At 61.9% G+C, this 98610-nt stretch carries 77 protein-coding genes, 1 tRNA gene and 1 riboswitch; of the genes, 26 read left to right on the top strand and 52 right to left on the bottom strand.

All coding sequences use genetic code 11. The features are described from left to right. The 5 genes from HMPREF2874_RS02780 to rsmI all read right to left on the bottom strand — a co-directional run. A partial coding sequence (locus tag HMPREF2874_RS02780; protein ID WP_141754211.1) for a glycosyltransferase family 25 protein occupies positions 1-450 on the bottom strand: 450 nt, incomplete at its 3' end. Positions 451-860: 410 nt separating this feature from the next. Then, positions 861-1682 (bottom strand): glycosyltransferase family 25 protein, encoded by an 822-nt coding sequence (locus HMPREF2874_RS02775; protein WP_070648866.1) that lies wholly within the window; start codon positions 1680-1682, stop codon positions 861-863. Between the two features lie 333 nt (positions 1683-2015). Beyond that, positions 2016-2843 (bottom strand): glycosyltransferase family 25 protein, encoded by an 828-nt coding sequence (locus HMPREF2874_RS02770; protein WP_070648865.1) that lies wholly within the window; start codon positions 2841-2843, stop codon positions 2016-2018. Between the two features lie 241 nt (positions 2844-3084). After that, a complete protein-coding gene (locus HMPREF2874_RS02765) occupies positions 3085-4158 on the bottom strand; it encodes a TatD family hydrolase (protein ID WP_070648864.1) in 1074 nt (357 codons plus the stop codon). Between the two features lie 112 nt (positions 4159-4270). After that, positions 4271-5209 (bottom strand): 16S rRNA (cytidine(1402)-2'-O)-methyltransferase, encoded by a 939-nt coding sequence (rsmI, locus tag HMPREF2874_RS02760; protein WP_070648863.1) that lies wholly within the window; start codon positions 5207-5209, stop codon positions 4271-4273. A 172-nt stretch (positions 5210-5381) separates the two neighbouring features. On the opposite strand from rsmI, the gene HMPREF2874_RS02755 reads away from it, so the two are divergent. Beyond that, positions 5382-7013 carry a dolichyl-phosphate-mannose--protein mannosyltransferase gene (locus HMPREF2874_RS02755; protein ID WP_070648862.1) on the top strand — a complete coding sequence of 544 codons (1632 nt, stop codon included), beginning with the start codon at positions 5382-5384 and terminating at the stop codon, positions 7011-7013. 107 nt (positions 7014-7120) lie between these two features. Here HMPREF2874_RS02755 and HMPREF2874_RS02750 read toward each other — a convergent pair whose 3' ends face one another. The 3 genes from HMPREF2874_RS02750 to HMPREF2874_RS08985 all read right to left on the bottom strand — a co-directional run bounded on the left by HMPREF2874_RS02750 (position 7121) and on the right by HMPREF2874_RS08985 (position 9360). Further along, positions 7121-8491 carry a TIGR01906 family membrane protein gene (locus HMPREF2874_RS02750; protein ID WP_070648861.1) on the bottom strand — a complete coding sequence of 457 codons (1371 nt, stop codon included), beginning with the start codon at positions 8489-8491 and terminating at the stop codon, positions 7121-7123. A 135-nt stretch (positions 8492-8626) separates the two neighbouring features. After that, a complete protein-coding gene (locus tag HMPREF2874_RS02745; RefSeq protein WP_049333002.1) occupies positions 8627-8851 on the bottom strand; it encodes a DUF3499 family protein in 225 nt (74 codons plus the stop codon). A 20-nt stretch (positions 8852-8871) separates the two neighbouring features. Next, positions 8872-9360 carry a WhiB family transcriptional regulator gene (locus tag HMPREF2874_RS08985; protein ID WP_239663109.1) on the bottom strand — a complete coding sequence of 163 codons (489 nt, stop codon included), beginning with the start codon at positions 9358-9360 and terminating at the stop codon, positions 8872-8874. A 610-nt stretch (positions 9361-9970) separates the two neighbouring features. On the opposite strand from HMPREF2874_RS08985, the gene HMPREF2874_RS02735 reads away from it, so the two are divergent. Continuing rightward, positions 9971-10765, top strand: coding sequence for a TIGR03089 family protein (locus HMPREF2874_RS02735; protein WP_070648860.1), 795 nt, complete (start codon positions 9971-9973; stop codon positions 10763-10765). Positions 10766-10876: 111 nt separating this feature from the next. Here HMPREF2874_RS02735 and HMPREF2874_RS02730 read toward each other — a convergent pair whose 3' ends face one another. Next, on the bottom strand, positions 10877-11482 hold the full coding sequence (locus HMPREF2874_RS02730; protein WP_049346531.1) for a GtrA family protein: 606 nt from the start codon (positions 11480-11482) through the stop codon (positions 10877-10879). A 327-nt stretch (positions 11483-11809) separates the two neighbouring features. Between HMPREF2874_RS02730 and HMPREF2874_RS02725 the strand changes: the two genes are divergently transcribed. From HMPREF2874_RS02725 to HMPREF2874_RS02715, 3 genes are all read left to right on the top strand, one after another. Beyond that, positions 11810-12940 carry a 5-(carboxyamino)imidazole ribonucleotide synthase gene (locus HMPREF2874_RS02725; RefSeq protein WP_239663108.1) on the top strand — a complete coding sequence of 377 codons (1131 nt, stop codon included), beginning with the start codon at positions 11810-11812 and terminating at the stop codon, positions 12938-12940. Between the two features lie 112 nt (positions 12941-13052). Continuing rightward, complete coding sequence (gene purE / locus HMPREF2874_RS02720) at positions 13053-13691, top strand: 5-(carboxyamino)imidazole ribonucleotide mutase (RefSeq protein WP_070648859.1); 639 nt, start codon at positions 13053-13055, stop codon at positions 13689-13691. A gap of 19 nt (positions 13692-13710) precedes the next feature. Next, a complete protein-coding gene (locus HMPREF2874_RS02715) occupies positions 13711-14712 on the top strand; it encodes a lipid II:glycine glycyltransferase FemX (RefSeq protein ID WP_070648858.1) in 1002 nt (333 codons plus the stop codon). Positions 14713-14807: 95 nt separating this feature from the next. Here the strand turns inward: HMPREF2874_RS02715 and glpX are convergent, their stop codons facing one another. Then, complete coding sequence (gene glpX / locus HMPREF2874_RS02710) at positions 14808-15815, bottom strand: class II fructose-bisphosphatase (RefSeq protein WP_070648857.1); 1008 nt, start codon at positions 15813-15815, stop codon at positions 14808-14810. Between the two features lie 414 nt (positions 15816-16229). Here glpX and HMPREF2874_RS02705 point away from each other — a divergent pair, with 414 nt between their 5' ends. Both HMPREF2874_RS02705 and HMPREF2874_RS02700 read left to right on the top strand, forming a co-directional pair. Next, positions 16230-16949 carry a carbonic anhydrase gene (locus HMPREF2874_RS02705; RefSeq protein WP_049342936.1) on the top strand — a complete coding sequence of 240 codons (720 nt, stop codon included), beginning with the start codon at positions 16230-16232 and terminating at the stop codon, positions 16947-16949. Positions 16950-17183: 234 nt separating this feature from the next. Next, positions 17184-18590, top strand: a complete 1407-nt coding sequence (locus HMPREF2874_RS02700; protein WP_070648856.1) for a class II fumarate hydratase — start codon at positions 17184-17186, stop codon at positions 18588-18590. A gap of 178 nt (positions 18591-18768) precedes the next feature. Here HMPREF2874_RS02700 and HMPREF2874_RS02695 read toward each other — a convergent pair whose 3' ends face one another. The 5 genes from HMPREF2874_RS02695 to mca all read right to left on the bottom strand — a co-directional run bounded on the left by HMPREF2874_RS02695 (position 18769) and on the right by mca (position 24038). Continuing rightward, complete coding sequence (locus HMPREF2874_RS02695) at positions 18769-20520, bottom strand: pyruvate dehydrogenase (RefSeq protein WP_049333017.1); 1752 nt, start codon at positions 20518-20520, stop codon at positions 18769-18771. A 182-nt stretch (positions 20521-20702) separates the two neighbouring features. After that, positions 20703-21209, bottom strand: coding sequence for an NUDIX hydrolase (locus HMPREF2874_RS02690; RefSeq protein WP_070648855.1), 507 nt, complete (start codon positions 21207-21209; stop codon positions 20703-20705). 127 nt (positions 21210-21336) lie between these two features. Further along, positions 21337-21864: a prepilin peptidase gene (locus HMPREF2874_RS02685; protein WP_070648854.1), complete on the bottom strand. Its 528-nt coding sequence runs from the start codon at positions 21862-21864 to the stop codon at positions 21337-21339. A 112-nt stretch (positions 21865-21976) separates the two neighbouring features. Then, on the bottom strand, positions 21977-22786 hold the full coding sequence (gene uppS, locus HMPREF2874_RS02680) for a polyprenyl diphosphate synthase (protein WP_049333023.1): 810 nt from the start codon (positions 22784-22786) through the stop codon (positions 21977-21979). A gap of 280 nt (positions 22787-23066) precedes the next feature. Beyond that, a complete protein-coding gene (mca, locus tag HMPREF2874_RS02675; RefSeq protein ID WP_049327911.1) occupies positions 23067-24038 on the bottom strand; it encodes a mycothiol conjugate amidase Mca in 972 nt (323 codons plus the stop codon). Positions 24039-24457: 419 nt separating this feature from the next. Here mca and greA point away from each other — a divergent pair, with 419 nt between their 5' ends. Then, positions 24458-24955: a transcription elongation factor GreA gene (gene greA, locus HMPREF2874_RS02670; RefSeq protein ID WP_049346542.1), complete on the top strand. Its 498-nt coding sequence runs from the start codon at positions 24458-24460 to the stop codon at positions 24953-24955. A 168-nt stretch (positions 24956-25123) separates the two neighbouring features. Here the strand turns inward: greA and ilvA are convergent, their stop codons facing one another. The 4 genes from ilvA to HMPREF2874_RS02650 form a co-directional block, all read right to left on the bottom strand. Further along, positions 25124-26377, bottom strand: a complete 1254-nt coding sequence (gene ilvA, locus HMPREF2874_RS02665) for a threonine ammonia-lyase (RefSeq protein ID WP_070648853.1) — start codon at positions 26375-26377, stop codon at positions 25124-25126. A gap of 233 nt (positions 26378-26610) precedes the next feature. Further along, positions 26611-27885, bottom strand: coding sequence for an AI-2E family transporter (locus HMPREF2874_RS02660; RefSeq protein WP_083309825.1), 1275 nt, complete (start codon positions 27883-27885; stop codon positions 26611-26613). A 121-nt stretch (positions 27886-28006) separates the two neighbouring features. Beyond that, on the bottom strand, positions 28007-28942 hold the full coding sequence (locus HMPREF2874_RS02655) for a Bax inhibitor-1/YccA family protein (protein WP_049333031.1): 936 nt from the start codon (positions 28940-28942) through the stop codon (positions 28007-28009). A gap of 154 nt (positions 28943-29096) precedes the next feature. Then, the gene (locus HMPREF2874_RS02650) at positions 29097-29987 is read right to left on the bottom strand and encodes a Cof-type HAD-IIB family hydrolase (protein WP_070648851.1); all 891 of its coding nucleotides are present in this window, start codon (positions 29985-29987) and stop codon (positions 29097-29099) included. A 264-nt stretch (positions 29988-30251) separates the two neighbouring features. On the opposite strand from HMPREF2874_RS02650, the gene HMPREF2874_RS02645 reads away from it, so the two are divergent. Next, positions 30252-30662: a DoxX family protein gene (locus tag HMPREF2874_RS02645; protein ID WP_070648850.1), complete on the top strand. Its 411-nt coding sequence runs from the start codon at positions 30252-30254 to the stop codon at positions 30660-30662. A gap of 302 nt (positions 30663-30964) precedes the next feature. Here the strand turns inward: HMPREF2874_RS02645 and HMPREF2874_RS02640 are convergent. The 14 genes from HMPREF2874_RS02640 to sdhC form a co-directional block, all read right to left on the bottom strand. Beyond that, positions 30965-31038: transfer RNA gene (locus tag HMPREF2874_RS02640), tRNA-Leu, on the bottom strand. 246 nt (positions 31039-31284) lie between these two features. Further along, on the bottom strand, positions 31285-32670 hold the full coding sequence (locus HMPREF2874_RS02635; protein ID WP_070648849.1) for an NAD(P)/FAD-dependent oxidoreductase: 1386 nt from the start codon (positions 32668-32670) through the stop codon (positions 31285-31287). Positions 32671-33172: 502 nt separating this feature from the next. Then, on the bottom strand, positions 33173-34768 hold the full coding sequence (locus HMPREF2874_RS02630; protein WP_083309824.1) for a S8 family peptidase: 1596 nt from the start codon (positions 34766-34768) through the stop codon (positions 33173-33175). A gap of 143 nt (positions 34769-34911) precedes the next feature. Beyond that, positions 34912-35865 carry a Ppx/GppA phosphatase family protein gene (locus HMPREF2874_RS02625; protein WP_070648848.1) on the bottom strand — a complete coding sequence of 318 codons (954 nt, stop codon included), beginning with the start codon at positions 35863-35865 and terminating at the stop codon, positions 34912-34914. 154 nt (positions 35866-36019) lie between these two features. Continuing rightward, the gene (locus HMPREF2874_RS02620) at positions 36020-36619 is read right to left on the bottom strand and encodes a DUF501 domain-containing protein (protein ID WP_070648847.1); all 600 of its coding nucleotides are present in this window, start codon (positions 36617-36619) and stop codon (positions 36020-36022) included. Positions 36620-36731: 112 nt separating this feature from the next. Continuing rightward, on the bottom strand, positions 36732-37385 hold the full coding sequence (locus HMPREF2874_RS02615; RefSeq protein WP_070648846.1) for a septum formation initiator family protein: 654 nt from the start codon (positions 37383-37385) through the stop codon (positions 36732-36734). A 245-nt stretch (positions 37386-37630) separates the two neighbouring features. Further along, positions 37631-38911: a phosphopyruvate hydratase gene (eno, locus tag HMPREF2874_RS02610; protein WP_049342927.1), complete on the bottom strand. Its 1281-nt coding sequence runs from the start codon at positions 38909-38911 to the stop codon at positions 37631-37633. A 268-nt stretch (positions 38912-39179) separates the two neighbouring features. Next, positions 39180-39926, bottom strand: a complete 747-nt coding sequence (locus tag HMPREF2874_RS02605) for a nucleoside triphosphate pyrophosphohydrolase (RefSeq protein ID WP_049346551.1) — start codon at positions 39924-39926, stop codon at positions 39180-39182. An 80-nt stretch (positions 39927-40006) separates the two neighbouring features. Continuing rightward, complete coding sequence (locus HMPREF2874_RS02600; RefSeq protein ID WP_070648845.1) at positions 40007-43108, bottom strand: hypothetical protein; 3102 nt, start codon at positions 43106-43108, stop codon at positions 40007-40009. 239 nt (positions 43109-43347) lie between these two features. After that, on the bottom strand, positions 43348-44598 hold the full coding sequence (locus HMPREF2874_RS02595; RefSeq protein ID WP_049333049.1) for an amidohydrolase: 1251 nt from the start codon (positions 44596-44598) through the stop codon (positions 43348-43350). A gap of 285 nt (positions 44599-44883) precedes the next feature. Beyond that, positions 44884-45672, bottom strand: a complete 789-nt coding sequence (locus tag HMPREF2874_RS02590) for a succinate dehydrogenase iron-sulfur subunit (RefSeq protein WP_049342924.1) — start codon at positions 45670-45672, stop codon at positions 44884-44886. A gap of 1 nt (position 45673) precedes the next feature. After that, on the bottom strand, positions 45674-47437 hold the full coding sequence (sdhA, locus tag HMPREF2874_RS02585; protein ID WP_070648844.1) for a succinate dehydrogenase flavoprotein subunit: 1764 nt from the start codon (positions 47435-47437) through the stop codon (positions 45674-45676). 53 nt (positions 47438-47490) lie between these two features. Next, positions 47491-47976: a succinate dehydrogenase hydrophobic membrane anchor subunit gene (locus HMPREF2874_RS02580; RefSeq protein WP_049333054.1), complete on the bottom strand. Its 486-nt coding sequence runs from the start codon at positions 47974-47976 to the stop codon at positions 47491-47493. Between the two features lie 3 nt (positions 47977-47979). After that, the gene (gene sdhC, locus HMPREF2874_RS02575; protein ID WP_083309823.1) at positions 47980-48438 is read right to left on the bottom strand and encodes a succinate dehydrogenase, cytochrome b556 subunit; all 459 of its coding nucleotides are present in this window, start codon (positions 48436-48438) and stop codon (positions 47980-47982) included. 346 nt (positions 48439-48784) lie between these two features. Between sdhC and HMPREF2874_RS02570 the strand changes: the two genes are divergently transcribed. From HMPREF2874_RS02570 to HMPREF2874_RS09480, 3 genes are all read left to right on the top strand, one after another. Further along, positions 48785-49894 carry a mannose-1-phosphate guanylyltransferase gene (locus HMPREF2874_RS02570; RefSeq protein WP_080975263.1) on the top strand — a complete coding sequence of 370 codons (1110 nt, stop codon included), beginning with the start codon at positions 48785-48787 and terminating at the stop codon, positions 49892-49894. A gap of 274 nt (positions 49895-50168) precedes the next feature. Further along, a complete protein-coding gene (locus HMPREF2874_RS02565; RefSeq protein ID WP_246823751.1) occupies positions 50169-51269 on the top strand; it encodes a hypothetical protein in 1101 nt (366 codons plus the stop codon). Between the two features lie 42 nt (positions 51270-51311). After that, entirely contained in the window at positions 51312-51563 is a 252-nt protein-coding gene (locus HMPREF2874_RS09480; protein ID WP_246823750.1) for a beta-propeller domain-containing protein, read from the top strand. A 94-nt stretch (positions 51564-51657) separates the two neighbouring features. Here the strand turns inward: HMPREF2874_RS09480 and HMPREF2874_RS02560 are convergent, their stop codons facing one another. From HMPREF2874_RS02560 to HMPREF2874_RS02550, 3 genes are all read right to left on the bottom strand, one after another. Then, positions 51658-52236: a 2'-5' RNA ligase family protein gene (locus HMPREF2874_RS02560; RefSeq protein ID WP_070648843.1), complete on the bottom strand. Its 579-nt coding sequence runs from the start codon at positions 52234-52236 to the stop codon at positions 51658-51660. A 55-nt stretch (positions 52237-52291) separates the two neighbouring features. Next, entirely contained in the window at positions 52292-53356 is a 1065-nt protein-coding gene (trpS, locus tag HMPREF2874_RS02555) for a tryptophan--tRNA ligase (RefSeq protein ID WP_070648842.1), read from the bottom strand. Positions 53357-53449: 93 nt separating this feature from the next. Beyond that, entirely contained in the window at positions 53450-54325 is an 876-nt protein-coding gene (locus HMPREF2874_RS02550) for an exodeoxyribonuclease III (RefSeq protein WP_070648841.1), read from the bottom strand. A gap of 82 nt (positions 54326-54407) precedes the next feature. On the opposite strand from HMPREF2874_RS02550, the gene HMPREF2874_RS02545 reads away from it, so the two are divergent. After that, positions 54408-55250: a GntR family transcriptional regulator gene (locus HMPREF2874_RS02545; protein ID WP_239662789.1), complete on the top strand. Its 843-nt coding sequence runs from the start codon at positions 54408-54410 to the stop codon at positions 55248-55250. A 144-nt stretch (positions 55251-55394) separates the two neighbouring features. On the opposite strand, the gene HMPREF2874_RS02540 is transcribed toward HMPREF2874_RS02545, so the two are convergent. From HMPREF2874_RS02540 to purN, 5 genes are all read right to left on the bottom strand, one after another. Then, the gene (locus HMPREF2874_RS02540; protein ID WP_049333066.1) at positions 55395-56273 is read right to left on the bottom strand and encodes a bifunctional methylenetetrahydrofolate dehydrogenase/methenyltetrahydrofolate cyclohydrolase; all 879 of its coding nucleotides are present in this window, start codon (positions 56271-56273) and stop codon (positions 55395-55397) included. 180 nt (positions 56274-56453) lie between these two features. Beyond that, on the bottom strand, positions 56454-57728 hold the full coding sequence (gene glyA / locus HMPREF2874_RS02535; RefSeq protein WP_049333068.1) for a serine hydroxymethyltransferase: 1275 nt from the start codon (positions 57726-57728) through the stop codon (positions 56454-56456). A gap of 255 nt (positions 57729-57983) precedes the next feature. Further along, the gene (locus tag HMPREF2874_RS02530; protein ID WP_049333070.1) at positions 57984-58565 is read right to left on the bottom strand and encodes a TetR/AcrR family transcriptional regulator; all 582 of its coding nucleotides are present in this window, start codon (positions 58563-58565) and stop codon (positions 57984-57986) included. A gap of 203 nt (positions 58566-58768) precedes the next feature. After that, positions 58769-60379 (bottom strand): bifunctional phosphoribosylaminoimidazolecarboxamide formyltransferase/IMP cyclohydrolase, encoded by a 1611-nt coding sequence (gene purH, locus HMPREF2874_RS02525; protein ID WP_070648840.1) that lies wholly within the window; start codon positions 60377-60379, stop codon positions 58769-58771. A 212-nt stretch (positions 60380-60591) separates the two neighbouring features. Next, positions 60592-61149, bottom strand: coding sequence for a phosphoribosylglycinamide formyltransferase (purN, locus tag HMPREF2874_RS02520; RefSeq protein ID WP_049333074.1), 558 nt, complete (start codon positions 61147-61149; stop codon positions 60592-60594). A gap of 214 nt (positions 61150-61363) precedes the next feature. On the opposite strand from purN, the gene HMPREF2874_RS02515 reads away from it, so the two are divergent. Beyond that, positions 61364-61984 (top strand): hypothetical protein, encoded by a 621-nt coding sequence (locus HMPREF2874_RS02515; protein ID WP_083309822.1) that lies wholly within the window; start codon positions 61364-61366, stop codon positions 61982-61984. A gap of 72 nt (positions 61985-62056) precedes the next feature. Here the strand turns inward: HMPREF2874_RS02515 and HMPREF2874_RS02510 are convergent, their stop codons facing one another. From HMPREF2874_RS02510 to HMPREF2874_RS02500, 3 genes are all read right to left on the bottom strand, one after another. Continuing rightward, a complete protein-coding gene (locus HMPREF2874_RS02510; RefSeq protein WP_070648839.1) occupies positions 62057-64459 on the bottom strand; it encodes a cell division protein PerM in 2403 nt (800 codons plus the stop codon). A gap of 133 nt (positions 64460-64592) precedes the next feature. Next, positions 64593-65027: a PIN domain-containing protein gene (locus tag HMPREF2874_RS02505; protein WP_070648838.1), complete on the bottom strand. Its 435-nt coding sequence runs from the start codon at positions 65025-65027 to the stop codon at positions 64593-64595. Between the two features lie 10 nt (positions 65028-65037). Further along, entirely contained in the window at positions 65038-65265 is a 228-nt protein-coding gene (locus tag HMPREF2874_RS02500) for a hypothetical protein (RefSeq protein ID WP_049342913.1), read from the bottom strand. Between the two features lie 35 nt (positions 65266-65300). After that, positions 65301-65432: riboswitch (SAM riboswitch) on the bottom strand. Between the two features lie 257 nt (positions 65433-65689). Here HMPREF2874_RS02500 and HMPREF2874_RS02495 point away from each other — a divergent pair. Together HMPREF2874_RS02495 and HMPREF2874_RS02490 are read left to right on the top strand one after the other, a co-directional pair. Further along, positions 65690-69766, top strand: a complete 4077-nt coding sequence (locus HMPREF2874_RS02495; protein ID WP_070648837.1) for a DEAD/DEAH box helicase — start codon at positions 65690-65692, stop codon at positions 69764-69766. A 154-nt stretch (positions 69767-69920) separates the two neighbouring features. Further along, positions 69921-70757, top strand: a complete 837-nt coding sequence (locus HMPREF2874_RS02490; RefSeq protein WP_070648836.1) for an aldo/keto reductase — start codon at positions 69921-69923, stop codon at positions 70755-70757. A 214-nt stretch (positions 70758-70971) separates the two neighbouring features. On the opposite strand, the gene HMPREF2874_RS02485 is transcribed toward HMPREF2874_RS02490, so the two are convergent. Next, positions 70972-73464: a helix-hairpin-helix domain-containing protein gene (locus HMPREF2874_RS02485; RefSeq protein ID WP_083309821.1), complete on the bottom strand. Its 2493-nt coding sequence runs from the start codon at positions 73462-73464 to the stop codon at positions 70972-70974. A gap of 435 nt (positions 73465-73899) precedes the next feature. On the opposite strand from HMPREF2874_RS02485, the gene HMPREF2874_RS02480 reads away from it, so the two are divergent. Continuing rightward, positions 73900-75519: a TY-Chap domain-containing protein gene (locus HMPREF2874_RS02480; protein ID WP_070648835.1), complete on the top strand. Its 1620-nt coding sequence runs from the start codon at positions 73900-73902 to the stop codon at positions 75517-75519. A 141-nt stretch (positions 75520-75660) separates the two neighbouring features. Here the strand turns inward: HMPREF2874_RS02480 and HMPREF2874_RS02475 are convergent, their stop codons facing one another. Together HMPREF2874_RS02475 and HMPREF2874_RS02470 are read right to left on the bottom strand one after the other, a co-directional pair. Further along, on the bottom strand, positions 75661-77136 hold the full coding sequence (locus HMPREF2874_RS02475) for an amino acid permease (RefSeq protein ID WP_070648834.1): 1476 nt from the start codon (positions 77134-77136) through the stop codon (positions 75661-75663). A gap of 417 nt (positions 77137-77553) precedes the next feature. After that, positions 77554-79023 carry an amino acid permease gene (locus HMPREF2874_RS02470; protein ID WP_070648833.1) on the bottom strand — a complete coding sequence of 490 codons (1470 nt, stop codon included), beginning with the start codon at positions 79021-79023 and terminating at the stop codon, positions 77554-77556. Positions 79024-79507: 484 nt separating this feature from the next. Between HMPREF2874_RS02470 and HMPREF2874_RS02465 the strand changes: the two genes are divergently transcribed. Beyond that, positions 79508-79906 (top strand): hypothetical protein, encoded by a 399-nt coding sequence (locus HMPREF2874_RS02465; protein WP_070648832.1) that lies wholly within the window; start codon positions 79508-79510, stop codon positions 79904-79906. A gap of 202 nt (positions 79907-80108) precedes the next feature. Beyond that, positions 80109-80915, top strand: coding sequence for a tRNA (guanosine(46)-N7)-methyltransferase TrmB (gene trmB / locus HMPREF2874_RS02460; protein ID WP_070648831.1), 807 nt, complete (start codon positions 80109-80111; stop codon positions 80913-80915). Positions 80916-81156: 241 nt separating this feature from the next. Here the strand turns inward: trmB and HMPREF2874_RS02455 are convergent, their stop codons facing one another. The 4 genes from HMPREF2874_RS02455 to dnaK all read right to left on the bottom strand — a co-directional run bounded on the left by HMPREF2874_RS02455 (position 81157) and on the right by dnaK (position 85407). Next, on the bottom strand, positions 81157-81663 hold the full coding sequence (locus HMPREF2874_RS02455; protein ID WP_070648830.1) for a heat shock protein transcriptional repressor HspR: 507 nt from the start codon (positions 81661-81663) through the stop codon (positions 81157-81159). 3 nt (positions 81664-81666) lie between these two features. Further along, positions 81667-82659 carry a DnaJ domain-containing protein gene (locus HMPREF2874_RS02450; protein WP_070648829.1) on the bottom strand — a complete coding sequence of 331 codons (993 nt, stop codon included), beginning with the start codon at positions 82657-82659 and terminating at the stop codon, positions 81667-81669. Between the two features lie 334 nt (positions 82660-82993). Next, positions 82994-83572: a nucleotide exchange factor GrpE gene (locus HMPREF2874_RS02445; RefSeq protein WP_070648828.1), complete on the bottom strand. Its 579-nt coding sequence runs from the start codon at positions 83570-83572 to the stop codon at positions 82994-82996. 2 nt (positions 83573-83574) lie between these two features. Continuing rightward, entirely contained in the window at positions 83575-85407 is a 1833-nt protein-coding gene (gene dnaK, locus HMPREF2874_RS02440; RefSeq protein WP_070648827.1) for a molecular chaperone DnaK, read from the bottom strand. A 757-nt stretch (positions 85408-86164) separates the two neighbouring features. Between dnaK and HMPREF2874_RS08980 the strand changes: the two genes are divergently transcribed. The 7 genes from HMPREF2874_RS08980 (at position 86165) to HMPREF2874_RS02405 (ending at position 97373) form a co-directional block, all read left to right on the top strand. Further along, positions 86165-88354: a pentapeptide repeat-containing protein gene (locus tag HMPREF2874_RS08980; RefSeq protein ID WP_168165150.1), complete on the top strand. Its 2190-nt coding sequence runs from the start codon at positions 86165-86167 to the stop codon at positions 88352-88354. 155 nt (positions 88355-88509) lie between these two features. Further along, positions 88510-90156: a pentapeptide repeat-containing protein gene (locus HMPREF2874_RS02425; protein ID WP_070648824.1), complete on the top strand. Its 1647-nt coding sequence runs from the start codon at positions 88510-88512 to the stop codon at positions 90154-90156. 168 nt (positions 90157-90324) lie between these two features. Further along, positions 90325-91956 (top strand): pentapeptide repeat-containing protein, encoded by a 1632-nt coding sequence (locus HMPREF2874_RS02420; protein WP_070648823.1) that lies wholly within the window; start codon positions 90325-90327, stop codon positions 91954-91956. A 130-nt stretch (positions 91957-92086) separates the two neighbouring features. Further along, a complete protein-coding gene (locus HMPREF2874_RS09145; RefSeq protein WP_141754205.1) occupies positions 92087-93877 on the top strand; it encodes a pentapeptide repeat-containing protein in 1791 nt (596 codons plus the stop codon). 185 nt (positions 93878-94062) lie between these two features. Beyond that, entirely contained in the window at positions 94063-94542 is a 480-nt protein-coding gene (locus tag HMPREF2874_RS02415; protein WP_239662305.1) for a low molecular weight protein-tyrosine-phosphatase, read from the top strand. After that, positions 94539-95207, top strand: a complete 669-nt coding sequence (locus HMPREF2874_RS02410; RefSeq protein WP_070648822.1) for a nucleoside/nucleotide kinase family protein — start codon at positions 94539-94541, stop codon at positions 95205-95207. Before HMPREF2874_RS02415 ends, HMPREF2874_RS02410 begins: the two co-directional genes overlap by 4 nt. A gap of 900 nt (positions 95208-96107) precedes the next feature. Continuing rightward, positions 96108-97373, top strand: coding sequence for a multidrug effflux MFS transporter (locus tag HMPREF2874_RS02405; protein ID WP_070648821.1), 1266 nt, complete (start codon positions 96108-96110; stop codon positions 97371-97373). A gap of 171 nt (positions 97374-97544) precedes the next feature. On the opposite strand, the gene HMPREF2874_RS02400 is transcribed toward HMPREF2874_RS02405, so the two are convergent. Beyond that, complete coding sequence (locus tag HMPREF2874_RS02400) at positions 97545-98447, bottom strand: aminotransferase class IV (protein ID WP_070483183.1); 903 nt, start codon at positions 98445-98447, stop codon at positions 97545-97547. Positions 98448-98610 lie beyond the last annotated feature (163 nt).

The raw sequence follows: 98610 nt of genomic DNA, 5'->3' as shown, positions 1-98610 counted from the left end.
GTACTTACCGTGCACAAAAGGAGACAGCAGGGACAGGCGGATGTATTCCACCTGCGGGTTCAGCTTGCCGGCATCATTTGCAAAAGAATCGCTTAGGTTCACCAGGTGCACCTGCGGGTACTTCGTGATGATTGCGTTCACGACCGCCTCAGCATCCGGAGAAAGAAGGATGTCGTCTTCGGCAATCAGCGCCCAATCGGCGTCACTTGCAACAAAATCACGCCACATATTCACATGGCTGAGCATGCAACCCTTCTCCGCGGGGCTAGGGTCACGATGCCAACGGCTACGGAAAAACTCAACGTCAAATTCTTCATCAGCGACGTGATTGTCGCGGTTATCCACCGCAGAATAACGGACAAAACCCTGCGCGGGAACACCCACTGAATAAAACGAATCGAAACGGTTCGCGCCATCCAGGCCCAGAACATACTTCAGAATCTTTGCCATATTTTTTTCCTTTCAATAGCTCATCCAGAAAACCTAAGCAATAGAAGATCGCAAAGGTTAATGATGAGTTTTCAGAACAACAGACCACCTGCACGACAGAAGGGGCCATCCATCTTAAAAATCAGTGCGTAATGCGTAAATGGCATGAAGTCTGAATATTGAGCGTGTGATAAATACGCACACTACTGTGCAACGTAGAAAGAATTCTATCATTCACCATGCACCAATCTCAGGTGTCCGCAGGTTAAAACGCGGTACGACACGCGTGTACCGGTGCACAGCAAAAACAAGCCCCTCCCTACCGCATACACACGATAGGGAGGGGATAAACGACAGGGCAGAAGACCCACGTATTCACATTTTTATGTGATGACAGTACCCCAATCCATCTCTGGGTTACCGTCTCTGGATTATCGTCCTAGACGCTGCTTCACATCTTCGAAAGTGGCATCCAGAATATTCTTTGCGTTCGCAATACGCTTCTTCGGCGCCAGGGCGATGCGCACCCGGTCGATAAAACCGGTGCCATGCTGCGTGCTCTTGAGACTTTCCAAGTGACGAACGCCAGAAGTTTGAATGAGGCTGGTGCCTTCCCAACCGCACAGGCCGGGCTGCACCAAATATATGTCCACTCCCCATTCTCGGTAGAGAGAATAATCATCAGCAACAACGCCGGGAACCGTCTCGCCATAACATTCTACGAGTCGTTCAGCTCCAGAACGCGAAAGAAGATACAAGGCAGCACCGTACAGAGGCTTTGAACCATAGGCACTACCCATACGGTACTTGCCGTACACAAAAGGAGCAAGCAATGAAAGACGGGGATAATCAACCTGCGGGTTGAGCTTGCCAGCTTCAGAAGCGTAGATATCGCCCAGGTTAACCATCTGCACGTGAGGATACTTTTCAATAATCCTCTCCACTACAGGCTGCAAGTCAGGGGAAATGAGGACATCGTCCTCTGCCAGCAAAGCCCAGTCGGCATCTGAAGCGAGGAAGTCCTTCCACATGTGGTAGTGGCTCAAAGCGCAACCCTTTTCGGCAGGCCTCGGCTCTTTACCGTAACGAGCCAAGAACAGCTTGCTATCGAATTGTGCATCAGTGACGTGATCATCACGGTTATCCACCGCAGAATAACGCTGAAAACCTTGAGCGGGTGCCCCCACCGAGAAGAAAGAATCAAACCGGTTAGCGCCGTCCAGTCCCAGAACGTATTTCAGAATTTTTGCCATGAATTTCCCTTTGCTGTGGCACACCCATACAGTCCTAATCTGAAACGACAGAAGCCATGCATGAGTGCCGAGTATTGACTTGGCACCGACAAACACAGAGCACGCCGAAAATATGCGTGCACGATAACAAATTGCCTAGTCAGTGAGTGATGAATCGTATGTATAAAAATACCCTATCACTCATGTGAAGATAGTACCCGGGAATTGGCGTGCGGCACCCTGTTATGTCTCGCACGTTACGCGATACCTCACGCGCTAAAGCTGAAAATAGCTACACAAAAGCTCCCCTCTGCCATATATGTGACAAAGAGGAGCTTTCTCAAAGAGGCTTAGTTATTTTGCCTTACCCAGGCGCTGCTTCACCTCATCAAGAGTGGCATCCAGAGCGTTCTTAGCATTCACCAAACGCATCTTCGGAGCCAACGCAATACGCACTCGATCCAGAGCGCTCGAACCCTTCTGATTCTCAGCCAGCATCTCCAGGTGGCTCTTACCGGAATCCAGGATCACGCTACTACCCTCCCAGCCGCACAGGCCAGGCTGCACAAAACGCACATCCACACCCCACTGCTGGTACAGCTTGTAATCATCAGCCACAGTACCCGGCACCTTATCCTCAAACTGCTTAAGCAGCAGCTCAGCACCCGAACGAGAAATAAGGTACAGACCCGTGCAGCCCAGGCGGGTCGAACCGTACGGCCTACCCATACGGTACTTACCGTGCACAAAAGGAGACAGCAGAGACAGACGAATATAATCCAGGCGCGGGTTCATAGTGCCCGCCTTGAACGAGTACGCATCGCACAGGTTCACCAGCTGAACCTGCGGGTATTTGGTGATGATCGCGTTCACGACTGCCTCAGCATCCGGAGAAATAAGGATGTCGTCCTCAGCAATCAGAGCCCAGTCAGCATCCGAGGCAACGAAGTCCTCCCACATCTTCACGTGGCTGAGCATGCAGCCACGCTCAGCCGGGGTGGGGTCACGATGCCAGCGGCTACGGAAAAGCTCAACATCAAATTCGTCATCGGTCACGTGGTTATCGCGGTTATCAACCGCAGAATAAGGCACGAAATCCTTCGCGGGCGCGCCCACCGAATAGAACGATTCAAAACGGTTCGCACCATCCAGGCCCAGAACATACTTCAGAATCTTTGCCATAGTGTCCTCCTAAGGCACCAGTCACCGGGTGCCAAACATATAAATCTCGTAGGGACGTTTGCAGCACCAATTTTGAACACGCTATTGAGGCACTATACATACCTAAATACTGCAAATCAGATCATGGCATAGCTGTTTGAGTGAATTGATGATAGTCGCTACAGTCTAGCACGCAGACACGCGCCGCGAGGCGACCCAGGGTAAGCAACCCAGAGTAGCTATCCGTACAGGCTGTACGCACCTACCACTGGCCATACACACGCTCCGAATTTTCGCGGATGAGGCGACATAGTGCTTCCAGCTCCTCACCGCGGTGAGCAGCCATAAAACGCACCGTGTAGTTTGTCATGTACGACGCGTTCGGGCGACCGCGGAAAGGATGCGGGGTCAAAAACGGCGCATCCGTCTCAGCCAGAATCAGCTCCGGGCGAGCCATGGCTAGCGATTCCTGAATACCCTTCGAATTTTTGAAGGTGACCGTGCCCGAGAAGCTCATGTACCAGCCGCGCTCGTTACAGATTTCGGCCAGCTCGGGCCCGCCCGAGTAGCAGTGGAACACGGTCCGCTCCGGCGCGCCCTCCTCGTCCAGGATGCGCACGACGTCCTCGTGGGCGTCACGGTCGTGAATCTGCAGTGCCAGGTTGTGTTTCTTCGCCAGGCGGATGTGCTCGCGGAAGCTGTAGTGCTGCGCCTCCTTACCCTCATCTCCGGTGCGGAAATAGTCCAGGCCGGTCTCACCGATGGCGCGCACGCGGTCGGCAGCGGCCAGGCGGTCCAGGGTTGCCAGCGCTTCGTCGAGGGTTCCGGCCTGCGCCAGCTCGGGCGCGGTGTTCGGGTGAATCGCGACGGCTGCGAGCACACGCTCATCGGCCTGGGCGGCGGCGACGGCGTAGAGGGAGGAGGGAATATCGCATCCGACCTGCACGATGGCGCCGATGCCGAGCTTCTCACCGGTGTCGAGCGCATCGCGGGCGCTGATTTCTACCTCGCCGTCGAGCAGGTCCATGTGGGTGTGGTTGTCCACGATGGGGTAGGGCAGCGGCTCGGGGGCGGGCGGGAAGAGCAGGTTACGGCTGCGTCCGTTCTCACCGGTCGTGGAGCGGCGGCGGGTGCCCTCCCCTCCCTCGGCGTCGCTAATACCCACGTAGAGCTCCGCCTCGTAGGGGGCGGGGATTTCGCCGGGCACGATGCTCCAGCCCTGCGGCAGCACGGTTCCCTCCAGTTGTGCGGGGGTGGGCAGGGTATACCCCGCCAGGGCTGCGAGAGCGTTCAGGTCCTCCTGGGTGATGGTGTTACCGGTGTGGTTCTGGCACATGGGGAATCCTTCTGTGTGTTTGCGATACCGCGGGATAGTCCGCGCAGGACAACCCGGGGGGCACACCCCGCGGGGTCACGGCGTCACAGTAATAACTATTCCGGGCGGTTCATTATTCCGAGCGGGCGGCCAGGGCGGCCTCGTACAGTTCGCGTTTGGAGGTTCCGGTCTCGGCGGCCACGGCGGCGCAGGCGGCCTTGAGACGCTCGCCGGCAGCCACGCGCTCGAGGACCAGCTGCACGACGTCCTGAGCTTCGGGGGTTTCGGGGGCCTGCGCACCCTCGACAATAATGACGATCTCGCCGCGAATACGCTCAGATCCTGCCCACTCGGTGAGCTCGGCCAGGGTGCCGCGGCGAACCTCCTCGTGGAGCTTAGTCAGCTCGCGGCTGACGGTGCCTCGACGGTCCGCGCCGAAGGTCTGTACAAAGTCAGCGAGGGTCGCGGCGGTGCGGTGCGGGGACTCGTAGAAGATCATGGTGCGTTCCTCCCCCGCCAGCGAGGCGAGGCGGCGCGAACGCTCGGAGCCCTTTCGAGCCAGGAATCCTTCGAAGGTGAAGCGGCCGGTGGGCAGGCCGGAGAGCGCGAGCGCGGTCAGCGCGGCGGAGGGGCCGGGCACCACGGTGACGGGCAGGTCTGCCTCGGCAACCGCGGCCGCGGCCACGTAGCCGGGGTCGGAGATGGTGGGCATGCCCGCGTCCGAGAGAAGCAACACGCGCCGGCCATCCTGCACCGCCTGCACGATGGTTGCGCTGCGTTCTTCTTCGTTGTGGTCGTGGTTGACGATGACGCGACCGCGGGTGCGCACACCGAGCCCGGAGGCGAGGGTCCGCAGCTTGCGGGTGTCCTCAACGGCGATGAGGTCTGCGGTGGCGAGGGCCGAGCGCAGGCGGTCGGAGGCGTCGGCCAGGTTACCGATGGGGGTGCCGCCGAGGATGAGCACGCCGCCTTCTTCGGAGGTGACGGGCACGTCGGTGTTGGGTGCATCGGCCGTTGAGGGTTCGGAGAGCTCGGCGGGTTCTTCGGGATATTCGGCGGCGGGTGCGGTCATGGCAGGCCTCGTGTCTGTGTCTGGTCTTCGCTTACCACCTAAGTGTAACGCTCGTTTTTTGGGCGGCGGGTGAGGGTAACGCTTTCCCCGCGGCGGGTGCTCCAGGCGTCATATACCCTCGTCACCGGGCGGAAATGGTGCATCATACTGTCTAACCATTTAGGATGGATGGGTGAAGATACCTAAGCTCTCCTCCCCCGAGGCCTCGACCGGGTCGAGCCAGGCCGCCGTCCGCGCAGGACGCTACGGCCTGGATTCCCTGCTCGATGCCCTCGCTGTCGCCTACATCCGGGCCCCGCGCTGGGGCTGGGTGGCTCCCACGCTGATTGTGTTGCTGGCCGGCGTGCTGCGCTTCTACAACTTGGCCCACCCGAACGCCATCGTCTTCGACGAAACCTACTACGCGAAGGATGCCTACTCCTACGTTCACTACGGCTACGAACTGAGTTGGACGAAGGACGCGAACGCCTCCTTCGTTGCGGGGCACCCATCGGGTATCCTGCCGGACTCGCCGGAGTACGTGGTGCATCCGCCGCTGGGTAAGTGGATGATTGCCGCCGGCATGGCGATCTTTGGCGATAATAATCCCTTCGGTTGGCGCATCTCGGCGGCCGTCATCGGTACGCTTTCGGTGGCGCTGATTGCCTACGCAGCGTGGTTGCTCTTCCGTTCTGTAACGGTTTCGACCATTGCGGCGCTGCTGGCCGCTGTGGACGGCCTCATGCTGGTTGAGTCGCGCCTGGCGCTGCTTGATATCTTCCAGATGTTCTGGATTCTGGCGACCTTCGTGTGCCTGCTCTTGGACCGCATCCACGCCCGGCGCGTATTGGCCCGCAATATTGCGGAGGCTGCCCGGCAGTACCGGGGGGAGCTCCCTCCGATGTCTTGGGGTCCGGGTATGGGCCTGCGGCTGTGGCGTGTGGCGGCCGGTGTGTGCGCCGGTGCCGCCGTGGGCGTTAAGTGGAACTCTCTCTTCTTTATCGCCGCGATGGGTCTGCTGACGGTTTTCTGGGATATGAATGCCCGCCGCATCGTTGGCCTGCCGAAGTGGGGGCTGATCGCTCTGGTGCGCGATGGTATCCCGGCCTTCGTGCAGATGATTGGCGTGGGTCTGCTGGTGTACCTGAGCACCTGGGCCGGCTGGTTCCAGTCTTCGAATGCGTACTTCCGTCACTGGGCTCAGGAGAACCCGGGCAAGGGCCTTTTGTGGCTCCCCGAGGATTTGCGTTCCCTGTGGGAGTACCACGCCTCCGCTTTCAAGTTCCACTCGGGTCTGAGCACCCCGCACACCTATTCCTCGCAGGCGTGGCAGTGGCTGATTCTGGGCCGCCCGACCTCGTACTTCTACGAGTCGCCGAAGCTGGGTTCTGCCGGGTGCACGGTAAAGTCCTGCTCCGAGGCCATCTTGAACATTGGTAACCCGGCAATCTGGTGGGCGTTTATTCCCGCGATACTGGTTGGCCTGTTCGTGTTCCTGCTCAAGCGGGACTGGCGTTTCGGCGCGCTGCTGCTGGTGTTCGGTGCCGGCTATTTCCCGTGGTTTATGTACCCGACCCGCACGATGTTCTACTTCTACGCGCTGTCCTTCGAGCCGTTCCTGATTCTGCTGCTGGCCGGTGCCCTGGGCCTGTGCCTCTCGGGGGCTCGCGGTTCAGTGGTGAGGGCGCGCGTCGGCGTGACAGTGGTTGTGCTGTACCTGGTGGGTGTGCTCGTGCTGAGCGCGTACTTCATGCCGCTGTGGACGGCTCAGGTCATCCCCTATGAGCAGTGGTACTCGCACATGTGGTTTAAGTCTTGGATTTAGAATCCCGGGCTTAGTCTGCTGGGTTTAGTCTGCCGACGCCCCAAAATACGCGAGGGGGCCGGAACTATAAGTTCCGGCCCCCTCGCTATGCGTTCTGACACGCGATGCTAGTTCTCGCCCACGCGGGCCGAGGCCAGCTTGACACGCAGTTCCTGGCGCTCCTGGCGGCGACGCTCCGCCTTGAGCTTGCGGTAGGTCGTGGGCCAGGTGGTCACCAGCAGAATCACAATCTGCACGACCACGATAACCGCTACGGCGATGGCCGCGTCAATCCAGAACTGCGGCGGGTAGAGGCGAATCAGGGTGCTTCGCACCGAGAATTCCCAGTTACCCTGCGGAAAGAACAGCTGGTGGAAGGTCGTGAAGAGCCAATCCCACCCGAAGGCTCCCACGACGCCCAACACCACGATGAGGCCGAGGGTAATCCAGGTGCCGGTGAAGAGGCTACGGCGAATCACCCCGGGGGCGCGCTCGCGCAGCGAGAGGCTGCTGAAGAGCGTGACCAGCACAAATACGGCGACGGCCATCGTGGCGATTAGCAGAACCCACTTCACGTCGTGCATGTGGTTGACCTCTGCGTCGGTGAAGGCAAGAGCGTTATCGGCGCCGGTGGTGATGCGCGCGAGGTACTCTCGCGGGGCAAAGTTGTTGATGTAGTCCAGGCCGTAGGAACCCAGGCGCATACGTTCGATGAGGTAGTAGCCGTAGCTATCCTCGGGGAACCCGGGACGGTGGTACTCGAACCAGAGGAAGGGCGCGGAGGCGACGGCGCGAATCGCAATCATCAGCACGCTCAGCGGTACGGCGAGGGCGATGAGCGTGGCACGCAGCCTCAGCAGACGCGGCTGATCCTGCATGGCATCCTGGCGGGCTGCGGCACGTTCCGCAGCCTCGGGTGAGGAGGCGAGCGAGGAGAGCGGTGCATTGGGGTCGGCGACAGTCCGGTTCTGGCCCGTGCGGGTGGTTTCGGTGCGGTACTTGCGGCTGCTACCCGTGGTGGTTGCGGCCTCGGCGGTGGCGACGCTCGCCGCCTGGGCGGGTGCATCCGCGGCGGGTGCACTGGAGGCGCCTGCGGGGGTTGCAGCTGTCGCTTCAGCTTCGGCGGCACGCTGCATGGTCTCACGGTTGAGATCGCTGAGCGTAGGGTTCTTGGGGGTGCTCTGAGAGTCACGGACCAGGGGCACGAAACCGGTGGAAACGTTAGTTCGGGTGCGCACGCGCGAACCAACACCCTGCTCGCGCAACTTGCTGCGGGCCGGAACGACGGGAACAGAACCGGTGGGCAGGTCGGGTTCTTCGGCAACGTTCGGAACGTCGGCGGCGATGCGTCCGAAGGCGCCGGTGTTCGGTGCCGGTTCGATGGCCTGACGGTTGGTCTGTCGTTCGGCTTGGCGGGCCTGCAGGAGCTCCTCTGCGTTGGTTCGACGGATGGCCGGGCGCAGGGCTCCCCACATGCCTCGAGGTGTTTCTTTGGTCATGGTCTCGCGTTCTATCGTGAGTGAGTGTCCGTTGAGTGTGTTCGGGCGGGTGAATACTACCTGCCAGTTTCTCACACGCAAAGAACCTTCCGCGGCAATTCGCGGAAGGTTCTTTACATTCTAGTGCTTTAAAGCTTAGCTTTCGGTGTCCACAGCCTGGACAGGTACCTTGTAGACTACGTGCCAGCCCTGCGGTGCGGTGAGTCGGGCGGCGTGCTCGTCGCAGAGGTCGTAGGCGTGAGGGTCACGAAACTCCGAGAGCTCATCGATGGTTGCGGTGGAGTCCGCGTAAGAGTAGTGGAGGGTGACGGTCGCCTCTCGTCGGCAGGTTTGGCGGGAGCACAGTCGCGCAGTCTGCATGTGGGTTGTACCTTCCTGGCTTAGCTCGCCTGCTTGCGTAGTCGGCGGCGTTCTCGTTCTGACAGACCGCCCCAGATACCGAAGCGCTCGTCATTGTCCATTGCATATTGTAGACACTCTTCGCGTACGGGGCATACACCGCACACCCTTTTGGCGTCCCGGGTGGAGCCGCCCTTTTCGGGGAAGAAGGCTTCGGGGTCGGTCTGGGCGCAGAGCGCTTCGGCTTGCCAGGCGAGCTCTCCGTCGTCTCCTTCGGTTCCGTAGAGTCCAGCGGCGGCAGCCCAAATATCGACGGGGGCGGGCTGTCGCCGCTCGGCGTCGGTTAGAAAGGCATCGGCGGCCTGTTCGAGTGATGGTGCAGGGTTCATGCTACGGTGCTGAGCGCCTGAGGTGCGTGCCGCGGTTATGCGGTCAGCGGCTAGGTAGGAGCCCATGGGTTTTCCTTCCGTGTTCTCATTGTGAGGATAATGAGTCTGCGGATCCGTCGTGGACGGAATCTTAGTGTGTATGGTGTGGCATGGTTCGCTTCAGCCTCTACGGTCCCCCAAAGCAAACACGCTTATATATCTATTAGACGTGCGACACGCCGTTTCGTCAAACTAGACTTAATGATTATTTAGATGTATATAACGTGACGATTATTTATTGTAATTGCGACTTTTATTTGGTTTGGGAACAAAAATATCGTCTCGCGAACGGCACGAAACCCCTCGTCGGGTTCGTCATCACGCACCTGGTTTCCGGGGCGGTTCCGGGCAGTCGGCTACATTTCGGGGCTCCGGCCCTAATTTTAGAAACCCGCCAATAAATTAAGAGTAGCCATACCTCAGCTATTTTTCGTCCGCACGTTTCCCAATTTATGCAGTTGTGCATATAGGCCCTTACGGACAAAAATTTCACACCCGTAACAAGAAAACTTTACATTAAGCGGTTTTATGACAAGCACTATTTGAAAATATCGCTCCGCGCCGCGTGTTTTTTCTTCTCGTTCCCTGAAAATTTTCTCCTTACCGTTCTATGACAATCTCTCCCCTCGGCCGCGTGGCCGAGATAACCCCCGGCTCTCTCCTCCCCCCCCCCGTGCCCGGCGCAATGCCTGCGGTGCGGTAGAGTGAAACCATGGTTACCCTATCCCCCACCGATCCCGCGGTTCCCGCCTCCCTCAACCGATTCTTTGAGGCCCTCAGCTCCGTGCAGACCCCCACACTCATCTGGTACTCCGACAACGGCGAGCGCATCGAGCTCTCCGGGCGCGTCCTCATGAACTGGGTCAACAAGACCGCCAACCTGCTCATCGAGGAATGTGACCTCGCCACTGAAGAGGCCTTCGATCTGCAGGCGCCCCTGCACTGGCGTCCTCTGGTGGTCGGCCTAGCCGCCCTGCGCGTGGGCGCAACTCTCGACCGGGAGGAGCCCCTGGCCGCCGCGGTATGCACCGAGCAGGACGCGCGCTTCGTCAACGGCCCAGCCTATCTTCTGGCGGTAGACCGCGCTCCCCTGGCCCTCGCCTACTCTGGGGATTTGACTGCTCTGCAAACCTACGCCGATGAAGTGCTCGATTTCTGTGCCCTGGTGCCCAGCATGGGTGACCACTACGAGGGTCTGCTGCCCGACGAGTCTGCCGAAGTGGTCGAGGGCTTCACCTACTCCGAGGCCTACGCGCAGATTCGCCAGCTAGCGGACTCGTACCGTGGCGAGACGCTTTCCGGCGGTCAGCGGGCGTTGGCCCTCATGCTAAGCCCCAGCTACGGTTTTGATTCCTCGGAGGCGACGCTGAGCACCCTGATGCAGGCCTTGGCCATCATGGCTTCGGGGCGCGCCGTGTTCCTGGCCGATCCGGCCGTTGAGTGGAGCGAAGAGCGGCTTGCATCCCTCCTGGAGGCCGAACGCGCCAAGGAACTGCCCTGTAGTTAGGCCCCCGATACGATAAGAGCGTGAAGATAAAGCACCGGCCCCGATACACGAAGTATCGGGGCCGCTGCTTTGTCTTTGATAGGGCTGGTGGTGGGCTCTGAGCGGTGCCGTTTAGCGGCCGCGCTCGGTACCGGATGCATTCGCCCCGCCGCTCTGAGCCTTGGAGCCTTCCGAGGCTTCGCCGTCCAGGATGGCGGCCGCGTCATCAAACATGCGGCCGAGTTCCTCATGGTCGGTGCCCTCACCCTTGGAGACCTGGTTACGGTGCGAGCCGTACACCCAGAAGCGGTAGAGGAAGTAACGCAGGATGGTGCCCAGGATGGTACCGATGATCGTACCGGAGATGAACGAGGCCTCCGCGGTGCGCAGGTTCAGCACGTAGGTGCTAAAGGCCACGCAGCCGGCCTCAACCATGATGCCCAGCAGGTTGACGATGCCGAATTCGACGGCCTCGCGCTTCCAGTTTTCGGAGCGGGATTCGCGGAAGGTCCACAGGCGGTTCATAAGCCACGAGAAGATGGTGGCCACGATACTTGCGACGACCTTTGCCTTCGTGTGGGACTGCGACATGACGGTCATCATGAGAACCCACACGGTAATGGAATTCACCACAAACGCAGCGCCACCGACGGTTCCGAACTTAAGCACCTCGATGCCGTAGCTGTCCCACAGGGATTTCAGTCGTTCGGTCATGGTGGGTTTAGTCTGTGCGCTCATGCGGGGCCTATCTAACAGGTGGTGTCGGTGGATAGCTTCCGGGTCCGCCAGAGCGGGGCCGCGAGGCAGAGACCGGGCGCCGGGGACTTTTCAAGCTCTTCATATGGTAGTACAGACCGGCCGGGTTATCCCTAGCCGCGCCGGATTTTTCAGTCAATACCCAGCCGGTAGCGGCAGCTTTTCCCCCGCCACAGGCAATCGCCCGCCCACAGTTCACGATACGGTTCATCTAACGTGTACGCCCCGAAGCGAGTACACTTAGGTGATGTGACTTACCCTGTGACTGGACCCGTAATTGGCGTCATCGGCGGAGGCCAGCTGGCCCGCATGATGGCCCCCGCAGCAACTAACCTTGGCATCAACCTGCAGATTCTCGCGGAGGCGCCCACCGTCGGCGCCGTGGCGGCGGTACGCACCGCCCCCGTTGGCGATTACAAGGATCTCGATACCCTCCGCGAGTTTGCCCGCGGCAAGGATGTCATCACCTTCGATCACGAGCACGTGCCCACCGAATTTTTACGCACCCTCATGGCCGAGGGTGTGAACGTGCAGCCTCAGCCCGACGCCCTGCAGTACGCGCAGGATAAGCTCCTGATGCGCCAGGCCGTCGAGCGCCTGGGTCTGCCGAACCCTCGCTGGGCTAAGGTTTCTACCCTGGACGAGCTTCTTGCCTTCGGCGATGAGATTGGCTGGCCCGTGGTGTTGAAGACCCCGCGCGGCGGCTACGACGGCAAGGGCGTGCTTGTGCTGGATTCCCCCGCCGAGGCTCGCGAGCGTAGCTCCGAATGGTTCGAGCAGTTGCCCTCGCGCACCGATTTCTCCGCCCTGCTGGCCGAGGAGAAGGTTCCCTTCACCCGCGAGCTTTCCGCACTGGTGGCTCGTCGTGAGAGCGGCGAGGTGCGCCCCTGGCCGGTCGTTGAGACCATCCAGGTGAACTCCATCTGTGACGAGGTGATTGCCCCCGCGCAGAACTTGGCCCCCGAGATTGCCGAGGCCGCCGCGGCCGCAGCCGTGACCATCGCCTCCGAGCTGGGCGTGACCGGCGTGATGGCCGCCGAGCTCTTCGAGGTGCCCGGCTCCCCCGCAGGCTTCTACATCAACGAGCTAGCCATGCGCCCGCACAACACCGGCCACTGGACCCAGAACGGTTCGGTGACCAGCCAGTTCGAGCAGCATCTGCGCGCCGTGCTGGATCTGCCGTTGGGCGATACCTCCGTGCTGGACGAGGTCGCCGTCATGAAGAACTACCTGGGCGGCGAGAACGAGGACATCTTCGGCGTCTACCCGCTGGCCCTCTCGGCCGAGCCTCGCGCCAAGATTCACTTCTACGGTAAGGAAACCCGACCCGGCCGCAAGATTGGCCACGTGAACATTTCGGGCCGGGTCGATGAGCTTGAGAACCTGCGCCACAGCGCCGCCAACGCCGCATCCATTTTGCGCGATGGCCGCCCCCTGTAGGCGACGGGCCACTCAAATATAGGTCGAGCGCGGGTTCTCTCCGCTGAGAACCCGCGCTCGACGCCCCTAGTGATGGTGGTATTCCACCGCATTGTGAAAGGATATGAGGATTATGTCTCAGTCTCCCTATGATTCCTCCCAGCCCATCGTCGGCATTGTGATGGGTTCCGATTCGGACTGGTCGGTCATGGAGGCCGCCGCCGAGGTGCTGGAAGAGTTCGGCATCCCCTACGAGGCTGACGTCGTCTCGGCGCACCGCATGCCCGAGGACATGATTGAGTACGGCAAGAAGGCTCACAGCCGCGGCATCCGCGTTATTATCGCCGGTGCCGGCGGTGCCGCTCACCTGCCGGGCATGCTCGCCTCGGTCACCGCTCTGCCGGTGATTGGTGTTCCGGTGCGCCTGAAGAACCTCGAGGGCATGGACTCGCTGCTGTCGATTGTTCAGATGCCCGCCGGCGTTCCGGTGGCTACCGTATCCATCAACGGTGCACGCAACGCGGGCCTGCTGGCCCTGCGCATCCTGGGTTCGGGCACCGATGCTTTCGCCCGCCAGGTGCACGACGACCTGCACGAGTTCTCGGCTAACCTGCGCCAGTCGGCTATCGACAAGGGCGCCGCCCTGCGCACCCGCGTGGCCGAGGCCAAGGCCAAGGCAGCCGCCGAGCGTGAGGCCGAGGAGAACGTCTCTTCAACCCGTCCGAACCCCGCCCCCGAGGCCTCCTCGGAGCCGCAGGCTTACGTTCCCTAAGCTCGGATACACTAGAGGAATGAGCAATATTCTTCAGTCCGATATTTGGGCACGTTTTCAGGAATCTAATGGTCACACCGTAATCCGCAAGAGCGGTAACGGCTGGTCGTACCTTGCAACCGTTGAGGGCGGCGCCACCGGCCGCTACCTGTACAGCCCGTACGGACCGGTTGCTTCGAGCGCTGTGGCCTTCGACGAGGCTCTCGCATCGTTGAAGGAAGAGGCCGCGAAGCTTCGTTGCCTGTTTGTGCGCATTGAGCCTACTGAATCCGCTATTTGGGGCGATCAGGATGCGGCTGCTTTCTTGGCTCGTCGCGGCGCGGTGCTGGCTCCTCGCCAGGTGCAGCCCTCGCACACGCAGATTATTGACCTCTCAGGCACCGAGGATGAAATCCTCAAGGGAATGAGCTCCAGTTACCGTAATCGTCATCGTAATATCCACAAAAAGGGCGTGACCGTCGAGGTCTCGACCGATCCTTCGGATATGTCGATTCTCTTCGGCTTCCTCGAGGAGACCGCAGAGCGTAACGGCTTCAACCGCCAGCAGGACGACTACCTGATGCAGGTGGCTCGCGTGCTGATGCCCGCCGGTGCGGCATCGCTCTACATTGCGAAGCTGGCGGGCGAGAACGGTGAGAGCACCCCGATTGCGGCGGCGTTCGTGTACGATTCGGACGATACCCGCACCTACGCGCACGCTGCGGCTTCCTTCGAGCACCGCAACCTTAGTGCAGGTGTTGTGGTGGTGACGAACTTCATCCTGGACGCTAAGCGTAAGGGCCTGAAGTACGTTGACCTCTTCGGCATCGCGCCGGAGGATCAGCCGGATCACGAGTGGGCCGGTTTCACGAAGTTCAAGAAGTCCTTCGGCGGCGAGTCGGTGGAGTACCCGGGTACCTGGGATGTGCCGGTCACCTCGCTGGGTTACCGTGCCTACACCCTGGCGTACAAGGCACGTCCGGCGGTTCGCGATGCAGTATCTAAGGCCAAGGAGAAGCTGCGTTCCCTGCGTTCGCGCTAACGCGTGCCGGTAACGGCGATAAACATAAGGAGCCGCCCCCGACCGAGTGATTCGGTCGGGGGCGGCTCCTTATGCTTGGAGGCTACCTCAATGGCTTATGCTTCGCCGGGGCTCTTGGTGTGCGAGAGAATCTCGCGCAGGCGGGAGAGGCGGTGCTCAGCCTCAACGGTGCGCACGGTACCGGAGGAGGAACGCATGACCAGCGACTGGGTGGTCACAACGTTCTTGTTGTAGCGCACGCCGCGCAGCAGCTTACCGTCGGTGATACCGGTTGCGGCGAAGAAGCAGTTGTCGCTGGTGACCAGGTCGTTGGTGGTCAGCACGCGGTCGAGGTCGTGGCCCGCGGCCAGTGCCTTCTCGCGCTCTGCCTCGTCGGTCGGTGCCAGGCGGCCCTGGATCACGCCGCCGGTTGCCTTAATGGCGCATGCCGCGACGACGCCCTCGGGGGTGCCACCGGTGCCGAGCATCAGGTCCACGCCGGTGTTCTCGCGGCAGGCCGCGATAGCGCCGGCGACGTCACCGTCGAGGATGATGCGGGTACGGGCACCTGCATCACGAATCTCCTGGATCAGCTTGGCGTGGCGGGGGCGGTCCAGCACGCAGACGGTCAGCTCGCTGACCTTCTTGCCCTTAGCCTTAGCGACCAGGTGCAGGTTCTGCTTAACGGGCAGGCGCAGGTCCACGAATTCGGCGGCCTCGGGGCCGGTGACCAGCTTCTCCATGTAGAACACGGCGGAGGGGTCGAACATGGTGCCGCCGTCTGCCACGGCAATCACGGAGAGGGCGTTGTCCATGCCGAGCGCGGTCAGGCGGGTGCCGTCGATGGGATCAACCGCCACGTCGAGGGAGGGGCCGGAGCCGTTGCCGACGTTCTCGCCGTTGTACAGCATGGGGGCCTTGTCCTTCTCGCCCTCGCCGATGACCACGGTACCGTTGAAGTGGATGGTGGAGAGGCGGTAGCGCATAGCGTCGACAGCTGCGCCGTCCGCAAGATTCTTTTCGCCCGCGCCAACCCAGGGACCCGCTGCGATGGCTGCGGCTTCGGTAGCGCGCACCAGTTCCATTGCCAGGTTACGGTCGCCGTGGTTATTGTTCGTAGTCATAGACTCACCTTCGAGAATTCTTGACAGCGCCGGTTGGCTGGACCTTTCCAGCACGAAATCACCGGCGATCAGTGCTCCTTTCAGGATAGCGCGCTTACGCACCGCTTTTCTCGTTATGAACGGGTTTTCGGGCGTGTTGACTTTACGGTGAGCAGATGCGACAAATCTGTGAGGGTTTCGTCTCTCTTCGGCGCTTCATACGCTCTGAGGCACTGATTTTGGATGTTGTGAAGGCGCGCCAAACTAGCTATTTTTCGCATATTTAAGGCATATTTGAGGTAGGTTCTTTCTCCGGGAGGCTCCCGGCAAGGAGCTGAGCTTCAGTGCGAGCGCCTGAAGCCCCACATACCCGTTCGCAGATTCGCTGGCTCCGACGGCACGCGTTATCTGTATTTGTCCGCTAAGGAGCATCACATGGCTGGCATCCAACCGACTCCCGCAGAAGCATGGAAGCGTCTGAAGGACGGTAACCGCCGTTTTGTTGAGGGTAGCAATGAGCACCCCAACCAGGACACGATTCGCCGCACCGACCTGGCATCGGGTCAGTTCCCCTTCGCCTCGATTTTCGGTTGCGGTGACTCTCGCCTCGCGGCAGAGATTATTTTTGATCTGGGCCTGGGCGACGCGTTCGTGGTGCGTACCGCCGGCCATGTCCTGGAGAATGCCGCGCTCGGCTCGCTGGAGTACGCGGTTGAGGAGTTTGAGACCCCCATTGTGATGGTTCTCGGTCACGACTCCTGCGGTGCTGTGACTGCGGCCAGCAAGTCCCTGGAGTCCGGTGAGATGCCGCACGGCTTCATCCGTAACCTGGTGCAGCACATCCTGCCTTCGGTGATGTCCCCGAAGCTACCCGAAAACCCGGTCGTCAACGATATGGTTCGTGAGCACACCCGCCAGACCGCTATCCGCATTATCGAGCAGTCCCACATCATTTCGGATGCGGTGGTTGAGGGTAAGGTCGCCGTAATTGGTGTCTTCTACCATCTGAAGGAGGGCAAGGCTGAGCTGGTGTTCAGTTCGCAGGACCTGACCCTGCCGGAGGAGAAGAACAACGGTCAGAACCCGCCGACCCAGACGCTCCCCGTGGTCGTGAAGACTCCCCCGCGCGTTGTGGTTGCGGAGAACCTGGACTAGAGCCCGGATTTATTTCTCCGGAGGGACGATAAAACGGCCCACCGCGAGAACCCACTCGTTCACACGCAAGACCATGTTTTTTCATGGGTAAGCCCCTCCCCTACGGTGTGTTCCCACATTCGCGGGGGTGGGGCTTTTTCCGTGCTCTGAATCCTGCAAAATTTATGAGCGTTTTTCCTCTTTTGACACCTTTTCGAGGCGACGTAAGCCACTTTGAACGCCTATCCTAGAGGTATGGCTGAAAACATTGAATACCGCATTGAACATGACACCATGGGCGAAGTTCGCGTTCCGGCTGATGCACTCTACCGTGCACAGACCCAGCGCGCAGTCGAGAACTTCCCGATTTCGGGTCAGACCCTCGAATCCGCCCATATTCGTGCGCTTGCCCTCGTGAAGAAGGCAGCCGCGACCGCCAATGAGGAACTCAAGGTGCTCGACGCTGAGCGCGCCCAGGCTATCCGCGACGCAGCGGATCTGGTAGCAACCGGTAAGTACGACGCCCACTTCCCCATTGACGTCTTCCAGACCGGTTCCGGTACCTCCTCGAACATGAACGCGAACGAGGTTCTGGCAACCCTGGCAACCCGTTCCCTGGAGTCCAAGGGCATTGAGGTTCACCCCAACGACCACGTGAACGCTTCCCAGTCCTCCAACGACGTCTTCCCCACCTCCGTGCACGTTGCTGTGACCGAGGCTCTGGTGAAGGACCTGATTCCCGCTCTGGAGGTGCTCGCTGAGTCCCTGGAGCGCAAGTCCGCAGAGTTCAAGGACGTTGTGAAGTCGGGCCGTACCCACCTGATGGACGCAACCCCCATCACCCTGGGCCAGGAGTTCTCCGGCTACGCCGCAACCGTGCGTTACGGCGTTGAGCGTGTGAACGCTTCCCTGCCCCGCGTGGCTGAGGTTCCCCTGGGCGGTACCGCTGTGGGTACCGGCATTAACACCCCGGACGGCTTCTCGGCTCGCGTGATTGAGCTACTGGCTGAGGAGACCGGTCTGCCCCTGACCGAGGCTCGCAACCACTTCGAGGCTCAGGCTAACCGTGACGGCCTGATTGAGGTTTCCGGTCAGCTGCGCACCCTGGCGTACGGCCTGATGAAGATCAGCAACGACATCCGCTGGATGGGTTCGGGCCCGAACACCGGCCTGGGCGAGCTGCACATCCCCGACCTGCAGCCCGGCTCCTCGATTATGCCCGGTAAGGTCAACCCCGTGATTTGTGAGGCAACCATTCAGGTTGCCGCTCAGGTCATCGGTAACGACGCAACCATTGCCCTGTCTTCCACTAACGGCGCGTTTGAGCTGAACGTGGGTATCCCGGTGATGGCTGCTAACCTGCTGCAGTCGATTCGCCTGCTCGCTAATGTTTCTCGTGTTTCGGCTGAGAAGATGATTGACGGTCTGACCGCTAACGTTGACCGTTGCCGCTTCCTGGCTGAGGCTTCGCCGTCGACCGTGACCCCGCTGAACAAGCTGATTGGTTACGAGGCTGCTGCGAAGATTGCTAAGTACTCGGTGGCTCACAAGGTGACTGTCCGTGAGGCAGTTGTGGCTCTGGGCTACGTGGAGCGCGGCGAAGTGACTGAAGAGCAGCTGGATGCGGCTCTGGACGTCACCAAGATGCTGGGCAACTTCTAATCCAAATCGTCTGATCACACCGCATACAGAATCGGGTGTGGCGCTACTGTTCCTACGGTATCGTCACACCCGATTTCTTATGTTCGTCTTGCCTCCCACGTGCGCAAAGGTAGTAGATACGACGGAGGGGCCCGCCTTTCGACGGGCCCCTCCGGGAGCGTTAAGCATCCCTTACGGACTAGCTGAACTGCCTCCACGCGGACATGTTACGCAGGTTCGAGCGAGCCATTGCCACGGCCTCCGCTGCGCCGCGGTTCAGCGCAATCTTGGAGAGCGAGGTGGCGAAGCCAACGATTTGCTTGGCCTCGACCTCGGGCGGCATCGACAGAGCGTTGGGGTCGGTAATGATCTCGACCAGGGAGGGGCCGCGGTGAGCCAGGGCGGTGCGCAGCGCACCTTCCAGGTCCTCGGCCTTCTCAACACGCTGAGCTTGGAAACCAGCGGCGGTTGCGATGTCGGCGTAGTTGACGAGCGGCACATCCACGCCGAAGTCCTCGAAGCCCTGAACCAGCTGCTCAAGCTTCACCATGCCCAGGGTGGAGTTGTTGAACACCACGATGGTCAGCGGCAGATCGTACATGACCGCGGTCAGAATATCACCCAGCATCATGGACAGGCCACCGTCACCCGAGACCGAGATGACCTGGCGGTTAGGCTCGGCAATCTGGGCGCCCAGGGCCATAGGCATGGCGTTCGCCATGGAGCCGTGGAGGAAGGAACCCAGCAGACGGCGCTTGCCGTTGGGGGTGATGTAGCGGGCGGTCCACACGTTGCACATGCCGGTGTCCGCGGTGAAGATGGCGTCATCGGAGGCCAGCTCATCCAGCACGGATGCGGCGTACTCGGGGTGAATCTTGCCCTTGGTGGGGTTGTGGGTGTAGGCACCGACGACCTTGGTCATGATCTTCTCGTTCTTCTTCAGGAGCTTCTCCAGGAACGAGCGGTCGCTCTTGCGCTGCACGAGGGGCAGAACGGCCTTCAGGGTTGCGGCAACGTCAGCCTCAATCAGCAGGTCGACGTTGGTACGGCGGCCCAACACCTCGCCGGCACGGTCAATCTGAACGGTCTGCACGTTGGGCAGGAACTGGTCGTAGGGGAAGTCGGTACCCAGCAGGAGCATCAGGTCGGAGTCCTTCATACCCTCTGCGGCCTCACCGTAGCCCAGCAAACCGGTCATTCCCACATCGAAGGGGTTGTCGTACTGGATGTACTCCTTACCGCGCATCGTGTGGCCCACGGGAGCCGCGACACGGTCGGCCAGCTGAACGACTTCATCATGTGCACCGGCCACACCGGCACCAGCGAAAATCGAAATCTTCTTGGCCGCGTTGATGCGATCGGCCAGGTCGCGCACGGTGGTCTCATCGGGAACGATGGTGCCGGGGCGGTAGTCGCCCCATGCGGGCACGTGGTCAACGGCATCCTGGATGGCAATATCGCCGGGAATCGATACGACGGCCACACCGCGGCGGGCGATAGCGTGACGCATACCGGAGTTGATGATGCGCAGGGTCTGGTGGCCAGAGACTGCCATCTCGTTGTAGACCGAGCAATCCTCGAAGATGCGCTCGGGGTGGGTTTCCTGGAAGTATCCGCTACCAATCTGGCCGGAGGGGATGTGGGAAGCAATCGCCAGCACCGGAGCGTGGGAGCGGTTGGCATCGTAGAGACCATTGATGAGGTGGGTATTGCCCGGACCGCACGAGCCGGCGCACACGGCCAGCTTACCGGTCACCTGGGCCTCGGCGCTTGCGGCAAAGGCCGCGGCTTCCTCGTGGCGCACGTGAATCCAGTCGATACCGCCGTTCTTCGAGCCGCCGGAGGCGCGCACTGCGTCCACGATGGGGTTCAGGGAGTCGCCCACCACGCCGTAGATACGCGTGACACCGGCCTCGACGAGCTGTGCGACAATCTGTTCTGCCAAGTTCATAATTACCCTCTTTCGTTGGCGTTCCACGGGGTGCAACGGCCCGGTGGGGAACGCTGTGTATCCCCTCAGACTAGCACTCTTTCCTCGTCAAAGAAGGTCTTGCTTTTAAAACACTTAGGGTGTATCAACTTGGCATAAAGTCGGGTCTCGTTCGCGCAGGGCGGAGGGCAACCCTCGCTTGGCTAGTCCTCTTCCGGCGGCACCGACTCCAAACCAAAACGGCAGTGGCCGTCATAGTTCAGCGCCGCATCAATACGGTCCAGCATCCGCTCCGAAAGCAACGCACGCTCCGCCGGGTCAGACACATCCACCCAACGCACCTGCGAAGACTCCTCGTCGTTCACCTTTGCCTCACCAGAAACCCAGCGGCACAAGAACGTATGATCCAAGAACTGGCAGCGGTCACCATTACCGAACTGCATGGCAGGGTCAGCCTTCACCTGCGCCAGCTCCAGCACCTCAATCTGCACATTCGCTTCCTCCTGCGCCTCACGCAGGCAGGTCAGCGCGGGGCTCTCCCCCGGGTCCACAATGCCCGTAATCGGGGTCCACGCCCCGTTATCGCTACGGCGCACCAGCAGCACCTTAGCATCCTGCTCACGGTACACCACAGCCGTCGCACCGGACAGCCACAGGTAATCCGAACCGATCCGCTCACGTAGCTTACGGATATAGGGAGGAGTAGGCATAACATCAACCTTTCAAAAGCCCCGGCAGTTCTGCCGAGAAATAGGTGCTAGGGAGCAGAGCGAACAGCCGCGAGCCGCACGAAGAACAAGCCCGCCACTTAGCCGGACGGTCACCCTACTTCGGAATCTACCACAGAGAATACGCAGGAGCCGCCAACGCCACCAGCGCACCCAGAAGCATAAACGGGCCGAACGCAATGCGGGTGCTACCGCGCGCCTTCGTGAACAGCACCAGAGCCAAAGACACCAGACCACCGGCAAGGAACGTTACCAGCGACGCCCAGCCCAGGTTCGCCCAGGACAGGTACCCGAGCACGCCGCCCAGGATGCCGGCGAGCTTCACATCCCCGCGGCCCAGCGCGCCAAAGGACAGAATACGCAGAAGCCCGTAGCAGAACCAGAGCGCCAGACCGGCACCAATCACGCGCCAAATATCGGCGGGACGGCCCGCAAAAAGCAAAGACACCGGCAGTGCCGTATAGGTGGCAATAGCCAGAGGAATCAGGATGCGGTGCGGCAGCCGGTGCTCCCGCACATCAATACGCCACAGCCGCAGGGTGCACCACAAAAAATACAGCAGGTAGCTGCCGAGCACCAGAGCGGCAATAACGGAGGCGCCGCCTGCGTGGTAGAGGCGGGAAAGCTCAGCGAGCATAGAACGTCCATTCTGTAATGCTGGAGGCTGTACTACCGGAGGCTACTAGTCAGGAACAGCCAGCCAAGAAACACGAGCCAACGGCGCTAGACCCTTAGCCTCTAGGAAGCTTCTAGGAACCGAAGCGGCGGGAACGGTTCGCGTAGTCCCGCAGGGCACGCAGAAAATCAACGCGCGTGAAATCCGGCCACAGGGCACGGCAGAAATAAAACTCAGAATACGCACTCTGCCAGGTCATAAAACCGGACAGGCGCTGCTCACCCGAAGTGCGGATCAGCAGGTCCGGGTCGGGCATATCGGCGGTGTACAGGTGCGAGGAAATATCCTCAACGTTCAGCAGGTCAGCCATATCCTCGAGAGAGGTTCCCTTCGCGGCGGCTTCGAGCAGAACCGAGCGGACCGCATCCACAATCTCCTGGCGGCCGCCGTAACCGACCGCAATGTTCACCCGCACGCCGGATAGGTGCGCAGTCTGCTCAATCGCCCAGTCCAGGCGCTCGTGCAGCTGCCGAGGAATCAGGTCAATATTGCCGATAGCGCGCACCGGACCGCACGCAGACTCCACCAGCCGTACCAGGAAGTTATCGATGACCGCCACCAGGCCGGTCAGTTCCTTCTCGGGGCGCTTGAGGTTCTCAACCGAGAGCATGTACAGGCTCACCTGCGGAATCGACAGCTCGGTGCACCAGGCCAGAAAATCAATAATTCGCTCCGCACCGGCGGCGTGGCCCTCACGGGTGCTCAAGCCGCGCTGAGCCGCCCAGCGGCGGTTACCGTCCACCAGCACTCCAATGTGGGCGGGCAGGATTTCAGGGCTCAGCGAGCGCTCCAGGGCCCGCTCGTAGACGGTCAGCTCCGTGACAGTACCGGGGTTGCTGGCATGACCGTGCACGGTAATCACGGGCAGGGCGTTAGCGCTCATGGCTCGTACCTCATTCGGCTGTCGAAGCGGATGCATCACGGGCTCTACGGTGTGAGAGCCCAAGCTCTAATTCTACGCCCCGGGCGCGCGCCGCGGGGCTCCCCGCGGGTGCGGAAGGGCTGAGAATCGGCTCAAAGTTTGTGGCATCTGGTGGCGGCATTCGGGGTTGTGTGCAGAGGCTGCACACATGACGTGCCTAAGAATGGATGATGCCCTTCACCTACGACTCATATCGTGGGTGAAGGGCATCATTGGCTAACGTGGGGCGTTGCGCCCCAGCCTAGATAACGTAGTAGTCGCTCAGGCCCTCGTCCAGGCTAGATTCGGGCAGCTGAACCTCAGCGTGCGAGGCGGCCAGCGTGTAGTCCTCCCAGGGCCAAATATCCTTCAGCTGTTCGCTGGGAACGGCGAAGAACACGCCGTTCGGGTCCACCTGCGAGGCGTGCGCGCGCAAAGCCTGATCGCGCTGCTCAAAGTGGTCGGTCACCAGGATGCGGGTCGTAGTCTCGTGGCGAGGCGCCTCCCCCGAGGAGGCGCGGTGCGCGAGGTTCTCAATCCAGCCGCTCAGCAGGCTCTCACCGTGCGTATCGAGCAGATGCTCGTGCAGGGCGAGGGTGCGTTCGGGGTTGAATGCGCGGTCGTAATAGAGCTTCAGCGGGGTCCAGGGCTCGCCCTCACCCACGTAGGCTTCCGGGTCGCCTGCCTTCTCGAATGCTTCCACGGCAACCTTGTGGGTCATGATGTGGTCGGGGTGCGGGTAGCCGCCAATCTCGTCATAGGTGATGATGATGTGCGGGCGGTACTCACGCACCAGACGCACGAGCGGCGCGGCGGCACGATCCAGGGGCATGGTGCCGAAGCTACCGAAGGGAAGCGGCGGCATGGGGTCGCCCTCGGGCAGACCAGAGTCGAAGAAGCCAATCCAGCGGTGTTCAATACCCATAATCTCGCGGGCAGCCGCCATCTCAGCGCGGCGCAGACCCGGTAGGTCGCGGTGCGCACGCGGGCTTTTATCGATCTCCTCATTCAGGATGTCACCGCGCTCGCCGCCGGTCATCGTCGCCACCATGAAGCGGGCACCACGGGCAATATACGCCGAGGCGGTACCGGCGCCCTTGGAGGACTCGTCGTCCGGGTGTGCGTGCACGGCCAGGATGCGCAGACCGGTGTAGTCCTCCTCCAACGGTTTGAGGGAGTCCACGGGAGGGTGAGTCGGCAGGTTTGCCTTCAGCTGTTCAATGGCTTCGCTCACGGTGGTCTCCTTTAGGTGATGCGCCAGGGGGTCGATGATGTGTCTGTGACTCGCAAATGCGAGCGCTACACGGCAGAAATTTTACGGTTGTAGCTTCTCGTATGATACCCAAGGATAGCGCCGGTGTACTAGCGCAGATGACGCCGTGTGACATCGTGAAACGTGCCGTCATATCAGCAGATTCACGGGCAAGAAACAGGCTTATGCTGGCGGAGTGTTCAGCTACCGGCGTGCGTACCAACGAAGATGCGCTCAGAGGGGAAGATACGACCGGCATAACAGCCGAAAACCCTCCGGTGCTCTAGAATAGGTCTGTTGATTCATTCCGTTACCGGTACCGCCGCGCATTGAACGCGGCACGCGGTAGCGGGTTTATTCGTTTCGCACCGGCAACGCCGGCGCATAAGCAAAGGACACGCATGGCTGACAACACCGGTGCATGGCTCACTCAGGACGCCTTCGACCGCCTCACCCAGGAGCTGGAGTACCTCTCCGGCCCGTACCGCCAGGAAATCGTCGACCGCATCGCGCAGGCACGCGACGAGGGCGACCTCCGTGAGAACGGCGGCTACCACGCCGCCCGCGACGAGCAGGCCAAGAACGAGGCACGCATCAAGCAGCTCAAGCACCTGCTGGAGACCGCCCACATTGGCGACGCCCCCGTCGATGACGGCGTCGTGGCCCTGGGTATGGTCATTGAGGCCGAGGTTGCGGGCCGCCACCTGAAGTTCCTGCTTGGTTCCCGCGAGATCGAGGACACCCTCCCCGCCGGCACCGATCTGAAGGTCTTCTCGGAGAAGTCCCCGCTGGGTGCCGCAATCCTGGGCGCTAAGCAGGGCGACGAGGTTTCCTACACCGCTCCGAACGGTAAAGAGCTGAGCGCCAAGATTGTCTCTGTGACCCCCTACCACGCCTAAGTCGAGGCTCATAGATTTGCGGCTGTCGAGGCCCACGGCCCCAGCGCCAACACGCTAAAAGTGCGGGGTGCCGATTCTTCGGAATCGGCACCCCGCACTTTTTATGTCTTCCGCTTCACCACGTGAAGATTCACGAGCGAGCGGCAACCCACAAAATGTAAGGTCGGCTTAGTAGACGATAATCGGCTTGAAGCCCTCGTCCTCCAAGGCAGAAATGACCTGGCGGCAGTGCTCCACACCCTTGGTTTCCATGTCGATGGTGATGGACACATCGCCCATGGAGAGCGAGCCACCCACGCGGGTGTGATCCACACCGGTAACGTTCGCGTCGTTCTCGGAGATGATGCGTGAGATGGTTGCCAGCTCACCCGGGCGGTCAGAGAGCATCATCTTAATGGTCATGTAGCGGCCGGCAGCAGAAAGACCGCGCTGAATCACCTTCAGCATCAGCATCGGGTCGATATTGCCGCCCGAGAGCACGCACACGACGGTGCCCAGGTCGCCGTACTCTTCCTTCAGCTTGCCGTTCATCAGCGCCGCCACGGGCACCGAACCGGCGGGCTCCACCACAAGCTTGTTGCGTTCCATGAGGAAAATGAGGGCGCGGGCGATATCGTCTTCGCTCACGGTCGCCACGTCATCCACCAGCTCCTTGATGATGGAGAAAGGCATCTGGCCGGGGCGGCCCACGGCGATACCGTCGGCGATGGTGGAGACCTTCTTCAGGGGCACCAGAGCATCCGCAGCGAGGGACAGCGGGTAGGCCGCGGCGTGCTCCGCCTGAACACCGATAATCTTGATCTTCTTGCCGAGCTCCTGCTCCTTCGCGCGAATCGCCGCGGACAGGCCGGCCAGCAGGCCGCCGCCGCCAACACCCACGATGACGGTATCCACATCGGGCACCTGCTCCAGAATCTCCAGACCGATAGTGCCCTGACCCGCGATAATGTCTTCATTGTCGAAGGGGTGCACGAAGACCGCACCGGTCTCTTCGGCGTAGCGCTTCGCCTCCGCCAGGGCCTCGTCCACGGTCACGCCGTGCAACTCAACCTCGGCACCGTGATCGCGGGTTGCGGTAATCTTCGGCAGCGCCGCGCCCAGCGGCATGTAGATGCGGGCCTTAATGCCCAGGCGGTCAGCCGCCAGGGCCACACCCTGCGCGTGGTTACCCGCGCTCGCGGCCACCACGCCGCGCTTCTTCTCCTCCTCGGAGAGCTTTGCCATGCGCACATACGCGCCGCGCACCTTGAACGAACCGGCGCGTTGCAGGTTCTCACACTTGAAGAACACCTCGGAACCCAGGCGCTGGCTCAGGGCACGCGAATGGGCGACCGGGGTGCGTTCAATAACGCCTTCGAGCAGCTCTGCGGCACGTTCAATATCGGTAATGGTCACGGGCAGGGAGTCGAGATCTACGCTCACGGGTTTTCCATTCTGACGGTGCGTTGTCCCGCGGGCGCGGAACGGTGATGTATTGCTCATCCCATTTTAGAGGATGGGTACAGCGAAGGGGGCTACCCGGTCGCAAGTAGCCCCCTGGCGAGACACCGCCGTAGACGGCATCGCGGCCGGCGGTATCGCCGGGACGAGTTAGCGGAGCGTTATCGAGGATGGCGGGGTGCCCTACGCCAAAACCTCCCGCTCGATGCAGGCCCCTAGTCTTCGGAGGAGTCCGAAGCCTCGGAAGCCTGGTTCTCAGGCTCCTCAGCCTTCTGATGGCGCGGCACTCGGGAGGCCAGCTTCTTGACGCTCTCCTGCCGTTCCTGGGCCTTCTCCTCAGCCTGCTCGCGGCGAGCCACCTCGTGCGGGAAGAGGAACTCCTCATCGCGCAGGTTAGGATCGTGTTCCCAACCGCGATCCGCCAGGTAGCGCACCACCGAGTTCACCACGGCCAGCGTCGGCACCGCGAACAGCGCGCCCACGGCACCGAAAATCATGGAGCCGCCGGCCACCGAGAAAATCACGGCCAGCGGGTGCAGTGATACAGCCTTACCCATGATGAGCGGCTGCAGAATATGCGACTCCACCTGCTGCACCAGTAGCACGATGCCCAGCATAATCAGCGCCTGCACCGGCCCCAGGGCCACGAGCGCCAGAAGCACCGCCACCGCACCGGAGAACAGCGCACCAATCACCGGGATAAAGGAACCCAGGAACACCAGCACGCCCAGCGGAATCGCCAGGGGCACACCCAGGATGGCGGCGCCCAGGCCGATACCGATGGCATCAATCGCGGCCACCAGAATCTGCACGCGGACGTAGGCGCCCAGGGACTTCCAGCCCGCGCGGCCCGCACCGTTCACGGCCTCGCGCGCATCCTTGGGGAAGAGACCGACGACGAACAGCCAGATGCGTTCGCCCTCCATCAGGAAGAAAAGCAGCGTGAACAGGGTCAGGAGCACACCGGTTGCGACATCGGCAGCGGTCGAACCGACCCGAGACACGCCGTTCAGCACGGTGTTCGGATTGTCCTTAAAGGTGTTCTCAATCTGGTGCAGGAGCTGGTTCAGCTGGTCAGCACCCAAATCGTACCCGAGGCTCTTCAGCCACCAGTCCACGAGCTGCTGATAGCCCTGCACCGCCTTATTAGCCATCGTGGCGAAACCGCGCACCAGCTGCTGACCGGTCAGCGAAATAATCACAGCGAGAAGCAGCAGCAGACCCAGCTCGGCGATAGCAGCCGCGCCGCCGGCCCGCACGCCCTTCTTCCGCAGGAGCATGACGGTCGGGCTCAGCAGAGCCGCCAGGAGCATGGCCACCATCATCGCGATGACCAGCAGGGAGACGTGCCCCAAGCCCTTCCACACGACCCAGCCCGCGCCGGCAATCACGATGAGGCGCCAGGACCACGCGCCGGCCACGTCCACGGCGAAGGGAACCCGGTAGCCCTCCCCCGCCCGACGTTCTTCGGCACTCGATGTATGCTTCACGCTGTCTCTCTTTCTCAAGCCCGCCAGGTTGCTGGGCGAGCCGGTATTCGTGGGGCGCTAAACCCCGCCAAAGCCGCGAAAGCGGCGGCACCGCTACGGTACCGCCGCTTCGTACGAATTTTTAGTCGTTGCTGAAGATGCTTGCCAGGTACATGAGTACGCGCAGAATCTCAACGTACAGCCACACCAGCGATGCGGTCAGACCGAAAGCCAGGCGCCAGGACTCGCTCTGCGGCAGACCCGCATCCACAGCCTCGGCGGTCGTGGTGTAGTCAATCAGCAGCGAGTAGGTTGCCATTGCGACCGCAATCAGGGCAATCGGCAGACCCAGCGGGATACCACCGATGCTCATGCTGTTCAGCGAGAAACCGAAGAGGCCCGCGGTCAGCATGGACACCAGGCCGTAACCCAGGTAGCTGAGCGCACCAATCATGAAAATCTTATTCAGCTTGGGGGTGGTGCGAATCTTGCCGTTGGCGAAGAGAGCCAGGGTCACACCCGCAACCACGATGGTTGCCAGAACCGCCTGGATGGCGGTGCCCGGGTAGCGCAGGTTGACGATGGCGGACAGACCGCCCAGCATCATGCCCTCCATGAGCGCGTAGGCCATGACCAAAACCGGGGAAACCTTCTGCTTGAAGGAGTTCACGAGGCCCAGCACCAGGCCGCCCAGCAGACCCAGGAGCATCAGCACGGGCACGTACCATGCGACCACGGCGCCCACCACGACCAGGCCCAGGTTAATGGCGGTCTTGACCAGCACGTCGTTCATGGTCAGACGCTCACCGGCCGGAATCGGCTCGGAGTAGGTCGGCTCGGAGTAGGTCGGAGCACTGTAATCGGTGTACTGCGGCTGACCGTAGCCCTGCTGGCCATACTGAGCCTGGCCGTACTGGGGCTGGCTCTGCTGACCGTAAGACTGCTGGCCGTACTGCGGCTGACCGTAAGCCTGCTGCTGGCTCTGCTGAGCCTGGCCACCGGCGCCGAAGCGACCGAAGCGAGGATCGCCCTGCCCCTGCTTCTTCGTCATTGAATTAATAAGCGGGTTTCCCGCCATCTTTCTCTCCTTGAATAGATAAGTACTACTAATGCGTTTAATTATAACCGATGGTTGCCCAGCTCACGCTTCTGTTCGTTCTGAGCACGGCATAGTCTCACATAGCGCGACTCCGCGCAGACACCAGACTTTCGTAAGAGGCCGGCGAGAGATGCTAGGAGGCGTCACGCACATCCAGCGCATCCAGCAAGTCTTCCAGATAGCTCAGAACGGCCTGCTCCTCGTTCGTGCCAATCACCTCATCGGCCAGCTCCTTCACACTCGGCGCGGCATTCCCCGTGGCCACGCCGTGTCCGGCGAAGCTAAGCATCCGGCTATCATTCTCGCCGTCGCCGAAGGCGAGGATTCCTTCGGGGCTGTAGCCGAATCGCTCACAGAGATCCTGCAGACCCGTCGCCTTATTCACGCCCGTGCGAACCAGGTCGATTGCCCCGAAGCCGCTAACCAGCGGGGTCACACCCTCGGGCAGCACCTCGCGCAGGTGCGCGTTAATGCTTTGGGTCTGCGCCGGAGGGGTCAGCAGCGGGAACTTGATGGGTGCCCCGCGAGCCTCCTCAATGGAGTCAACCAGAATCGCACCGGGAAAGAAGAACCCCGCGAAGTCCTCCAGGGTCAGGGTATCGGGAATACTCTGGCCCGTGTCCTCAAAGTAATTACGGATGACGTGCACAATCTGTTCGCGGCGATCCTTCGGTAGGAAGATTCCTTCGGTGGTGCATACGAGTAAGCCAATCTGCTTTAGCCCATCCAGCACTTCGTAGATGGCGGGAACGTCTTCCTCTCGGAAGGGGTGCACCGCCAGCTGGCCGCTATCGTCGGCCAGGTATGCGCCGTTCTCGGCAATGTAGATGAGGCCTCGGTTCTCAAAGCCGCGCATGTAATCCTGTAGCTTGGCGTAGGTGTTGCCGCTGGCCACCACGAATCGAATACCGCGCGCATCCAGGCGATCGAGAATCGCGGAGAAGCGTTCGGTATCGAAGGTCTTTGCGTCGGTGAGGAAGGTGCCATCCATATCGACGGCGATGAGAGAGGGCTGAGTCTGCATGTTATGCCTTTCTGGCTCTGCTATCCCGTTCAGGGCGGGTGCGCCTACGGCTGTGCTCCTTTAAGGGTCTCATGTTTTTGGGGTTCCGGAAGCCGCCGAGAGGAGGTTTTATGTATTGAGCGCCGTCACAAAACGTCATCCAAAACCCCTCTTTTTGGGATGCAAGTCACTTTTTAGCCCTATTTTTCACCACTTTTTGCACCCTTTTCCGCTATAAACTAAATTTACTTGAAGTGTAAAACTTTACTTGTCAAACTTAAAGGCGTGAACAACGACACCATAAAATCCGCCGGCCTACTTATCCTCCGCCTCGTCTTCGGCTTCGTCATGATTATGCACGGTATCCAGAAGGCATTCGAATGGACCCCCGCGGGTACCGTCGCATCCTTCGAGCAGATGGGCATCCCCATGGCAGCCGCAGCGGCATACTTCGCCATGGCAACCGAACTACTCGGCGGCACCATGATTATCCTGGGTGCGGGCACCCGCATCGCGGCAGCAGCATCTGTAGTATCCATGAGCGGCGCCCTCATCTTCGTCCACCTCGCGGCAGGTTTCTCCGCTTCCAAGGGCGGCTACGAATACGTTCTCACCCTTGCCGCAATCGCAGCAGCCTTCTTCTTCACCGGCGCCGGCAAGTTCTCCATCGACGCGCTCTTCGCACGCCGCAAGTAGCGTCCACAGATAGACTTTCGACCTCCGGCTCGGTGCCCCGCACGGGCAACCAATCACCGGTAGTCGAGCCAGGCTTCACCGCCGGGCCGCGCTGATTCCGGCAGCGCGCGGCCCTTATCTACCCGCGGTGAAGAGAGCACCGCCGCGTGCTCGACGATGCCCCCGATAGTATGGGTCGGGGGCATCGCCTTTTAACGTCCAAACAGCAAACTTCAAATACACAAGCGGCGGCTCCTCCCCCACGGGAAGAGCCGCCGCCCGTCTATATATGCCTATCGGCTTTATACCGCCTCTCAACGCAGTGCCCCCACTGGGACTCGAACCCAGAACACAAGGATTTTAAGTCCTCTGTCTCTGCCAATTGGACTATGGGGGCTCGTTTAGTGCACACCAAACATAGAACACCATTATTCCACGAATCCCGGGTAACGCATATCCGCTCCTCGGTATCCAATAGCCCGCACCGGCTCTCGCCCGAGGCGGGGCAGGTTGGATGACGAAATGCCACCCCTGGGAAACACCGTGAATACAGCGAAGGGCGGCGCCGAAGACCGAAGTCCTCGGCGCCGCCCGTTTCACGTCCAAGGCCTAAGCGGCCTCACCGGCTATCGGCCAGCTCGGTTTAGAGCTTTGCCTTGTGCGGTGCGGGAGCGGTACCGGTTGCTTCCTGGAATGCCAGGCGCGGGGAGCGCTGGTGACGAATCGAGGAGGTATCGCGACCGAAGATCTGGTTCAGAGCCCAGGTGGTCATAACGCGAACGGTACGCTCGGTGGTGGGGATTGCGGAACCGTGGTAGCCGCGGTGCATCATCCAAGCCAGCGGGCCACCAATGGTCTTGCCCTTGAAGTTTGCAACGCCCTTCCACAGGCCCAGACCTGCCACAACACCGATGGTCTCGTGGTAGTAGTCGGTCAGGGGCTCGCCGCGGCGAGCAGCCAGCAGGTTCTTAGCCAGAACAACAGCCTGGCGGGAAGCGTGCTGAGCGTTGGGGACGCAGAAGCCGCCCACACCGCCGCCGGAGAGGTCCGGAACAGCAGCGTTATCGCCTGCAGCCCATGCGCCCTCAACCACGCCGTCATCACCGGTGACGCGCAGGTCGGCGCTCACGCGCACGCGGCCGCGCTCGTCAATCGGGAAGTCGGTGTTCTTCAGCATCGGGGACGCTGCCACACCTGCGGTCCAGACCAGGGTGTCGGTGGAGATCTCGCCGGCGGGGGACTTGTCAGCCATGTTGATCAGCTGCAGGTTGCCGTCGGTTGCGTCAGCCAGGGAGGTGTTGAGCAGAACCTCGATACCGCGGGCGCGCAGCTCTGCGACAACCTTCTCGGCGCGGTCTGCGGGGACCTCGGGCATGATGCGCGGTGCGGCCTCAATCAGCACGAAGTGCAGATCGGAGACAGACAGGCGCTCGTTACGCTCGACAGCCACGCGTGCCATGTCCTCGAGCTCGGAGATGGTCTCGATACCGGCGAAGCCACCGCCCACGATCACGAAGGTCAGGGCGCGACGACGAGCCTCAGCGTCGGTCAGCAGGGATGCGACCTCGATGCGGTCCAGAACCCAGTTACGAACCGAGACGGCCTCTTCGATGGTCTTCATGCCGATGGCGACGTCTGCCAGACCCGGAATCGGGAAGGCACGGGTCACGGCACCGGCGCCCAGCACGATCTCGTCGTACTTCAGTTCGAAGGGCTCACCATTATCGGTGGGCTCAACGACGGCGGTGCGGTTTGCGTGGTCGATGGAGACAACACGGCCGGGGATCAGCTCGGTGTCGCGCAGGTGCTGACGCAGCGGCACGGTTGCGTTACGGCCTTCCATGGAACCTGCCGCAACCTCGGGGAGGAAGGGCTGGTAGGTCATGTAGGGGTTCGGCTCGACGATGGTGACGACGCCACCGGTCTCCTTGATAGCCTTCTGAATCTTCTTAGCAACGGTGAAGCCGACGTAGCCACCACCGACAATCAGGACGCGGGGACGGTCCTGTGCCACCTTAGTGAATGCCATGTTAGTTACTTCCTAGTCTCAGGTACCGGGAGTTCTCATCCCGGTAGGGTGGTATGCGCAGCCTCCGGCTCGTTCCGAAAGCTTTCCTAACAAACGAAGCGGCTCGCCCTGGAAGTCCTTACGCAACGCGAAGTGGCTAGCGGCACGAGCCTGTCTGATACATACCCGGTTCACCATATATTTTACGCCTTTTGTTTAGGTGAAATCGCATTTATGCCCTCTCGAAGGCACACCTAAGCCAAAAGTTTCGAGGCTTGAACGAGGTTCACACAAGATAAGGCACTTACGGTTAGGAGAACCCTTTCCATTTTTTCGTTCAACTTTCGAATTTTTCGTTACGATTGGGTGCGTTTGAACCCATCAGGTACCGCCATGAGAGAGAATCACCGCGGCCCGCAAAAACTCAGCCGTTCGCGAACGAGCTAAGGCAAGAAATATAACGGACCGGCATTAGCCGCTCCCCCACCCCGCAAAAAGTGCAATCCCGCGGGGCCGCCCACCGCTACGACGACGAACCGCCGCGCCGGTGAGGCTGGTGATGCGGATGCGGCACGTGCTCCGCCGCGTGATGCGCCTGCTCGCGCACAGCGGTCCCCACCTGACGGGCCGCGTCGCCTGCCCGCACGTGCATCCGGTGCAGACGATGCACCGCACCGGCGGTAATAATCGTGACCCACACCAGGAGCGCACCCACAATGACCGGAGGCAACCAGCCGCGGTCCTCCGGCGGGCGGCTCGCGTCCGGGGCGGCCTGCTTCACGATGTTCTCGCCCTCTTCGTGCACGGGCGCGGCATCGCTGGGCGACGGTGCACTCACCTGGTGCTTGCGGTGCACCGCAATCCACTCCGACATCGAACCCAGCGGATTCGCCGTCACCGTGGGCGAGGGCAGAGCCATAGCGTCCTGCGGGTTGAACACGCCGTACCCGTACAGCGGGTCACGACCCGTAGCGCCCTCGTCATCGGCTGAGGCAATCAAACGCTGGGCCAGCTGAGCCGCAGACTCCTGCGGGTACTTCTGCTTCAACAGCGCCGCCACGCCCGTCACCAGGGGGGCCGCCGCAGAAGAGCCCGACCACAGCATGTACCCGTTGCCCGGGGCCGCCGCAATCATGTCGGTGCTCGGAGCAACCACGGCAATCGAAATACCCTGCGTCGACGAGCCTTCAGAAACCTGCTTCTTTCGGTCCACGCCGCCGACCGTCAGCACGCCCGGAATCGTCGCGGGAGCACCCACCTGAGTCAGGCCGCTACCGCGGTTACCCGCCGCCGCCACAATCAGCACGCCCTTCTGCTCGGCGTAGGCGAAAGCGTCATCCCAGCTCTGCGGCCAGCTCGTCTTATTCGAGCCAATCGACATGTTGATAATCTGTGCGCCGTGGTCGACCGCGTAGCGCACCGCGGCAGGAATCTGCTCGTCGATGCTCTTACCGCCGGTCGTACCCATGTTCAGCGAAATCGGCAGGATCTTCGCATCCGGGGCCACGCCAATCATGCCGGTCGGCTTACCCGGCTGACCCGCAATCGCGGAGTACCCCTGAGTATCATGGCCGTGGCCGGCAATCAGCGAGGCGACCTCCGTGCCGTGCATCGGCTCCGCGCCCAGGCCCTGCCAGCCGTCCTCGCTGCCCACACCCGAGACGTCGGTACCGCGCAGCACGTTGCCCGCCAAATCCGGGTGGCTCCCATCCACGCCCGTGTCAATCACGGCAACCGTCACGCCCTTACCCGTGGCCTGCGACCACAGCGAGGTAATGCCGTACTCGTTCAGCCAGTACTCGCGGTGGCGCACATCGTCGCCGTTGGCGGTATCCGCACCCTGGCTCGGGGCGGCCGTGCTCTTCGGCACCGCCGTGCCCGACGGCGAGGGGGTCGCAGTCACCTCCCTCTTCGGGCTCGGAGAGGCCGTGGCCGAGGAGCTGGGATCGGTCGCGTTGGCCGCGGTCAGCCACGAGGCCGGCCCCAGCGGCAACAGGGCCAGCAGGGCGGCGGAGGCCAGCGACCCGGCCGCACGCGAGCGCACCGGGTTCGAGCCCGCCGAACGCAGAACACCCAGGGGGCGGCGGATGCACCGCGCGGCACGCGCAAACCGATCCATTCGTTTCTCCTCAACTGAACGACGCAAACTCACCTGGTGAAGCAAGCTCAACTAGACAATACAGGCCGGCCGACCCGCACCGCGCGGGTCGGCCGTTAGGATTTCCGGCCCGGAATCGGGGCGGATTTTGCCGAAGTAACGGGCTACAGCTGAGACAGCGCGATGCCGTCCAGGATGTCGTGCTCGCTCACCGTCACCGAATCCACCGCGCCGTCGGTCAGCTCGTTCAGGCGAGTCAGGATCCGGGCGTAAATCGTTGCGCCGGCACCGATTACATCCACCCGGCCCGGGTGCATGTAGCCCAGGGCCTCGCGCTCGGCACGGTCCAGGGAAGCCAGCCAGCGGGAAGTCTTCTGAACGGTCTCGATGGAGAAGGTCTGCGCGTTAATGGCCTCGGAGTCGTAGCGGTCCAGGCCCAGGGCGGCCGCCGCAATCGTCGTCGCGGTACCGGCCACGGCCACCACGCGGCGGGCGTTCTGCAGGGGGACGGTCTTGCGGGCCACGTCAAGAGCTTCGTCGGTGTCTGCCTCAACGCGGGCAATCTGCGATTCGGTCGCCGGCGCGTTCACCATGTGACGCTCGGTCAGGCGCACGCAACCGATGTTGACGCTGCGGGAAGCCTTCACGCCCGACTCATCCCCCAGCACGAATTCGGTGGAGCCACCGCCCAGGTCGAACACCAGGGTGTCGCCGTCGCCCGCACCCACGGCGCGCACGGCACCCGCGAAGGAGAGCGCGGCTTCCTCGTCGCCGCTAATCACCTCGGGCTCAATGCCCAGGATGTCGCGGATGCCGTTCACGAAGACGTTGCGGTTACCCGCATCGCGGGTTGCGCTGGTCGCCACGAAACGCACCGAGTCCACGTCGTGGTCACGCAACAGTACGGCGTACTCGCGAGCCGCCGCGAAGGTGCGGTCCAGGGCCTCCTGCGCCAGCCAGCCGGTCGCATCCACGCCCTGGCCCAGACGCACGATGCGCATCTCGCGCACAACGTCCTTCAGGACGGTCTTCTCGACCCCGTCCACCACCTCAGTGGTGGAATCGGCAATCAGCAGACGGATAGAGTTCGTACCGCAGTCAATCGCTCCAACGCGCACGGTGGGTTCCTTTCAGGACTATCGTCATCATCGTTCGCTGCCCAAGGCAACGCGAGCGCCGCAGGCGAAGCTGTTTTCGCTTCTCGGCGCTCTTTCTATCTATTATGCGCCCGCGCCGTCACGGGCGACGGTGCGGGCGCATCGAAATCAGTATTTAGGCTTCCTCGCGCCAGGCGGGGTCGCAGGAGCATGCCTCGGGGGTCCACCATTCTGCGATAGCGTCCAGGCCGCGGTCACCCATCGGGTTCACGCCGCGTCCCACCGAGAGGGTGTGGCCGATGACGGCGTGCAGGCACTTCACGCGGGTCGGCATGCCGCCGGCAGAGATGCCGTCAATCTCGGGAACCTCGTCGGTACCGCTGATCAGGCGGATGCGCTCACGCTCGGCCAGGTAATTCTCGTGGGCTGCGGCGTAGGCAGCGGCCAGTTCTGCATCCTCAGCCAGCGAGTCGGTCATCTCGTACATGAGGCCGCCAGCCTCCAGGCGGGATGCGGCGGCGGTGATGACCGGGTGCGCCAGGTAGAACACGGTCGGGAAGGGGGTGCCGTTGCTCAGGCGGGGTGCGGTGGCGGCGACCAGCGGGTTGCCGCACACGCAGCGGGCGGGAATCTCGACCACGTCGCGCACCTTGCGGCCCAGCTGTGCGGAGAGAACACGGATGTCCTGCTCGGTGGGCTTCAGGGTTTCAACGGTCACGCCGAAACCGCCGGGGGTACGGTTCTTCAGGTCCTCAATGGTGTTTTCGGTGCTCATAGTCCTTATTCCTGTCCTGTCCGCTCGTGCGGTCCGGGAACGTAGGGTCGTGGGTTCGTGGCGGGTCGCCGGTCTGCGCGGCGAGCCTCTCGGTCAGCCGCTCGGCGCGGTTTTAGTTCTTCTCGAGAGAATTCCAAACCTTGGTAGTCCAGGCTTCCTCGGGGGCGTTCTTCGCGTTCGCAGAAGTACCGTCCGCCTTCGTGGAGTCCTCGGTAATGCCGGTGACCACGTAGGGAGTATCCCCGGGGTTGACGTAGTAGAGGCGGCTGCGGGCCTGCTGGCGAACGTAGTTATCGTCGTTCCACCAGGTCTGTTCGGCCTTCAGCTGGGCATTCTCCTGCTGCAGCTGCGAGATGTGGGTGTGGATTCGGTTCATTTCCCGGTCCTGATCCATGTAGGTCAGCACCGGGTATGCGGTGCCAAGGGCAATCACGCCCACCATAACGGTCATCAGGAAGCTTCGCCCGGAAAACATGTGGGCGGCCACGGGTGTGGCGTAGCCTTCATCTTCACCGTTCTGCCGACGGGCACGGCGCCGCGCGCGTTCCTGCCGGCGGGCCTGCTCCGCGCGTTCGCGTTCGGGGTGACGGCGGTTGAGGCCCACGCCGAAGAAGAGCGCGCTGGCCTTCTTCAACAGGGAGGTGCCGGCCTGGCGGGCCGCCGAGGGCTTCTGGGAATCGGTGGAGGTTTGAGCGGTGCCGCGGTCCTCAGCCGAGGTGCGACCCGTTGCGTTACGCCGGGTCTGCTCGTCTGCTCGCTGGCTCATTAGTTCTCTCCCCCATCGTTGTTCCTACAGCGGTGCGCTTCTACCTATTCTACCCGGGTTTGTGTACCCGCCTGAGCGTTCCTTCCGGGACTGTTTCCTGGCCTATTTCGAGGGGCTCCAGGGCTTTCTGCGCTACCCGGGTAACGGGTGCTCTCCCGGGTACAGCCGGAGGCGGCGCCACCCCGATTGGGGTAGCGCCGCCTCCTTGAGGTCTAACCGCTTACGCGGTCATATGCTTCAGCAACTTATGCCTTGAAGCGGGGGAATGCGGACTTGCCAGCGTAGACAGCTGCGTCGCCCAGCTCTTCCTCGATGCGCAGCAGCTGGTTGTACTTAGCAACGCGCTCGGAACGTGCGGGAGCACCGGTCTTGATCTGGCCTGCGTTGGTTGCAACAGCCAGGTCGGCGATGGTGACGTCCTCGGTCTCACCGGAACGGTGAGAAACCATGCAACGGTACTCGTGGCGCTGAGCCAGCTCCATTGCGTCCAGGGTCTCGGTCAGCGAACCGATCTGGTTCACCTTCACCAGCAGAGCGTTAGCAGCGCCCTCCTTGATGCCGCGAGCCAGGCGCTCGGGGTTGGTCACGAACAGGTCGTCACCGACGATCTGGACCTTGTCACCGATCTGCTCGGTCAGGGTCTTGTAGCCCTCCCAGTCGTTCTCGTCCAGCGGGTCCTCGATGGAAACCAGCGGGTACTTAGCAACCAGGTCAGCGTAGTATGCGCTCATCTCGGCTGCGGACTTCTTCTGACCCTCGAAGTCGTATGCGCCGTCGTTGTAGAACTCGGAGGAAGCAACGTCCAGAGCCAGTGCAACCTGCTCACCCGGCTTGTAGCCGGCCTTCTCGATTGCCTCAACGATCAGGTCCAGTGCAGCTGCGTTGGACTCCAGGTTGGGTGCGAAGCCGCCCTCGTCGCCCAGGCCGGTTGCCAGACCGCGGTCGTGCAGCACGGACTTCAGGGAGTGGTAAACCTCAACACCTGCACGCAGAGCCTCGGAGTAGGTCTCGAAGCCGATGGGAGCAATCATGAACTCCTGGATGTCAACGTTGGAGTCTGCGTGAGAACCACCGTTGAGGATGTTCATCATGGGGACGGGCAGAACGTGGGCGTTCGGGCCGCCGAGGTACTTGTACAGGGGCAGGTCTGCAGACTCAGCAGCAGCCTTGGCCACGGCCAGGGAGACGCCCAGGATAGCGTTGGCGCCCAGCTTGCCCTTGTTGTTGGTGCCGTCCAGAGCAATCATGGCTGCGTCAACAGCGCGCTGGTCGGAAGCCTCGATGCCGATGACCTCTTCAGCGATTTCTTCGATAACAGACTTCACTGCGCCCAGAACACCCTTGCCCAGGTATACGGACTTGTCGCCGTCGCGGCGCTCAACAGCCTCCCACTCACCGGTGGATGCGCCCGAGGGCACAGCTGCGCGGGCGAATGCACCGTCTTCGAGCAGAACCTCGACCTCAACGGTCGGGTTGCCGCGGGAATCCAGGATCTGGCGTGCGTGAACTGCGGTAATAACAGCCATGGATTGTTCTCCTTATGAGACGTCAAGGATGTGAACGACGCACCCGATCGTGGCGCGTCGCGTCCCCTAAATTCTAGCAAAATTCCCACACAAACACACTAGTAGCCACCGCTTTTTTAGACCCCTTAGTGAAGGTGTATGGAACCCTTAGTAGCCCTACAGGACGCGGCAATCGACGCGCAGAGAGCCCCCGCTCCCCCGCCGACCGCGCGTGTGGGATGTATCCCAAAGCACAACACGACCCCAACCGGCGGGGCGTCACCCACGGTTAATAGCGCGGCTCGTCATTCGTATGCTGCGCAACATAGCGGCGGATGTACGAACGCAGGGCGCGTTCGGCGTCCAGGCCGTTGCGCTGAGCACGGCAGACCAGCGCGAACAAAAGCTCGCCGAAATCCTCCTCGGTGTGCATATAACGCAGGTCGTCGTCCATGCTCGTGGGCTCCGGGGGCAGAATGATGCCGGCCTTACGTGCCTTCACAGCAGTCTTCTCAGCCATGGCGAGCGCCGGCAGATGCGGCGGAATACCGTCCAGCGCGCCACGGTCGCTCTTCTCCTTCTTCTTCAGCTCGTCCCACGCCGCCTGCTGTTCGGCGGCGGTGCGGGGTGCCTCCGAAGAGCCCTCAGACTCAGCCGCGAACACATCGGGGTGGCGCGAACGAAGCTTCTGCACCAGGCCCTCAACCACCTGCACAATGTCGAAGCCCTGCGGGTTTGCCGCAGCAATATCAGAGTGGAACACCACCTGCAGCAGCACATCGCCGAGCTCCTCACGCAGCAGCGGCATATTCGGCTCGGCGCCGGTTTCTACCGCCTCGACAACCTCGTAGGCTTCCTCCACCAGGTAGCGGATCAGGGAGGCGTGGGTCTGCTCGGCGTCCCAGGGGCAGCCTCCGGGAGCGCGCAGGCGGGCCATCGTCTCAACGAGCGTCTCGAAGGCCCCTCCGGCTCGACGGGCGGTGTCTTCGCTGCTCCGGGTGGCGGGCAAATCGGGAGTGATGGGGGTATCAGTCATAGCGGTCTTCCTCATCGAAAGTGTGAATACAGCGCGCCGCGCCGACCCCCACACGGGGAGCCGGCGCGGCTCAAATGGTTTTAGAGGTTCCAGTGCGACAGGGCGCTCGTCATGTGCGCCGGGATCTTCGAGCCCAGACGCGGGAACATGCGCAGCTCCTCCACGTAGCGTTCAGCATCCAGCGGGCGCGGGTAGCTGACGAAGGCCTGCTCGTTCGCATAGTCAAACGCAGCCTGTACCGGCACGCCGGGGGTGAAGGTGAGGCTCATGGCCAGTGGCGAGCCCTCACCCTCGCTGTACGAGTCGGTCTTCAGGGCGGGAATATCGAGCAGGGTTTCGGGAATCAGCTCGAAGGTGCGTGCCTGCTCCCAGAAGCCGTTGCGGCGCACGTGGGTCAGGGCGTCGTAGTACGAACCGAGCGCACGCACGCGAATCAGCACGGTCGTGGCGTCCTTCGCGGTGCCATTCTCGCCGAAGAGGTGCTCGACGACCGGGGCCAGACGCTGGGCGACCTGGGCCTCGGTCAGCACGAGGTTGCCCTCGGCCAGCTGAGTTTCGGAAGGAACCAGCGGGCTCACCGGCTGGGATGCGGGGGTATCCGGCTCGTCGGCGACGGTGGGCAGCTCGTTGAACTCGCTCAGGACCGGGGTCGAGGGTACCGAGGGCACCGCCGAGGATGCTGCCGAAGAAGCAACGGGAGCAGCGGATGCTGCGGCGGCGAGCGCACCGGTGACGGCCGGCGCCGGTGCCTCCGCCTTTGCAGGTTCCTCGGAACGGACCTGGGCGGGTTCGGGTTCCTCTGCCTTCGCGGTCTTCGAGGGTTCCTCTGCTTCGTCGGCGGGCACCAACTCGCGGTCGTTCAGGAAGGTGGGCAGTTCGGGCTCAGCCTCGGTGGATGCTACCTCCTCAGCGGTCTTTTCACCCTTTTCGGCGGGAGCCTCGTGAGCGGAGGATTCCGCGGCGGAAGACTCAGCGTTGGAAGCCTCAGCGGCAGGAGCCTCGACCGGTGCCGCGGGCTCCTCGACGGAGACGAACGCGGCAGCCTCGGTGGAGGTTTCCTCGGGTTCCTGCGGATCGTCCAGCTTCTCCTGGGCGTTGGCGACGATAGCGGCCAGGGCGGCTTCCATCTCTTCGCCGTGGTCGACGGCCTCGGCCTCAGCATCCTCAGCCTCAGCGGCATCGGGCTGGGCGTGCACGGGCTCGGTGTCCTCGTCAGCCTCAGAAACCTCGGGCTGCTCCGGCTGTGCGGAAGTAGCCTCGGCGTCCTGCGAGTTGGCGGTACCGAAAATCGGGTCATTATCGTAGTCGTGCTCGTACTCGGGCTCGGCGACCGAGGCTTCGCCCGATTCGGAGGCCGAGGCGGCGAGCGCGGCGGCACCGGTCACGGCAGCGCCGGCAACGGCGAGGCCCGCAGGAGCGCTCTGGCGCTCGACCTGCTCGGGAGCCTGTTCCTCGCGGACTTCCTCGGAGGGCTGAGCCTCAGCTGCGGGGGTCTCGGGCTCAACCTTCGGGGAATCGCCGGACTCGGATGCCTCAGCCTTGGGTGCTTCAACCTCGGGTGCTTCAACCTCGGGTGCTTCAGCCTGGTGAGCTTCGGCTGCCTCAGCGGTAGCCACAACCGAGGTCTCCTCGCGGGCGGGGGTTTCGAGCAGGAAGCTCTCGTGGGTGGTCTGCCCATCTACGGCCCCCAGGTAGGAGGCGTGCACCTCCAGGCCCTCACCCAGGCGCGGGTTCAGGGTCACAGCCGCACGGTTCCAGGTCGCGCCGGCTTCCTGGGCCTCGGTGTACAGGGCTGCGACGGGCGCAAACCAGTCAACGCCGGGCAGCACGATGCCGTTCTCGACCTCGCGACCGCGGTGCAGCAGGCGGTAGTGCATGTCCTCATCCACCTGGCGCAGCTCCAGGCTCAGGGTTCCCGAACCGCGGGTGCGCATGAGCTCAGTCAGCGAGTGGAGGGCGCGCTGCTCGCCGAGGACGGGGAGGTCCGCGGCACCCTCTGCGGGGGCGGTGAGCACAATGGATTCGGCCACAAGCTCGGCGTCATCGGCGCTCAGCTTCTGCTCGGCGGAGGCGGCTTCGTCGGATCCCGGCTCGGATGCGGGGTCCTCGGTGTCCTTCTTTGCCTCGTCCTTAGCGGCCTCGAGCTTCTCCTCGGACTCGTTAGAAGGCTCGGCAGGCTCGGAGGCAGGCTCGGAAAGCTCCTCCACCGTGGCCGTTTCGCTCACAAGTACCTCCGCCGCAGGTTCGGTCTTTTCGCCTGAGCGGGTAGGCTCGGCGCTGAGGGATTCGGGCTCGGTAGAACGCTCGGAAGCGGAGTGCTCGGCGGCGGGCTGCTTAGCGGCAACGGCCTCGGATTCCTCGGCCTGCTCAACCTCCTCGAAGCTACCCTCTTCGCTCTCCGGATTCAGGCCCAGGCGAGCCGCGTAGACGGCGGCCAGGTCGTCCAGGCCGGCGCTCTTTGCTTCGACGATGGCGGCGCGGGTACGCGCCTCGCGAATCTGCTCAGCCGAGAGGTATTCCTCGGCGGCAGCGTTACGGTCGGTGTCGTCGACGTCGGAGGTAGCCGGGCTTTCCTCCGCGGAACTCTCCGCACGGACGGCGCGCAGGTGCTCTTCAAACTGGGAGCGAGCATCCTCGGCGGTGTCGGTTGAGGGTTCGGCCTTCTCGGAGGAGTCGCCCTCGGTCTTCTCGGAGGTTTCGTCCTCATCGTCGCGCAGGAAGGCGGGGGTCTCCGGAGCAGCCGGGGCGTCCTCGACGGCCTCGGAGTCGTTGCTCTCCTCGCGGGCTTCGGGAGCCGCGGCGGCCTCGGAGTCCTCGTGCGGGTAGGAGTTCAGAGCCTCCAGGATGCTACGACGCTCTTCCTCGTCGGTGGTCTTGCCGGTATTCGAGAGGGAACCCTCGGTGAACGAGGGGGTCTCCTCGTCATCGTGCAGGAGGGCGCGTTTCAGATCTTCCACGGCGCGATACTCTTCGGAACGTTCCTCGTCGCGGTTCTGGCGGGTGCCCTCCGACTTCACGAAACGGCGCAGGGAATCCTCCCACTGCTGCTGCTCCATAATTTTGTCGCTCAGCCCCGAGCCGCGGGACGGCTTGCTTTCCTCGTGCCCGGCCTGTGCCGCGGTGCTCTCCGCCTCGCGCGCCTGTTCATCCCACTTCTTCTTACCGATCCCAAAGAAGCTCATTTGGGCGTCCTCCTTCGGCGTGCGCCGTGAATACGCGCGGTGCCCGCCGAACCTCCCTCGCGACCACGCGCGGGTTCACGGGCACAACGCTGATGTCCTCATAATCTCTTTAATTCTATCGTGTGCATAGAGTTTCGCCTCGCTATCCGACCGATAGCGAGGCGAAACTCTATGAAACGACATAACCTGCAACCCGCACGCCGGCAGAACGCGGGATGCGCGGCTCGGTACCCCGGGGCCTAGCGGGCCTCGTCTCGTACCGGGTTGGCGGCCTTCGCGGCCTTGGCCAGCTCGAAGCGCACCGCGCGCAGGGCGGTCGCGGCCATGACGCGCACGCCAATGCCGATGGCCTGCTCGCTCGGGGCGTAGTCGCCCTGGTGCAGGTCGTAGGTGGGGTCGCCGGGGGCGCGGGTGCCCAGTCGGAACATGGAGCCGGGCACCTCCTGCAGCATCCACGCGAAGTCCTCGCCACCCATGGACTGCTCGACGAGCACGATGGAATCCTCGCCCAGTTCGGCGCGGGCGGCGTTCTCGAGCATGGTGGTTTCCAGGTCGGTGTTCACGACCGGGGGCACGCCGCGGATGTGCTCCACACGGGCGTCCACGCCGAAGGGAACGGCGACCTGTTCGATGACCTCGTCCAGCAGGTTGCCCGCCTGGCGCCACACCTCAACGTCCAGGCAGCGCATAGTGCCGGCCAGGTAGCCCTCGGCGGGAATCGCGTTGGGGGCGACGCCGGCGCTGACCTGGCCCCAAGCAACCAGCACGCCCGAACGAACGTCGGTGCGGCGGGTCAGCACGGCGGGAACCTGCACCGCAATCTGGCTCATCGCGTAGATGAGGTCCTCGGTCAGGTGGGGTCGGGAGGTATGGCCGCCGTGGCCGCTCAGGTGAATCTTCACGGTGTCGGAGGCGCTGGTAATCGCACCGATGCGCGTACCGATTTGACCGAGGTCCACCTTCGGGTCACAGTGCAGGGCGAAAGCACGCGGAACGTCCTTGAGCAGGCCCTGGGAAATCATCTGTACGGCACCACCGGGTAGCTGCTCCTCGGCCGGCTGGAAAAGAATACGGATGCTACGGCCCAACGGGGTCTTCTCGTTGAGCTCGTGTAGCGCCAGCGCCACGCCCAACATGACGGTCTGATGAATATCGTGGCCGCAGGCGTGCATCACGCCGGGAACCGTGGAGGAGTAGGGCAGCTCGGTCTGCTCGACGATGGGCAGTGCGTCGATATCGGCGCGCAGAGCCGCGGCGAAGGGGCCGTCTCCGATGTCGACATAGCAACCCGTGCCTTCGCAGGCGATGGGGTTCATGCCGGCTTCTCGCAGTCGGTTCATGAGGCGCTCGGTCGTGACGACCTCGCGGAAGGAAAGCTCGGGGTTGGCGTGCACTTCGCGGCGGAATTGCACGAGGGTGCCCATCATGCGCTCCACCCAATCGTCGAAGACGGGGGTGGACAAATCGTAGCGAGAATTAGCAAAAACCATACACAGTAGAATAACCCTCCCGGTGACGGTTTACCTATCCGTCCCGGCCGTTACCGGCCCTTTAAGAATGTCTGTGACTTTGTGACGGATTTTTGAAGACCGCTCGGAGGTTCGTCGGAGGTGCAGGCGGCGAGGGCTGCGGGGTTCCGGGGCGTGCCTCTCCCGCACTCCGGCTTCCCCCGGTTTCTCTCCCCTACCCCGGACACGCGACAAGCCGCCGCCCGGTGAGGGGCGACGGCTTGTCGCAGAAGGCGTTTGGCCTTCAAGAATCCGAGAAGGAACGTTCTAGAGCGAACGGCTCAGGATGGCCTGCTTCACCTCGGCAATAGCCTTGGTGATCTGGATGCCACGGGGGCATGCCTCGGTGCAGTTGAAGGTGGTGCGGCAGCGCCACACGCCTTCCTTGTCGTTCAGGATTTCCAGACGCAGGTCGCCTGCATCATCGCGCGAGTCGAAGATGAAGCGGTGAGCGTTCACGATAGCGGAGGGGCCGAAGTACTGACCGTCGGTCCAGAAGACCGGGCAGGACGAGGTACATGCTGCACAGAGGATGCACTTGGTGGTGTCATCGAAACGTGCACGGTCCTCAATGGTCTGCAGACGCTCACGCTCAGGCTCGTTCGAATCGTTAATGAAGAACGGCATGATTTCGCGGTATGCCTGGAAGAAGGGCTCCATGTCAACGATGAGGTCCTTCTCGCAGGGCAGACCCTTGATGGGCTCAACGGTAATCGGCTTGGTCAGGTCAAGGTCCTTGAGCAGGGTCTTGCAGGCCAGGCGGTTACGGCCGTTGATGCGCATCGCGTCCGAGCCGCAGATGCCGTGTGCACAAGAACGGCGGAAGGAGACGGAACCGTCCAGCTCCCACTTAATCTTGTGCAGGGCGTCGAGCACGCGGTCGGTGCGGTACATGGTCAGCGGGAACTCGTCCCAGTACGCCTCGGAGGAAACCTCCGGGTTGTAGCGGCGCACCTTGATAATCACGTCGTACGTGGGGATGGAGTCGGAATCGCCGCCGGTCATGCCCTCAAATAGCTTGACGGATTCCGGTTCGGGAAGTTCGTTTTCAGCCATTTTAGTACTTACGCTCCTTCGGCTCGTAACGGGTGTAGACAACGGGCTTGGTGTCGAATCGCAGGCCCTTAACACCCTCAAACTCGGATTCGGGGTCGAGGTAGACCATCGAGTGCTTCATGAAGTTGACGTCGTCGCGCTTGGGGTAGTCCTCGCGGTAGTGACCGCCGCGGGACTCCTTGCGGTGCAGCGCACCGACGGACATGACCTTGGCGAGCTGGAGCAGGAAGCCCAGCTCGACGGCCTCGAGCAGGTCGAGGTTGAAGCGCTTGCCCTTGTCCTGAATCGAGATGTTCTTGTAACGCTCTTCGAGCTTCTCGATGGTGGCCAGTGCGGCGCGGATGGTCTCCTCGGTGCGGAACACCTGCATGTCGGCCTCCATGGCCTTCTGCAGGTCTGCGCGGATAGCGCCGACCTTCTCGGTGCCCTTGCCTTCGAGGATGCCGTTGAGCATGTTCAGCACACGATCTGCTGCGTCGTCCGGAACGGGAACGAACTCGGCGGATGCGGCGTACTCGGCGGCCTTACGGCCGGCACGCTTACCGAAGACGTTGATGTCGAGCAGGGAGTTGGTGCCCAGGCGGTTTGCACCGTGCACGGACACGCAGGCAACCTCACCGGCTGCGTAGAGGCCGGGGATGGTCTCTTCGCTGTTGCGGTACACCTCGGTCTCGTTGTTGGTGGGGATACCGCCCATTGCGTAGTGCGCGGTGGGGAACACCGGGATGGGCTGGTGGTGCGGTTCCACGGCCAGGTAGGTACGAGCGAACTCGGTGATATCCGGCAGCTTCTCGTCGATGTGCGAGGGCTCCAGGTGGGTCAGGTCCAGCAGCACGTAGTCCTTGTGGGGGCCACAGCCGCGGCCCTCGCGCACCTCGTTTGCCATGGCTCGTGCCACGATATCGCGGGGTGCGAGGTCCTTAATGGTCGGTGCGTAGCGCTCCATGAAGCGCTCACCGTCAGCGTTACGGAGAATACCGCCCTCACCGCGAGCACCCTCGGTCACGAGGATGCCCAGGCCTGCCAGGCCGGTCGGGTGGAACTGAACGAACTCCATGTCCTCCAGGGGCAGGCCGGCGCGCAGTGCGATGGCCATGCCGTCACCGGTGAGGGTGTGGGCGTTGGAAGTGGTCTTGAAGATCTTGCCGCAACCGCCGGATGCGAAGATTACGGACTTGGCCTGGAAGACGTGCACCTCGCCGGTTGCCAGGTCATAGGAGACAACGCCGGCGGGACGGGGCTTACCCTCTTCGTCCTTGACCAGAATCAGGTCGAGCACGTAGAACTCGTTGTAGAACTCAACGTTGTGACGCACGCAGTTCTGGTACAGGGTCTGCAGAATCATGTGGCCGGTACGGTCAGCTGCGTAGCATGCGCGGCGCACGGCAGCCTTACCGTGGTCGCGGGTGTGACCACCGAAGCGGCGCTGGTCGATGCGGCCCTCGGGGGTTCGGTTGAAGGGAAGACCCATCTTCTCCAGGTCGAGCACGGCGTCGATGGCTTCCTTAGCCATAATTTCTGCCGCGTCCTGATCGACCAGGTAATCGCCACCCTTGACGGTGTCAAAGGTGTGCCACTCCCAGTTGTCCTCCTCGACGTTGGCCAGAGCGGCACACATACCGCCCTGCGCCGCACCGGTGTGGGAACGGGTCGGGTAAAGCTTGGTCAAAACCGCGGTGCGGACTCGCTGGCCTGCCTCAATAGCGGCACGCATACCGGCACCGCCGGCGCCGACGATCACTACATCGTACTTATGTACCTGCATGATGTTCTTTCTGTGTTTTCGATGTTTGAATTTGTCTGCCGGTTACGTCGTCGTTAGTGTGCCGCGCAGAAGCTGGGAAGCAGGTTGGCCGCTGCGCCCGAGGGGCAGGGGTCAAACGCGAAGATGGTGAGGGTACCAACCAGCAGGACAAATGCGGAGGCAGCGAAGAGGATAACCTTCAGCCACACGCGCAGGCGGTCCTTCTCGGCGTAATCGTCGATGATGACGCGGATGCCGTTGGTGCCGTGCAGCATGGCCAGCCACAGCAGCAGCAGGTCCCAGACCTGCCAGAAGGGGTTGGCCCACTTGCCACCCACGAAGCCGAAGTCGATGGCGTGGATGCCGTCGCCGACCATCAGGTTCGAGAAGAGGTGACCAAAGATAAGAATCACAAGCACGACGCCGGACAGGCGCATGCCCAGCCAGGCGAACATCTCAAAGTTGTTGCGCTTGGAGGAGGAGCGGTTGTACTTCACACCGTCGATGCGGTTATCACGCAGGCGGGGTACGTAGGTGCGGGGCTTAAGCGGAGTAGCCATGGTTTAGTGACCTCCAATGTGCGAGAAAACGATCGGCAGGTGGCGGGCGGCGAAGCCGGCAACGGTGAGTGCCCAGAGAATCAGCACAACCCACAGAATCTTGACGTGCACGTAGGTTGCCTTCTGGCTGATTTCGACGTTGCCGTCCTTGTTCTTCGCCTGGATGTGCTCCACGTGTGCGTTGGTTGCCTTACCCCAGAAGTCGATGAGGATAATGCGGATACCGTTGAAGGCGTGGTAGACGATGGCTGCGACCAAGGCGGTCTCACCCAGGCCCATGATGGGGTTCTTGTACAGGCCCAGCACACCGTTGTAGGCCTCCGGAGAGATGCGCACGACGGCGGTATCGAGGATGTGGACAAGAAGGAAGAAGAAAATCGCGATACCGGTAATGCGGTGAGCAACCCAGGACCACATGCCCCAACGGCCGCGGTAGAGGGTTCCCTTAGAACCATTCAACACTGAATAACCTCCTGCTGAGACGGCGGGCTCGGGGCGCAAAGGGGCACCGGGCGCCTCCCTGCGAGCCGGTCACGACTATGTACTCGCCGACTGCTTTGTTCGTCTGTTACTTCCAAGATATCAGGTAAATTCACAGCTTATTGACACACTGTTTATAGATTTTTCCCAGCCTATAAAGGTGAATTAGGTTATATTTTTTTTGCGATATTACGATTTACCCCGAGTTGATGCGGAAGTAACCTTAACCTAACAATGCGCCCCTCCCCCAATGAGAGCCGCCTGACATTTTCTGCCAAATCCTAAAAGAATTCGATATATGACAAATTCACCCGTTATTCTTGAAGCGATGAATACTGCACTCACTCGATTCCGCCCGCTGATTCCCGCCGGCGGTGTTGGCTCGCGTTTGTGGCCCCTGTCCCGCGCGCACGCCCCGAAGTTCCTGCTCGACCTCACCTCGTCGGGCAATTCCCTATTGCGTGACACCTACGACCGTCTCATCGACCTCAGCAACGGTTCCGTCATGGTCGTCACCGGCACCTCGCACGCCAATGCGGTCACCCAGCAGATTCCTGAGCTGCGCGCCGCTGACCTGGTGCTGGAGCCCTCCCCCAAGGACTCGGCTGCAGCTATCGGCCTGGCATGCGCCATCATCCACCGCCGCGAGCCGGACGCCATCATCGGCTCCTTCGCAGCCGACCACGTCATCAGCCCCGTGGACGAGTTCCACCGCGTGGTGACCGAGGCTGTCATCACCGCAGCCACCGACAAGATTGTCACCATCGGCATTACCCCCACCGAACCCTCCAGCGCCTTCGGCTACATTCACGCCGGCGCTTCCCTGGGCATCGAGGATGCTCCCAACGCGCACGCCGTGGACACCTTCGTCGAGAAGCCAGACACCGCCACCGCACAGAAGTACCTGGACTCCGGTGAATACACCTGGAACGCCGGCATGTTCGTGGCACCGGCCGCCCTGATGCTCAAGCACCTCGAGGCCAACGAGCCCGAGCTGTACGCGGGCATCATGGAGATCGCTAACGCCTGGGACACCCCCGAGCGCGAGGCCGTCATGGAGCGGGTGTGGGAAACCCTCCCCAAGACCGCAATCGACTACGCGGTGGCAGAGCCCGCCGCCGCCGCCGGCGACGTTGCCATGGTTCCCGGCTCCTTCAGCTGGGATGATGTTGGAGACTTCGACGCCGTGGCACGCCTCAACTCCGAGAAGAGCGGCGAGCAGCTGACCATCCTTGGCGAGAAGGATAACGTCATTAACCACGGTTGCTCCGGCATTGTTGTGGCCAATACCGATCGCAAGATTTCGATTATTGGCCTGAACGACATCGTCGTGGTTGACACCTCCGATGCCCTGCTGGTCGCACCGCGCTCCAAGGCTCAGGCCGTCAAGGATGCCGTGGGTGAGATCAAGGCACGAGGCCTGAACAACCTCCTCTAAAATTTTGGCCCTGAGTAGGCGCATGAACCCTACTCGAGCAAAAGATACCTCTAAGAAAACCGGTTCCCTTCTGGTCAGAAGGGAACCGGTTTTCTGCATCTAAAAAGTTGAAGTCCGGGGGCGCAGTAGCTTTCAGGGGCTTTCGCCCAGTTGGAGGCCCGTGGCATGCCGCAGAAGCCTTGAGAGCGGCGCAAAAGAATTTTCCATACCGTGATATGAACTGCACATCAGACTAAATAAAGAATTATTCTCATGTTAATATTCTGTCATGCACATGACCCGTAAGTTTTTCCTCACCCGCGCCGGCACGCTCGGCGCCGTAGCCGCCCTCGCACTGACCGCATGCGGCTCCCAAGCCACCCAGAACGCACAGACCAACCCCAGCACTTCCACTTCCGCGAGCGCAACCCCCGCCCCCATCACTGAAGGCAAGGGCGCTGCCAGCCGCGTGGCCATCACCTACGACGGTGGCGTGCTCGTCTATGACGCCAAGGACATGAAGCTGCTCGCAGACATCCCCAAGGAAGGATTCCTGCGCCTCTCCGATGCCGGCGATAACCGCCATCTCGTCGTGGCCGACGGCAACAGCTACACCTTCCTGGACACCGGCGTGTGGTCCGTAGCGCACGGCGATCACTCGCACTACTACACCACCGCGCCTTCCCTGAGCTCCCTGAGCCTCGCCGCCGACCATACCGGCCACGTCATCAAGGACAACGGCAGGGTTGCGGCCTTCGCTGACGGCACCGGCTCCTTCGCCGTGTACGACCCGGCGAAGCTGACCCAGGACAAGCGCACCGCCTCCTCCCTGGAGACCACCACCGTCACCCTGCCGAAGCCGCACCACGGCTTCGCCATCCCCCTGCCCGATAACCAGTACCTGGTGGCGGTCGGCGACTCCAAGACCCGCACCGGCGCCGCTGTTGTGGATGCGCAGGGCAAGACCGTAACCGAGAGCCCCGCATGCCCCGGCGTGCACGGTGAAGCTATCGCCAAGGACGGCGCGTTCACCATCGGCTGCACCGACGGCGCGCTGGTCTACAAGGACGGCAAGTTCACCAAGGTCACCAACCCCGAGGACCCGTACTCGCGTTCCGGTAACCAGGCGGGCAAGGCTGACTCCCAGTACGTTCTGGCGGACTACAAGACCGATAAGGATGCCAAGCTGGAGCGCCCCGAGAAGTTCTCCATCATCGACACCGTCGCGGCAACCCGCACCGTCTACTCCCTGCCTTCTGGCGTGAGCTACACCTTCCGATCGCTGGCTCGCGGCCCCCAGGGTGAGGCACTGCTGCTGACCACCGACGGCAAGCTGCGCATCTTCGACCCGGCAACCGGCGCCGAGCTGGGCTCCGTACAGCTCATGGAGGCGTGAACCGAGTCCGAGACCTGGCAGGACGAGCGTCCGGCCCTGTGGGTGGATGGCAAGACCGCCTACGTGACCGACCCGGCCACCAAGAAGCTCATCGCGGTGTCCCTATCGAACCCAGCGGCTCCGAAGGAGCTCATGAGCGTGGAACTGCCCAAGACCCCCAACGAGATCCTGGGCGTCTCTTCCTCGAACACCGCGCCGGTTGAGGCTGAGTCACACGGCACTGAAGCTCACGGCTCTGCCTCTTCCTCGGCTTCCGCTGATGCACACGAGTCTGGCGAGTCCCACTCCCACTAGGGATCTCACGCTGAAATAAACCACGTGAAAGCATAAAGAGAGATGCGACCGATAGTCTATCGGTCGCATCTCTCTTAGCGTTTTAGGCTGGCTACTACCGCAACGGCAGAACCCCGATTTCCTCCCAGTTCTGCCCGTCGTAGGAGTAGCAGTGCAGGCGGTCCACCGTGAAGGTGCGCCGCTCCGCGGGCAGGGAGTCAAACGCCTCGCGGGCGCTGGCCACCTGTCCCTCGCTCAAGCCGTGGCCCAGGGTCACGTGCGGCACGTACGGGAAGGGGGCCGCACCCGTACCGAGCATCCGAACAAGATCCCGGTGAATCCGCTCAAATTCGGCCTTGCCCGCCTCCAGGTTCAGGTACTCCACCTCGGTCACCGGGCGGAAGGAGTGCACCGACCCCCAGCGAGCCTCGAAACGCGACGCACCCAGGTCTTCGGAAAACCGCGGGGAACGCACGGTATCCAGCAGGGAGTCATCCAGCTCCGCCACGTACACGGTCACGTGGGTGCTCATTGACGCGGCCGGGACCCCCGTTGTCTCCCGCTTCCACTCCTCCAGGCGCTGAGCATTCTCACCGCTCACGTGAGCAATAATGCTCAGGTAGCGGCGACCGGGCTTGAGGGTGGGTGATACGGAGGCCTCAGAGGGACTCGATTGCTCGCGAGGTTCTGTCATGGGTGTCGTGCGCTTTGCGTTCGTTGAAGATGAGGAATTGATAAGCGCCCGGTAGCTAGATGCTCACCGAGGGCAGGAAGCCGACCTTCTTGTAGACGTTTTCGATCGTGGCGGCGGCGATCTCGCGGGCGGCGGAGGCGCCCACGGCCAGCAGGCGGTCCAGCTCGGCGGGGTCGTCCATCAGCTCGAGGGTGCGCTCGCGCACCGGAGCCAGGCGGTCCACCACGATATCGGCCAGGTCGACCTTCAGGTGGCCGTACATCTTGCCCTCGTAGCGTGCCACAATCTCGTCGATGCTCTCGCCGGTCATGGCCGAGTAGATGGAGAGCAGGTTGGACACGCCGGGCTTGGCCTCGCGGTCGTAGGCGATGACGGAGCCGTCGTCGGTCACGGCGGACTTAATCTTCTTCTGGGTAACCTTGGGGGTGTCCAGCAGCTTGATGAGGCCCTTGTCGGATGCCGCCGACTTGGACATCTTCGAGGTAGGTTCCTGCAGGTCGTAAATCTTCGCGGTTTCCTTCAGGATGACCGGCTCGGGCACCACGAAGGTTTCGCCGAAGCGGGAGTTGAAGCGCTGGGCCAGGTTGCGGGTCAGTTCGAGGTGCTGGCGCTGGTCCTCGCCCACGGGCACGCCGTCCGCCTGGTAGAGCAGAATGTCGGCGGCCATGAGAATCGGGTAGGTGAACAGACCAACCGAGGCCTTATCGGCGCCCTGCTTCTGCGACTTGTCCTTGAACTGGGTCATGCGGGAGGCCTCGCCGAAGCCGGTGAAGCAGTTCAGAACCCAGGCCAGCTGGGCGTGCTCGGGCACGTGCGACTGCACGAACAGGGGCGCGCGGGACGGGTCGATGCCGGAGGCGATGTACTGCGCCGCGGTCAGGCGAGTGCGTTCGCGCAGCTCCTCGGGATCCTGCGGAACGGTGATGGCGTGCATATCCGGAATAAAGAACAGACATTCGTTATTCGGGTCGTTCTGCAGGGCCACCCAGTTGTTCACGGCGCCAATGTAGTTACCCAGGTGCATCGAATCGGCCGAGGGCTGGGCACCAGAGAAGATACGCGTCTTCTGCTGGGAGGCGTTCGGGATGAGGGACTTATCCTGCTTCTTTTCGTCTGCCATAGTTATTTCCTGTGCAGTTACTTCCTGTGCGGTGCTGCGAACGGTGCAGCGTGTATCTCAAAACTTATGTTCGGGGCGCGGTGGCGCGAGGCTCTAGCCGTCGATGCGGTAGTCCACCACCAGCGGCGCGTGGTCGCTGAAGCGCTCCTCGTAGGTGGCGGCGCGATCAACCTGCGCCTGCACGGCGCGCTCGGCCCAGGCCGGGGTCGCCATCTGGTAGTCGATGCGCCAGCCGGCGTCGTTATCGAAGGCCTTGCCGCGGTAGGACCACCAGGTGTAGGGGCCGGGCACCTGACCGGCCAGATCGCGCGCCACGTCGCGGTAACCGATATCGCCAAAGAAGCGGTCGAAATAGGCGCGTTCCTCGGGCAGGAAACCCGCACGCTTCTGGTTGGCCTTCCAATTCTTGATATCCAGTTCGGTGTGGCCCACGTTCAGGTCACCCACGATGAGCACGTGATCGGAGTGCTCGGCCAGCTCGGGCATACGCACCAGCATACGCTCCAGGAAGCGGTACTTATCTTCCTGCTTCTGGGTGCCGACCTCGCCGGAGTGCACGTACGCGCTCACCACGGTCAGGGTCTGCCCGTTCGGCAGAACGTAGTCGGCCTCAACCCAGCGCCCCGAGTCATCAAAGTACTCCTCGCCGATGGTGGAGCGGGTGGCCACGGGCTGATCCTTCAGCAGCTCACCGACAGAGTTCGGGGTGCGGCGGGTAGCCACCAGCACGCCCGCGCGGCCCTTAGCGGCGGCCTCGGCGTGCAGAATATTCCACTGCGACTCATCGAGGAGCTCACGCACGATGGCGTCGGGCGCGCGAACCTCCTGCAGGCAGAGGATGTCGATGTCTCGCTCAGCCAGCCAGTCGGCCATGTTCTTGCGGTAGGCGGCGCGGATGCCGTTGACGTTGACGCTCGCCACGCGGAGCAGACCGGGCTCACGCGGAACGGGAGGAATCGAAGAATGCATAGTCTTAATTATGCCAGCATGCGCGGAAGTAAAAATTCACCGTGATTCATTTTTCTTTCACAGATGGTTAAAATGTTGGGTGATGAATTCACACTCCTCACATACCCCCGAACCCACCGCCCACTCGCTCTCCACCGATGCTCAGGCCGCAGATCAGGCCTCCCCGAGTACTTCCCCCAACGGTAGCCAGACCTATGAGCTGCCGCCGATTCCGGGACCCAAGTACGAGCAGGTGATTCACTACCTCGAGCAGCGCTACATCATTCCGGGTAAGCCCGGCGATAAGCTCCCGACCGAGCGCACGATTCAGCAGAACTTCGGCGTGAGCCGCCAGACGGTGCGTAGCGCCCTGAAGGTCCTCATCGAGCGCGGCCTGCTCTACAACGTGCAGGGGTCCGGCACCTACGTGGCCGAACGCAGCGAAGCCACGTACATCCCGCGCGTGGACACCTTCGCCGACGATATGCGCCGCCGCGGGTTCGAAGGCTCGACCCGCATGATTGCGACCCGCTGGGTGGATGCCACCGAGGAGATTTCGACCCGACTATCCGTTCCCGTGGGCGAGTCGGTCCTCTTCGTGCGCCGTCTGCGCCTGGCCAACCACGAGGTCATCGGCTTCGAGCGTTCCTACTTTGTCAAGGAAGCCGCCAGCAGCATCCTGGACTCCATGATGGCCGGCCTCTCGGGTTCCTCCAGCTCCCTGGATCAGCTGGCCGACACCCCCAACGCCATTAAGCACGCCCGCGTACGCACGAGCGCGGCCCTCTTCACTGATGCCGATACCGAGGCCTTCAACCAGCAGGTTCCCGTGGGCGAGGCCGCCTTCAAGGTGTGCGTCACCGGCTACACCAAGGAGGGAACGCCGGTCGAATACGCTGAGACCCTGTACCTCTCGGACCACTACTTTTACGAGCTGCTTCTCTAGCGCCTCTCCCCTGAGACAGGAGGCCGCACGAGACGCGCGAAAGGGCGGTGCCCCGGTAGATTGCTCTACCGGGGCACCGCCCTTTCGCTACGGGTCTTTCGTTACGGGTCTTTCGTTACGGGTCTATGCGAACGTCGCGGGGACCTACGCGGCTTGACGCTCCGCGGTCTCCACCACGTTCACCAGCAGCTCGGCGCGGGTCATCGGACCCACGCCACCGGGGTTCGGGGACACCCACGAGGCCTTCTCGGCGGCCTCGGGTGAGACGTCGCCGAAGAGCTTCTTCTTGCCGGTCTCGGGGTCCTCGGCGCGGGAAACACCCACGTCCAGCAGGATTGCGCCCTCCTTGACCTGGTGAGCCTTCAGCACGTGGGGCACGCCCACAGCGGCGACAATGACGTCGGCCTCGCGCAGCACCTCGTCGAGGTTCTGGGTGCCGGTATGAGCCAGGGTTGCGGTGGCGTTCACCTCGCGGCGGGTCAGCAGCAGACCCAGCGGGCGGCCCACGGTAATACCGCGGCCGAGCACCACCACGTTCTTGCCGTTCCAGTCGATGCCGTGGCGCTTGACGAGCTCAATCACGCCGTTCGGGGTGCAGGGCAGCGGGGAATCCAGCGGCTCCGAAACGTTCAGCACAAGCTTGCCGAGGTTGGTCGGGTGCAGGCCGTCGGCGTCCTTCTCGGGGGCGATGCGCTCGAGCACGCGGTTGGTGTCCAGGTGCTTGGGCAGGGGCAGCTGCACAATGTAGCTGGTGCAGGCCGGATCGTTGTTCAGCTTGTCAATCTCAGCGTCGAGCTCCTCCTGGGTGATATCGCCGGGCAGGTCCACGCGGATGGAGTTAATACCGATCTCCGCGCAGTCGCGGTGCTTAGCGCCCACGTAGGAGCGGGATGCCGGGTCGTCACCGACCAGGACGGTGCCCAGGCCGGGGGTGATGCCCTTAGCCTTCAGCGCCTCGACGCGCTCCTTCAGCTCCGCCTTGATGGCGGCAGCGGTTGCGTTACCGTCTAGAATCTGGGGCATTGTTTTTCCTTCCATAGATTGCGGCGGGTTCGCCGAAACGGACGGTCTATGTGTTGGGTTCTTGGGGTCCCGCAGCGCCTCACCGATAGAGCGGGTCCGGGACGGCGGGCTGAGGGCGAAATAACCCCGCCCGCTCAGCACCCACGAAGGGATGCTGAGCGAACGGGGTCATTCACGGGTCTACCAGTTCTCGCTGCCCTGGTAGAGGGGGTACTTGGCGCAGAGTGCATCCACGCGAGCGCGCAGGGCCGCGATGTCCGGGTTCGGTAGTAGCACGGAGGCGATGATGTCAGCCACCTCGGTGAAGCCCTCGGCGTCGAAGCCGCGGGTTGCCAGCGCGGAGGTGCCGATGCGCAGACCGGAGGTCACCATCGGCGGGCGCGGGTCGTTCGGCACGGCGTTACGGTTGACGGTGATGCCGGCGTCGTGCAGCAGGTCCTCCGCCTCCTTGCCGTTGAGCGCGTGGTGGCGCAGGTCGACGAGCACCAGGTGAACGTCGGTGCCGCCGGAGGCAATCGAAACACCGGCGTCCTTCACGTCCTGCTCCAGCAGGCGCTTCGCCAGGATCTGCGCGCCCTCAATGGTGCGCTTCTGACGCTCCTTGAAGCCCTCGGATGCGGCAATCTTGAACGCGGTAGCCTTCGCGGCAATCACGTGCATGAGCGGGCCGCCCTGCTGGCCGGGGAACACGGCAGAGTCAATCTTCTTCTTCAGCTCCTCGGTGCAGAGGATGAAGCCCGAGCGGGGGCCGCCCAGGGTCTTGTGTACGGTGGAGGACACCACGTGTGCGTGCGGGACGGGGTTCGGGTGCAGACCCGCAGCCACCAGGCCCGCGAAGTGTGCCATGTCCACCCACAGGTACGCGCCGATTTCGTCGGCAATCGCGCGGAATGCGGCGAAGTCCAGCTGGCGGGGGTACGCGGACCAGCCGGCGATAATCAGCTTGGGGCGCTCGGCCAGGGCCAGCTCGCGCACCTGCTCCATGTCAACGTAGCCGTTCTCGTCCACGCTGTAGGCGACAACGTTGTACAGCTTGCCGGAGACGTTCAGCTTCATACCGTGGGTCAGGTGGCCACCGTGCGCCAGGGACAGACCCATGATGGTGTCGCCGGGGTTCAGCAGCGCGTGCATGACGGCGTTGTTCGCCTGCGCGCCGGAGTGGGGCTGTACGTTCGCGTGCTCCGCGCCGAAGAGCTCCTTCACACGGGCAATGGCGAGGTCCTCAACGATATCGACGTACTCGCAGCCGCCGTAGTAGCGGCGGCCGGGGTATCCCTCAGCGTACTTGTTGGTCAGCACCGAGCCCTGGCTCTGCATCACAGCGCGGGGGACAAAGTTCTCGGATGCAATCATCTCGAGGGTGTTCTGCTGGCGCTTGCGCTCCAGCTCAATGGCTTCTGCTACCTCGGGGTCGAGGTCGGCGAGGGGCATCTCGAGGATCTTCTGCTCGGTCATTACGCTCCTGGGAGTGTTTTTACGGTATCTTCGGTGGCTCGTCATCGGGGTTGCGGCAGTGTCTGCGGCTGAAAACCCTGAATGAAAAAATATGAGCTACACCTCATAATACCGTAAAGCCCGTTCTCCTTCGAGAAGGAAAACGGGCTTTGGGATGCATCATGATGAAGTTTTACGGCGCCGGTATGGTACCGGCGCGGGACGCTTGACACGCCCCGGTGGGCCTATCGGCAAGGCGGCGCAGGTCGGTGAGTCCTAAGCCTGGCGCAGGATGGCGGAGGCGTACTCCAGGTAGGCCTCGCGGGCGCTATCCTTCTTACCGCCGGCCACCAGCTGGGTCTGCACCACGTAACCGGTCAGCACAGAGAGCACAGCCGCGCCGATGACGGTCAGCCATTCCTCGAGCTCCTCATCGGTGAAGTCCAGTTCAGCGGCGCCCCAGGCGCGGTAGCGCTCCAGGGCCTGATCGCGCAGGTAGGTTAGCTGCTCGGAAACCACGGCACCCAGCTGCGGCATGGAGACCGCCTCACCCCAGGTCACCAGCAGGTGACGGCGCACCTTGGGGGTGTCCAGCACCTTCAGGCACCCGAACACGTAGTCCCAGGGCTGCTCGGCGCGGATGCGGTCGAAGGGAGCCAGGTCCATGCGCGCGGCGGCGAGGATAATCTCATCCTTGGAGGAGAAGTGATTGTAGATGGCTCCAGCAGACAGGCCGGTGGCGGCGATGATCTCGCTCATTGAGGCCTTCTGGTAGCCGTGCTTGATGAAACACTCGCGGGCGGTCTCTACAATCTGAGAACGCCTGTTCTTTTTGTATTCTTCGCTGACTTTAGGCACAACCTAATCCTAGCGAATTTTTTGGCGCTCCGCGCGCCTTCCGGGCGCACCTTCCGAGCTGTGGAGCCCCAAAACGCAAAAAATAGAATAAAAATTCCATAAAAAGGCGGGGTGCCCCGAAAATCCGGGGCACCCCGCCTCACTCACGCGCTCACGCCCGCCCAGCCGTAACCGGCCGCGGCGGTACGCGTAGCCGCAAAATCTTAGTGGAAGAAGTGGCGGGTACCGGTCAGGTACATGGTCACGCCGGCAGCCTTAGCGGCCTCGATAACTTCCTCATCACGGATCGAACCGCCCGGGTGCACAACGGCACGCACGCCGGCGTCCAGCAGAACCTGCAGGCCGTCAGCGAAGGGGAAGAACGCATCGGATGCGGCAACCGCACCGCGGGCACGCTCGTTACCCTCGCCGCCGAGGGTGTTCGCACGCTCAACGGACAGCTTGCAGGAGTCCACGCGGTTCACCTGGCCCATGCCGATGCCCACTGCGGCGCCGTTATCGGCCAGCAGAATGGCGTTCGACTTGGGCGAGCGCAGTGCACGCCACGCGAATTCGAGGTCGCGCAGGGTGGCCTCGTCGGCGGGCTCGCCGGCAACCAGGGTCCAGTTCTTCGGGTCGTCGCCCTCAGCCTGCAGGCGGTCGGCCTCCTGGAAGAGCGCGCCGCCGGAGATGGGGCGGTACTCGATGGTGTCACGGCTAAAGCCCTCGGGCAGAACCAGCAGGCGCAGGTTCTTCTTCTCGCGCAGAATCTCCAGGGCCTCGGGCTCGTAGCCGGGGGCCACGACAACCTCGGTGAAGATGCCCTTGACGGTACGTGCCATTTCAGCGGTCACCGGGCGGTTAGCGGCAATCACGCCACCGTATGCGGACAGCGGGTCGCAGGCGTGAGCCTTCGCGTGAGCATCCGCAATCGGATCGGCCGCACCGGGGGTTGCCACGGCGATACCACAGGGGTTGTTGTGCTTGATGACGGCAACAGCCGGCTCATCGAAGTCGTAGGCGGCGCGCAGGGCGGCGTCGGCGTCAACGTAGTTGTTGTAGCTCATGGCCTTGCCGTGCAGCTGCTCGGCCTGTGCAATGCCGGGGGCGGCCGCCGGGTTGACGTACAGGGCGGCGCGCTGGTGCGGGTTCTCGCCGTAGCGCAGGGTCTCGCTGCGCTCGAAGCCCAGGCCGGCGTACGGGGGCCAGAAGTTGGCGTCCTCGTCCTGCAGGAACTGGGATGCGGTCCAGGTAGCCACGGCGGTGTCGTAGGCGGCGGTGTGGGCGAATGCGCCAGCGGCCAGGCGGCGGCGCTCCTCCAGCGAGAAGCCACCGTTCTTAGCGGCCTCAACCGTGCGTGCGTAGTCGGCGGGGTCCACAACAATTGCGACGGCATCGTGGTTCTTTGCAGCTGCGCGAACCATGGAGGGGCCGCCAATGTCGATCTTCTCAATGATGGCGTCCTGATCCGCACCCGAAGCCACGGTCTCGACGAAGGGGTACAGGTTCACGACGACCAGATCGAAGGGCTCGACGTCCAGTTCGCCGAGGGTGTCGATGTGCTCCTGCTTGCGGCGGTCAGCCAGGATACCGGCGTGGATGCGCGGGTGCAGGGTCTTCACACGGCCCTCGAGGCACTCGGGGAAGCCGGTCACCTCGGTCACCTCGGTGACGGGAACGCCTGCGGCCGCAATGGTCGCCGCGGTCGAACCGGTGGACACCAGGGCCACGCCGGCCTCGTGCAGACCGCGGGCGAAATCCTCCAGGCCGGTCTTGTCGTAGACAGAAATGAGGGCGCGGCGCAGGGGCACGCGATCGAGCTCAATAAGAGACACAAATACTCCGATACTTTGCACCGTGCCCGGCACATGCGGCGGCACGGCTGGTGGATGGATGTGAGTCCGCCCCGGTGGGCGGGATGTGCGGGTGGGGTTTACCCCCGCCGTCGCGCCGGGCACGGGGTGCCCCCACTCGGGCGGTGGGGCGCGACGGTACGTCTGTACGGGCGGGGAATCGGAGCGTGCGCTCCACCCGCCGTATGAAAAACTTATGCGGCAGAGTGCTTCTGCGCGAGGTCGGCGATGGTCTGCACGAGCAGGCGGCGCTCCTGCACCTTGATGCGTTCGTGCAGAGTTTCTTCGGTATCGCCGTCGAGCACGGGCACGGCGGCCTGCGCCAGGATGGGGCCGGTATCAACGCCGGCGTCGACGAAGTGCACGGTCAGGCCGGTAATCTTCACGCCGTGGGCCAGGGCGTCACGCACGCCGTGCGCGCCCGGGAAGGAGGGCAGCAGGGCGGGGTGGGTGTTGATAATGCGATTGCTGAAGCGCTCGACCAGCTGAGCATCCACGATGCGCATGAAGCCGGCGAACACGATGTAATCGGGCTCGTAGGAGGCGATCTTCTCTTCGAGGGCGCGGTTCCACGCCGGGCGGTCTGCGTAGTCGCCGGGCTGCACCAGGAAGGTGGGCACGCCGGCGGCCTGGGCGCGTTCGATGCCCAGGCAGGGCTTGTCGGCGCCAACAGCCGCAATGTCGAGGGGAAGCTCGCCCGCCGCTACGGCGTCGAGAATGGACTGAAGATTCGTTCCGGATCCGGATACCATAACCACAATTCGCACCCAACCAGTATAGCCCATCTCACATGCGTTGCGGGAGCTCGGAGAGACGGTCGCCCGCGTAAACGGGAGAAGGTATTGCGGAAGCGCTCGGTAGGTCGGGACGGTCGGAAGAGCGGAGGGCTCCAGAGTCCGGACGCGGAAGGCGAACGAACGGCGGCGCGGCGGGCCCCACCCCCGGAGGGACGGTACCCTTAAAGCTATGTCTACTCCCCCGCCGAACACCCCGAACGACCAGCCCCGCAACCCTCAGCAGCAGGCTCAGCCGCAGAGCCCCGCCTCCAACCCGCAGCAGGGACAGCACCAGGGGCCGCCGACCCCCGGCAGGTACAGCGGACAGCACCCCGGCGCACAGTACCCCGGCGCGCCGGGCGCGCATCAGCCCGGCGGAAACCCCGGCAAGCCGCCGATGGACCCGCTACAGCGCCAGCGCATCCTGCTCCGCGCGGCCATGGTTCTCGTGGTCTCCGCGCTGCTCATCTTCGGGGCGTCCTCCTTCGTGCTCTCTCCCATGCCCTACTTCCTGGGCCTTTTCCTCTTCGCGCTGGTGGGCCTGGGGCTGAACGTCTGGGCCATCGTGCGCACCGCGAGCGCGCGCGGCCCCTGGATCTTCTACGTTGCCGCCTCCCTCAGCATCCTCTACAGCCTCATGACCGTGATCGGCGGAATCGGTCTGGCCGTCATGCCGGGGATGCAGGAGTACCGCGAGTGCCGCACGGCCGCGCTGACCGGCACCGATATGTACACCTGCGACCAGATGCTCCAGAACAGCATGGACAGCTTCGCGGGCACCGGCAGCACGGCAGGGGCCTCCTCCCGTTAGCGGCGGCCGGAGCGCACACAGCACGAAACCCGCGCGAGTCATCCTCGCGCGGGTTTCGTGCTATTTTTCGAACTATTTCTTCTTCGGGGCCTGCGAGCCGGTAGCCTCTTCCCCGGTCGGCAGCGGGGGCAGCTCCACGGTGGAGGCCTCGTCGGTCAGAAGCGGCAGGATGCCGGTCTGGGCGCGCACGCCAAAGATACGGTTCATGGCCTGGTCGGCGGAGAGCACCTCCAGCTCGCGTTCCATGAAGTCACGCTCTCCCCCGGCCTTCTTCTGCGCCTTGCGCTCGCTCTTGGCCGCCTTCTTCTCGCGGCGCTTGCGGGCGCGCTGTTCCGCCGCGGAGGGCTCGGCCTCCGGGGCCTCGGAGGCTTCGTGCCCCGAACGGTCGGGAGCGGCATCCTCGGAGCCTTCGGCGGGCTGAACGCCGAAACCGAAGTACGCCATGATGCGCCCGGCACGGCCTCGCGGGCGAGCGGGCTCGGCGCTTTCGGAGGCGTCCTCGGGTTCGGCGGGGCCTTCCCCCGCGGTCTTCGCGGAAGACTTCGAGATTTCCGCGGACTTCGGGGCCGCCTTCTTCTCGTTCTCAGAACCGGCCTCGGACGCGGCGCTCACGGGCTCGGGGTTCATAAACTCGGGGATGGAGAGGTCGGATTCCACCGGCTCGGGCAGGTCCTCGTCGGGAACGACCTCGGCGAGCGCATCCGCCAGGGCGCGCTCGGCCACGGGGTCGGAAGCCTCCAGGGGGTAGGCGTGCACAGGCTCCTGCGGATGCACCGGCACGTGGCCGGTGGCCACCTCGTCCACAATCGTGTGCGCCTCGGAGGGCTCCTGTGAATCCTCGTTCTCAGAGTCCCCGTGCTCGGAGTCCTCGTTCTCAGAAGCCTCGGAGCTCGGCTCGCTCTTTCGGGAATCTTCGGCGGCCTTGCGCTCGGCTTCTTCCTCGCGGCGCTTGGCTTCCTCAGCCTCCTCACGGGCGCGACGCTCGGCCTCGGCCTTGCGCTTGGATTCTGCCTTGCGAGCTTCCTCCTCCCGGCGCTTGGCTTCCTCAGCTTCCTCCGCCTCGCGACGCTCAGCCTCGGCAGCTCGGCGTTCCTCACGCTCGGCCGCACGCTCCGCGCGACGCTGAGCCAGGCGCTCCTTCGCGGAAGCACCAAGGCTCATCAGGCGCTCGCCCAGGTTCGGACGCTCATCGGCAAATCGCGGCAGATCGCGGCTGCTATCGGGCACCAGGGCGCGGCTGAGCAGGTTACCCAGAGCCACGCCGAGCCCCACCCACAGAGCCGTGTGGCCCGCAAAGCTCAGCGGCTCGGCACCCACCTCGGTGAAGCGGCCGACGCCCAACGAGCCGTAGGAAATCCAGCCCAGCCACAGGGCGGCCAGAGAAGTCAGCAAACCGGTCAGCATGCCCAGCGCAAGCGAGGACAGCAGGGCCGAAAGCGGACGGAACGGCACCTTCAGGGCGACCCACTCGTCCAGGTGATCCTCACCCTCACGCAGGAACCACCAACCGGCAATCGCGCCGGCGGCCACCGGAACCAGCAGACCCAGCAGGCCGGCGCTTCCCAGAGACTCAGGAACCGCACCCAGGATCGGCAGCATCGGCAGGGACCCGGCATTGCTACTCGTCAGGCCAATCGAGGTACCCGCGCCAAAGGCGAAACCGGCACCGGTCGACCAGGCCATCGCGTAAATCACCAGGTTGGGCAGGAAGCCCAGCTGCAGCAGCGTCACAGCGGTATCACCCACCGCACCCGCGTGCAGCTCCTGATAGGTGGCCACCACTTGCGACCAACCGCCCAGAATACCCAGGGCCAGCAGCAGCGCGCCCAGGCCCACAAAGGCCACCGCGGCAACCACCGCCGCACGCACCACAGCCCACGCGTAGGACCCGGCCCAACGCGAGTACTGGCTCATCTGCGAAATCTGCTCCGCCGTATCAACACCCACCATGCGCGAGAGCGAACGCGCCTCACGGTAGCCGCCCCACATCAGGCCGACCACCACGATACCCAGCGGCACCAGCGCGGCGTTCAACACCTGCAGCGGCTTCGGGCTCGGGCTCGCCCAACCGTACACCGCCGAACAAATCAGCGCGTAGGTCACCGAGCCCGAGAGCACCGGAATGAGGAACTCCCCCTCGTACGAGGCGCGCGCCAGCCTGCGACCGGAACGGTAGCAAAATAGCAGCGGCAGAATACTCAGGCCCAGCGGCACCAGGGTCATGGTGCCCGCGGAGGCGCCAAAGACAGCCGAGAGGTCCAGGGGAACGCCGTGAATCAGGAGCCACAGGTGGGCCGACATTGCGGCCACCGACGAGAACTCCGTGCCGCCAAAACCGTTCGTCGCCCACACGGCAGCCATAGCGGCCACCACCAGGACGCCGGACATCAGGGCGGTTAGAATCAGCTCAACGACGCCCTGAAGCCACAGGGGCATGGGCACGGAATAGCGGGAGATAGGTGAGGTGCTTTTCATCGTCCTTCCATGATGCCACGAATTAACGACGAAACCCGCCTCCGGAAGGGCCGGTGATGGCCCTCGAAGACAGGTTTTTGCACGTCGCGTCAGTTTTTGGGTTAGTCCCTCGGCGGGAATCTTTGCGGCACCCCTAGTGATCGGTCCAGGGGTTGGATGCATTCACGCCCCAGGAACGGTACACCTGCGCCTTCGAGGAGACCAGCTCCAGATCGTAGGCGCTTGCGCTCGCGGCCATCAGCCCCTCCAGGGCGGCCGTGGGGAGGGGGCCGGCGCCGTCGCGCCCCACCGCGTGCTGACCGCGCGGGGCCTGGCGGCCCGCCCACTCGAGGCTCACGCGCGCATCCACGTTAATGACGTGGTCACCGAAGCGTTCGAGCAGCTCGGTAATCCAACGGTCGGTCTCGGGGTAGGGGTAGAGGCCTTTGAGCTCACCAATGCTCAACACCGAAATGTACATGTGGCGAAACGAGCGGCGGCGCAGAAACGCCACCACGGCGGGGTCTGGATTCGCCTTACGAATCTCCGCGAGAACGTCGGAGTCCAGGAGCATACCGGAAAAGTTCATACCCCTAATGCTACGCTACGCGCAGACCGGCGATTTCGATGGCGGGAATACCCTCGGGGTTGGGCAGAAGAAGGAAGTTCAGGAACTCGTCGCGCTTAGAAGAAATGCGGGAGTAGTCGTCAATGCTGACCGCGGTGAAACCGCCTCGAGCGGGAACTGCTGCGGCACGCAGGCTGTCCTGGTAGGAGCGGGAGGGGTTCAGAGAGATTACTGCTTCGGTTGCAGAGCCGTTGTACATGTGACAACCTGCGCCGTGAGTGGCGCGATCCTTTCGCGTTGCTCTTGTCTGTACCGGTTACCACCTCTGAGGGTGGTGAATACAAACCGCTTCGTCATCCGAGCCACCCGTGAACATGGGGTTGGCGTTCGACCATAGTCGGAGCTTATCAGTCGAAACTCTTGAAGCTGGCTCCAGCTTACAGCACGTTCTCACCTTAAGTAAAGCGTTCTTCACAAAAGATTCAGGTCACATGTATTTTTACTTATCAAAGCGTTTACAAACGTTCCATGGCAGTCTCGACGCGTAATATTTGACCCTCGGTAGCCCCTCGCTTTCACCCCTCCGCGAGCACGCAGACCAATCCCGCGCGGGGCGCGGCGGCCGCTTTCAGCGTGTTCAATTCGCCTCGTTAAACCCTCGTAGCGCGCACGCTCGAGAGGCAATGACCGCCCGCCGGGCGGTACCTCACCCGATGCGAGATAATGGGCAGGTGCCCAACAATCCTTTCCCCGAAATCCCCGTCACCGTACCCCAAATCATTCGACAGGTCGGCCACCGCACCTACCAGCGCGGGGCCGCCTACCAGCGCAACCGCGAGGTCGTGCGCTACAGCTACGACGAGGACAACCGCACCCTCACCGGACTCGTTAACGGAAGCACCCTCGTGCCCTACGAGGTGACGATTCGGTTCTTCCCCCCGCGCGCCGGCTCTGCCGCCTTCGCGGCCCGATGCACCTGCCCGGTCGTCAGCAATTGCAAGCACGCCGTGGCGCTCATGCTCACCGCGCTGGACCGCGCCTCCGTAGCGAAAAAGGCACTCAGCGAACACCCCGGACCGGTCAGCGCACCCGGTGCCGTAACGAAGGCTACCGCTGCGAAGGTGGCGACAGATGCAAAGGGATTCGCAGGTTCAAAGAGCGCGGACGTTGCGGAGGCGAAGAAATCCGCCGACCCGCTCGCAGCACTGCGCGCCTCCGGTGCACTCACCACCGCGGCGAAACTGCCCGCACCCGATGCAGCGGCTGTCGAGCCCGAAAACCCCCAGGGAAGCTTTGCGCTCAACGAGCTAGGCGCCTCCCCGAGCCTGCAGGCAGAGGCACCCGCCTCCAAGATTTCGGCCTGGCGCAAGAATCTCTCCTCGGTTCTTTCCGCACGTCAGGACCTTTCCGGCATCGATTCGCTACGGGTCAGCGGCGCGCTCGACCTGTCGATGAGCGTCTCGGGATCCTACGCGCGCGGCCGCAACATGCCCGGGGCGACCCCGGCCATCAACCTGCTCGCGCGCCCGCTCATGCGCTCCAAAACCGGCCGCTGGGTCAAGGGCGGCCTCACCTGGGACACTTTCGCCTCGAGCGTGGGCGGGCCGGTCGGCCGCCACGATATCTACCCGGAGCACGAGCGTTTCTTCGCCGAGCTCTACTCGATTGCCCGCCCCTGGCAGAACATGTACTCCTCGCACCGCGACTGGATTTCGCTCAGCGCCGCGGGCTCTGCCCTGCTCTGGGATGTGCTCGCACGCGCCGAGGAAATCGGCCTGCCGCTACTAATCAACGGACGCGAGGTGGAGTACGCCATCCTGCCGCCCGCGCGGGTGCGTCTGCGCGCCGCCGCCCTGCCCGAAGACTCCGAAGAGAACCCGGACGGGGGTCTGCTCCTCGAGGCCGCGCTGAGCTGGGAGGGGCGCGAGGGCGAGCTTCTGCGACAGCTTTGGCTTCCGGCCGTCCACTGCCACCCCATGGGCACGCCCCGCACCGGCTTCTTCGCGCTCGGCGGGCTTGCGCAGCAGGAGTACGAGCAGGCCGCCAAGGCCGTGCACTGGAAGACCGCCCGGCCGGGCGCGCTGGACGAGGTGGGGCGCGGCGCCTTTGTGCAGTCTGAGCAAACCGTGCAGTCTGAGCAAACCGTGCAGTCGGCGGATTCCGCGCAGCCGGAGCAGGCCGCGCAGTCGGAGCAGGCCGCGGTTCCGAACCTCCCCGAGGGCGTGGAGCTGGCGCTCATCCCCCTGGTCGAGCCGCTCGACGCCGCCTCCGAGGCGCTCATCTCGGCGGGAACCGTCAAGATTCCCGCCTCCGAACGCCCCGCGTTCCAGCGCGATTTTCTGCCGGCTCTCAGCCGCTCCGTACCCGCGCTCACCCCCGACCCGGCTCTGGCCCTGCCTGCCGTCACCCCGCCGCGCCTGGTGCTCGAGCTGACCTTCGACGAGGAGGTTCGCCACGATGCGCAGCTGGGCTGGCACTGGGAGTACCCCCTCAACCCCTTCGAGGCCGAACACGAATCCGGCGTTCAGCGCCTGCCGGTCTTCGGGTACCCCGGCGAGGAGGGCGGCGAGGTGCGCGACGAGCGCTTCGAGGCCCGCGTGCTACGCTCGGTGCGCTCGGTGCTGGCCGCGCATCCGGCCCTGGCCAGCTTAGAAGAGCGCCGCGTCGAGGGCTGGGAAACCCGCGAGCTGCTGAGCGTCGTGCTGCCGAAGCTGCGCCGCATTTCCGCCGTTCAGGTGCGTTTCAACGGCACCCCGCCCGAGTTCGTGGAAGCCACCGACGCGCTCATCGAGGTAACCGTCACCGAGGGCAATTCGCGCGACTGGTTCGGGCTGGGCATTGCGGTGAAGGTCAACAATTGGACTGTACCGTTTGCACAGATTTTTGAGGCGCTCGATCGCGGGGCGGACCGTATTCTGCTCGGCAACGGCACCTACTTCTCGCTGCGCCGACCCGAATTTAAGACCCTGCGCACCCTCATCGCGGAGGCGCGGGAGCTCGACGAGGCGGGCGGCGAGCTGCGCATCAACCGGCACCAGGCCGGGCTGTTCTCCGAGCTGGAATCGCTGGCGGTCAGCGTGCAGACCACCCGGCGCTGGGATGAGCAGGTGCGCTCCCTGCTGGCGCTCGTGGAGGCCTCCGAGGCCCGCGAAGCTAACCCCGCAGAGGGTGCGGATAAGCCCGCGGCAAGCCCCGATACGCATGACAAGCGCAACAATGGGGGTGTGGTGCGCCCGAACCTAAACCGAGAGTACCCGGTCCCCGCGGGCCTGCGCGCCACCCTGCGCCCCTACCAGGTGGAGGGCTACCGCTGGCTCACCTTCCTGTACGAGCATCGCATGGGCGGCATCCTCGCCGACGACATGGGCCTGGGTAAGACCGTGCAGGCCCTCGCCCTGCTCGCCCACGCCATCGAGGAGCACCGCGCCGCGGCCCCCGTCGAGCCGTTCGCACCCTTCCTCGTGGTTGCGCCGACCTCTGTCATCACCAACTGGGCGGCGGAGGCGGAACGCTTCCTGCCCGAGGCGAAGGTCGTGACCATTACCGAAACCACCGCCGGTAAGACCCCGCTGGCTGAGCGCATCGCCGGGGCGCACCTGGTGCTGACCAGCTACACACTGCTGCGCATGGACGAGGACGCGTACGTCTCCTACGCGGCCGGGCTCGGCTCGGAGGAGGGCCCGGGCACCCCCGGCTGGGGTGCGCTCCTGCTGGACGAGGCGCAATTCGTCAAAAATACCGGCACCCGCGCCTGGTCTATCGCCCGCGCCATGCCCGCGCGCACCAAGATCGCCATGACCGGCACGCCCCTGGAGAACAACCTCATGGAGCTGTGGGCGTTGCTGGCGATTGTGGCGGACGGGCTCTTCCCCTCCGCCCGCGCCTTCCGCGACTTGTACGCCCGCCCGGCGGAGTCCGGTGAGGACCCCGCGCACGCGGCCGCCACGACCGCTCGCCTGCGCCGGCGCATCCGGCCGCTCATGCTGCGCCGAACCAAGGAGCTGGTGGCGGCGGAGCTTCCGGCGAAGAACGATACGCGCGTGAACCTGCCGCTGGCCCCCGGTCACCGCCGCATCTACGACACGCACCTGCAGCGTGAGCGCCAGAAGGTTCTGGGCCTGCTGGAGGATATGGACAAGAACCGTTTCACGATCTTCCAGTCGCTGACGCTGCTGCGCCGCCTGGCCCTGGATGCCGCGCTCATCGACCCGGACGCCTACGAGGGCGTCACCTCGGCGAAGCGCGAGTACCTGGTGGAGCGGCTACCCGAGCTGCTGGCCGGCGGGCACCGCGTGCTGGTGTTCAGCCAGTTCACCGGTTACCTGAAGAGCATCGCCCGGGCCCTGAGCGAGAAGGGCATCGACCACCTGTACCTGGACGGTTCGACCCGCAACCGCGCCGAGGTCATCGAGGCGTTCCGCGCCGGGGCCGCGCCGGTGTTCCTGATTTCGCTCAAGGCCGGCGGTTTCGGTCTGAACCTGACCGAGGCGGACCACGTGTTCATCATGGATCCGTGGTGGAACCCCGCCGCCGAGCAGCAGGCGGTGGACCGTATTCACCGCATCGGCCAGGACAAGGAGGTGCACGTCTACCGCCTGGTCGCCGAGGGCACGATTGAGGAGAAGGTCATGCAGCTCAAGGAGTCGAAGGCCGCGCTCTTCGATGCGGTGGTCGGTGAGGGCGAGTTCGCCTCCGCGGCGGTCACGGCCGAGGATGTGCGCGAGCTCTTCGCGCTGCCGGATGAGAAGGACGCAAGATAGCGGTCCCTCTCCCCCGCCGCGGCTCGTCATGATTCTTCGCCTCGTTAAGCTCGAGGCACAACCGACTCGTCTTCGCCTCGGCCGCGGGCGTAGCATAGAGAACCAATAGACCCCGCGGAGGCCTCACCTCCCCCGCAGAAAACGAAGGAGCATCATGAGCTACAACGTACCGAACGTAAAGTTCAACGACGGCCGCAGCATCCCCCAGCTGGGCTACGGCGTGTGGCAGGTTGAGGACGAGGTCGCGGAGAAGGTCGTGGGCACCGCCCTGGAGACCGGCTACCGCCACGTCGACACCGCCGCCATCTACGGCAACGAGGCGGGCGTGGGCCGTGCTATCGCTAACTCCGACGTGGCTCGCGAGGACATCTTCCTCACCACTAAGCTGTGGAACTCCGACCAGGGCTACGAGAGCGCTTTTGAGGCGTTCAATGCCTCCCTGGAGAAGCTGGGCACCGACTACGTTGACCTGTACCTGATTCACTGGGCCAAGCCGCAGCAGGGCCTGTATCTGGATTCCTGGCGCGCGCTGATTGAGCTGCAGAAGCAGGGTAAGGTCCGCTCGATTGGTGTGTCGAACTTCCCCGAGGAGCAGCTGCGCGAGATCATCGAGAAGACCGGCGTGGTTCCGGCTATCCACCAGATTGAGCTGCACCCCTACTTCTCGCAGGAGGCGCTGCGCGCCGTTCACGCCGAGTATGGCATCGTGACCGAGGCGTGGAGCCCGCTGGGCAACGGCAGCGATCTGCTGCAGAACCCCGTGCTGGCTGAGATCGCGGAGCGTCACGGCGCAACCCCCGCGCAGGTTGTGCTGGCGTGGCACCTGGCTAAGGGCACCGTGGTTATCCCGAAGTCTGTGACCCCCTCCCGCATTGAGGAGAACCTGGCGTCGGTGAACGTGAAGCTGACCGCCGAGGACATCGCGGCCGTGGATGCGCTTTCCACCCCCGAGGGTCGTATTGGCGCTGACCCGGCGAACATCGACTTCTAGGGTGTAGCGCGGGTGTAGAGTTTGAATCGCACCTACATAAAGCCCCGACAGGCACAGATAGTGCTTGTCGGGGCTTTTGCGTGCCCTGGTGGCGCGGCTTTTCGGGCTTTCGAAGACCGGTTTTAGCGAACGCTCGTTCTTGGATTGTTCGGCAAACCATCAGCTATCCTGGCGGGCGCTTCGTAACTAACTCCCGCCCGCCAGTTTTCGACGATTAGCTCTCGTCCTCCACCAGCAGCGAGAGGGAGATGCGGCGGCGGACCGGGTCAACCTCCACGACGCGCACCCGCACGATGTCGCCGCTACGCACAATGTCGTGCGGGTTCGCCACGAACCCGCGGCTCATCTGCGAGATGTGCACGAGGCCGTCCTGGTGCACACCGATATCCACGAACGCGCCGAAGGCCGCCACGTTCGAGACGGTACCCTCGAGCACCATGCCGGGGCGCACGTCCTCGAAATGCGAGACGGATTCGGAGAAGCGTGCGGTGCGGAAGCTGCCGCGCGGGTCCAGGCCGGGGCGGCGAAGCTCGGTGAAGATGTCCTGCACCGTGTACACGCCGGCAGTGCCCTCCTCCGCGCCGTCCTGTCCGCCCTCCTGCACGTAGTCGGCGGGGTTCAGCCCGGCCAGCGGGTCGCTACCGTCCGAGGTACCCAGAGCGCCGGACACCCAGCGGGCGCCGTTGCGGGCCTGCGCGTCGGCAATAATGCGGCGCGCGAGCGGGTAGGCTTCCGGGTGCACCGCGGAGGCATCCAGAGGCTCCTCGCCGCCACGAATACGAATGAATCCCGCTGCCTGGCGGAAGGTCTTCTCACCCAGCCGCGGCACGTTTAGCAGCTGCCGGCGGTTCGCAAAGGGGCCGTGCTCGGTGCGGTAGGCGACGATGCATTCGGCGGTCGCGGTGCCCACGCCCGCCACGTGCGCGAGCAGCTGCACGGAGGCGCTGTTGAGGTTCACGCCCACGGCGTTCACGCAGTCTTCGACGGTGTCGTTGAGGGCCCGGCGTAGGGCGGCCGGCGGCACGTCGTGCTGGTACTGGCCCACGCCGATGGACTGCGGGTCAATCTTGACGAGCTCGGCGAGCGGGTCCTGCAGGCGGCGCGCGATGGAGACGGCGCCGCGCACGGTCACGTCGTAGTCGGGCAGCTCGGCGGCGGCCAGGGCCGAGGCGGAGTAGACGGATGCGCCCGCCTCCGAAACGGTCACCTTCTGGGGTGCTTCCACGCCCTCCTCGCGCAGGGCGCGAATGAGTTCGCTGGCAAGCCTGTCGGTTTCGCGGCTTGCGGTGCCGTTGCCGATGGCGATGAGCTCCACGTGCTCCTCGCGGCAGGCGGCGGCGAGTTCGCGCAGCGCCTCCTCCCACTGATTGCGCGGGGCGTGCGGGTAGACGGTGCCCGTGCGCAGGGGCTCGCCCGTCTCGTCGACGACGGCGTACTTCACGCCGTGGCGCAGACCAGGGTCCAGGCCGAGGGTGCGGCGGTGCCCGGCGGGCGCGGCGAGCAGAATATCGCGCAGGTTGGAGGCGAACACCTCGGTCGCGTTCTGCGCGGCGGTATCGAGCAGGCGGTGGCGGATGCGCTCAGCCAGGCGCGGGCGCAGGTGGCTGCGCCAGGCGGTGCGCACGGTGGCGGCGAGCCAGCCGAGCACGCGGTCCTCGTCGTCCACGGTGTTGAGCACCTGCACGGGGATGCGCAGCGCGGCGGCCACCTCACGCTCGTATGTAGAACGTACGTTCTCGTAGTTTTCGGCTGCGGCCTCGGCCTCGACGCGGGCGGCACCGCGCAGGCGACTGAGCGGTGCGGGGGCGGGTGCCACGTCCACCTTCAGGCGCACCACGCCGGCGTCCTTGGCGCGGTGCAGGGCCAGCACGCGGTGCGGCGGGATGGAGCGAATACGGTCCGAGAAGGCGAAATAGTCCGAGAACTTCGCGCCGTCGCTTTCGTGCCCGGCAATGACCCGGGATTCGATGACGCCCTGCTCGCGCAGGCGGGTCAAGAGCTTCTCGCCGAGCACCGGGTCGGTGAGGGCGCGGTCGATCAGAATCGCGCGGGCGCCCTCGAGGGCCTCCTCGGCCGTGCGGATGGGCAGCGTCTCATCCCCCTCCGCGCGGGCCTCCGCAATCTCCTCATCGGTGGTGATGTAGGCGGCGGCGATGGCGTGCGCGTCGGCGAGGGGCACCTCCAGCAGGTCCTCAACGAGGGAGTCGAGCCCGGCGGCGCGGGCCAGCTGCGCGCGGGTCACGCGCTCGCTGCGGTAGGGGGCGTAGAGGGCGTTCACGTCTGCGACGGTGGCGGCGTTCATGAGCGAGGAACGCAGCTGCAGCAGGGTGAGCGGGTCGATAAACCCCTCGTCGGCGCGCGCGGTGAGCGCCTCGAGCACGCGGGCGCGGCGCTCTTCGAGGGCGCGTAGCTGACCCAGGCGGGTCTGGATGGCGCGCAGCTGGGTGTCGGTGAGCGCGCCCGTCGCTTCTTTGCGGTAGCGGGCGATGAAGGGCACGGAGTTGTCTGCGTCGAGCAGTGCCACGGCGGCGCCGATACGGTGCGGGGCGATGCCGAGCTCTGCGGCGAGTACCGAGACAAGGTGCGAGGAGGGGGCCCGCTCGGCCCGCCCGTCACGGTCCTGTCGGCTACAGTTCGGTTCGGGGTGCGACTCGTTGGCGGATGCGCCGCGCGGCGCGATGCTGCTCGGGAGGGGGTGTTCGCTCATCCCTCCAGTTTCGCATACTTCGCCGACGCTCCGGGAGCCGGGCCGCCGGGACCGCTGTCGGGATCCCCGCGGCCGCCGCCGAGCCTGCCGGGGTAGTATCGACCCCGCCCGGCCTCAGCCGCCGGCTCCAGCGCCGGTTCCAGCCGCAGAGCCCGAGTGCGTACAGCCGACGGGCGGTTCTGCATCATTTGGGCCTCTGCCGCCGCCCGCGTCATCTTTTGGTTAGTTAGCTGATTATCGGCCCCTCCGCTTGAACGCCTATATAACGTTCAACTATTTTTGAACTAAAAGGATATATTTTTTAAAATTTTTCTCGCTTTTATGCAGATTGGGGGTGGCGCGGCCGCCCGCACGACCTTTTCTGCTCGCAGAAATACAGGGTGCGACGGCACGGTACGACGATGCGCCGCCCACCTGCAGAGGAAAGAGGGACCCATGCGCGAACGCACCGCGCTATCAAACGCGCCGGAGGGCTACTTAGATTTTCACGACGAGTACGCGGAACTCATCGCCGAACTCGCCGCGCTGGGGTTCACCCCTACCCAGGTTCTCCGCCGCCTCAACTTTCTGTACCCGCACATCAACAAGAAGTACCTGAACTATGCGCTGAGCTCCGGCATCTGGCAGTTTGGCCCGGTCACGGCAGACGCCCCGAGCTACACGGTGCTCGCATGCGGCCTCTGGTACGTTTTCGCGGAAGCCTACGATCTGCCTCCAGAGCCCGAGTACGCGGCGCTGATTCTTGATTGCGATATTATTCACGACCTGCCGTCCGCGCTGGAGGCACGCCACTTCAACAATGAAGACATTGCGCACGTTCTGGCGAAGATTGGGGCAACGCTCAAGTACCTTGCCGCACACCCCTACTCCCAGCTGGAGGAAGAAGCCTACGCGCAGACCCTCGAGGACATCAGGCAGCGCGGCGTGAAAGAAATCGGCACCGAGGGCGGTAGCCTGTACACCCTGCTTGCCGCCAGCATGGAGGGCGAATCGGCGTGGCCTGCCCCTGCACAGACGGTCAACGATTACCTCGGTGACGGCGACTGGTCCCTGGGTATGCTCCGCACCGGCATTTACCCGGCGGAGGCGCTCGAGAACGAGTGGTATATCGACGCCGCGGCGGTACCCGAGGATTTTGCACCGAAGACTCTGAGCCTGTTTTTGAGCTATTGCGCCCGCTACGACCGCGAGCCGACGGCGCTGAACTACGGCTACTGGTCTACCATTCCCACGCTCATTGAGCAGGTGCCGCCGCTGGGTGCGGTACGCGCCAAGTTCGGTTCCTGGCAGACGGCCCTGCATCGCGGACGCACGCAGATTGCCCGCGAGCTGCGCCTGTGGACGAAAAACGAAGCCAACGTAGCTGCCGTGGAGTCGGGTGCCGCTGAGGCGAGCGCTGCTGAATCGAGTGCCGCTGAGGAGCTTGAGCTCCTCGACGCTGAGCTGAGTAACGCTGACGCTGAGCTGACTAACGCTGAGCTCCCCGAAACAGAACTAGCAGAGTTGGATACCCCGGACGGCTCCCCTGCGGGCGCTCCCGCGGAACCGGCAGAACCGACAGAACCCGCACGTCTGAGCGCCCGCGAACTCACCGAGCAGGGCATCGGCGTGGTGCAGACCGCCCACACCGACCTTGCGGCGTACCACCGCACCCAGTGGGAGCAGACGGTGGAAGTCTTCGGCGAACGCCTCGCGCAGCTTGCCTGGAACCGCCGCCTGAGCACCTACTACTTCTTCGACGGAGCCTGCCTGGAAGATGCCGACCCGACCCCCGTGGTGACGGTTTTCCGCTCCCCCACCGGTTTCCTCTGCGAGCTTGAACCCACCGTCGAGGCGCTGCCCGCCTTCGACCCGGAGTTCCTGCAGGAGCACGGCTGGAGGCACCCGGTACCGGTGCATGCGCTGTGGAACCTGCACGCGCTCGACCCGCAGGAGGCCGCCTCCGCCGTCGTTGAGGCGATGCGCTCCGGATGCGGCTGCGAGCGCTGGGATTTCTACCGCACCGATGACAACGAGGAGCCGCTGGCGGAAGAGGTCGAGGCAGCTTCCATCTAAGCGCCCGCCCTCTCGGCACTTCCCGAGGGCTTCTCAAGATAGCGAAAGCCCGCGCCCCACCTCCGAAAAGGAGCAGGGGCGCGGGCTTTACGCGTGCGCGGGATACCAGCTGCGGCAGCCGGCACCGATAGCCGGTGTGGCCTAACGTGCCGAGAAGATTTCGGACGCCTCCACAATCGCAATCTGTGCGGTGCGGGTCGAAATCGCCTCGTGGCGGCGTGCATCGGCGCGGCGCTTGAAGAACCAGCCGATACCGAGAATCGCGAACCACACGGGCATGGCGAGCAGGCCGTGCAGGGTCTCCTCGTACATGGCCAGCACGCCGATGGTGAAGGCGAAGAACGCCAGGGTCAGCCACGCCGCAACACGGCCACCGGGCAGGCGGAAGTGCGACTTCGCGTGGCGCGAGGGGAACTTCTTGCGGTACATCAGGTAGCTGACCATAATCATGGTCCACGCGAAAATCACGAGCACCGCAGCCACGGTGGTCACCAGGTTGAAGGCGCTCGAAATCGAATCGCCCGCGTACAGCAGCACCAGCGAGGACAGCAGCATCACAGCGGAGAGGAACAGCGCGTTACGCGGCACGCCGTTACCCGAGAGCTTGCCCAGGAACTGGGGTGCGCTGCGCTCGCGGGCCAGGCCGAAGGCCATGCGCGAGGTCGAGAAGATACCGGAGTTCGCCGAGGAGGTTGCACTGGTAATCACCACGAAGTTGATGATGTGCGCGGCAATACCCAGGCCCGCCAGGGTGAACATGGCGACGAAGGGGCTGTTATCGGGGCTGACGAGACGCCAGGGAGTGACCATCAGGATAATGGCGAGCGCACCAACGTAGAAGACCATAATACGTACCGGTACGGCGTTAATCGCCTTGGGCAGGGTCTTTTCGGGGTCCTGGGTTTCGGCAGCGGTGGTACCGACCAGCTCGGAGCCCATGAACGCGAAGACGGCAATCTGGAAGGCACCCAGGAAGCCGATGAAGTGGTTCGGGAACAGGCCGCCGTCGTTCCAAAGGTTTGCGACCGAGGCCTGCGCGCCGGTGGGCGAGGTAAAGCCCATCACAATCATGGCGCCGCCGACCACAATCAGGGCGACGATGGCGACAATCTTAATCATGGAGAACCAGAACTCGATTTCGCCGAAGTTCTTCACGGAGACCAGGTTCAGCACCAGGAGCACGCTGATGACGGCGAGCGCCGGGATCCAGGCTTGCAGGTCGGGCCACCACATGCGCAGGTAGCCGACGATTGCGATGATGTCCGCAACCGCGGTCACCACCCACATGAACCAGTACGACCAGCCGAGGAAGAAACCGGCCATGGGGCCGACCAGGTCGGTGGTGAAGTCCGAGAAGGACTTGTACTTCAGGTTCGACAGCAGGATTTCACCCATAGCGCGCAGCACCAGGAAGATGACGGCGCCGATGAGCATGTACACGAAAATCACGGAGGGGCCCGCTAGGGAGATAGCGCGGCCGGAGCCCATGAACAGGCCCGTGCCGATGGCACCGCCGATGGCGATGAGCTGAATATGTCGGTTGCTCAGACCACGGTGCAGGCGCTCCGTCTGTTCGGGAGCCTCGGGGGTGACGGTGGCCTGGTTATGTTCAGTCACGACGTCCTCTTTTCTGCAGTTAGGCCCCGTAGCGCATATAGTGCATGGCGGATGAGGGTTTTCGGTGTCATCCGGCAGGTTTCGCGTATAGATATGCAACCACTATTCATGCGGGGCAGCCCCGGCTTTCGGGGCGGAAGATGGGCTCAACCATGGTTCGCACCGCATCCGGGGCGAGTTCGAACATCGCCCGATGCGGCTACCTCTGGGAGCTTTCACATCTGTTTGGATAGATATTCTACACGTTTTGAAAGGTGAATGAAGTATTTTTCAACCTTTGGTGTGTCGCAAATCTATCGCATAGGTCACCATTTAGCCCCCTGACGGGGGTAAATAAACACAGAAAAACCTCGCCCCCGCATCCAGAAAGACCACGGGGGCGAGGCACAGAACAACGACGAGCGGTAGCGCTAGAGGCTACTTCTGAGAGGCTCCTTCAGCCGCCTCGGCGCGGGCGCGCTTGGCGGCGTGGCGACGGGTCAGAATCTCGTAACCGATGGCCAGGGCGATGAACCAGACGGGGGTCAGCGCCAGGCCGATGGCGGTGTCCGGGTACAGGCTCAGGGCGTAGATCATGACGGCGAAGAAGACCAGGCCGAACCAGCTCATACCGATACCCCAGGGCATCTTGTACTGGGAGGCTTCGTGGCGCTCGGGGAACTTCTTGCGGTACACCAGGTACGCAATCAGGATCATGCTCCAGGTGAAGATACCCATCATCGAGGCCACGGAGGTCACCACAGTGAACGCCTCCATGATGCCGTTGCCGGCGTACAGCATGACCAGGCTGAACAGCAGCAGCACGGTGGTCAGGTACAGGGCGTTGGCGGGCACGCCGTTCTTGGTGAGCTTGCCCAGTGCGGAGGGTGCCGCACCGTCGTGCGCCAGGCCGTAGACCATGCGGGAGGTCGAGAAGATACCGGAATTTGCGGAGGATGCCGCGGAGGTCAGCACCACGAAGTTCACCAGCGAGGCGGCGATGCCGATGCCCGCCAGGGAGAACATGCCCACGAAGGGGCTCATGGACTTGTCCAGCTTGTCCCAGGGGGTCACGGCGAGGATAGTCAGCAGCGGCACGGCGTAGAAGAGCGCGATGCGGAAGGGCACGGCGTTAATGGCCTTGGGCAGGGTGCGCTCGGGGTGCTTGGTCTCAGCCACGGCGGTGCCGACGAGCTCGGCGCCCACGAAAGCGAAGAGGGCAATCTGGAAGGAGCCCAGGAAGCCGGTCACGCCCTGGGTGAAGATGCCGCTACCGGAGGGGCCGGGATGGTCCCACAGGTGGGCTAGGGAGGCGGTGGTACCGTCGGGACTGGTGAAGCTGAAGGCAACCATGAGCGCACCAACAATAATGAGGGCGACAATCGCGACGATTTTAATGACCGCGAACCAGAATTCGATTTCGCCGAAGTTCTTCACCGAGGGCAGGTTCAGCAGTAGCAGTGCCGTGATGACCACGAGCGCCGGAATGAACTTGGGCATGCCGGGTAGCCAGTATTGCACGTAGCCGGTAATCGCGATGACGTCCGCGATACCCGTGACAACCCAGAAGAACCAATACGACCAGCCGACGAAGAATCCTGCGCGCAGGCCGAGAATATCGGTAATGAAGTCAGTGAAGGACTTGTACTTGGGGTTGGAGAGCAGAATCTCGCCCATGGCGCGCAGAACAAAGTAGATGACGCTACCGATGATGGCGTAGACGAAGACGATAGAGGGGCCGGTCAGGGCGATGGTTTTGGCTGAGCCGAGGAAGAGGCCGGTGCCGATGGCGCCGCCAATAGCAATCAGCTGGATATGTCGGTAGCTGAGCCCGCGCTGGAGCTTGGAGTGCTCAGCCTCCGAATCTAGGCCGGTGACGGAGTTCTGCGGCGTTGGCTGCTGTGTCACGTATTTCTCTTTTCTGCGTCGGTTGCCCTGTTTTTTACTCGGGGGCTTATCCGGGTGGTTGGTATTCACTCATATTCCTTAACGGCGTACAGGGAGGTGGACCTCCCATTTCCGCGGTACGTGCGGTATTTCGGGGCTTGCGGGCCCTGATGACACGGTTTTGCCGGGGCTTGTATCACCGATGAGAAATATACAGAGAATGCATAATCTCAAATTTTACCCCCTCATACCCACACGAGCGCAATGAATCCAACATGGGCGGAAATTTGAGACGATGCGGGCACGGGGCGGGTTCACCGTGAGCCATCGGGCACAGGGGTTTCTCATCCTCCTCCAGCCACCCTTCCGCTGTCTCTTTTTTCGGGTTTTCAAAAAATTAAGAAACTTTACCAGTAAAACTTTACAAGGTGAGAAAGTGGGGCTAAAGTAGTAACCATTCAAACGAAAACCTAACCGACCAAGCACAGAACAGAAGGACACCACAATGGGCAAGTTCTCCAACGCAGCAATCCGCCTCACCGCCGGCGCACTCATCCTCGACGCAGGCGTCAAGAAGCTCAAGGCAGACGAGGGCACCTACGCCTTCCTACAGCAGATGGCCGCAACCGGCGTTCCCGCAGTCGCCAAGCTGGATGCAGCAACCTTCGGTAAGCTCATCTCCGGCGCAGAGACCACCCTCGGCGCAACCCTGCTGACCCCCTTCATCCCCTCCCGCCTGGCGGGTGCAGGCCTGACCGCATTCGCGGCAAACCTGATGACCATGTACTTCCGCAACCCGGACATGCACGACAAGTTCTTCCGCCCCACCCAGGACGGCCAGCAGCTCGCAAACAACATCGTGATGCTCGGCGCAGGTCTGGCACTGCTGGGCTCCAAGAAGTAGGACCTTCCTCTTAGCTCACTCCTCAAGCAACCTCTCTTTAGTGCGGTGGGAACCATCCGGTTCCCGCCGCACTTTTGCATGCGCGCCGATTCTGCATCTGCCGCCCCCCCCGGTTCGCTCGTACCCGGCCAGCCCGGCATCACCCCACCCGAGCAAACCGCGAAACCGCACGGTGCAGCGGCCCTGCGCTATTCTTTTAGGTATGTCTACTGAGAACACGCAGCCTAGCCAGGCACCCGAATCCACCGAAGAGAAGGCCAAGAAGCCGGTTCCCGAGGAATTCTTCCGCCAGCCCTACTCCTTCGTCCGCCGCGGCGACCGCCTCACCGCGCGCCGCCAGAAGGCCTGGGATACCTACTCCCCCACCCACGTGCTGGACATTCCGCGCCTGCGCACCGACACCTCCGTCGCGCCCGAGGCGACCTTCGACCCGGTTAAGATTTACGGCCGCGAGGCCTACCAGGTCGTCGAGATCGGTTCCGGTCTGGGGGAGGCAATCGTGCACCGCGCCGCCGAGATGCCCGAGGCGAACTTCCTCGCCGTCGAGGTGTACACCCCCGGCATCGCGGACCTGCTGCTGAAGATGGGCAACGCGGGCGTGGAGAACGTGCGTGTGGCTCAGGCGAACGCACCCGAGCTGCTCGACAACATGCTCGAGGAGAACTCCGTGGACGAGCTGTGGGTGTTCTTCCCGGACCCCTGGCACAAGTCCCGCCACCACAAGCGCCGCCTGGTGTCCCCGGCTTTTGCCGATAAGGTTGCGCGCGTGCTCAAGCCCGGCGGCATTTGGCGCCTGGCCACCGACTGGGAGGAGTACGCCCTGGTCATGCGCGATGTTCTGGAGGCGCACCCCGACTTTGAGAACGTTCACCCCGGTGCTGGTGCGACCGAGGAGGACCCGCAGGGTGGCTGGGCTCCGCGTTGGGAGGGTCGTACCCTCACCAGTTTTGAGCGTAAGGCTCAGGAGGCGGGCCGCCGCGCGCACGACCTGACCTACCGCCGCAAGTAAGCGGCTGCGCCAGCGCTAGTACGCGACTTATACGTTAAGGAGGTGAGGCTCCCCGGTCATTCGGGGAGCCTCACCTCCTTGTGTGTGGGCCCAAGTGCATGCGGGGCGGGGGTCTACCCTCCCCTCGCTTCGTATGACACTAAGACGCACAAGTCTCTATGGGCGGCTGACCAGCTCAAATGAGCTAGAAGTGAGCTAGAACAGCCGAACCGTTTACCCAAGTGTAGCGGGTTTAGCCGGTTTAGCGCGGCGGTTTCGTATTATCCGCCGTGGCCGGCTGGTGATGCTGACGGTACAGCACCACCGCCGAGGAACGCTGACGGGCCGCCGGGCGGGTACCGCGGGCAATATGCACCACGTCGCCGCTGGTACCGGCTGCGAACACGCGCTCCGCCAACCCCAGCTTCACCTTCGCATCCTCAATCTGGCTCTGCAAGGCCGCAATCTGTTCCTTCTGCGACTCCAGGAGAGCCTCCAGCTCGATGATTCGGCGAATACCTTCCAGGGAGACGCCCTCCTGCGAGAGCTGCTGAATCCGCTGCAGACGGTTAACGTCACGCTGCGAGTAGCGGCGCGCCTTACCGGGTGCACGCGAGGGCTGAACCAGGCCGATGCGGTCGTACTGGCGCAGGGTCTGCGGGTGCATGCCCGCCAGCTCAGCCGCCACCGAAATCACGAAAACCGGCAGGTCCACGCTGTGCAGCGGCTCGCTACGACGGGACTTCGATGATGATTCACGAGCTGCCATGGTTTACTTCGCCTTCTTCAACAGATCCTTACGGGGGTTCTCCTGGGGTGCCAGCTTCACGAACTCTTCGAAGGCCTTCTGAGCCTCGTCGCTGAGCTTGGTGGGCAGAACCACCTCGGGGATGACCAGCAGGTCGCCCTTGCCGTTCTTGGTCTTGAAACCGCGGCCCTTGGCGCGCAGTCGGCGACCCACCTGGCCGGGGGCCAGGCGCAGCTTCACGGTGGTGTTATCGGGCAGGGGAACCTCAATGACGGCACCGTCAACGGCCTCGGCGAGGGTGACGGGGGCGCGCATAATCAGGTTGTTCTCCTCGCGGGAGTACACCGAGTCGTCGGAGACGCGCACGGTGACCTTCAGGTCGGCGCCGTGCAGGCCCTTGCCGCGCAGACGCACCTTCTGGCCGTCCTTGATGCCGGCGGGGATGCGTGCCTCAGTGTGGGAGCCGTCCGGCAGGAACACGGTCACGTTTGCGCCGGTGTATGCCTGGGCCAGGGTGATGCGGGTGCTGGTGGTGCTTTCCTCGGGGGCCGCGTGCTGTGCGCCGCCAAAGCCGCCGCCGCCCATGCCGCCGAAGTCGGCGCTGGTGAAGCCTGCGGAGCGACGACGGCTACCGCCGGTGCTTCCGCCGAACAGGCCGCCGAGCAGGTCATCAATGTTGATATTGGCGCTGGTGCCGCCGCGGAATCCGCCGAAGGCGTCCGCGCCGGGGTATCCGCCGCCAAAGCCGCCACCACCGAAGCCACCCGCACCCATGCCTGCAGCGCCGTAGCGGCGAATCTGGTCGTACTCCTCGCGCTGCTTCTTGTCGGAGAGCACGTCGTAGGCCTCGGAGATTTCCTTGAACTTCTTCTCAGCCTGCTCGTCACCGGGGTTCAAATCCGGGTGGTACTTGCGGGAGAGCTTGCGGTACGCCTTCTTAATGTCGCTTTCGCTTGCGTCTTCGCTAACGCCCAGTGCCTTATAAAAGTCGTCAGTTATCCAGTTTTCGCTTGCCATATGTTTGTTTCTCCTCTCGCGGTGATGCGCCGCCCTCCTCGGTTACGGGACGGCCAGCAGGGCACCACGTTCTTGTCTTAATGCTCTATATAAAAGTTTAGTCTACTTGACTCAATTTTGGAAGGGGCTAGGCCAAAAAATAGCGCTCCCCAAGGGTTTTTCGCGGCGACCACAGCTCGCCGCACCCAGACAAACACCCTGACAAACACCCTGACAAACGACCCCGGCAAAATATCCAGGGCAAACAACACAAGGCAAACAACAGGGCGGGTGCTCCCCCACTGGGAGAGCACCCGCCCGTCGTCAGTTATTCAGCTGATGCTAACCGGTCACCTTACGGTGCGACAGCCACAGCCACCTGAGCGGTGCGAACCACTCGGTCGTTCACGCGGTAGCCGTAACGCAGAACCATGGAGATGTGGTCCTCGGCCACCTCGTCGGTGGGCTGCTGGAGCACTGCCTCGTGGATGTTCGGGTCGAAGGCGTCGCCTACCTCGCCGAAGCGCTCCACGCCCTGCTTGCCGAGCAGCTCTTCGAGCTTGGTGGCAATGGAGGCGAAGGGTCCTTCCTTCAGGTCGCCGTGCTTACGTGCGGCGTCGATGTCATCGAGCACCGGCAGCAGCGCGGTCACCAGCTCACTGGTTACGAAGCCTCGCAGCTGCTCCTTTTCGCGAGCGGTGCGGTTCTTGAAGTTAGTGAACTCGGCCTGCAGGCGAAGCAGGGAGTCCAGGCGCTCAGCGGCGAGGGCGGCATCGGCGGATTCAGCCGCGATGTCTTCCTGCAGCTCAGCCTCGACAGCCTCCGCGGCATCCTCGGCGGTTTCAGCCGATTCAGCCTCGGGGTGGCCTTCCGCTGCGGGGGCGTTGAACGCCTCCTCCAGCGGGTCGGGGGTGGTGTTTTCCTGCTCAGCCATGATTACTTCTTCTCGTCTTCGTCGATAACCTCGGCGTCGACAACGTCCTCGTCAGCGGCGGGCTTGGACTCGGAAGCGTCAGCCTGTGCTGCCGCGTAGAGTGCCTCGCCCAGCTTGGACTGGGAAGCCTGCAGCTTCTCGAATGCGGACTTCACAGCTGCGTCGTCGTCGCCCTCGAGTGCCTTCTTCAGCTCGTCGACATCAGCCTGCACGGAGGTCTTGACGTCCTCGGGCAGCTTCTCGCCGTTCTCCTTCAGGAGCTTCTCGACGGAGTATGCAGCGGACTCAGCTGCGTTGCGGGTGTCAGCAGCCTCGCGGCGTGCCTTGTCCTGCTCAGCGTGTGCCTCTGCGTCCTTGACCATGCGGTCGATGTCGTCCTTGGAGAGGGAGGTACCGCCGGTGATGGTCATGGACTGCTCAGCGCCGGTGCCCTTGTCCTTTGCGGAGACGTGGACGATGCCGTTTGCGTCGATGTCGAAGGTGACCTCAATCTGGGGCACGCCACGGGGTGCGGGGGCGATGCCGGTCAGCTCGAAGGTACCCAGGTTCTTGTTGTCGCGAGTGAACTCACGCTCACCCTGGAAGACCTGAATGGTCACGGAGGGCTGGTTGTCCTCTGCGGTGGTGAAGGTCTCGGAACGCTTGGTCGGGATTGCAGTGTTACGCTCGATCAGCTTGGTCATCACGCCGCCCTTGGTCTCGATACCGAGGGAGAGGGGGGTGACGTCGATCAGCAGAACGTCCTTACGGTCGCCCTTCAGCACGCCTGCCTGCAGTGCTGCACCCATTGCCACGACCTCGTCGGGGTTCACGCCCTTGTTGGGCTCGCGGCCGGTGAGCTCCTTGACGAGCTCAGCGACAGCGGGCATACGGGTGGAGCCACCAACCAGGATGACCTCGGAAATCTCGGAGATGGACACGCCAGCTTCCTTGATTACGTCGAGCACGGGCTTCTTGGTGCGCTCGAGCAGGTCGCGGGTCAGTTCCTCGAACTTTGCGCGGGTCAGCTTCTCATCCAGGTGGATGGGGCCCTCGGGGGTCACGGACAGGTACTGCAGGGAGATGTTGGTGCTAGAAGCGCTGGACAGCTCCTTCTTAGCCTGCTCAGCTGCCTCCTGCAGACGCTGCAGAGCAATCTTGTCCTTGGACAGGTCAGCGCCGGTGTTTGCCTTCACCTGTGCGAGCAGCCACTCGACGACGCGGTGATCCCAGTCGTCACCACCGAGGCGGTTGTCACCGCTGGTTGCGCGAACCTGAATGGTGGAGAAGCCGTCGTCATCCTTACCAACTTCCAGCAGGGAGACGTCGAAGGTACCGCCACCGAGGTCGAAGACCAGGATGAGCTCGTCTTCCTTACCCTTGTCCAGGCCGTATGCGAGTGCTGCGGCGGTGGGCTCGTTGACGATACGCAGGACGTTCAGGCCTGCAATCTCGCCGGCTTCCTTGGTTGCCTGACGCTCAGCGTCGTTGAAGTAGGCGGGAACGGTGATGACGGCGTCGGTGACCTTGTCGTTCAGGAATGCCTCTGCGTCACCCTTCAGCTTCATGAGGATACGAGCGGAGATTTCCTGCGGGGTGTACTTCTTGCCGTCGATCTCGGTGGTCCAGTCGGTGCCCATGTGGCGCTTGACGGAGGAGATGGTGCGGTCGACGTTGGTCACTGCCTGACGCTTTGCAACGTTACCGACCAGCACCTCGCCGTCCTTGGAGAATGCGACGACGGAGGGGGTGGTGCGGGTGCCCTCTGCGTTAGCGATGACGACGGGCTCGCCACCTTCCAGTGCTGCAACGACCGAGTTGGTGGTACCGAGGTCAATACCTACTGCACGTGCCATATATTTATTCACTCCTTAGGTGTTAGTGCCCCGCTTCTTCTAATGCGAGGCGGGATAGTTTGAAAGTTTTGGAGGCGAGGGTGCTGCGCTGACCGCTCCGTGTGGAGTGGTCTGCGCGGCTTCCTTGAGCCTCATGTACTCAAGTATGCACCCTTCTGGCAGGGGTGTCAATAGGGTTGAGTGAACTTTACTCAACTTTTTTTCGCGAAGTTGTATGAGGGGTGGGTTTTTCGGGGTTCCGGAGGGGTGTTTTGCGGGTGATTTCGGGGCGGCGGCGAGGCAAGGGTGGGCGGTTTTGCCGCGGAATTCCGCGGTTTTTGGTCTGGGTACGGGCGCGGCGCGGCGATTCAGCGCACGGCGGACACCGTAGGGCTAATCTGGCGAAAAATTTTTAAAAGAGGGGGGAAAATCCGAAAAATTGGGGTGCAGGAGGTACCGGGAGGTGACATGAGGGCACCTTATATAGGGTGTGCGGGGCGGTTCTTGGGTCTGGGGACTCAGCCTCTAGCGGCGTTGCTAGAGGTGCACCCGTCCGGGTATCTCAACTACAGACACCCACCATGAGATCTCAGAGATTTACCCCTCTTATATAGGGAGTTATATATGGGGGGCCGCATGCAAGCTCCATTGCTCACTCTATGGAGGCATCTCCGCTTGTCCGACACACAATCCCCTAACCTTCACCTATGGATTGAGGCCACCCGTCTACCGTATGCTGGTTACGACCATATCCTCTCAAAGTAGACAGGACCCTCCCATGCCATCAAAAGGCAAACCAGAAACACACAACGATTCCGCGCATGCATCCATCAACACAGAAGCATCTACTAAACAATCAGATAGCCCCGCTTCTGATGGGACAAAGGCAGCTTCCAATAAAGGAAAATCCACCCAAAAAACAATAGATTTTAGCAAACCATTTGCAGACAATCCAGAACGCAACAAAAAAATAAGCATTGCCGCAAGAATAATATTTATATCAATCGTATACATTTTATGTACTGAAATTCATGCCTCTATTATCCATCTCGAGGAAGTTCAAAAATTAATAAAAGCCCCAGAGAATACACCTAATGAAATATTAGAGACTATTAACGACATTAGGAACACTTTTTCCCTCCTGGGTCTATTCCTAATTATACTGATAATCGCCTTTGCATCTTGCTTCGCCAAGATGATTATGGATTTTCTAGATAAGTATCCACAGCGAGTCTTTGTAGCCATTGTATCTTTAGGTGGAATTCTTGCATTCTCCATACCTCAATATCTGTATTCATTTAAATTTATTGGTGAAACTAAAGATATAACTACTTCACTTTTGACTGTCACCGGCGGAATTTTGGCGGTCTTCACGCTCCTGAAAACGCATCAAAAAAATGAAATTGATGAAGAGAAATTTGAGCACGAAAAGATCATACACAATGAACATAAAAAAGATAGAGAAGAAGAGGTTAGAGCACAGAAACGTCAGTTTAATAAAACAATTAAACAAGAATCATATAAATTCTATAAAGAGCGCATCCGCCAAATTCATGCTGAACGTCGCAGTCGTTACACTAAAGCCATCGAGCAACTAGCTGATGAGAAAGCAGTTACTCGATTAGGTGGCATCTACACACTTGTAGGACTTGTCGACGAATGGCTTGCAGATGAGGACGTCAAAGATCTTAAAACTCGCATCAAAGAAGGCCAGATTATTATCAATAACCTCTGCTCCTACATTCGTTCCCCATTTATTTTTGCCGAAAATCGAGAGATCATCGAGAAAGCAGCCACCCTCCAAGTTTATTCCGGGAATCTAAATGAGGACAAGGCTAAACTTCGTGAAGAGCAAGAAATTCGACAGACAATTTTTAGGGAAATAAGCGTTCGACTTGCAAATTTGACAGATGATTCTTCAACTGACAAGTTTTGGAGTAAATTTAATTACAATTTTAGCAAATCTAATATTTTCTACAACCTAAATGAATTAACTTTCTGCAATCCGAACTTCTCTAATACTGAGTTCAATGGACCTGCCAATTTTACTGGAAGCAGATTCCTAGGGAAAGCAATATTTAAAAATACTATATTCAATTCAGAGGCATATATGTCTGACAGTAAATCAGCGAAGACCATCTTCGAGGGGGACGCAGATTTTACCGGTAGTATTTTCAAAGGCAATGCAACGTTTAAAAACGCAACATTTAATTCATCAGCATATTTTTCTGATATTGATTTAGCAAAGACAACTTTTAAATCCGAAGTTGACTTTACTGGCGCAACCTTCATTGGAGATGCGACATTCAGAAATACAACATTTACCTTAGCTGCAACCCTTTCTAGCGAATACTCCAGCAGAACAAATTTTAAAGCGGGAAGCGATTTCTCTCTTTCCACATTCTCTCATAATGCAAATTTCTCAAATGTAAACTTCTATCAATATTCTAATTTTGAACTAACATCTTTTAGGGGATCGGCAAAATTTGTAAAGACCAATTTTTATGGACCAGCACAATTCAGCATCTGGGGAGGTCCTCAATATTCACAGGAATACTCATTCTCAGGAGATGCTAATTTTACCGATGCCTATTTCAAAGAAGGAGCAAGCTTCACCGAAAGATACTTTGAAAAAAATGCAGTGTTTCGCAATGCTATTTTTGAGGGACCTGCACATTTTGCCGAGGGTAAAATCACTAATAGTGGGATATTTACAAATACAACATTCAAAGACTCGTCTCGATTTATTCTCTATAACTTTGGAATTTATGCAGATTTTAAAGACGCTAAATTTTCGACTAATAAGACACACGAGTTTGACCGCGCTCAAAATATCAATCTCGGCTCTGTTCCTATAGGTATAGCATGGCCTCAAAATCCGATACCCGCAGGTTCCTGCTATGGGTTTTCCTGTTCTTGGGCTAGCAAAACAAAACGTTTTATCGTTACAAGTGGTCCTGCTAAGTAGGGAATTTTATATAGAGTATAGAGACGAAATGATACCCCGCCTGCGTATCTCACACAGGCGGGGCTTCTTCTTTTGCCCAGCGCGAGCGCGCAGGGGTGGGGGTTCTCTTCTATGCTGGATATAAGCCAGCACCGGCGCAGGAAGGGCACACCACCATGAACCTAGCAGCACTCTTCACAAAGCTACGGCAACGCAAAAACACCCCGGAACGCATCCAACAGAGACAGGCCAAACGGCGCAAACGCTACACGCACGCCCTCGAACAATTCCTCAACGGGCAACCCGCCGTGCGTCTGAGAGGGGTGTACACGCTCGCAAAACTCGCGGACAGATGGCTCACCGACACTTCCCTCCCCGAACAGGTGCGCCTCGAAGAAGCCCAGACCATTATCGACGCGCTGACCGGGTGCATCCGCACGCCCTACCCCCTCGCACAGAACCGGCAGATCCTAGAATCAGACGAGGCACCCGAAGGGTACGAAAGCGACTTTACGCGCGATCAGGAGGCACTACGCGAAGAGCAGCTAGTGCGGCGCGCAGTCTTCATGGAGTTCAGTCGCCGCCTCGCCGCCGCCGAAAGCAGCAAGGCAGGCAACGAGGAAAGCCAGCGCACGGTGCCGCCAATATCGCCCATGTGGGCTGATCTGCGCTTCGACTTTGGCGGCGCACCCATCTTCTACCCGCTACAGCAGCTACACTTTCAGAACGCCGACTTCGCCTCCGCAACCTTCTACGGCCCGGCGGATTTTTCCGGCGCAACCTTCCACGGTGACACCAGCTTTTCCGCAGCACAGTTCACCGCTGACGCATCCTTCCACGGCGCGAACTTCAACGACTGGGTGGGGTTCAGCGCCGCACACTTCGCGGGCGCAGCAGAGTTCAGCGGGGCACGCTTTGCGGACGCGGCAAGCTTCGCAACCGTAACCTTCACCGGCGGAGCTGACTTCTCAGACGCGGTCTTCTCGGCTGCGGCTGACTTCGCGGTATCCGCCTTCGAGGCCGACGCCGACTTCTCACGCTTGAACGCCGCGGGCATAGCCAGCTTCACGGCGATCACCTTCGGCGGAGAGGCAATATTCACCGCCTCCACGTTCCACGATGAAGCACACTTCGCCGCGTCGGTCTTCAACCGCCCCGCGGTATTCTCCGATTCGCTTTTCGGCGGGGCCGCGCGCTTTGCCGGTATAGCCACCAAGCAGTCCGCGATGTTCCTCGACACGAGCTTTGCGGGCGCGGTGGACTTTAGCGGGGCGTCCTTCACGCACCTCGCAGATTTTAGTGGGGCTCAGTTCGACGGCGACGCCACGTTTAGCCAGGCGTCGTTTATTGAGCTGCCGAGGACGAGCTATGATAGGGAACTCCCGCAGTACGCGGACTTCGGTCACGCGGCATTCGCGCAGGATGCCGACTTTAGTCAGACAACGTTCACGGCGTGTGTTGGCTTTGGTGGGGTGACGTTTGCACGGGCGGTGAGCTTCAACGGGGCGAACTTTGAGGGAGCCTACTTCGAGGGTGCGACGTTCGGTCAGCGGGCAGATTTCAGGCAGACTAGCTTCATGTTTGTTAAGCCGTCCTTTGAGGCTTTGGAGAGGCGACTGCCGAGGGCCAGGTTCTCGGCGCAGGCGGATCCGCAGGATTACCTGTTCGAGGCACGCCCGGAGAGCAGGCACGGCTTCAGCTGCGGCACAGCAACGCTTCTTAATAGAACGTTCGTTCTCCCTCTCGGCACTGTGCTGTACGACCCGGATTCCTGGGACGAAGAGAAGCAGGACTACACCCGCTTCAGTGAGCCCGCGCAGTAAAACCTAGCTCTCCCCCACCGGCGGGGAAGCTCCTACACACGCACGGACCCCGCCCGCACATCCAGCGCTGGCGGGGTTCTTGCTTTTGACCAGCAACCACCCAAGCCCAGCAACTTTTACACTATGCTGAGTATGACCCGCCCCTTTCAACGATGACAGGAGAACCACATGCATCTCGCACCCAGCACCGCGTGGGCTTGGCTGATAGCTTGCGCAGTCGTCATTCTGCTTTTCCCGCTCGCCGCGCAGTTCGGCAACCTCAAGGGGAAGCTGTCGAGCTTCCGCACCTGGGTTTGGGCTATCGCTCTCTTGGGCATTGTCACGGCGGGTTTTATACCTTTCACCTTTGACACTGACATCGTTATTTTTGAGGTTCAGCCGTTCATCTTCTTCATCACCGGTACCCTGCTAGGTGTTCTCTTTCTTGGGGAGTTCCACCGCATGAACACCCAGAAAAAGCTGAAACACCCCCAGCGGGTGCACGCCGAGCGCCGTACCCGTTACAGCAAGGCAGTTGAGCAGCTGGCGTATCCGAATCCGGCAGTCCGTGCGAGCGCCCTCAGCATGCTTGCGGGTCTGGTGGATGAGTGGCTCGCTGACGAGCAGCTCAGCGTTGAGGCACGGCAGAAGGAGGGGCAGGTCGTCGTCAATGCCCTCTGCGCTTATGTTCGTTCGCCGTTCGCGCGGGCGTTCAAGGCAGAAGCTTTTGAATCCGATACGCCGCCTGCTAACTACGCGGGTGATTTCGCTACGGATCTGGCGGCTTTCCGTGGTGAGCAGGATGTTCGCCGCAGCGTCTTCGTTGAGATGAGTAAGCGCAGCAGCACCCTTGCCGAAAACGAGAAGGGCGAGGTGACTGTTGTCCCCGGCGCGTGGAGCGGCTTTGAGTTCGATTTCAGCCGGGCGGTCGTCTTCTACCCTCTCGACGGTCTGACGATTGAGAACGCCGATTTCTCTGCGGCGAAGTTCTGCAACGGCTCGGATTTCAGCGGGGCAACTTTTGTGGGAACCGTGGATTTCAGCCGCGCAACCTTCGGAGAGATTGCGGGGTTCGGTGACGCTACCTTTGCTGGCGACGCAAATTTCAGCCACACAACCTTCACTCAGAACGCTGACTTTGGCGGAGCATCCTTCATGCAGAGCGCGCATTTCGACGGGGTGAAATTCACTCAGGATACGAACTTCAGTGGGGCGGCCTTCATCCAGAATGCAAGTTTTGGCGGAGCAAATTTTGCTCAGAACGCAGACTTCAGCTGGGCTGTGTTCGCTCAAAACGCGCACTTCATCGGGACCGTTTTCGGTCAGATTGCAGACTTTGGCGGAGCGACTTTTACCCAAGATGCCCGCTTCAGTGAGACGGCTTTCGTGCAGGTCGCACGCTTCAAATGGGCGACTTTCACGCAAACCGCAGACTTTAGTGAGGCGGCTTTTGACCAAGGTGCAGATTTCAGCGAGGCTACCTTTGAGGCTGATGCTGAGTTCTATGGCGCATCCTTTATAGGTGTTGCAGATTTCTGCGATGTGTCTTTCGTGAAGAGCCCGCCGCTCTTCGCGGCGAAGAATGTTGAGTCGGGTGAGGTGTACCGGGCTCGGTTCGCTGCGCTGTCTGCCGCTTCAGAATCCGCTAAGCAGGAGGCGCATAACTTCGCGGTGTACGAGGGCAGCCAGCCTATTCCGCTGGGTACAGCCGGACTAAACGGCGTGGGCTACCGTATCCCGGTCGGGGCGGTGCTCTTCGATCCGGCGTCCTGGGATGAACAGCAGAAGGAATACACGCGCCTGAGTGAGCCCGCGCAGTAATATTCAGAGGCCCCGCCACATTGAACGTGTGGTGGGGCCTTTGTATGTAGCCGATAGAAGCGCAGGTCAGACAATTTTGCACTAAACTAAAAGATGACCATTCCTATCAGAGAAGACAGGAGAAACACCAGTGACACCAGAACCAAGTCCATCCCCTACTCTCACTATCCCGAGTGCTGGGCCCATCACATGGGACGCAATCGCTCAATGGGTATCCATAATATTACTTGCTATCGGCACACTTGTATTTATCATTTTTGTTACCAAGAAAATTTTTCCATGGAATAAGAAACGAGAAGTTAAGCCGTTTTATCTTTGGCTTGCCGCCATCGCAGTCTTTGGTGGATTAATAAGTTTTTTCCTACCCATTGCTATTAACTCTGGTTTCAATAAAGATGATGATGGCTCGCGACTTCGCCAAGCACTCCTCTACACCACTGGTGGTCTTCTTGGTGTAATTACATTGGGTGAAACCCATCGTAAGAACAATCAAGAGAAAGAGAAGAACGACCAAGACCATGCCCGCCAAGTGCATGCAGAGCGTCGTGCTCGCTACACTAAAGCTATTGAGCAACTCGCGGATCAGAAAGCACCAGTTCGCCTAGGCGGTATTTATACACTCTTTGGATTAGCAGATGAGTGGCTTACAGATAATTTAATTAAAAAATCAACCCGCACGGAAGAAACGCAAATAATTATCAATAATCTCTGTGCATATATTCGTGGACCACTACCAAAAAAGGATGAGAAAAATATTCTTAAATGCTACCCCTTAGAAACACTGGGGCAATTCCAAAAAAGTAAGGAAGCCAACCTTCCAGACCACCTTAAGGAAGAAGTAGAGATTCGAAAAACAATCATAAAGGAGATCAAAGAAAGAATAAGCCCTGACATTTACCAGCTAAAGAATGACTGGTCAAACTTTCACTTTAATTTTTCCAATTCAGTATTTTTTTACGAAGTCGACTTCTTCGGGTGCACCTTTAAAAATAGTGTCAATTTCTCAAATTCACTTTTTGCAACAGAAGCTAATTTTATCGACACAGCATTCCATAATTCAACAGATTTTTCCAAGACAAAATTTAGGGCTAGCGCATACTTTTTGCATGCATCCCATAGAGGCTTCGGTCAATTCAATTTCCAAGAAGCTCAATTTCAATCAGTCAGTTTCCAAGGGGTTGAATTTGAAGGGGTTAGCAGTTTTTTTGAAGCAAAATTTAATATGCTTGCAAATTTTGAAGACTCAATATTTCACACCCCTTCATATTTTTCCTATGCCAAATTTAACACCAACGCCCATTTTTTAGGAGCCATTTTCTGCAATAAGGTCAGTTTTACCCAGGCAACATTTGGGGAAAATGAAGATTTTAAACCATTAGCACGCTGCACTAATTTTACAAATGCGACTTTTATAGATGAAGCAGACTTTTCTGGGGCAAAATTTTATGCAACCACCGATTTCTCTTCAGCCTCCTTTTATGCATTTGATCCAAATTTTAAAGGCGCTTCCTTTCTTGGGTCTATAAAGATTCCACATACGACTACATTACTCCACGTTCAACATGTATTTCCGGAAAGGCATTCCACCCCTTTCTACATTACAACTGAACGCCATTTATCGCCTTACGGAGATTTATACTATATCCCAGACGGAGCCGAACTTCTTATAACAGACCTCCAGAAGAAGAATAAAAAGCAACCCAAAAAGCAACCCAAAAAGCAACCCAAAAAACAACAAGCACATAACTTCGCAGTACATGAAGATAGCCAACCCATTCATTGGGGAGAGGCTGAGCTGGACGGTGTAAAATACCGCATCCCTGTGGGAACGGTACTCTTCGACCCCAGTTCGGGAGAAACCAGTAAGCCAGCAAAGCCATTAGATAAATCTAATGACGGAGAAGAGGACAAATCCGAATAGTACTCACCCCTAAAAGACCCCGCCGGCCTTCGTCGGCGGGGCCTTTTTGCGCCCGGGTCCGGTATCGACAGCCCCGGCGGCGAGCGCCTCCGCTCGTCGTCGAACTGCCAAAAGAACCGCCCCAAGCCACCGCCGCGCCCAACCACCCGCTACCCCACCGATACACTAGAACCATGTACCGAATCATGACTGTCTGCACCGGCAACATCTGCCGCTCCCCCGTCGGCGAATACCTCATCCGCCAGCACGCCCAAGAAGCCGGCGTGCCCGTCACCGTCACCTCCAGCGGCATCAGCAACGAAGAAGAAGGCAACCGCATCGACCCGCGCGCCGCCGCGCAGCTCACCACCCGCGGTATCGACCCGTCCGCGCACCGCGCCAGCGTCTTCACCGTCGAGGACTTCGACCGCAACGACCTCATCCTCGCCATGGACGCACCCCACTACCTGCGCCTCAAAGCCCTAGCCCGCAACGAGGCCGACAAAGCCAAGATCCGCATGATGCGCAGCTTCGACCCGAAGGTCACCACCACCCACCTGGACCAGCTCGGCATCTACGACCCCTGGTACGGTAGCGAACGCGACTTCGTGTACACCACCGGCCTCATTGACGCCGCCGCACGCGGCCTCATCAACCACCTCAAGCAGGAAGGCGACGCGCAGTGAGTCAGCGTATTCCCCTGAACCAGAACCGCCGCGTCACCGGCACCACCGAAATCCTGGAGCTCTGCAAAGACATGCTGCGCCTGGAGCACGGCATCGGCAACGACTTCGACATGGACACCGCCGAATTCACCGAATTCCGTGCCCAGTTCCTCGCCGACTTCGCGCAGATCCCGCTGATCATCGGCATTGACGGCCGCAGCGGCACCGGCAAAACCAGCCTCGCCGCGCAGCTTGAGCAGGAGCTCACCGCCGCAGGGCACAGCGTGCACGTGCTGCACCTGGACGACTTCTACCCCGGCTGGGACGGCCTCTTCGACGGCGTGGAGGCGTGGGACGCGCTATCCGTGCAGCTGACCGAAGGTATTGCCGGGACCTACACCCCGTGGGATTGGGAGGCGGGCGCCCCCGGTGAGGTGCGTACCGTCGACCCGGCGGCTACGCAGGTCATTATCTGTGAGGGTGTCGGCGCGATTGCGGGCGCCTGCGAGGTGCGTATTCTCGCCACCGCCCCGGACGAGGTGCGCCGCGAGCGCGCCATGGCTCGTGACGGTGACACGTTCCGCCCGCACTGGGAACGCTGGGCGGCGCAGGAGGAGGCGCTGCTCGCCGAAATCCCGGAGGACTACGCGACCGTGGACTTCATCTACGACAGCGCGGCGCAGTAACAGCCGCCTACAAGACAGTAGGGCCCAATGCTTCGTGCATCTCGAAGCATTGGGTCCTACGGCTATTCAGAGGCAGTTTTACTGAGGCCCTGTTTTATTCAGGCATGGGAGCCGGGCTAGCGGATTCCATGCGGTCTTTATCCCAGTAGGTTGAGGTATTGCTCGGCGCGTGCGTGGAGGCAGTGCCGTCCTTTTCGTTACCCGGGTTGTTGCTAGAAAGCACAGCAAGGATTACGAGCAAGACGCAAGCTATGAGCAGCAGGATACATAGCAAATATTTGTAATAGTGGTTGCGCATCTGAGGTTGTCCCTCCGGTCGTATCGCGTGATATGACCAACGTAAGTTATGCCGTTGGGCCTAGCAATGCTTCTCAAGAATATTTCTCAAATATTTCTACATGGGCTGGAGGCTGAGCGGCAGGCTAAAACAAACCGTGAAAGGGGCGGTGTTATCTCTCCAACGGAGCGTGGATAACACCGCCCTTTTGCTCCAGTATGCGTAGGGTGTAGCCACGTTTTCCGGAAGCGCCCTCATGGTGTCGTACAGACGCTCTCCGCAGCGAAGCAAGGAGAGGCGGAGCATCTGTGCGACGGGTGCCCCTGCGTAGGCGCGGAGGAAATATGTGGCGTACCCTCCCCTAACCCCTGTAGGAGCGAGGGCGGGCGCCGCCTGCCAAGCCAACCAGCAAGCCAAGCACGAAGGAGCCAAACGGAGTGCCCCTCCCGGCTCAAAAAAAGTCAAACGTTTAACTTACGAAGCCGCGTCCAATTCTGCTACCGTGGACAAGTTGTGCCTCCAGCCTGCGCAAATTCATCCCCGGATCCGGCACCGCCGCATCCACCCTTAGAGCCACAGGCGCCGTTGCACGCGCATCACACAGAAAGAAAAAACTAAGACATATGTCTTCGAAGTCGGTTAAGACCTCCTTCGGGCTATCGCCCCTTTTCATTGTTGTTCTGGCGTTGCTGACCGCTATTGCGCCGCTCGCTACGGACATGTACCTTGCCGCGCTGCCCGCCGTCGCGGAGAACCTGAACACGACCAGCACGAACGCGTCCCTAACCCTGAGTGCGTTCATGGTGGGTATGGCACTCGGTCAGCTGGTTGTGGGCCCGCTGTCGGATAAGACGGGCCGCCGCAAGCCGCTGCTGTTCGGTGTGGTGGTCTGCTTCATTGCGACCGTGGCGTGTGGTTTTGCGCCGAATATTGAGCTGCTGATTTTTGCGCGTTTCATGATGGGCTTCACCGGTTCGATTGGTGCGGTGCTGGCTCGTTCTATCGTGACTGATACGACTCAGGGCTTGGCGACCGCTAAGCTCATGGGCGTCATGATGATGATTAACGGCTTCGCGCCGGTGCTCGCGCCGCTGTTTGGTGGTTGGGTGCTGTCGTGGGGTAACTGGCGCGATATTTTCCATGTGCTCGGCGTGGTCACCGCAATTATGATGCTCGGCGTGGTCTTCGTGGTGAAGGAGACCCTGCCGGTTGAGGAACGCTACCAGGGCACCGCCCTGAGCGTGTACTCGGAGCTGCCGAAGGTGTTCACGGTGCGCCGCTACATGGGTTTCATGCTGACCATGTGCTTCGCGTTTGGTGCGCTGTTCTCGTACATTTCTGGTTCGACGTTCGTGTTGCAGAAGATTCTGGGTCTCTCCGAAACCCAGTTCACGATTGTGTTCGGCGTGAACTCGCTGGGCATTGTGCTGTTCAGTGCGATTGCAACCAAGCTGGTTGGACGCGTGGCGCAGCGCCGCATCGTGAACACCGGTGTGGTGAGCCTGCTCGTGGTGTCCGTGCTGCTGACCATCAGCTTCTTGGTGGGTATTTCGCTGGTGCCGACGCTGATTCTGCTGTTCCTGCTGACCAGCTCGTGCGGCCTGATTTTCGGTAATGCTTCGGCGTTGGCGTTGAACGAGGCACGCCACATGGCGGGTAGTGCATCGGCGGTAATGGGCACGGTTCAGGCTCTGCTGGGTGCGTTGGCGGCGCCGCTGGTGTCGTTTGCCGGTGAGCATGAGTACCTGCCGATGGGCTTCTCCAATCTGGGTTTCGCGGTCCTGACGGCGCTGGTGCTGTGGACTACGCCGCGTAAGGATTCGGACTACTCGGCTGACGGCGAGAGCCACGGCGCTGGTGAAGGTCAGGGCGCGCCGGCGGGCCACTAGCCTGTTGTTGATTTTTGTATAGCTAAAGCCCCGGATGGGCGACCTGCTAAGGGTTGCGCATCCGGGGCTTTGCTGTGTTTGTTGTAGTAGTTAGGGAGGAGCTTGTACTCTTCCTTCGCTCCTACAGGGGAGGCGCGGAGGAGATATGCGGCAGTCCCTTTTCTGATGCGTTTAGCTCTGCTGCGCTAGGTAGCTCAACAGCGTGGCGGTCAGCTCCGGGTCATGCGCCAGCGCCGTACCGTTCAGGTGGGTCACCGGCGCAATCAGACGCACCGACGACGCCAACCACACGCCGTCCGACTCAAACAAATCCTGCGGGTAGAGAGGGCCAAAACCCAGCTCCCAGCCTGCCTGGCGCGCCGCCTCGAACACCGCGCCCTGCGTGGTACCGGGAAGGATGCCATGGCTCGGCTCGGGCGTGTACAGCACCTTCTTGCCGTCCTCAATCTTGGCGACCAGCACCGAAGAAGTGGCACCCTCCAGCACGCGACGCTCGTCGGTGATGAAGATAGCGTCGTCCGCGCCGCGCTCCTGCACGTATCGCAAAACCGCCATGTTCACCGCGTAGGAGAGGGTCTTCGCGCCCGCCAACAGCCACGGGTAGGCGCTGTTGTCCATCGGCTCGTGACCGCGCGGCAGCAGCATCGCCTTCACGCCCTCGGTGCGGCGCTTCACGATGGAGGCGGGCACCGGCGACGCCATAATCAGCGTGTACGGGCCCGGCTGCATGGAAGTGACCGCCTGGGTGGGGCCGCGCGAAATAATGATCTTCACGATGTGCTCTTCACCCAGCGCCGTTTCGGCACCGGCGGTCGCCTCGCGCATGAGGCGCTCCACCGCCGAACGCAGAATCTCGGGTTCCGGGTCGGGCAAATCCAGCATGCGCGCCGACGATTCGAGGCGGGACAGGTGCATGCCGAGCTTACGTACGCGACGGTTGACGGACAGCATGGTCTCGAAGACGCCGTCGCCGCGGGTGAAGCCCTGATCATCAACGCTGATGAGGGGCACGGACGGGTCAACGAAGATGCCCTGCGGGTTCTGCTCGTTCAGAAGAATAACGGTACTAGACATAGTTTTATTGTACGTTCGCAGCCGAACCGTAGGCAGGAGGCGCCGTACCTTCCTGTTCGGTAGTAGCGGGTGTAGCCGCATTTTCCGGAAGCGCCCTCAGGGTGTCAGCCCGGACGCTCTCCGCAGCGAAGCAAGGAGAGGGCGGAGCGTCCGGGTGACGGGT

It is taken from the genome of Rothia sp. HMSC068F09, from assembly GCF_001812775.1.
Taxonomy (GTDB): domain Bacteria; phylum Actinomycetota; class Actinomycetes; order Actinomycetales; family Micrococcaceae; genus Rothia; species Rothia mucilaginosa_A.
The sequence above is the reverse complement of the archived record's forward strand: the minus strand, read 5'-3'. Positions and strand labels throughout refer to the sequence as shown.

Coding starts and splice junctions, on each gene's coding strand:
- HMPREF2874_RS02420 (WP_070648823.1), top strand. CDS start 90,325: ATGCATCTCGCACCCAGCACCGCGTGGGCTTGGCTGATAGCTTGCGCA.
- glyA (WP_049333068.1), bottom strand. CDS start 57,728: ATGACCGAGCAGAAGATCCTCGAGATGCCCCTCGCCGACCTCGACCCC.
- HMPREF2874_RS02515 (WP_083309822.1), top strand. CDS start 61,364: ATGTCTACTCCCCCGCCGAACACCCCGAACGACCAGCCCCGCAACCCT.
- HMPREF2874_RS02705 (WP_049342936.1), top strand. CDS start 16,230: ATGGCTGGCATCCAACCGACTCCCGCAGAAGCATGGAAGCGTCTGAAG.
- HMPREF2874_RS02425 (WP_070648824.1), top strand. CDS start 88,510: ATGAACCTAGCAGCACTCTTCACAAAGCTACGGCAACGCAAAAACACC.
- HMPREF2874_RS02715 (WP_070648858.1), top strand. CDS start 13,711: ATGAGCAATATTCTTCAGTCCGATATTTGGGCACGTTTTCAGGAATCT.
- HMPREF2874_RS08980 (WP_168165150.1), top strand. CDS start 86,165: ATGCCATCAAAAGGCAAACCAGAAACACACAACGATTCCGCGCATGCA.
- HMPREF2874_RS02500 (WP_049342913.1), bottom strand. CDS start 65,265: ATGTACAACGGCTCTGCAACCGAAGCAGTAATCTCTCTGAACCCCTCC.
- HMPREF2874_RS02550 (WP_070648841.1), bottom strand. CDS start 54,325: ATGCATTCTTCGATTCCTCCCGTTCCGCGTGAGCCCGGTCTGCTCCGC.
- HMPREF2874_RS02600 (WP_070648845.1), bottom strand. CDS start 43,108: ATGAGCTTCTTTGGGATCGGTAAGAAGAAGTGGGATGAACAGGCGCGC.
- HMPREF2874_RS02455 (WP_070648830.1), bottom strand. CDS start 81,663: ATGGCAGCTCGTGAATCATCATCGAAGTCCCGTCGTAGCGAGCCGCTG.
- HMPREF2874_RS02465 (WP_070648832.1), top strand. CDS start 79,508: ATGGGCAAGTTCTCCAACGCAGCAATCCGCCTCACCGCCGGCGCACTC.
- HMPREF2874_RS02745 (WP_049333002.1), bottom strand. CDS start 8,851: ATGCAGACTGCGCGACTGTGCTCCCGCCAAACCTGCCGACGAGAGGCG.
- uppS (WP_049333023.1), bottom strand. CDS start 22,786: ATGAGCGCTAACGCCCTGCCCGTGATTACCGTGCACGGTCATGCCAGC.
- HMPREF2874_RS02650 (WP_070648851.1), bottom strand. CDS start 29,987: ATGCAGACTCAGCCCTCTCTCATCGCCGTCGATATGGATGGCACCTTC.
- HMPREF2874_RS02415 (WP_239662305.1), top strand. CDS start 94,063: ATGACTGTCTGCACCGGCAACATCTGCCGCTCCCCCGTCGGCGAATAC.
- trmB (WP_070648831.1), top strand. CDS start 80,109: ATGTCTACTGAGAACACGCAGCCTAGCCAGGCACCCGAATCCACCGAA.
- HMPREF2874_RS02765 (WP_070648864.1), bottom strand. CDS start 4,158: ATGTGCCAGAACCACACCGGTAACACCATCACCCAGGAGGACCTGAAC.
- HMPREF2874_RS02615 (WP_070648846.1), bottom strand. CDS start 37,385: ATGAGCCAGCGAGCAGACGAGCAGACCCGGCGTAACGCAACGGGTCGC.
- HMPREF2874_RS02510 (WP_070648839.1), bottom strand. CDS start 64,459: ATGAAAAGCACCTCACCTATCTCCCGCTATTCCGTGCCCATGCCCCTG.
- HMPREF2874_RS02570 (WP_080975263.1), top strand. CDS start 48,785: ATGAATACTGCACTCACTCGATTCCGCCCGCTGATTCCCGCCGGCGGT.
- HMPREF2874_RS02750 (WP_070648861.1), bottom strand. CDS start 8,491: ATGACCAAAGAAACACCTCGAGGCATGTGGGGAGCCCTGCGCCCGGCC.
- HMPREF2874_RS02630 (WP_083309824.1), bottom strand. CDS start 34,768: ATGGATCGGTTTGCGCGTGCCGCGCGGTGCATCCGCCGCCCCCTGGGT.
- HMPREF2874_RS02590 (WP_049342924.1), bottom strand. CDS start 45,672: ATGGCTGAAAACGAACTTCCCGAACCGGAATCCGTCAAGCTATTTGAG.
- HMPREF2874_RS02730 (WP_049346531.1), bottom strand. CDS start 11,482: ATGAGCGCACAGACTAAACCCACCATGACCGAACGACTGAAATCCCTG.
- HMPREF2874_RS02565 (WP_246823751.1), top strand. CDS start 50,169: ATGACCCGTAAGTTTTTCCTCACCCGCGCCGGCACGCTCGGCGCCGTA.
- purE (WP_070648859.1), top strand. CDS start 13,053: ATGTCTCAGTCTCCCTATGATTCCTCCCAGCCCATCGTCGGCATTGTG.
- HMPREF2874_RS02700 (WP_070648856.1), top strand. CDS start 17,184: ATGGCTGAAAACATTGAATACCGCATTGAACATGACACCATGGGCGAA.
- HMPREF2874_RS02635 (WP_070648849.1), bottom strand. CDS start 32,670: ATGGCATTCACTAAGGTGGCACAGGACCGTCCCCGCGTCCTGATTGTC.
- HMPREF2874_RS02490 (WP_070648836.1), top strand. CDS start 69,921: ATGAGCTACAACGTACCGAACGTAAAGTTCAACGACGGCCGCAGCATC.
- HMPREF2874_RS02690 (WP_070648855.1), bottom strand. CDS start 21,209: ATGCCTACTCCTCCCTATATCCGTAAGCTACGTGAGCGGATCGGTTCG.
- HMPREF2874_RS02400 (WP_070483183.1), bottom strand. CDS start 98,447: ATGTCTAGTACCGTTATTCTTCTGAACGAGCAGAACCCGCAGGGCATC.
- HMPREF2874_RS02770 (WP_070648865.1), bottom strand. CDS start 2,843: ATGGCAAAGATTCTGAAGTATGTTCTGGGCCTGGATGGTGCGAACCGT.
- trpS (WP_070648842.1), bottom strand. CDS start 53,356: ATGGCAGACGAAAAGAAGCAGGATAAGTCCCTCATCCCGAACGCCTCC.
- purN (WP_049333074.1), bottom strand. CDS start 61,149: ATGGTATCCGGATCCGGAACGAATCTTCAGTCCATTCTCGACGCCGTA.
- glpX (WP_070648857.1), bottom strand. CDS start 15,815: ATGACTACGAACAATAACCACGGCGACCGTAACCTGGCAATGGAACTG.
- HMPREF2874_RS02450 (WP_070648829.1), bottom strand. CDS start 82,659: ATGGCAAGCGAAAACTGGATAACTGACGACTTTTATAAGGCACTGGGC.
- HMPREF2874_RS02735 (WP_070648860.1), top strand. CDS start 9,971: ATGGTTACCCTATCCCCCACCGATCCCGCGGTTCCCGCCTCCCTCAAC.
- HMPREF2874_RS02695 (WP_049333017.1), bottom strand. CDS start 20,520: ATGAACTTGGCAGAACAGATTGTCGCACAGCTCGTCGAGGCCGGTGTC.
- HMPREF2874_RS02775 (WP_070648866.1), bottom strand. CDS start 1,682: ATGGCAAAAATTCTGAAATACGTTCTGGGACTGGACGGCGCTAACCGG.
- HMPREF2874_RS02725 (WP_239663108.1), top strand. CDS start 11,810: ATGATGGCCCCCGCAGCAACTAACCTTGGCATCAACCTGCAGATTCTC.
- HMPREF2874_RS02445 (WP_070648828.1), bottom strand. CDS start 83,572: ATGGCTGAGCAGGAAAACACCACCCCCGACCCGCTGGAGGAGGCGTTC.
- HMPREF2874_RS02655 (WP_049333031.1), bottom strand. CDS start 28,942: ATGGCGGGAAACCCGCTTATTAATTCAATGACGAAGAAGCAGGGGCAG.
- HMPREF2874_RS02480 (WP_070648835.1), top strand. CDS start 73,900: ATGCGCGAACGCACCGCGCTATCAAACGCGCCGGAGGGCTACTTAGAT.
- dnaK (WP_070648827.1), bottom strand. CDS start 85,407: ATGGCACGTGCAGTAGGTATTGACCTCGGTACCACCAACTCGGTCGTT.
- rsmI (WP_070648863.1), bottom strand. CDS start 5,209: ATGACCGCACCCGCCGCCGAATATCCCGAAGAACCCGCCGAGCTCTCC.
- HMPREF2874_RS02605 (WP_049346551.1), bottom strand. CDS start 39,926: ATGACTGATACCCCCATCACTCCCGATTTGCCCGCCACCCGGAGCAGC.
- HMPREF2874_RS02560 (WP_070648843.1), bottom strand. CDS start 52,236: ATGACAGAACCTCGCGAGCAATCGAGTCCCTCTGAGGCCTCCGTATCA.
- HMPREF2874_RS02485 (WP_083309821.1), bottom strand. CDS start 73,464: ATGAGCGAACACCCCCTCCCGAGCAGCATCGCGCCGCGCGGCGCATCC.
- HMPREF2874_RS02545 (WP_239662789.1), top strand. CDS start 54,408: ATGAATTCACACTCCTCACATACCCCCGAACCCACCGCCCACTCGCTC.
- HMPREF2874_RS02595 (WP_049333049.1), bottom strand. CDS start 44,598: ATGGTTTTTGCTAATTCTCGCTACGATTTGTCCACCCCCGTCTTCGAC.
- sdhA (WP_070648844.1), bottom strand. CDS start 47,437: ATGCAGGTACATAAGTACGATGTAGTGATCGTCGGCGCCGGCGGTGCC.
- HMPREF2874_RS02685 (WP_070648854.1), bottom strand. CDS start 21,864: ATGCTCGCTGAGCTTTCCCGCCTCTACCACGCAGGCGGCGCCTCCGTT.
- HMPREF2874_RS02620 (WP_070648847.1), bottom strand. CDS start 36,619: ATGAGCACCGAAAACACCATTGAGGACCTGAAGAACCGTACCCCCGGC.
- eno (WP_049342927.1), bottom strand. CDS start 38,911: ATGGCTGTTATTACCGCAGTTCACGCACGCCAGATCCTGGATTCCCGC.
- HMPREF2874_RS02540 (WP_049333066.1), bottom strand. CDS start 56,273: ATGCCCCAGATTCTAGACGGTAACGCAACCGCTGCCGCCATCAAGGCG.
- HMPREF2874_RS02495 (WP_070648837.1), top strand. CDS start 65,690: ATGACCGCCCGCCGGGCGGTACCTCACCCGATGCGAGATAATGGGCAG.
- HMPREF2874_RS02405 (WP_070648821.1), top strand. CDS start 96,108: ATGTCTTCGAAGTCGGTTAAGACCTCCTTCGGGCTATCGCCCCTTTTC.
- HMPREF2874_RS02580 (WP_049333054.1), bottom strand. CDS start 47,976: ATGGCTACTCCGCTTAAGCCCCGCACCTACGTACCCCGCCTGCGTGAT.
- HMPREF2874_RS02505 (WP_070648838.1), bottom strand. CDS start 65,027: ATGAACTTTTCCGGTATGCTCCTGGACTCCGACGTTCTCGCGGAGATT.
- greA (WP_049346542.1), top strand. CDS start 24,458: ATGGCTGACAACACCGGTGCATGGCTCACTCAGGACGCCTTCGACCGC.